102 protein-coding genes, 3 tRNA genes and 2 pseudogenes (2 of these 107 running past the window's edge) are annotated in these 115,343 nt (G+C 39.4%); 53 read left to right on the top strand and 54 right to left on the bottom strand.

What is annotated here, in order from left to right:
* Positions 1 to 566, bottom strand: partial view of a precorrin-6y C5,15-methyltransferase (decarboxylating) subunit CbiE gene (gene cbiE, locus J2756_RS06460; protein ID WP_209583793.1) — the 5' portion only. Its footprint begins 70 nt before the window's first position; the window shows 566 of its 636 coding nt (coding positions 1-566); the start codon lies at positions 564 to 566; its stop codon lies off the left edge, out of view.
* 159 nt (positions 567 to 725) lie between these two features.
* On the opposite strand from cbiE, the gene J2756_RS06455 reads away from it, so the two are divergent.
* Positions 726 to 1,913, top strand: coding sequence for a redox-regulated ATPase YchF (locus tag J2756_RS06455; protein WP_209583791.1), 1,188 nt, complete (start codon positions 726 to 728; stop codon positions 1,911 to 1,913).
* A 70-nt stretch (positions 1,914 to 1,983) separates the two neighbouring features.
* On the opposite strand, the gene J2756_RS06450 is transcribed toward J2756_RS06455, so the two are convergent.
* The gene (locus J2756_RS06450; protein ID WP_209583789.1) at positions 1,984 to 3,369 is read right to left on the bottom strand and encodes an NAD(P)/FAD-dependent oxidoreductase; all 1,386 of its coding nucleotides are present in this window, start codon (positions 3,367 to 3,369) and stop codon (positions 1,984 to 1,986) included.
* Between the two features lie 158 nt (positions 3,370 to 3,527).
* Here J2756_RS06450 and J2756_RS06445 point away from each other — a divergent pair, with 158 nt between their 5' ends.
* Positions 3,528 to 6,395 carry a cation-translocating P-type ATPase gene (locus tag J2756_RS06445; RefSeq protein WP_209583787.1) on the top strand — a complete coding sequence of 956 codons (2,868 nt, stop codon included), beginning with the start codon at positions 3,528 to 3,530 and terminating at the stop codon, positions 6,393 to 6,395.
* 257 nt (positions 6,396 to 6,652) lie between these two features.
* Here the strand turns inward: J2756_RS06445 and J2756_RS06440 are convergent, their stop codons facing one another.
* Positions 6,653 to 9,451 (bottom strand): PAS domain S-box protein, encoded by a 2,799-nt coding sequence (locus tag J2756_RS06440; protein WP_209583785.1) that lies wholly within the window; start codon positions 9,449 to 9,451, stop codon positions 6,653 to 6,655.
* Positions 9,452 to 9,919: 468 nt separating this feature from the next.
* Here J2756_RS06440 and J2756_RS06435 point away from each other — a divergent pair, with 468 nt between their 5' ends.
* A complete protein-coding gene (locus J2756_RS06435; protein WP_209583783.1) occupies positions 9,920 to 10,261 on the top strand; it encodes a hypothetical protein in 342 nt (113 codons plus the stop codon).
* Between the two features lie 16 nt (positions 10,262 to 10,277).
* Positions 10,278 to 11,300, top strand: a complete 1,023-nt coding sequence (locus J2756_RS06430; RefSeq protein WP_209583781.1) for a potassium channel family protein — start codon at positions 10,278 to 10,280, stop codon at positions 11,298 to 11,300.
* A gap of 99 nt (positions 11,301 to 11,399) precedes the next feature.
* On the opposite strand, the gene sfsA is transcribed toward J2756_RS06430, so the two are convergent.
* Positions 11,400 to 12,176 carry a DNA/RNA nuclease SfsA gene (gene sfsA, locus J2756_RS06425; protein WP_209583780.1) on the bottom strand — a complete coding sequence of 259 codons (777 nt, stop codon included), beginning with the start codon at positions 12,174 to 12,176 and terminating at the stop codon, positions 11,400 to 11,402.
* 200 nt (positions 12,177 to 12,376) lie between these two features.
* Entirely contained in the window at positions 12,377 to 13,126 is a 750-nt protein-coding gene (locus J2756_RS06420) for a hypothetical protein (protein ID WP_245315961.1), read from the bottom strand.
* A 342-nt stretch (positions 13,127 to 13,468) separates the two neighbouring features.
* Between J2756_RS06420 and cfbD the strand changes: the two genes are divergently transcribed.
* From cfbD to J2756_RS06380, 8 genes are all read left to right on the top strand, one after another.
* The gene (cfbD, locus tag J2756_RS06415) at positions 13,469 to 14,542 is read left to right on the top strand and encodes a Ni-sirohydrochlorin a,c-diamide reductive cyclase catalytic subunit (protein WP_209583779.1); all 1,074 of its coding nucleotides are present in this window, start codon (positions 13,469 to 13,471) and stop codon (positions 14,540 to 14,542) included.
* Positions 14,543 to 14,789: 247 nt separating this feature from the next.
* Positions 14,790 to 15,797, top strand: coding sequence for a sugar phosphate nucleotidyltransferase (locus J2756_RS06410; protein ID WP_209583778.1), 1,008 nt, complete (start codon positions 14,790 to 14,792; stop codon positions 15,795 to 15,797).
* 100 nt (positions 15,798 to 15,897) lie between these two features.
* On the top strand, positions 15,898 to 16,506 hold the full coding sequence (gene hisH / locus J2756_RS06405; RefSeq protein WP_209583773.1) for an imidazole glycerol phosphate synthase subunit HisH: 609 nt from the start codon (positions 15,898 to 15,900) through the stop codon (positions 16,504 to 16,506).
* 295 nt (positions 16,507 to 16,801) lie between these two features.
* Positions 16,802 to 18,163, top strand: a complete 1,362-nt coding sequence (locus tag J2756_RS06400; protein WP_209583771.1) for an AIR synthase-related protein — start codon at positions 16,802 to 16,804, stop codon at positions 18,161 to 18,163.
* 154 nt (positions 18,164 to 18,317) lie between these two features.
* A complete protein-coding gene (locus J2756_RS06395) occupies positions 18,318 to 18,758 on the top strand; it encodes a hypothetical protein (protein ID WP_209583769.1) in 441 nt (146 codons plus the stop codon).
* A 234-nt stretch (positions 18,759 to 18,992) separates the two neighbouring features.
* Positions 18,993 to 19,592, top strand: a complete 600-nt coding sequence (locus J2756_RS06390) for a PAP2 family protein (protein ID WP_209583767.1) — start codon at positions 18,993 to 18,995, stop codon at positions 19,590 to 19,592.
* Between the two features lie 48 nt (positions 19,593 to 19,640).
* On the top strand, positions 19,641 to 20,105 hold the full coding sequence (locus tag J2756_RS06385; protein WP_209583765.1) for an HIT family protein: 465 nt from the start codon (positions 19,641 to 19,643) through the stop codon (positions 20,103 to 20,105).
* A 151-nt stretch (positions 20,106 to 20,256) separates the two neighbouring features.
* Positions 20,257 to 20,328, top strand: a tRNA-Arg gene (locus J2756_RS06380).
* 3 nt (positions 20,329 to 20,331) lie between these two features.
* Here J2756_RS06380 and J2756_RS06375 read toward each other — a convergent pair.
* Entirely contained in the window at positions 20,332 to 21,363 is a 1,032-nt protein-coding gene (locus J2756_RS06375) for an FAD-dependent monooxygenase (RefSeq protein ID WP_209583763.1), read from the bottom strand.
* Positions 21,364 to 21,557: 194 nt separating this feature from the next.
* On the bottom strand, positions 21,558 to 23,231 hold the full coding sequence (tfrA, locus tag J2756_RS06370) for a fumarate reductase (CoM/CoB) subunit TfrA (protein WP_209583760.1): 1,674 nt from the start codon (positions 23,229 to 23,231) through the stop codon (positions 21,558 to 21,560).
* 223 nt (positions 23,232 to 23,454) lie between these two features.
* Between tfrA and sepS the strand changes: the two genes are divergently transcribed.
* The 3 genes from sepS (at position 23,455) to ribB (ending at position 26,729) form a co-directional block, all read left to right on the top strand.
* Positions 23,455 to 25,053: an O-phosphoserine--tRNA ligase gene (gene sepS / locus J2756_RS06365; protein WP_209583758.1), complete on the top strand. Its 1,599-nt coding sequence runs from the start codon at positions 23,455 to 23,457 to the stop codon at positions 25,051 to 25,053.
* Positions 25,054 to 25,482: 429 nt separating this feature from the next.
* The gene (locus J2756_RS06360) at positions 25,483 to 25,860 is read left to right on the top strand and encodes a DUF120 domain-containing protein (protein WP_209583756.1); all 378 of its coding nucleotides are present in this window, start codon (positions 25,483 to 25,485) and stop codon (positions 25,858 to 25,860) included.
* A gap of 185 nt (positions 25,861 to 26,045) precedes the next feature.
* Positions 26,046 to 26,729, top strand: coding sequence for a 3,4-dihydroxy-2-butanone-4-phosphate synthase (ribB, locus tag J2756_RS06355; protein ID WP_209583754.1), 684 nt, complete (start codon positions 26,046 to 26,048; stop codon positions 26,727 to 26,729).
* An 86-nt stretch (positions 26,730 to 26,815) separates the two neighbouring features.
* Here ribB and J2756_RS06350 read toward each other — a convergent pair whose 3' ends face one another.
* From J2756_RS06350 to J2756_RS06320, 7 genes are all read right to left on the bottom strand, one after another.
* A complete protein-coding gene (locus J2756_RS06350; protein ID WP_209583752.1) occupies positions 26,816 to 28,309 on the bottom strand; it encodes a nucleotide-binding protein in 1,494 nt (497 codons plus the stop codon).
* 300 nt (positions 28,310 to 28,609) lie between these two features.
* Positions 28,610 to 29,998, bottom strand: coding sequence for an Asp-tRNA(Asn)/Glu-tRNA(Gln) amidotransferase subunit GatA (gene gatA, locus J2756_RS06345; RefSeq protein WP_209583750.1), 1,389 nt, complete (start codon positions 29,996 to 29,998; stop codon positions 28,610 to 28,612).
* Positions 29,999 to 30,198: 200 nt separating this feature from the next.
* A complete protein-coding gene (locus tag J2756_RS06340; protein ID WP_209583739.1) occupies positions 30,199 to 30,699 on the bottom strand; it encodes a hypothetical protein in 501 nt (166 codons plus the stop codon).
* A 111-nt stretch (positions 30,700 to 30,810) separates the two neighbouring features.
* Positions 30,811 to 31,248, bottom strand: a complete 438-nt coding sequence (locus J2756_RS06335; RefSeq protein WP_209583737.1) for a hypothetical protein — start codon at positions 31,246 to 31,248, stop codon at positions 30,811 to 30,813.
* 202 nt (positions 31,249 to 31,450) lie between these two features.
* On the bottom strand, positions 31,451 to 32,269 hold the full coding sequence (locus J2756_RS06330; RefSeq protein WP_209583734.1) for a DUF4013 domain-containing protein: 819 nt from the start codon (positions 32,267 to 32,269) through the stop codon (positions 31,451 to 31,453).
* 176 nt (positions 32,270 to 32,445) lie between these two features.
* Entirely contained in the window at positions 32,446 to 33,207 is a 762-nt protein-coding gene (locus J2756_RS06325; protein WP_209583733.1) for a heparan-alpha-glucosaminide N-acetyltransferase, read from the bottom strand.
* Between the two features lie 45 nt (positions 33,208 to 33,252).
* Positions 33,253 to 33,888: a VTT domain-containing protein gene (locus tag J2756_RS06320; protein ID WP_209583731.1), complete on the bottom strand. Its 636-nt coding sequence runs from the start codon at positions 33,886 to 33,888 to the stop codon at positions 33,253 to 33,255.
* A 217-nt stretch (positions 33,889 to 34,105) separates the two neighbouring features.
* Here J2756_RS06320 and ala point away from each other — a divergent pair, with 217 nt between their 5' ends.
* From ala to J2756_RS06305, 3 genes are all read left to right on the top strand, one after another.
* Positions 34,106 to 35,098: an alanine dehydrogenase gene (gene ala / locus J2756_RS06315; protein ID WP_209583729.1), complete on the top strand. Its 993-nt coding sequence runs from the start codon at positions 34,106 to 34,108 to the stop codon at positions 35,096 to 35,098.
* A gap of 53 nt (positions 35,099 to 35,151) precedes the next feature.
* Positions 35,152 to 35,328, top strand: coding sequence for a hypothetical protein (locus J2756_RS06310; RefSeq protein ID WP_209583727.1), 177 nt, complete (start codon positions 35,152 to 35,154; stop codon positions 35,326 to 35,328).
* A gap of 194 nt (positions 35,329 to 35,522) precedes the next feature.
* On the top strand, positions 35,523 to 36,164 hold the full coding sequence (locus J2756_RS06305) for a LysE family transporter (protein WP_342593116.1): 642 nt from the start codon (positions 35,523 to 35,525) through the stop codon (positions 36,162 to 36,164).
* A gap of 69 nt (positions 36,165 to 36,233) precedes the next feature.
* Here J2756_RS06305 and J2756_RS06300 read toward each other — a convergent pair whose 3' ends face one another.
* Positions 36,234 to 36,773 carry a hypothetical protein gene (locus J2756_RS06300; protein ID WP_209583716.1) on the bottom strand — a complete coding sequence of 180 codons (540 nt, stop codon included), beginning with the start codon at positions 36,771 to 36,773 and terminating at the stop codon, positions 36,234 to 36,236.
* 292 nt (positions 36,774 to 37,065) lie between these two features.
* Between J2756_RS06300 and J2756_RS06295 the strand changes: the two genes are divergently transcribed.
* Positions 37,066 to 37,920, top strand: coding sequence for an HAD family hydrolase (locus J2756_RS06295; protein WP_342593115.1), 855 nt, complete (start codon positions 37,066 to 37,068; stop codon positions 37,918 to 37,920).
* 437 nt (positions 37,921 to 38,357) lie between these two features.
* Here the strand turns inward: J2756_RS06295 and J2756_RS06290 are convergent, their stop codons facing one another.
* The gene (locus tag J2756_RS06290) at positions 38,358 to 39,464 is read right to left on the bottom strand and encodes a DUF362 domain-containing protein (RefSeq protein WP_209583714.1); all 1,107 of its coding nucleotides are present in this window, start codon (positions 39,462 to 39,464) and stop codon (positions 38,358 to 38,360) included.
* A gap of 47 nt (positions 39,465 to 39,511) precedes the next feature.
* Complete coding sequence (locus J2756_RS06285) at positions 39,512 to 40,249, bottom strand: sugar phosphate isomerase/epimerase family protein (protein WP_281063386.1); 738 nt, start codon at positions 40,247 to 40,249, stop codon at positions 39,512 to 39,514.
* Between the two features lie 261 nt (positions 40,250 to 40,510).
* On the opposite strand from J2756_RS06285, the gene J2756_RS06280 reads away from it, so the two are divergent.
* From J2756_RS06280 to J2756_RS06260, 5 genes are all read left to right on the top strand, one after another.
* Entirely contained in the window at positions 40,511 to 40,780 is a 270-nt protein-coding gene (locus J2756_RS06280) for a hypothetical protein (RefSeq protein WP_209583712.1), read from the top strand.
* Between the two features lie 474 nt (positions 40,781 to 41,254).
* Positions 41,255 to 41,683: a PadR family transcriptional regulator gene (locus J2756_RS06275; RefSeq protein WP_342593114.1), complete on the top strand. Its 429-nt coding sequence runs from the start codon at positions 41,255 to 41,257 to the stop codon at positions 41,681 to 41,683.
* A gap of 2 nt (positions 41,684 to 41,685) precedes the next feature.
* Entirely contained in the window at positions 41,686 to 42,762 is a 1,077-nt protein-coding gene (locus J2756_RS06270; protein ID WP_209583710.1) for an ATP-binding cassette domain-containing protein, read from the top strand.
* Between the two features lie 19 nt (positions 42,763 to 42,781).
* Complete coding sequence (locus J2756_RS06265; RefSeq protein WP_209583927.1) at positions 42,782 to 43,945, top strand: ABC transporter permease; 1,164 nt, start codon at positions 42,782 to 42,784, stop codon at positions 43,943 to 43,945.
* 127 nt (positions 43,946 to 44,072) lie between these two features.
* Positions 44,073 to 45,311 (top strand): beta-alanine-activating enzyme beta-propeller domain-containing protein, encoded by a 1,239-nt coding sequence (locus J2756_RS06260; RefSeq protein ID WP_209583708.1) that lies wholly within the window; start codon positions 44,073 to 44,075, stop codon positions 45,309 to 45,311.
* A 430-nt stretch (positions 45,312 to 45,741) separates the two neighbouring features.
* On the opposite strand, the gene albA is transcribed toward J2756_RS06260, so the two are convergent.
* The 6 genes from albA to J2756_RS06230 all read right to left on the bottom strand — a co-directional run bounded on the left by albA (position 45,742) and on the right by J2756_RS06230 (position 51,572).
* Positions 45,742 to 46,017, bottom strand: coding sequence for a DNA-binding protein Alba (gene albA, locus J2756_RS06255; RefSeq protein ID WP_209583706.1), 276 nt, complete (start codon positions 46,015 to 46,017; stop codon positions 45,742 to 45,744).
* A 415-nt stretch (positions 46,018 to 46,432) separates the two neighbouring features.
* The gene (locus J2756_RS06250) at positions 46,433 to 47,182 is read right to left on the bottom strand and encodes an ATP-binding response regulator (RefSeq protein ID WP_209583704.1); all 750 of its coding nucleotides are present in this window, start codon (positions 47,180 to 47,182) and stop codon (positions 46,433 to 46,435) included.
* A gap of 78 nt (positions 47,183 to 47,260) precedes the next feature.
* Positions 47,261 to 48,778: a 2-isopropylmalate synthase gene (locus J2756_RS06245; protein WP_209583702.1), complete on the bottom strand. Its 1,518-nt coding sequence runs from the start codon at positions 48,776 to 48,778 to the stop codon at positions 47,261 to 47,263.
* A gap of 67 nt (positions 48,779 to 48,845) precedes the next feature.
* Positions 48,846 to 49,631 carry a DUF63 family protein gene (locus tag J2756_RS06240; protein WP_209583700.1) on the bottom strand — a complete coding sequence of 262 codons (786 nt, stop codon included), beginning with the start codon at positions 49,629 to 49,631 and terminating at the stop codon, positions 48,846 to 48,848.
* A gap of 94 nt (positions 49,632 to 49,725) precedes the next feature.
* Positions 49,726 to 50,373, bottom strand: a complete 648-nt coding sequence (locus J2756_RS06235; RefSeq protein WP_209583698.1) for a PHP domain-containing protein — start codon at positions 50,371 to 50,373, stop codon at positions 49,726 to 49,728.
* Between the two features lie 173 nt (positions 50,374 to 50,546).
* Complete coding sequence (locus J2756_RS06230) at positions 50,547 to 51,572, bottom strand: DUF1786 domain-containing protein (protein ID WP_209583696.1); 1,026 nt, start codon at positions 51,570 to 51,572, stop codon at positions 50,547 to 50,549.
* Positions 51,573 to 51,863: 291 nt separating this feature from the next.
* Here J2756_RS06230 and J2756_RS06225 point away from each other — a divergent pair, with 291 nt between their 5' ends.
* The 6 genes from J2756_RS06225 to J2756_RS06200 all read left to right on the top strand — a co-directional run bounded on the left by J2756_RS06225 (position 51,864) and on the right by J2756_RS06200 (position 57,285).
* A complete protein-coding gene (locus tag J2756_RS06225; RefSeq protein WP_209583694.1) occupies positions 51,864 to 53,156 on the top strand; it encodes a TrpB-like pyridoxal phosphate-dependent enzyme in 1,293 nt (430 codons plus the stop codon).
* 175 nt (positions 53,157 to 53,331) lie between these two features.
* Entirely contained in the window at positions 53,332 to 54,552 is a 1,221-nt protein-coding gene (locus tag J2756_RS06220) for a bifunctional 5,6,7,8-tetrahydromethanopterin hydro-lyase/3-hexulose-6-phosphate synthase (protein WP_209583692.1), read from the top strand.
* 320 nt (positions 54,553 to 54,872) lie between these two features.
* Entirely contained in the window at positions 54,873 to 55,199 is a 327-nt protein-coding gene (locus J2756_RS06215; RefSeq protein ID WP_209583690.1) for a YbjQ family protein, read from the top strand.
* A 32-nt stretch (positions 55,200 to 55,231) separates the two neighbouring features.
* Entirely contained in the window at positions 55,232 to 56,089 is an 858-nt protein-coding gene (locus J2756_RS06210) for a YbjQ family protein (protein ID WP_209583688.1), read from the top strand.
* Between the two features lie 159 nt (positions 56,090 to 56,248).
* Positions 56,249 to 56,665: a hypothetical protein gene (locus J2756_RS06205; protein WP_209583686.1), complete on the top strand. Its 417-nt coding sequence runs from the start codon at positions 56,249 to 56,251 to the stop codon at positions 56,663 to 56,665.
* Positions 56,662 to 57,285 (top strand): hypothetical protein, encoded by a 624-nt coding sequence (locus J2756_RS06200; RefSeq protein ID WP_209583684.1) that lies wholly within the window; start codon positions 56,662 to 56,664, stop codon positions 57,283 to 57,285. Before J2756_RS06205 ends, J2756_RS06200 begins: the two co-directional genes overlap by 4 nt.
* Before the next feature lie 151 nt (positions 57,286 to 57,436).
* Here J2756_RS06200 and J2756_RS06195 read toward each other — a convergent pair whose 3' ends face one another.
* The 4 genes and pseudogenes from J2756_RS06195 to J2756_RS06180 all read right to left on the bottom strand — a co-directional run.
* Positions 57,437 to 57,907, bottom strand: coding sequence for a DUF308 domain-containing protein (locus J2756_RS06195; protein WP_209583682.1), 471 nt, complete (start codon positions 57,905 to 57,907; stop codon positions 57,437 to 57,439).
* A gap of 451 nt (positions 57,908 to 58,358) precedes the next feature.
* Entirely contained in the window at positions 58,359 to 59,144 is a 786-nt protein-coding gene (locus J2756_RS06190; RefSeq protein ID WP_209583680.1) for a tetratricopeptide repeat protein, read from the bottom strand.
* Between the two features lie 147 nt (positions 59,145 to 59,291).
* A complete protein-coding gene (locus J2756_RS06185; protein WP_209583678.1) occupies positions 59,292 to 60,140 on the bottom strand; it encodes a tetratricopeptide repeat protein in 849 nt (282 codons plus the stop codon).
* 48 nt (positions 60,141 to 60,188) lie between these two features.
* Positions 60,189 to 61,226 (bottom strand): annotated as a pseudogene (locus J2756_RS06180) (right-handed parallel beta-helix repeat-containing protein); the annotation flags it as partial.
* 146 nt (positions 61,227 to 61,372) lie between these two features.
* On the opposite strand from J2756_RS06180, the gene J2756_RS06175 reads away from it, so the two are divergent.
* The 7 genes from J2756_RS06175 (at position 61,373) to J2756_RS06145 (ending at position 66,162) form a co-directional block, all read left to right on the top strand.
* On the top strand, positions 61,373 to 61,957 hold the full coding sequence (locus tag J2756_RS06175) for a flavodoxin family protein (protein ID WP_209583674.1): 585 nt from the start codon (positions 61,373 to 61,375) through the stop codon (positions 61,955 to 61,957).
* Between the two features lie 305 nt (positions 61,958 to 62,262).
* A complete protein-coding gene (locus J2756_RS06170; protein WP_209583672.1) occupies positions 62,263 to 62,958 on the top strand; it encodes a TOBE domain-containing protein in 696 nt (231 codons plus the stop codon).
* A 187-nt stretch (positions 62,959 to 63,145) separates the two neighbouring features.
* Positions 63,146 to 63,379 (top strand): 4Fe-4S binding protein, encoded by a 234-nt coding sequence (locus tag J2756_RS06165; protein ID WP_209583670.1) that lies wholly within the window; start codon positions 63,146 to 63,148, stop codon positions 63,377 to 63,379.
* A complete protein-coding gene (hisB, locus tag J2756_RS06160; RefSeq protein WP_209583668.1) occupies positions 63,345 to 63,920 on the top strand; it encodes an imidazoleglycerol-phosphate dehydratase HisB in 576 nt (191 codons plus the stop codon). The genes J2756_RS06165 and hisB overlap by 35 nt, the downstream gene beginning before the upstream one ends.
* A gap of 51 nt (positions 63,921 to 63,971) precedes the next feature.
* On the top strand, positions 63,972 to 64,793 hold the full coding sequence (locus J2756_RS06155; protein WP_209583666.1) for a potassium channel family protein: 822 nt from the start codon (positions 63,972 to 63,974) through the stop codon (positions 64,791 to 64,793).
* 115 nt (positions 64,794 to 64,908) lie between these two features.
* Positions 64,909 to 65,382, top strand: coding sequence for a flavodoxin family protein (locus J2756_RS06150; protein ID WP_209583664.1), 474 nt, complete (start codon positions 64,909 to 64,911; stop codon positions 65,380 to 65,382).
* A gap of 33 nt (positions 65,383 to 65,415) precedes the next feature.
* Entirely contained in the window at positions 65,416 to 66,162 is a 747-nt protein-coding gene (locus tag J2756_RS06145) for an MBL fold metallo-hydrolase (protein ID WP_209583662.1), read from the top strand.
* A gap of 46 nt (positions 66,163 to 66,208) precedes the next feature.
* On the opposite strand, the gene J2756_RS06140 is transcribed toward J2756_RS06145, so the two are convergent.
* The 6 genes and pseudogenes from J2756_RS06140 to J2756_RS06110 all read right to left on the bottom strand — a co-directional run bounded on the left by J2756_RS06140 (position 66,209) and on the right by J2756_RS06110 (position 73,991).
* Positions 66,209 to 67,414, bottom strand: a complete 1,206-nt coding sequence (locus J2756_RS06140) for an HD domain-containing protein (protein WP_209583661.1) — start codon at positions 67,412 to 67,414, stop codon at positions 66,209 to 66,211.
* Between the two features lie 27 nt (positions 67,415 to 67,441).
* Positions 67,442 to 68,817 (bottom strand): annotated as a pseudogene (locus J2756_RS06135) (PIN domain-containing protein).
* Between the two features lie 110 nt (positions 68,818 to 68,927).
* On the bottom strand, positions 68,928 to 69,758 hold the full coding sequence (locus tag J2756_RS06125) for a F420-dependent methylenetetrahydromethanopterin dehydrogenase (RefSeq protein WP_209583655.1): 831 nt from the start codon (positions 69,756 to 69,758) through the stop codon (positions 68,928 to 68,930).
* Between the two features lie 253 nt (positions 69,759 to 70,011).
* On the bottom strand, positions 70,012 to 71,382 hold the full coding sequence (gene cfbB, locus J2756_RS06120; RefSeq protein ID WP_209583654.1) for a Ni-sirohydrochlorin a,c-diamide synthase: 1,371 nt from the start codon (positions 71,380 to 71,382) through the stop codon (positions 70,012 to 70,014).
* A 218-nt stretch (positions 71,383 to 71,600) separates the two neighbouring features.
* Entirely contained in the window at positions 71,601 to 73,430 is a 1,830-nt protein-coding gene (locus tag J2756_RS06115) for a DUF2207 domain-containing protein (RefSeq protein ID WP_209583652.1), read from the bottom strand.
* Positions 73,431 to 73,439: 9 nt separating this feature from the next.
* Complete coding sequence (locus J2756_RS06110; RefSeq protein WP_209583650.1) at positions 73,440 to 73,991, bottom strand: LemA family protein; 552 nt, start codon at positions 73,989 to 73,991, stop codon at positions 73,440 to 73,442.
* Positions 73,992 to 74,152: 161 nt separating this feature from the next.
* Here J2756_RS06110 and J2756_RS06105 point away from each other — a divergent pair, with 161 nt between their 5' ends.
* On the top strand, positions 74,153 to 75,277 hold the full coding sequence (locus J2756_RS06105; protein ID WP_209583649.1) for a radical SAM protein: 1,125 nt from the start codon (positions 74,153 to 74,155) through the stop codon (positions 75,275 to 75,277).
* Positions 75,278 to 75,485: 208 nt separating this feature from the next.
* On the opposite strand, the gene J2756_RS06100 is transcribed toward J2756_RS06105, so the two are convergent.
* From J2756_RS06100 to J2756_RS06085, 4 genes are all read right to left on the bottom strand, one after another.
* Positions 75,486 to 75,995 carry an AAA family ATPase gene (locus J2756_RS06100; RefSeq protein ID WP_209583637.1) on the bottom strand — a complete coding sequence of 170 codons (510 nt, stop codon included), beginning with the start codon at positions 75,993 to 75,995 and terminating at the stop codon, positions 75,486 to 75,488.
* A complete protein-coding gene (locus J2756_RS06095) occupies positions 75,992 to 76,777 on the bottom strand; it encodes a ParA family protein (RefSeq protein WP_209583635.1) in 786 nt (261 codons plus the stop codon). Before J2756_RS06095 ends, J2756_RS06100 begins: the two co-directional genes overlap by 4 nt.
* Before the next feature lie 287 nt (positions 76,778 to 77,064).
* Positions 77,065 to 77,454, bottom strand: a complete 390-nt coding sequence (locus J2756_RS06090; protein ID WP_209583633.1) for a hypothetical protein — start codon at positions 77,452 to 77,454, stop codon at positions 77,065 to 77,067.
* 474 nt (positions 77,455 to 77,928) lie between these two features.
* The gene (locus J2756_RS06085; RefSeq protein ID WP_209583632.1) at positions 77,929 to 79,764 is read right to left on the bottom strand and encodes a threonine--tRNA ligase; all 1,836 of its coding nucleotides are present in this window, start codon (positions 79,762 to 79,764) and stop codon (positions 77,929 to 77,931) included.
* A gap of 598 nt (positions 79,765 to 80,362) precedes the next feature.
* Between J2756_RS06085 and ilvD the strand changes: the two genes are divergently transcribed.
* From ilvD to argS, 3 genes are all read left to right on the top strand, one after another.
* Positions 80,363 to 82,018: a dihydroxy-acid dehydratase gene (ilvD, locus tag J2756_RS06080; protein ID WP_209583631.1), complete on the top strand. Its 1,656-nt coding sequence runs from the start codon at positions 80,363 to 80,365 to the stop codon at positions 82,016 to 82,018.
* A 23-nt stretch (positions 82,019 to 82,041) separates the two neighbouring features.
* Positions 82,042 to 82,467, top strand: coding sequence for a signal peptidase I (locus tag J2756_RS06075; RefSeq protein WP_209583630.1), 426 nt, complete (start codon positions 82,042 to 82,044; stop codon positions 82,465 to 82,467).
* 283 nt (positions 82,468 to 82,750) lie between these two features.
* Positions 82,751 to 84,442: an arginine--tRNA ligase gene (gene argS, locus J2756_RS06070; protein WP_209583629.1), complete on the top strand. Its 1,692-nt coding sequence runs from the start codon at positions 82,751 to 82,753 to the stop codon at positions 84,440 to 84,442.
* Between the two features lie 369 nt (positions 84,443 to 84,811).
* Here argS and argF read toward each other — a convergent pair whose 3' ends face one another.
* From argF to J2756_RS06050, 4 genes are all read right to left on the bottom strand, one after another.
* Entirely contained in the window at positions 84,812 to 85,720 is a 909-nt protein-coding gene (gene argF / locus J2756_RS06065) for an ornithine carbamoyltransferase (protein ID WP_209583628.1), read from the bottom strand.
* A 148-nt stretch (positions 85,721 to 85,868) separates the two neighbouring features.
* The gene (locus J2756_RS06060; RefSeq protein ID WP_209583627.1) at positions 85,869 to 86,444 is read right to left on the bottom strand and encodes a hypothetical protein; all 576 of its coding nucleotides are present in this window, start codon (positions 86,442 to 86,444) and stop codon (positions 85,869 to 85,871) included.
* A gap of 175 nt (positions 86,445 to 86,619) precedes the next feature.
* Entirely contained in the window at positions 86,620 to 87,933 is a 1,314-nt protein-coding gene (gene purD, locus J2756_RS06055; RefSeq protein ID WP_209583621.1) for a phosphoribosylamine--glycine ligase, read from the bottom strand.
* A 413-nt stretch (positions 87,934 to 88,346) separates the two neighbouring features.
* A complete protein-coding gene (locus J2756_RS06050; RefSeq protein ID WP_209583620.1) occupies positions 88,347 to 88,742 on the bottom strand; it encodes a pyridoxamine 5'-phosphate oxidase family protein in 396 nt (131 codons plus the stop codon).
* A 361-nt stretch (positions 88,743 to 89,103) separates the two neighbouring features.
* On the opposite strand from J2756_RS06050, the gene J2756_RS06045 reads away from it, so the two are divergent.
* The 4 genes from J2756_RS06045 (at position 89,104) to J2756_RS06030 (ending at position 93,811) form a co-directional block, all read left to right on the top strand.
* The gene (locus J2756_RS06045; RefSeq protein ID WP_209583619.1) at positions 89,104 to 90,843 is read left to right on the top strand and encodes an acetolactate synthase large subunit; all 1,740 of its coding nucleotides are present in this window, start codon (positions 89,104 to 89,106) and stop codon (positions 90,841 to 90,843) included.
* Between the two features lies 1 nt (position 90,844).
* The gene (gene ilvN, locus J2756_RS06040; RefSeq protein ID WP_209583618.1) at positions 90,845 to 91,345 is read left to right on the top strand and encodes an acetolactate synthase small subunit; all 501 of its coding nucleotides are present in this window, start codon (positions 90,845 to 90,847) and stop codon (positions 91,343 to 91,345) included.
* Between the two features lie 272 nt (positions 91,346 to 91,617).
* Positions 91,618 to 92,610 carry a ketol-acid reductoisomerase gene (gene ilvC / locus J2756_RS06035; RefSeq protein ID WP_209583617.1) on the top strand — a complete coding sequence of 331 codons (993 nt, stop codon included), beginning with the start codon at positions 91,618 to 91,620 and terminating at the stop codon, positions 92,608 to 92,610.
* A 202-nt stretch (positions 92,611 to 92,812) separates the two neighbouring features.
* Entirely contained in the window at positions 92,813 to 93,811 is a 999-nt protein-coding gene (locus tag J2756_RS06030; RefSeq protein WP_209583615.1) for a methanogenesis marker 12 protein, read from the top strand.
* A gap of 303 nt (positions 93,812 to 94,114) precedes the next feature.
* Here J2756_RS06030 and J2756_RS06025 read toward each other — a convergent pair whose 3' ends face one another.
* The 7 genes from J2756_RS06025 to surE form a co-directional block, all read right to left on the bottom strand.
* On the bottom strand, positions 94,115 to 96,457 hold the full coding sequence (locus J2756_RS06025; protein ID WP_209583613.1) for a histidine kinase dimerization/phosphoacceptor domain -containing protein: 2,343 nt from the start codon (positions 96,455 to 96,457) through the stop codon (positions 94,115 to 94,117).
* A 138-nt stretch (positions 96,458 to 96,595) separates the two neighbouring features.
* On the bottom strand, positions 96,596 to 96,964 hold the full coding sequence (locus J2756_RS06020) for a hypothetical protein (protein WP_245315959.1): 369 nt from the start codon (positions 96,962 to 96,964) through the stop codon (positions 96,596 to 96,598).
* A 12-nt stretch (positions 96,965 to 96,976) separates the two neighbouring features.
* On the bottom strand, positions 96,977 to 97,258 hold the full coding sequence (locus J2756_RS06015; protein WP_209583611.1) for a winged helix-turn-helix domain-containing protein: 282 nt from the start codon (positions 97,256 to 97,258) through the stop codon (positions 96,977 to 96,979).
* Between the two features lie 119 nt (positions 97,259 to 97,377).
* Entirely contained in the window at positions 97,378 to 98,187 is an 810-nt protein-coding gene (locus J2756_RS06010; protein ID WP_245315958.1) for a hypothetical protein, read from the bottom strand.
* Positions 98,184 to 98,516 (bottom strand): hypothetical protein, encoded by a 333-nt coding sequence (locus tag J2756_RS06005; RefSeq protein ID WP_209583609.1) that lies wholly within the window; start codon positions 98,514 to 98,516, stop codon positions 98,184 to 98,186. The genes J2756_RS06010 and J2756_RS06005 overlap by 4 nt, the downstream gene beginning before the upstream one ends.
* A 315-nt stretch (positions 98,517 to 98,831) precedes the next feature.
* Positions 98,832 to 99,005, bottom strand: coding sequence for a hypothetical protein (locus tag J2756_RS06000; protein WP_209583607.1), 174 nt, complete (start codon positions 99,003 to 99,005; stop codon positions 98,832 to 98,834).
* Positions 99,006 to 99,046: 41 nt separating this feature from the next.
* Positions 99,047 to 99,823, bottom strand: a complete 777-nt coding sequence (gene surE / locus J2756_RS05995; RefSeq protein WP_209583605.1) for a 5'/3'-nucleotidase SurE — start codon at positions 99,821 to 99,823, stop codon at positions 99,047 to 99,049.
* 167 nt (positions 99,824 to 99,990) lie between these two features.
* On the opposite strand from surE, the gene J2756_RS05990 reads away from it, so the two are divergent.
* Complete coding sequence (locus J2756_RS05990) at positions 99,991 to 100,794, top strand: restriction endonuclease (RefSeq protein ID WP_209583603.1); 804 nt, start codon at positions 99,991 to 99,993, stop codon at positions 100,792 to 100,794.
* 206 nt (positions 100,795 to 101,000) lie between these two features.
* Here the strand turns inward: J2756_RS05990 and J2756_RS05985 are convergent.
* The 3 genes from J2756_RS05985 to J2756_RS05975 all read right to left on the bottom strand — a co-directional run bounded on the left by J2756_RS05985 (position 101,001) and on the right by J2756_RS05975 (position 101,973).
* Positions 101,001 to 101,072 (bottom strand) — tRNA-Val (locus tag J2756_RS05985).
* A gap of 149 nt (positions 101,073 to 101,221) precedes the next feature.
* A complete protein-coding gene (locus J2756_RS05980; RefSeq protein ID WP_209583601.1) occupies positions 101,222 to 101,734 on the bottom strand; it encodes a hypothetical protein in 513 nt (170 codons plus the stop codon).
* Positions 101,735 to 101,901: 167 nt separating this feature from the next.
* Positions 101,902 to 101,973: transfer RNA gene (locus J2756_RS05975), tRNA-Val, on the bottom strand.
* Positions 101,974 to 102,318: 345 nt separating this feature from the next.
* Here J2756_RS05975 and J2756_RS05970 point away from each other — a divergent pair.
* Entirely contained in the window at positions 102,319 to 103,245 is a 927-nt protein-coding gene (locus J2756_RS05970) for a branched-chain amino acid transaminase (RefSeq protein WP_209583599.1), read from the top strand.
* A 590-nt stretch (positions 103,246 to 103,835) separates the two neighbouring features.
* The gene (locus J2756_RS05965) at positions 103,836 to 104,666 is read left to right on the top strand and encodes an undecaprenyl-diphosphate phosphatase (RefSeq protein WP_209583597.1); all 831 of its coding nucleotides are present in this window, start codon (positions 103,836 to 103,838) and stop codon (positions 104,664 to 104,666) included.
* Positions 104,667 to 104,824: 158 nt separating this feature from the next.
* Here the strand turns inward: J2756_RS05965 and J2756_RS05960 are convergent, their stop codons facing one another.
* The 3 genes from J2756_RS05960 to J2756_RS05950 all read right to left on the bottom strand — a co-directional run bounded on the left by J2756_RS05960 (position 104,825) and on the right by J2756_RS05950 (position 110,073).
* Complete coding sequence (locus tag J2756_RS05960; RefSeq protein WP_209583595.1) at positions 104,825 to 105,514, bottom strand: stage II sporulation protein M; 690 nt, start codon at positions 105,512 to 105,514, stop codon at positions 104,825 to 104,827.
* 125 nt (positions 105,515 to 105,639) lie between these two features.
* Complete coding sequence (cobT, locus tag J2756_RS05955; protein WP_209583593.1) at positions 105,640 to 106,710, bottom strand: nicotinate mononucleotide-dependent phosphoribosyltransferase CobT; 1,071 nt, start codon at positions 106,708 to 106,710, stop codon at positions 105,640 to 105,642.
* Positions 106,711 to 106,875: 165 nt separating this feature from the next.
* Positions 106,876 to 110,073 carry a DUF11 domain-containing protein gene (locus J2756_RS05950; RefSeq protein ID WP_209583591.1) on the bottom strand — a complete coding sequence of 1,066 codons (3,198 nt, stop codon included), beginning with the start codon at positions 110,071 to 110,073 and terminating at the stop codon, positions 106,876 to 106,878.
* A 600-nt stretch (positions 110,074 to 110,673) separates the two neighbouring features.
* On the opposite strand from J2756_RS05950, the gene J2756_RS05945 reads away from it, so the two are divergent.
* The 5 genes from J2756_RS05945 to J2756_RS05925 all read left to right on the top strand — a co-directional run.
* Entirely contained in the window at positions 110,674 to 112,323 is a 1,650-nt protein-coding gene (locus J2756_RS05945) for a bifunctional N(6)-L-threonylcarbamoyladenine synthase/serine/threonine protein kinase (RefSeq protein WP_209583588.1), read from the top strand.
* Positions 112,324 to 112,540: 217 nt separating this feature from the next.
* A complete protein-coding gene (locus tag J2756_RS05940; protein WP_209583586.1) occupies positions 112,541 to 113,098 on the top strand; it encodes an XTP/dITP diphosphatase in 558 nt (185 codons plus the stop codon).
* 264 nt (positions 113,099 to 113,362) lie between these two features.
* The gene (locus J2756_RS05935) at positions 113,363 to 113,764 is read left to right on the top strand and encodes a 30S ribosomal protein S15 (RefSeq protein WP_209583584.1); all 402 of its coding nucleotides are present in this window, start codon (positions 113,363 to 113,365) and stop codon (positions 113,762 to 113,764) included.
* Positions 113,730 to 115,082 carry a single-stranded-DNA-specific exonuclease RecJ gene (locus J2756_RS05930; protein WP_209583582.1) on the top strand — a complete coding sequence of 451 codons (1,353 nt, stop codon included), beginning with the start codon at positions 113,730 to 113,732 and terminating at the stop codon, positions 115,080 to 115,082. Before J2756_RS05935 ends, J2756_RS05930 begins: the two co-directional genes overlap by 35 nt.
* Before the next feature lie 12 nt (positions 115,083 to 115,094).
* Positions 115,095 to 115,343: the 5' portion of an aconitase X gene (locus J2756_RS05925; RefSeq protein WP_209583581.1), read on the top strand. The gene runs 939 nt beyond the window's last position; only the first 249 of its 1,188 coding nucleotides appear in the window; the start codon lies at positions 115,095 to 115,097; the stop codon falls past the right edge of the window.

Genomic DNA, 115,343 nt, shown 5'->3' with positions numbered 1-115,343 from the left:
ACCCTCTCATCGGGATAACTCATTTTCTCGCAGACTGCAATCCTTCTTCCTGGTTCAACACCTGAATCCATGAGAAAATCTGCAAGCTCCTTCACTCCAAGGTTGGGTAGGATTATGGTTGGTTTTCCATTGTCAAGGAGTTTCAGAACATTCCCTGAGTTTCCCTTTCCATGCATGGTAACAATGTCTGCATCGTCCCAGGGTATCAAAAGCTTTGCAGAGCACATCTGAACTGAACTCACACCTGGGACCACCTCAATCTCAACTTCCACCCCAAGATCATCCCTGAGTTTCAGGATGGGTTTGAGAGTGCCTGAAAATCCAGGATCCCCCGTCGATAAGACTGCTGTGTTCCTTCCAGATGCTGCTTCCCTGATGGCCCGTGTTAGAACTTCCTGAACGTTGTGGGCTCCAAGCTCAATCCCCTCAGCCTGGGCTTCGGGAAAAAGTTCCAGTGCCCTGGTGCTTCCCACGAGAACATCAACGGATTTTACAGCTTCCAGGGCTTTAAGTGTCAGATATTCCCTTGATCCCGGCCCTATTCCCACAACGTAAAGTTTTGACATGCTCCTGATTCTCTCATATCATTTACTTATAATTAACCATGGAATAGGTATTAACCATGAATTGTTTCAAAAAATGCGAAATTGTTATTTAAATGGTTCTTTAAATAATGGATCAAGACTTTGAGAATAAAAATAAAGGAAATTAAGAAGGGAATACAAATGCTTCAAATCGCTGTAACAGGAAAACCTAACGTTGGAAAATCATCATTCTTTAATTCTGCAACCCTCTCAGAGGCAGAAGTTGCAGGCTACCCATTCACAACCATAGACGCAAATAAGGCAGTTGGCCATGTTGTAAGTGTCTGCCCGTGCACTGAACTGGAGGTGACATGCAACCCCAGAAACTCCAAGTGTGTTGAAGGCAAACGATTGATACCAGTGGAGCTTGTGGATGTTGCAGGTTTGGTACCTGGTGCACATGAAGGCCGTGGTCTTGGAAACAAATTTTTAGATGACATGATGCAGGCAAAGGTACTGCTGCACATCATAGATGCTTCAGGTTCAACTGATGAGGAGGGAAGGCCCTGTGACCCAGGTTCACATGATCCCCTTGAGGATGTGGACTTTCTCCAGCATGAGATAGTCATGTGGCTTATGGGCATACTCAAGAAGAACTGGAATCGGATGATAAGGAAAGTCATGTCAGAACGCCTGGACTTTGCAAAGGTGATAGCTGAACAGCTCAGCGGTATAGGTGTGGCTCTTGAAGAGGTTATAGAGGCAAAAAGGACTGTTACTAAGGATTATGATAAATGGGAAGATGAAGACATCGCAACCTTCCTGGACGATCTTCTCCAACGTTCCAAACCCATGATAATCATTGCAAACAAGGCAGACACCCCCACTGCAGAGGAGAACATCAAAAGGCTCCAGGAAAAGTATGAGAATGTTATCCCTGCATCTGCAGAGTCTGAACTTGCACTCGTGCGGGCAAGTGAGGCAGGATTTATAAATTATGTTTCAGGAGATTCTGACTTCGAGATCCCAGACCCGGATAAACTCAGCCCCCAGCAGCTGAAGGCCCTTGAGTACATAAAGGAACATGTTCTCCAGAAGTACGGAAGTACAGGGGTGCAGGAAGCACTTAACAGGGCTGTTTTCAAGGTTCTGAACATGATAGCGGTTTTCCCTGTTGAGGATGAACACAAGTACTGCGATCAGAAGGGCAACGTGCTTCCAGATGCCATACTCATCCGTAAAGGTTCTAAACCCCGTGATCTTGCCTACGTGATACACACAGATATTGGTGAGAGTTTCATGCATGCAATAGATGCTAAAAAATGTATGAGAGTTTCAAGCGACTACGAACTTGAGGAAGGGGATATTATCAGTATTGTTTGCAGGTGAAAAACCTGTAAAATCTTTATTCATTCTTTTTGATTTTTCTGAAAATAAAATTAAAGATGATTATTAAGTATTAGCCCTTCTTTTCCCTCAAAATCTCCCTCCCTGCAATAATACCTGTTGCTGCAGCCCCCACAATTCCCCTGGAAACTCCAGCTCCATCCCCCGCAATGTAAAGTCCTTTTACAGGTGTTTGGAGTTTTTTGTTCACCTCAACGCGCATTGCGTAGAGTTTTATCTCAGGGGCGTAGATCAATGTTGAATCAGACGCAACTCCAGGTATCACCCTGTCAAGGGCTTCAAGTCCCTCTATTATGTCCATAACCAGGCGGTGGGGGAGTGCCATTGCAATGTCTCCAGGTGTTACGCTTTTAAGGGTTGGAACCACGTTGCTTCTCTCAATTCGCTTCCATGTTGACCTTCGCCCTGCCCTCAGATCACCCAATCGCTGGATCAGGGGTTTTCCTCCCCCAAGGGTTGTTGTTATGCTTGCAATTGATGATGCATAGGCTGAAGTGTCCTCAACAGGTTCTGTGAGTTCCACCCTCACAAGAAATGCGAAGTTGGTGTTTTCAGATGTTTTATCCTGCATTGAGTGGCCGTTAACTCCTGTGAAGTTGTTGTAAACTTCTTCAACAACGAATCCCCTGTTGCAGGTGCAGAATGTCCTGACGAAGTCATCGTAGGTTTTGGTGGTTATGTGGAACTTGGGGTCCCAGTTTATACTGGTCACATGGTCCATTACTATCTGTGGAACCTCAACCCTCACCCCAACATCAACTGGATTGTGTTTTATAGGAATTTGAAGCTTTTTCATCTCTCCAGCAAGCCATGAAGAACCTATTCTTCCAGGTGCAGCCATTATGTAGCTGCACTCAACTTCAAAATCCCCTTCTTCATCATTTCTGAGTCTGGCACCCTTCACTTCTCTGTCTGCAATGATTTCAGTGACCTCTGTTTGAAGCAGGAATTTAACACCTTTGGCTTCAAGTTCGTGCTTTATGGACTTTATTATGGCGGGTGTTTTGTCTGATCCCATGTGCCTCTGGATTATGGGTATGAATTTTATTCCTGATGCTGCTGATTCCCTTAAAACCCCTGATACTTCACTTTCATTGGGGGAGTACAGTTTCTCTGTGGCCCCATGTTTCAGGAAGAACTCATCAACCTGGTGCACGAGACCCCAAGCATCATCATGGCTTACAAATTCTTCTAAGTTGCCCCCTATATCTGGTCTGAGGTTGAGTTTACCGTCTGAAAGTCCTCCTGCACCCCCAAGTCCTGTGTTTATGTTGCATGGGGAGCATCGCCTGCACTTTCCATTCTGCAGTGCCATACATACCCTTCCATCCATGCTTCTTCCCATGTCAGCAACCACAACCTGAAGATCCGGTGCCAGTTCCCCTGCTGCAAAGAGGCCTGCAGGACCTGCACCAACTATCAAAACATCACATTTCATATTAACACCTTTAAACCCCTTATTTTGCTGAATTCCCCTTTAAATTCCCGTAAATATCCTTATTTTAATCCTCAACACTTCATTATTTATATTCTTAAGTTTATAAAAATAGTTAATAGTGAGAGAGGGAGGTACATTTCAAGTGTAAAACCCTGATCATGAAAATTTATCAAATTCCTCCTGAAGATGTTTACATTGAATTAAAAACATCAAAGGAAGGTTTAACGGATTCAGAGGCTGAAAAACGTCTTGAAGAGTACGGGCTTAACCAGATAGAGGAGGTTAAGAGGAAACCCATAATCTACAATTTTCTGGCCAATCTGTACCAGCTTCTGGCACTGCTTCTCTGGGCAGCCAGTATACTCGCCTTTATAAGTGGAACACCTCAGTTGGGATTTGCAATAATAGCCGTTATTATAATAAATGCTGTTTTTAGTTTTTGGCAGGAGTACGAGGCTGAAAAAGCTGTTGAGGCCCTTAAAAAGATTCTTCCATCCAGCGCAAAGGTTATACGGGGTGGGGAGGAAGTTGTGGTACTTGCGTCCCAGCTCGTTCCAGGGGATGTGCTGGTACTCGAAGAGGGTGACAACGTATCTGCAGATGCCAGACTTGTTGAAGCCTTCCAGATGAAGGTGGACACTTCAACTCTCACAGGTGAGTCCAAGCCCATAAGAAAAGTATCTGACACAATAGTACAGGATGATGAAGTCATTGTGGGTTTCAATAATCTTGTTCTGGCAGGTACCAGTGTTTCATCTGGTTCTGGAAGGGCTGTGGTGTTTTCAACTGGTTCTGAAACTGAGTTCAACAAGATAGCGTCACTGACACAGGCTGTGAAGGAGGAACCCAGTCCCCTTCAGAAGCAGATGAACAGGTTGACCCAGATCATTGCAGTTATAGCGATTTTCATGGGTGTGACCCTCTTTCTCCTTAACGTTTACGTTGTGGAGCTTCCACTTTCCCTTGCATTCACATTTGCAATTGGACTCACAGTTGCAAACGTTCCAGAGGGTCTGCTTCCAACTGTTACCCTGGCCCTTGCAGCATCAGTGAAGAAGATGGTGGGTAAAAATGCACTTATAAAACGTCTTTCAAGTGTTGAAACCCTCGGATCAACCAATATAATCTGCACAGATAAGACAGGTACGATAACAAAAAATGAGATGACTGTGCGTAAAATATGGATACCCCACGAGATCATAGATGTTACAGGGGCGGGATACGAACCTGAGGGCGAATTCTTCCACGGAGGAGTTCCAGTATCCCACCAGGAGGTCCGGGAGCTCAAACTTTTAATGCGCTCTGCAACCTTCTGCAATGATGCCAAGCTCATAAAACCAGAAGGCCCAGATGAGAAATGGAAGATACTTGGAGACCCCACTGAAGCTGCACTTCTCATTGCTGCACGTAAAAATGGTTTTGACTGGGAGGATGAGATGAAAAAATCTCCCAGAATAGCTGAACTTCCCTTCGACTCCAAACGAAAGTCAATGAGTTCCATACATCAAAAGCATGGCGAAAAAAATCATTATGGCTTCAATGATGAAAGGAATGATGAAAGGAATGATGAAAAAAAGGAATATGATAAAAATATTGAAAATGGAGAACTTTTTGATTCTGAAACGAATCCTGAAGGATTTGAACAAGGATCTAAGGTTGCATACGTAAAAGGGGCTCCAAAGAAAATAATAGCCCTCTGCAAGAAAATATCAGTCGACGGGAAAGTTCAGACCTTCTCTGATGAAGAAAAGGAAGAAATTATAAAGAAACATGACGAACTCGCAGCTTCTGGACTTAGAATACTTGGAATGGCTTATAAAACTCTTCCAGATGATTTCAATGACTTCCGCCCTGAAACAGTTGAGGTTGACATGGTTTTTCTGGGTATGATGGCAATGCAGGATCCTCCCAGACCTGAGGTGAAGGGTGCTGTTGAGGACTGCCACCGTGCAGGCATCAGGATCATCATGATAACTGGTGATTACGGTCTTACAGCCCGTTCCATAGCGAGTGAAGTTGGAATAGTTGGTTCTGAGTGTAACATAATAAAGGGAAAGGAACTGGATTCCTTATCAGATGATGAAGTGAAAAAGGTTCTCAAGTCTGGTTCTAACATCATATTTGCACGTGCAATTCCAGAGCACAAGATGCGAATTGCATCAATACTTGAAAGTGAGAATGAGATCGTGGCAATGACAGGTGATGGTGTTAATGATGCTCCTGCACTTCGAAGGGCAGATATTGGAGTGGCAATGGGAATCACGGGTACCGATGTTGCAAAAGAAGCTTCTGATATGGTTCTGACTGATGATAACTTCGCAACCATAGTTGCAGCTATCAAGGAGGGGCGTACCATCTACGAGAACATAAGAAAGTTTATAACCTACATCTTCGCCCACGAAACTGCTGAAATCATTCCTTTCATTCTCATGGTTATATTCAGAATTCCCCTGCCCATAACTGTTATGCAGATACTTGCAATTGACCTGGGAACAGACACTTTACCTGCGCTTGCCCTGGGAATGGGTCCATCTGAGGCAGATGTCATGGAAAGACCGCCCCGGCCCAAAAAAGAACGTATTTTAAATCTTCAGGTTATAATGAGGGGATACATATTTCTTGGAGTTATAGAGGCCATCCTTGTGATGTCAGGATACTTCTGGGTTCTCTACAATGGAGGTTGGCAGCTTGGACAGTCACTGCCTTTTTCTGATCCACTTTACATGAAAGCAACCACCATGGTCTTTGCCGGAATAGTTACATCACAGATAGGAAACCTTTTAGGCTGTCAGACCACCAGAACTTCCACATTAAAGGTTGGTGTCTTTAAAAATAAATGGATAATAAGGGGTATTATGTTTGAAGTTCTTGTGGTTCTTTCCATAGTTTACATACCCTATATGCAGGAAATCTTTGGTACAACTTCCCTTGGAATCTTTGAATGGCTCTACCTCATCTCATTCATTCCAATAATGTTCTTTGCAGAGGAATTAAGGAAATACATCGCGAGAAGGGTGCGAAAATAAATTATCAGCTCAAATGGAATGTGAACACTATTTAACTAGTATTTTTTTTATTTAAAACAAAAACTAAAAAAATCAAAAATTAGTGATGATCTAAAATTTCATGTTTAAATATTCTTTTTAGGGTTTAATTTGCTTTTTGAAGTTTGATTACACTTAAATGAATATACCTTAACTTTAATTATTTTTTAAACTTTAATTACTTCAATTGATTCATTAGAGTTCAATTTATTCAATGAAGTTCAAATGAAGTTCAACCATCAACAGTTATTCAGGATGATATCCTCATTTAAAGGAATTTTTATCCTGAATGAAGTTCCTCCTTTTCGTAAAAGTTCAACCTCACCATCGATCTGGGATGTCAGTGAGTTTATGAGTAACAGGCCGAGTGTTTCAGTATTTTCAAGGTCCATATCCTCTGGAATTCCAACACCGTTGTCCCCAATCAGAATCTCAAAGCCCCCATTGTACCTGTGGAGTCCCACGCATATCTCCCCACCTTCACCATCAAATGCGTATTTAATGGAATTGGATATTATTTCAGTCACAATTAAACCGCAGGGTATGGCAGTATCTGCATTTAAAAACACATCGTCCAGATCCGTTTTTATGGCCACGTTGTTGCTTCGTGAACCGTAGGATATCAGAAGTTCCTTTGAAAGGCTTCTCACATATTCCCCAAAGTTCACACTGGCAAGATCAGTGGATCTGTAGAGTTTTTCATGGACCAGTGCCATTGATTTAACACGGTTCTGACTCTCCTTGAAAACAGCGTAGGCTTCTTCATCATCTATGTACCTTGACTGCAGGTTCAGAAGGCTGGAAACTATTTGCATGTTGTTTTTAACACGGTGATGTATCTCCTTAAGGAGAAGTTCCTTTTCTTCAAGGGATTTCTGTATTTTCTCCTCAGCCAGTACACGTTCTGTTACATCATCAGTAACTCCAACAAAACGGATTATCTCTCCATTTTCATTCTTTATTGGGGATATCTGGGATTGTATCCACCTGATTGAGCCGTCAGATCTTATTATACGGTACTCGATCCTTTTTTGTTCAAATTCATGTTTGTGGAAGATTCTGTAGGCATGTTTTGAAACACGTTCCACATCATCATGGTGTAATATGTCCATCCATGAACCTGGATTTTTGTGGATGCTCTCCTTGGACAATCCAAATATTTTCTCATATGCAGGATTCACATACATCGTGTTCTTCGATCCCACATCACTTATCCATACCCCTTCTTCAACATTTTCAGCCATTTGTCGGAACTTCTCTTGACTTTTTATGAGTTTTTCTTCGGCATGTTTAAGAGTGAGAACCTCCGCTATGGCATTTGAAAGTTTTTCAACTGTTTCAACATCATCATGACCATAATCTTCTTTTTTATTTGCCAGTCCAATGACTCCAATGATCTTATTGCCCCTTTTAAGGGGAACTCCCAGGAAACATTCCAGTGGAAAATGGCCCTTAGGTAAACCTATGCTGTTAGGATGGGATGATGGATCCTTCACTATAATGGATTTTTCCTCTACCACAGGCCTGGCATATATTCCCTGGAGCTTCAGATCCTTCATGAGGAATTCTTTATCGTTTTTTAAGAATTTAGATACCTCCCATGCAGGATCGCTTAATGCAACGAAATCCAGATTGCCCCGTTTGTTTAAGAGCTGTATGAATCCTAACTTACTTTCTGTGATCTCCTCACAGGTGTTCAAACATATCTTTGCAAGTTCTTCCTGGTTTTTGGATGACAGTGCACATTTAAATATCTTGTTAAAGCCGTTGAGGATTTTGTTCTGATTTACGATCTTTTGTTCTGATTTTTTAAGCTCGGTGATGTCCAGGAGGGATATCAAGGTTTTATCTGTTCCCGGAATTCCTGCAATGTTCAGCATGGCAGTTTTAAGAGTTTTTTTACTGTCAAAGAAGTTTAATTCATACTTCACTGGAGCTGTATCTGGATTTAGACTTTTTAATCTTTGATAGTCCATGATCTTTCTGAAGTTGGTTTTTGTGAATTTTTTAAGGTTTGCACCTTCCAGATAATCTGCACTGTAACCCATGGTTTTTGTGAATTCTGTGTTTGTAAGTGATATGGTTCCATCCTTTTCAACTATGCACATGGCAGTTCCTGTGTTCTCGAATATGGTCTTGTACTTCTTTTGAGATCCTATTAATTCATTTTCAGCTTTTTTACGCCTACTTACATCCCTTATTATGGTACAGAAAACAGGTTCTCCCTTCATTAGCCAGCTGGTGTGTGAAACATCAATTGAAAAGGTTTCACCGTTCTTTTTTATGCCTAGACCCTCGAAAGTTTTTCCTTCAACTTCACAGTTAATTGGATAGCTTAAGGATCCCTCATGGAACTTGGAGTAGTCTTCTGGGATGATCCTTTCAATGGGACTGCCAATGATCTCATTTTCAGAGAATCCAAACATGTTAGATGCACTTTCATTCCATAAGGTAATATTTCCCTCTTTGTTGATGAGGATTATTGCATCACTCGCGGATTCAACAAGTGAACGGAACTTTTCCTCACTCTCACTCAGTGCATTCATTGATTCAACATAATCTGTTAAATCCCTCATTATCACCATTATAGACCTTAAATTTCCATTCTTTTCTATTGGAACTGGTATCAGTTTCATGATATGTTTTTTACCAGTGGTGCTCACGAAGTCTGAATCGAATGGAGTAACAGACTCTCCCCTGATTAAATCCTCTAGAAATCTTTTATGTTTGGAAATGTCGCCCCCTAAGATTTCTTTAAATTCTGAGAAGTGTTTCCCAACAATTTCATGGCGGTTCAATCCACCAATTTTTTCTACCTCATAGTTGAAATCTATTATATTCCCGTCAAGCCCCAATATGAATACGTAATCTTGAGAATGTTTAAATAAAACATTGTAAAGTTCTTCTTTACCCGTTAATGGCCTGCATAGGTCCATGTTCTCCCCTTTGAAATGAATATCTGATTTAAGATGATCCAACTCTTCCCTCATACTATTAATTTCCAATATGAGCTGTTTTTTTGTTTTATCTTCATCCATCATATTATTCACCGGAATTAGTTAATCCTAATTCTAAAATTTCCCGATTTTACGGTTATTCAGAGGACATGTGAACTTCAAATCTTTAAGTGACCAAGGGTACCTACAATTTATTGAATTTGATAGTATATTCACAAAAAGATAATATTTTGGATAAATTTTGTGACGCCACATCCTTGACACATCACAGTAGAAGTATTACTCCGTCAGGTTGTGGAGTCAAGATGAAAACGAAAACAGAATAGAACTTAGGATAAAAGGTTTCCCACAATAATTTACCGTCTGAAAAACATTTATTAATGTTTTAAAGGAATTAAAACCTTTTAAATCCTAATAAAGTTAATTATTCATAAATATGGGCATTTTTAGTGGGATTAAAACTATCCAAGTTCTTTTTTAGGTTGAGTAACTCAGTAAAACTTATTAACAGGCATGGGAAATTATTATTAATAATTCAGAGGTGAACTTATGAAGTTTAAAAGTAGTATTTTATCTTTGCTCATTGTTTTTAGTGTTTTAATGATTCCATCCTGTGTTTCTGCACATGAAATACCATTTGTGACATCAGAATCTATTTCAGGGAGTTTAAACTCTGAAATAACTCTTCAGTATATTAGTCCCATGGTTAAGGGAAGTAGTGGGAGTCATAGAAGTTCCAGTTCAAAATCCTACAAATCCCACATGGATGATAACGAAGACACAGGTTCAACTGATGATTCAGAGGGCAGCACATATTTCTGGATATTCGTTATTATAGCCATTATAGTTCTTGTATTTGCAATATGGTTCTTCTTCTTAAGGAAAAGATGATCCAAGGTGAAAGTCCATGTTTGTACTATTCGAACTTTTAAGGGAACATTTCCCCAAACTGGTTAAAAAACCCATCACCCGTATTTTAATACTGGTTCTAGCAGTTGTAGCCTACGGAACCATTGGTTTCCATCTTATAGAAGGTCAGCCATGGATCGTGTCATTCTACTGGACATTCATAACAATTGGAACCGTTGGATATGGAGATTACAGCCCTGTAACATCCCTTGGGATGTACTTCACAATAACCCTGTTGGTGCTGGGTATTGGAACATTTGCAGTGGCTATTGAATCAATTGTGGAACTTATCGTGAGTAAAGAACAAATGAAGCTCATGGGGCTGATTAACGTGAAAAAATCAAGACATGTTGTGATATGCGGCTGGACAGAAAGTACAGCAGAATGTATAAAGGAAATTGGAAGGGGAAGCGAGGTTTTTATCTTGGATGAAAATGAGGCAGTTCGCAAGCTGGCACTGAAAAATGGTGTTAACTTCGTTCACGGCGATCCTACACGTATAAAAGACCTTGAAAAGGCAAATGTTAGGGGTGCGAAGGCAGTAATAGTGGATATGGAATCAGATTCACATACAATACACTGCATACTTGGAATAAGAAAGTTAGACCAGGAAGTCAGGGTGATAGCTGAGGCACAACGCTACGAAAACATAGAACAGATAAAACTTGCAGGTGCAACCCAGGTGATCTCTCCATTCGTGATATCTGGCAGGCTGATGCACAAGAGCATAGATGACGGTTACGAGGCCATGTTCGTCCAGGATGTTCTGGCTGAGAAGAAGGAAAGGGAACTGAAAGAGGTTAAAATAGGTTCTGAAAGTTATTTTGCAGGTAAAAGCATAGTGGATGCTGATATACATGAAAATACAGGAGTTGTGCTTGTAGGGATTGGTAAAAATGGAGATTTGACCATAGATCCTCCTAGAAACATGACCATAGAATCTGGAGATATAATACTTGGAATTGGGAAGCCTGAGGAGTTTGAAAGGCTTGAAAGAGATGATCCAACTGGACAAGCCTGATGAAATTGTTTAATCATGTGATGGGTAGGATTAATGGATTTTATCCCTCTTCCCATGTTCAGTAGCCATTAATTCCTGAAAAAATAGGGTTTTAATTGTCTAAAAATCCAATTCAACTCTTTTAAAGGGTTTTATTTCTAATTCCTTTTTTGATGGCTTGTAGATATTTTTAAAGGAGTAGGGAACTATCAGAACTCCAGAATCCCTGGCTGCATTTAATGAATCTGAAAAATCAGGATCTGTAACTCTGTTGGGTGCAAAATCATCTGCATCTTCCTTTAATACCAAAAATAGTACTGTGGATATGTACCCTTCTTCCAGGGCATCTTTGAGCTCCTCAACATGCTTCCTGCCCCTTTTTGTGGGTGCATCTGGAAACCTTGCATGTCCCTCTTCAACAAGGGTGCAGCCTTTAACCTCAAGCAACATTCTGTTATTGCCATTATTATCAGAATTACGTGAATTAGCAGATAATAGGAAGTCTATTCTACTTTTACCATGGGAGTATTCCCTTTTTTTAATTGAATAACCTGAAAATTCAGATATTAATCCTGATTCTATGAGTTCCTGAGCTATGTCACTGTGGAAGCCTGAATTTATAAGAACCCAATTGTTGTCTTTGAAAACTGCAATCACATCGAACTTGGTTTTTCTGCCTTCAGGATTAATTGCTGGCCTTAAAAGAAGTTTAACGCCAGAAAAAAGGAGTTCTTCAAGTCTTCCAGGGTCGCGGAGATGTGCCTTTTCAGTGATGGTTTTAAGATCGTTCCCAACATTATCTTTTAACTTTTTATCAAAATTATCCATTCTGAAGATTACTGTGAACCTGTTGGGCCTTTCAATGAAGCTTCCTGTTATCAAATTGGATATTATCATTTTCAATCCCACCAACTGTTAATTATGAATTTAATCATGAAATTGGTATGTTATCTAAATGTTATCGTTAAAATATTGATTAGTGACTTTGAAATAATACGTACAAATAAAATTTCCAAATATAATTTTACAACTGGAGAATTTGATCAAAACCAGGACAATAAAAAATTAAATAAAAATTTTCTGTACATCTATGCATATTATAAGTTCACTGCCTCCACTGCACCAACAAATTCTTCTGCATGTTCCAGTGTTACATTGTAGGGTTCGTACATGTAGGTTTCATAGATAAAGGACGTTATCCCTGAGTTTATAAGTGGCACAGTTACAAAACGTGGACTTTTAGGGCCAGTATCCCCCTTTGGAATGTAGTAAGTCAGCCATGAAATTTTAGAAATGATGTTTAGGGCTGTGGCCTCTGATGAACCGCCCTGTACAGGTGAAACTACAAATCTATCCTCTTTGTAACCTGCCTGAACCCCCCTGTTGGAGTGAACATCCACCGCCATTTTGAAGTTTCCCCTGACAACATCCGGCACAACGTATTCTGCAGCCAGGTTCTGGCCGTTTATTCTGCCTTTATCGTAGCCAGAGGCATCTTCTGTGACGTGAACCCAGTAGACGTAGTAACAGTACTTCAGGTTCTGGTGGGTTAAAACAGCCCATAAAATGGCAGTGTGGGCCTTTACCTCACGTGGATGCACACCTATGATGTAAGCAATCTTAACAGTTGAATTCAGGTTTCCGTAGGGGCCTCCACGCACAACGTAGCCCTCATCATCACTTCCCAGGGTCAAGGACTGGTTCAGTCCATTGAAGTTTGTTAAAGGATTTAAGAGGCCATTAAAACTATTATGGGTTGGGTTGTTGATTGGGACGTAATTAACTACAATGGCTGTTAAGGTTATTCCAACCATTAAAATAATCAGTAGCAGGTCTTTTATATGCATGATCACCACGATTTATTATACATATCAACTTGTTTCGTAAGAACATTTAACTTATATTTTATAAGATCCTATCTTAATCTTGTTCATGATCTATGTTGAAGGCCCATGAAAAATTTTAGGAATTAGTCAATAGAATCTCTAATTCAAGAATTTTTCAAGTTCTTTAAGTTCAATAAATTTTTACATAAAATTTTTTACACCATGATCTTCCATGGACTACAAATTAAGTATGATTCATTCAAATAATATTAATAAAAATCTGATAAAATTGATCTTAAAATAGAATTAATCCCAATAACATACATTTAAAACCAGTTTTAAACTAAAGATGAGGTGAAATGAATGCATCCAAGACCCAGCCCAATAGCTGCTTCACTCTACACACTGCGTGATATGAACGCGGACGTTATCATACTCCACGGCCCCCACGGCTGCTGTTTCAGAACAGGCAGACTCCTTGAAAACGATGGCGTCAGGGTTGTTACCACTGCAATGTCTGAAAATGACTTCGTATTCGGAGCTGCAGACAAGCTTGAGGAAACCATAAGAAAGGTTGAGGAGATGTTCTCCCCAAAGCTCGTTGGAGTGGTTGGAACCTGTGCAAGCATGATAATTGGAGAAGACCTTAAAGAGGCAGTTAAAAATGCAGATATAGATGCAACTGTTATTCCTGTGGAGTCCCATGGAGGATTCGGCGAAGGGGACAACACAGAGGGTGCCATAATGGTGCTGGACGCTGCAGCAAAGGCAGGAGTCATACCCGAGGAAGAAAGGGAACGACAGACCCGCATGCTGAAACTCGCAACCCAGACAGAGAAAACCAGGGGCATGGCCCAGGGCGGTTACATCAAGCCATCTTATGGTGACAATAAGGTTCAGGTTGCAAGGGTGCTCCTTGAAAGCTTTGAAAGGGGAGACCAAATAGCAATGGTGCTCAACGCTAAAAAAGAAACTTCTTACCTCTTTTCAGACCTTCTTAAGGTTCCTTTCGGAGAGGTTTACCCTGATAACAAGCCCCTGATCATTGCAAACCTTGATGAGAAGGTTGGACTTTCAAGGATAAGGCAGCACGCCGTGAATATTCGCAGGGAGCTTTCAGATGAAGGTGTAACCATTGATGAAATAAGTGGAGGTCTGGATGAGTACCCTGTTACAGGTGAGGAAGCTGCACGAATCATCAAGGAAGGAAGCTTTGACATGGTTGTTGTTGCAGGTGTGCCCCATGCACTGCCTGTAGAAGAGATAGAAGCTGAAACCATAGCTGTGACAGACGGTCCAAGACTGGTTGAACCCCTAAAGAAGCTTGGATACACCTACGTTGTAACTGAACTCGACGCCCATTCAAAAACCCTTGGAACAGACCATATAGTTCCATCTGATTTTGGAGAGATTTTAATGGGACTTATGGATTTTTAAAGGATTTCCCTACTTTTTCCCCTCTAATTTTTTTATTATGATCCATCCAATCCATTAAAAACGATACAATGGTTTATTAAAGGAAATTTTAAATCCAATGATTACAGTAATAACTATATCTGAAATCTTCAATGAGATTCATAGAAGAATTATATACATAAATGGTTTGAATAGTATAATCTAATAAAAATAAGAGGATCATGAGATAATCTTATGAACATTATTCAAATACAATCACGGTGATAACATGACGAAAACAGTTGGAATGATACTCTGCGGAGGATTTGGGAAGCGTTTAAGACCCCTGACTGAAAGGGTTCCCAAACCCCTCATAGAAATTAGGGATGACTACACCATACTGGACAAACAACTCTTCGACTTTAAAAATGCTGGAGTGGACAAGGTACTCCTTTTAACAGGTTTTTTAAGCGACAAGATAAGGGAGAGATATGGTGATGATTACAAGGGAGTTAAAATTGAATACGTTGAAGAATCAGAACCTCTTGGAACTTTAAATGCTATAAAACTTGGTATGGAACATCTTGGCGACGGTGAACAGTGCGTTATAAGAAACGGGGATGTTGTTGCAGATTTAAACATCAAGAAGATGATAGAACAGGGTGAAAAATCAGACTACCCACTGCAGATCTTCGTTACCAAGATGGTTTCACCCTACGGAATCGTTGAAATCAGTGGGGATCGTTTAGTATCCTTCAAGGAAAAACCAGTCCTTGATTATTACATAAACGGCGGAGTTTACTTCTCAAATGGAGATATAAACTTTGGAGACTTCGATGTTGGAGATATAGAGAAAACTGTGTTCCCAATGCTTGCAAAGGAAAACCAGCTTGGTTACTACAAGGAGAACGGCCTTTTCTGGATGGCAATAGACACAACAAAGGAGCTTGAGCAGATAAGGAAGGAGTACCAGAACCGTGAGGACAAACCATGGGGTTACGAGAAGATTCTAATAAACACCGAGAAGTACCTGACCAAGGAGCTCTTCATACGTGAAGGGTACCAGACATCCTTCCACTACCACGAGCAGAAGGATGAAACCATGTACATAGTAAGCGGTGCAGGCTACATCGAATTTGAGGATCGTAAAGAGTACTTCGGTAAAAACGACACCATAAGGATAGAGCCTGGTGAAGTTCACTCCATAGTGGCCATGGAAAACACAGTGCTCCACGAGGTTTCAACACCGCACCTTCAGGACACAGTTAGGGTTAAGGATTACTACCCAGCAAGGTAGACCCTTAAAATCTTTTTTTTATCAATAGATATCTATTCATTTTACAGATAACTGAATAACAGAAATTCAAACGATAATTAAATCCCAGTTGAGGCATCAAATGATAACCATAATCGATTACGGCTCAGGAAACCTTAAAAGTATTAAAAATGGCTTTTTGAAGGTGGGTGCAGATGTTTCCATCTCAAGTGACGTGGATGAGATGAAGGATGCTGAAGCACTTGTTCTTCCAGGGGTTGGTGCCTTTGGAAATGCAATGGCCCAGCTTAAAGAGTATCAAGAGGTTATACACAGCCATATAAATGATAAAAAACCGTTTTTAGGTGTTTGTCTTGGACTCCAGGTTCTCTTTGAAAAAAGTCAGGAAAGTCCAGGGGTTGAAGGACTCAGTGTCTTTGAGGGGGATGTTCTTCACTTCCCAGATTCCATGAAATCCCAGGGACTTAAGATACCCCATATGGGATGGAACAAACTTCAGATGGAAAATCCCTGTCCATTGTTTGAAGGGGTTGGCCCTGAGTACATGTACTTCGTGCACTCCTACTACGTGAATCCCAGTGAGAGGGACATCATCGCTGCAACGGTTGATTATGGTTTTGATGTTCCTGCTGCTGTCTGCAGGGGCAACACATTTGCAACCCAGTTCCACCCTGAAAAAAGCGGAGAACCTGGACTTAAGATCCTCCAGAACTTCGTTGAACTGATTTAAGGATCAATTCATTGAATTTGAATTAATTTACGAATTTAATTAACTTATAAACTTGGATTAATCTAAACCCGGGGCTTTAAAAGCAGAATGCTGAAACCCCATTTTCTTCATTTTTAATTATTTTTTTTGGTTTCAGTTACAAAAACCGCCTTATTATTAATTGTTGTCCAAAAAGTATTAATAATTGTGGGGTCAAATAATATGATCAAGCTTATACTTCCAGCCCACGCATACTAATACAATAAACAATAGGGAAAATTCCAAGGTTAACAAATAAAAAAAAAAGGTGTATCACGTGGACATAGAAGGCTTTGTAAGGCGCTCAATGAAAGAACAAGACGAAAAATCCGTTCAAGAGGACCTTAAAAACAAAATACTTGAATACAAAGAAATAAACCCTGAAAAAGCCAGTGAAATGGCTCAAGCAGTGATTGAAGAGGTTAAAAATACCCTGAAAATCGATGAATGCAGTGACGAATCATTGAAGGACATCATAAGGTACCCCCACTCCAACGTTGGAATGGGTGAGATAGGTGTTGGATCCAGAGGTGCTGGAGACTTCTTCGTTCACAGAAAGATTGCAGAGATAGTTTCAAGCACCAAAAGCAGTGCACTCATAAATCCAACAGCCCAGGACGACGGAGGCGTTGTCAAAGCCAACGTAGGGGCTGATGATGTTTACATAACAACTGCAGTGGACGGAATACACTCCAGACTCAGTGAATACCCATTCCTTGGAGGTTTCCACGTTGCAAGAGCCACCCTCCGTGACGTCTGCGTTATGGGAGCTGATCCCGTTGCAATGCTCAGCGACCTGCACCTTGCAGACGACGGAGACGTTGGAAAACTCTTCGACTTCACTGCAGGAGTCTGCGCAGTTTCAGAACTCGTTGACGTGCCCCTAGTGGCCGGAAGCACCCTCAGGGTTGGTGGAGACATGGTTCTTGGGGACAGGCTGGTGAGTGCTGTGGGTGCAGTTGGAGTATCCAAGTATCCACCAACAGCAAGGAAACGGGCAGAATCAGGTGACGTTATACTCCTCACAGAGGGTTCTGGAGGAGGTACCATAAGTACCACGGCCCTTTACCACGGACTATTCGATGTTGTCTGGGAAACCATGGACATAAGCTTTATAAAATCCTCAGAAGCAATATTCCAGGCAGGACTGCTTCCAGAGGTTCATGCAATGACCGATGTGACCAACGGCGGGCTCAGGGGAGATGCCCATGAAATCTCCAAAACAACAGGCCTGGGACTGACCTTCCACGATGACAAGATACGTGGCATGGTGAACCCCAAGGTGCTTGAGATGCTTGAAAACCTTGACATAGACCCCCTGGGTGTTTCAGTGGACTCATTGATGATCATAGCACCAGAAGATGTTGCATCACGGGTTAAAAAGGCAATATCTGGTGTTGGTGTGGGTATCGATGAAATTGGTTACGTTGATGAAAGTGGTAAATCCAAGCTCGTGAAGGACGGGGTTGAGGAGGAGCTGAAGCCACTCTTCAGGGAAGCAGCATACACCAAGATAAAGAAGATCGTTGGGGACATTGAACCTGAAGACTTCGAAGTAATGAAGGAAAAGGTTGAAAAAGCTGCAATGGATGCAATAGATAAAAAGGACAGGGTTGTGGATATGGTTAGGGGAAGATAGCCTTTTTTAAGGACCTCTAATGGTTTATATAAAAATTATACGAATTTTAATTCGTACAGTACTCCCTCCTTCTTTTACCCATTCTTCAATTTTTCTGGTCTTAAACTTCACTCCAAATGAATTGAAAAAATTCAGAAGAAATCAGGGGGATAAAATGGATGAAAAAGGTTTTATATTCAGTTGGGATGCAGTTTTAGCACTCATCCCACTTTTCATAGTGATCACCGCTATTTTTAATGTTAATTACTCTGCACTTGAAGCTCCAAACCAGGATATTCGTCTGTCACATATTTCCCAGGATTCGATTAATGCCATGGTCAATTACAGGGAAAATAATGGTTTGAGTCTGCTGGAAAATATGTCAAAGGTTCTATCAGAACACCACAACGATGGTACTGGTATCAATGAGGCAGGGGAAATTGCAGATTCTTTTCTGAACAAAACTCTTCCAGGAGTTAACTACAGACTAACAGAGGAAAATCAGCTTAATGGAACTGTTTTAACATCTAATGCAGATTTTGAAGGTGCTAAAAACGTTGAAGTTTCAAGCAGGAGTTACGGAGGATACATCTTCAAGCTCTGGGTCTGGAGATGATGTGAAAGAGTTTTTATTTGATTTTATTTTGTAGTAAACCTAATTTTTATCTTTAGTTTTATCCCATCCAGGGAAACCCCCCATTTTTTTTATGAGAAGGATCCAAATATAGATACAGTTATCATGTTCAGCATCATCTGAAGGGATAGTGATCCTAAGTTCGTGATTTCCCTTAATTGGAAGGTATTGGGGATTAACTTCTGTGTATTTTGAAAAATGTGGCTGTGTTTGATTATGGAACCCCATATTGCATCACAATCAAGAATTGGTTCTGCGAAGTTTATATCTGCCATAACCCACCCGCCCCTTGTTTCTCTACCAACATTCACACTTCTGAATTACTTTTTCCTCAGTTTCAATGACTTTTTATTTTTAACTTTGATATGTGCAGTTTTTGGAACGGTCTTACCAATTACAACAGTTATGCTGTGGATAAATAGGAAGGGGATAGACGTTGATATAACCGACAGGAAAAAAAGAAAGTTGCCCCTTATCTTTGCAATATCATCCTATTTAATGGGTTTTTTAATCTTGTATGCCTTGGGGGCCCCAGTTATAACCACCGCCCTAATGTTCTGCTACTTCTCAAACACGTTGATCGTGCTTTTTATAACCTTTTTCTGGAAGATCAGCCTCCATGCCATGGGTGTTGCAGGGCCCACAGCTGCCATGATATACGCCTTCGGTTATCCAGGAATGTTATTTGGAACCATTATACCCGTGGTGATGTGGAGCAGGGTAACCCTTAAAAAACACAGCACTGGCCAGGTGATGGCAGGTGCGGCCTATGGACTGGTTGTGACCACGATACAACTTTACCTGTTAATACCATGACCCATTTTAGCTATGCTCCTTAAATCAAAGATAGTTGAAGATGATAAAATGAAAACAAGATTTCTTGAAAAGGTATGTGAACAGGGTTATGGAGATATGATGGCTGAGGTTGAGTACTGGCTCATTTTTCTGGCACCTGACCAAAAAAATCTTGGCACATGCGTTGTGGCCTTAAAAAGAGAAGAAAGTGAATTGTCCGGTTTAATAAAGGAGGAATGGTCTGAATTTTTTTATGTGGTGAAACGAATGGAACGCACCATCAAAAAAGCTTTCAATGCAACCATGTTCAACTGGGGAAGTCTTATGAACTCATCCTACCTTCAAAACCATCCAGATCCACACCTTCACTGGCATTTCATACCCCGCTACAGAGAACCAATTGAATTCAATGGTAGAATATTCAAGGATCCCTGTTTTGGTAAGAGCACCATTAACATCCATGAAACCCTTTACCTTCCAAGTTCAGAACGTGACGAGATCATCCACCATCTTCTGAAATTCTTAAAACTCTGAAAATTTATAAATAAAAGCAAAGTCGGGAAAATTTGATGGGTTCCCTTATGCATTTTTTAACTATCCAGCACCAAACTTAAATAGAACAAAATCTTAACTAGAATAAAGTAAAATTAATTATTGAAATTACTCGATTTTTCAGTATTAACTTGCCCTGATAGTGTAGCGGATATCACTTAGGATTGCGGATCCTATAACCCGGGTTCAAATCCCGGTCAGGGCATTATTATTTGTTTAAATAAGAGAATCTGGGAGAAAGTTTAGTTAGAAACTTCCACTGTCTTATCATGTACTCCTTTTCATCTGCAACCCTGTTTTTATAAAGATCCACCAGATTATTTATATTTAAATTATCTTCAAAAAGCGATACTGCAGATTCTGCAGCCATGGCTCCAGTTATTAATGCACCAGATATGCCTTCTCCCATAGGATTAAGAAAATTGGCTGCTTCACCTGCAAACAAAACTCTCCCCTTTCCCATATCAGTGCCGTATCCCGGCATTACACATGGAAGTATTCCCATTTCTCCCCTAACAGAGGATTGAATTTTGGCATTGAACTCTGAAGCCAAAAAGGAAAGAAACCTTGAATGATAATTTTTTATAAGAGATACTTCTTTGACACCCACACCAAAAACAAGAAAATCATCTTTCACATTGAACCATGCATCGTACTGGGAGAACTTTGGGTCTAAAAAAGCATAGAAAAAACTACCGTCAAGATCTATCGTTCCCCTGCAGAAGGTTTGATAAGTGATGATTTGGTTGTTCTGCCCCCTTCCTAAACTACGTTTAATTTTACTCGTTGCACCATCACAGGCAATCATGACTTTAGTTTTTTCATAATACGTCCCATTGCAGTTTAACTTGACAACAACGTGATCTTCCTTTTCTTCACATGAAATAACTGAAGTTGACTGTCGCAACTCAACACCAGAATCTTCAGCCACCAAACTTAACCACTGATCGAATGAACTTCTCCATACATTGAGTCCTTCACTTTCAAATTTAAACTCCTTATTTTCCTCATTTGTAAGTACAATACCCTTATTTTTTGTTTTACACGGTAAATTGTGGGGTATCTTTCCAAATTCTTTTTCCACTGTATTGATGGATTTTTTTATCAGAATACCTGAACATGATTTTTCCCTTGGCAGCTGCATCTTCTCAACCAACAAAACTTTACAGCCTGCATCAGCTGCCTTTTTTGCAGCCATAGAACCTGCAGGTCCTGCCCCCACCACTACAACATCGTACATCTTATTTTTCCTCCTGAACAGAATTGAAAACATGAATTTAGATTAAAATCTATGATATCACCCATATATTCATAATACATCCAAAATAATTATTATATCAAAAAAAAGAACAGAATAATTTCCAATTTATTAGTTGGCATTTTAAATATGGAAATTTAGGGAAAATTTGGATTTCAAAGACATGAATGGAGATTTTAATTGAATCTGCAGGTTGACAGTCCCCGTTTAATGTACCTGAAATCCGTGTTCTTATTGAGGACTATGCTCCTTGCCCACTTATCATTGGTTTCAGGGTAATCCTCCCTGTAATGTGCTCCACGGCTTTCACGGCGCAGGAGTGCAGATTCTGTTACCAACATGGCAACTTTGATGATGTTCTCGATTTCAAGGGCGTCCTGAAGGTTCTTGTTGAATCCTGAGCCCTCTGGAACCTTCATGTTCCGGGATTTTTCCCTGAGTTCCTCCAGTTTGGTTATTGCAGATTTTAATCCCTCTTCATTCCTTATTATTGCAACATTCTTCCACATGGTTTCCTTGAGTTCTCTCTTGATTTCGTGGGGGTAGTGATCACCGTCTTTAACCTCACCATGGATCCTGTCTTCTTCTGCATGGACGTATGCAGGGTTGGAACTTAAATCATTATCAAGAGCGTTTTTAGCTGCTTTTACACCTGCCCGTTTACCGAATACCTGGGTGTCTGCCAGAGCATTTCCACCAAGTCTGTTTGCACCGTGAACACCACCTGTAACCTCACCTGCAGCGTATAGGTTTCTTACTGTTGTTTCTCCCTGTGGATTTATCTTCGCACCGCCCATGAAATGGTGTGCAGTTGGTGCTACTTCCATTGGTTCTTTCCTGATGTCCACGCCCACGTCCTGGAACTGGAGGAGCATGGTTTCCAGTTTTTCCTCGATGAGTTCTGGAGGTAAGTGTGTGACGTCCAGGTAAACTCCACCATTTTCTGTTCCCCTTCCCTCACGTATTTCATTGTATATTGCCCTTGCAACAACGTCCCGGGTTGCAAGTTCTCCCCGGGAGTCGTAGTTTTTCATGAAACGTTCACCTTCTGAATTTATGAGCTTTCCACCTTCGCCACGCACTGCCTCTGTTACAAGAACACCCTTCCTAGATTCTGGATAGACCATGCCTGTTGGGTGGAATTGAACCTGTTCCATGTCAAGAAGGTCCGCACCTGCATCGTAGGCCAGTGAAAATCCATCACCTGTTTTCTGGACTGCGTTTGATGTTACGGGGTAAAGCCATCCCCCCCCTCCAGTTGCAAGTACAGTTGATTTGGCTCTGAACTCAATGAAACCGGAGTCCTTGAGGGATATTCCACAGGCACCTATCACTGCATCTCCCCCTTCGTTTGGTATGAGGGAGGTTATCATAACCTCATCCATGGTCTGGATTCCCTGCTTTATGACTTCTTCCTTGAGGGCCATCATCATCTCATGGCCTGTTCTGTCTCCCTGGAAGCACGTACGTCTGTAGGTTTGACCTCCAAAGGGTCTTTGATTGAGTTTTCCTGATTCCTGCCTGTCGAAGATGGCTCCAAAATCTTCAAGTTCTGTTAACCTGTCCTTGGCCTCATTCACAAGCACCCTCACAAGGTTTAAATCGTTGAGGTAGGCACCTCCTCTGATTGTGTCGTTGAAGTGTGCATCAACACTGTCCTCTGAATCAACATAGCCAAAGGCAGCGTTGTATCCTCCCTCTGCAAGTGTTGTGCAGCCTGATTTGAATGATAATCCTTTTGAAACTATTAAAACGTTTAAATCATGTTTACGGGCCTCTATGGCAGCTCTGCATCCTGCACCGCCTGAACCTATAATCAGTACATCGCATTCAACTATTTCATTTACCATGCTATGAGATTGAGTGAGGTATCTTATTTAATTTTATGATCATGATGGGATTGAATAACATGGAATGTTAACGATGGTCTGAGAAGGTTCCGATAGGATCGAAGATCCCAACTTCCATATCACATCCGTTATAAAATAAATATAAAAAGGATCATAACAAAAAAATAGTTGTATAACGATTAAAACTATTATCAAAGCATATCACAATTAACGGGGGCATAATTTGAAAAGAAAGGAAATAGTAAGACTTGCAAAGAGAGATTTTGAAAAGGCATGGATTGAAACTGCTAAAACTCTCAAAAAACCCCATCATGACCAGGAGTATCCAAGACTGCACTTCAAAACAGGCAAAAGTCATATGCTCTACGATACCATAGCAGAGCTCCGTCAGGCCTACATGAAGCTTGGATTCGATGAAACAGTAAACCCTGTTTTTATAGACGAGGAACAGATCTACAAACAGTTCGGACCAGAGGCACCGGCAGTTCTTGACCGCTGTTTTTACCTTGCAGGACTTCCAAGGCCAGATATAGGTATTGGGATGGATAAGATTGAACGGATCGAGGGTCTTGGAGTTAAACTCACTGAGGAAAAGGTTCAGGGACTTAAAGATGTTTTCAGAGGGTACAAGAAGGGAGATACCAGTGGTGACGACCTTGTACTGGAGGTTTCATCTGCCCTTGACGTTGAAAACGATCTTGGACTCAGGGTTCTTGAAAGGGTTTTTCCAGAGCTCAGGGAACTGACACCAGTTGCAAATCAGACAACACTGCGCTCCCACATGACATCAGGATGGTTCGTAACCTTGAGCTCCATACACGATAAAACCAAACTGCCACTGAAACTCTTCTCCATAGACAGGTGTTTCAGGAGGGAGCAGCGTGAGGATTCAAGCCACCTCATGACCTACCATTCAGCTTCATGTGTCTGGATGGATGATGAAGTTTCCCTTGATGTTGGTATGGCTGTTTCTGAGAGTCTTCTGGAACACTTTGGATTTGAGAAGTTCCGTTTCCAGCCAGATGAAAAGAAATCCAAGTACTACGTACCCGGCACACAGACAGAGGTTTACGGTTACCATCCCAAGCTCAGGGAGTGGGTTGAAGTTGCAACCTTTGGAATGTACTCACCCATAGCCCTTGCCAAGTACGGGATAGACAAGGACGTTATGAACCTGGGGGTTGGGGCTGAGAGAATAGCCATGATACTCCACAACCAGGCTGATGTACGTGAGATGGTTTATCCCCAGACCTATGGAAGCTGGAGTTTCACAGACAGGGAACTTGCAACCATGCTCAGGATAAACTACTACCCTGCAACAACGGATGGCAGGGCCCTCATGAACAGTATCCTGGAAACCTGGACTGAAAACGGTGATGCAGACTCCCCATGTGAATTCACAGTATTCAAGGGAGAATTCCTGGGCAAAGATATAGAGGTTGTGGCTGTGGAACCTGAATCTGGCACGAAGCTTCTTGGACCTGCATCAATGAACTCCATACATATCCAAGACGGCAACATCATTGGTGTTCCTGAAGGTGGAGATGTTCAGGATGAAGCTGCACTCAAAGCTGTGGAAAATGGAGTCAACACAAATATACGCTACATCAATGGACTTGCAGCCAATGCAGCTTATAAAATTGAGGAGATGGTTGTGAGCGGGGCTGAAGAAGTGAGTCTGAGAACCACCATATCAAGATCCATCTCCGATATAAATTTAAGACTTGATGAGGTTGCACTCAACTACATAACCGGCAAAAATAAGGTTATAGACGTTAGAGGACCTACCTTCTCGACTTTGAACTGTAAAATCATAGAATGATACCTATTAGGTTTTTCAGTGTAAAAAAGCCCAAAATAAATATTTTCAATTTTTTTAACAAGTAATTAGATATGTATTAAAATTCAAAGAATTCAGTCATTGATCCCTTAATAAAAGTAAAATTAATAGGATATATTGAATTTATAATAAGTATGGGCTTTCTTTGAGTTTTTAAAGCCTTTTAGATGCATTTGTCAAAATCCTGCAAAAAGGTTAAAGTTAAGAAATACATAACCCCAATCACTTCTTCAAATATGAATTATAAAAATAAAAAATCGTTACTAAATACTTAAAAAGCTTTTTAAAGGCGTATAATCAATTGTTTTATATTTAATTGCTTGATCTTAAGTATTTCATGAAAATATTGAAAATTTTTTGAATTATTTATTAGGGAATATCAGTATAATCTAAACTTTAAAAGTGAGTTAAATGGAGATTAAAGGAATCGTAGTTTCAGGAATGGGAAAAGGAACATATTTCATGTCACAGGATATTTACAGGGAACAGTTCAAGGAAAAACTGGATTTAAAACCCTTTGTAGGTACCCTCAATATTGGAATAGCTGTGAATAATATCAAGATGATCCAGGGCATAGAACCTGAAAAATTCGTTATAATCAGTGGAAAAGATAAATTTGGAGATGTTAAGGCATTAAAAGCTACTCTGAACAATGAAGTTGAAGGTGCACTTGTTTTTCCTGTGAAAACCAAACATCCACAGGACGTGCTTGAATTCATTGCCGAGGTAAATCTTAGAAAAACTTTGAAACTTGAAGATGGAGATGTTGTTACCCTGAACATTGAATAAGTGAAAGTTACCTGCTCCAACAAAGTTATAAACTTGGATCATAGAATTAGAATTGAAGTAAAAATTATCGACTGAAGTGGATTTTTGAACCAAAATTAAAAGGAATTAAAGGGATCGTAGCAAGATTGGATATTTAATACATAATTTTGTGTAGATTTACATTTAAACTAAAAAGTTGTGATTTAATGATAAACAAAGCACTGAAAGCATTGAAAAACGGAGAAATCGTTTTAATATTTGACAACGACAACAGGGAAAGGGAAACAGACATGATAGTGGCCGGGGAGTTCATGACCCCAGAGCACATGACCCAGATGAGAAACGATGCAGGAGGTCTTTTCTGTGTACCTGTGTCTGCTGAGAACATGGAAAAACTTGGAGTTCCATTCATGACTGACATAATGGAAGAGGCAAGCTCTAAGTACCCTGTTCTTACTGAGCTCTCACCAAACGACATTCCCTACGATGAAAAATCTGCATTCTCCATAACCATCAACCACAGGAAAACCTTCACAGGCATAACAGACAACGATAGGGCCATGACCATCAAAGAGTTAGCCTTACTCTGCAAGGAAGGAAAACAGGGTGAATTCGGCAAACACTTCAGGGCTCCAGGCCATGTTACCATGCTGAAGGCAGCAGATAAACACGTTCTTGAAAGGAAAGGCCACACAGAGATGAGCATAGCCCTCACAGAGATGTGCGGATTAACACAGGTTGCTGTGTGCTGTGAAATGATGGACGATGAAACAGGCGGCTCCCTAACAACTGATAAGGCAAAAGCATACGCTGAAGAACACGGACTCGTATTTATGAGCGGTGATGATGTTATAGCGGCCTATGAAGACTTTGTATCTAAAAAAGAGTAAAATTGAATTATTTTTACTTTTTAATTATTTATTCTTTTTCAGCAATTAGATTTGTATTTCTGTTTTTTCAGTGCAAAAAAGATATTTCATTTAAAAACCTTCAAAATATCATCAAATGAATCATAACCATTGAATTCTATTTCTTCAGCTATCTGAATTATTCTTTCAACGTCCAGGTTTTCTTCAACTGTTCTCATTGCGTTGAGGCAGAAATCTTCAAGTTTTATTTCCACTTCAGGTGTGTTACCCCTTTCAGCGAGTTTGACCTTTGGAACAGTTTCAACGAAGTCCAGTCCAGTTCTCAATTTTATGAAGGATGATGCAGAACCTGCTATCCCTTCATCGTAAACCTTGTTAAGGATGACTCCCCTGGTTTTCAGGCCGAGTTTATCCATGATCTCAGTGTGACCCACAAGATCAACTGCTGCTGTTTCAATTCCTCCCTTGTTGCATCCTGCTACGAGTAAAACTGGGATATCGACTGCTTTTGCTATTTCTGCCCCTGAAAATGGAGTTTTTTGGTTCAGGAGTCCTGTGAATATGCTCATAACTCCCTCTATGAGGATAAAATCATAGCTCTTTGATTTAACATCCTTTAATGTGTCCTTTAAATCCTTCCATCCCAGCCCCCCTATCTTTATGGATGAGTAGGGCTGCATCTTTTCCTTGTTGAGGTAGAGTGCCGGTACTATGTCCCTGGTGTCTGGTCCCACTTTGAGAACACACACCTTATAGCCACGCTTCCTTAGAACCCCTGCAAGGCCCGTTGTTAGGAAGGTTTTACCAGAATCAGAGCCTGTGCTTGCAATCATAACTGCCCTTGGAGATTTTGAACCCTCTGCAGTTCTGTAATCTGCACGTATCCCTGTGTTCACACCTATTTCTCCTCTTATTTCGTTTAGGAGAATTTTGTTTGCATCATGAATCTCTTCAATATCCTCTTCACTTGCATCTATGAATTTCAGGATGTTTCGAGCGAGTTCTGGGTTTTCATCAAGGGCGCCGTGAACCATGGTTCCAACAACGTTTCCATCATCGTTTCTGACCCCTGAAACTATTCTGCGAGGATTGTTCCTGTAATTCGTCCTTTTAACCGCGGATTCAATTATGGATAGTGCATCTCCCCTTATTTCTCCGTAGGTGTGGCAGTGAAAACCTGTTACCTTCTCCCCAATCAGTCCTTCTGTTAAAAAGGAGTTTCCAGTGACCTCAGCTTCAACCCTGTCCGTGCCTATCATTGGATGGAAGGTAACATCAAGAAGTCCCAATCCCTCCTTTTCAACTGGGCAGGGGGATTTTCTGCCTATATCTGTTTTGTTAGCGAGGGCCTGGAACCCTGAGCACATCCCTAAGATGAACTTGCCCTCCCTGTCGAGGAGGCGTATCTCCCTTTTAAGATCCTTTGTTAAGCTCTGGGATTCCACTATACTGCCGCCGGGGATTATTAGTCCGTCCAGTTCCCTGTGGGCAGGTAAACCGTTGACCATTCCATTTTCCTTTAAAAGGTGTGTTGGAAGGTGTCCGAAGTCTTCAAATCCAGGTACGGCACCTTTTACATATAGAAATCCGATTTTTTTCATTTTTACCAGTCCAAACCTTTACTTTTTTTAAAACCCTGCATCTTTTTTAGAACCGTTCATTGGGATATTAGAAGCAATTGAATAAAAATTTTTTTAATATGAATTTTGAATAAAAATTTTTTTAATATGAATTTTGAATAAAAATTATTTTCCAGGGGTTTAATTAAGTTTTGGGAACTTGGAAGATAGATTTTACTGAATAATAATATTAAATGAGTAAAAGAAGGAGTAACTTGAAGATAGTAAAATAAAAAAAGAATTTTGAATAAAAGAAGCATATTTTCTTTTATTTCCACCATTTTACTGGATGGATTCAAATGCAGCCATTAGCTCGATTATCCTAGCATCATCCAGTGGTTTTGCCTGGAACTGAACTCCCACAGGCACTCCGTTCACATCTCCTGCAGGCATGCTTGCAGCGGGTATTCCTGCAAGGTTTGCTATAACAGTCAGGACATCGTAGGCGTACATCTCCATTGTTTCAAGGGAGGTGCCTGTTTTGTGGGGTAATTTTGGAACTGTTGGTCCGCAAATGGCATCCACATCTTTCAGGAGAGTGTTCATCTCCTTTCTTATGAGGGATCTTGCCTGGAGGGCTTTTTTGTAGTACTTACCACTGAATTCCTGCTGGCTTATGTATGCACCCATGTGGATCCTTTTGAGCACTTCCTCACCACAGGCTTCCTCGATCCTCTCACCGTACTTACGGCCGTCGTACTTCCTTGTTGCTGAGAAGAACTCAACGTAGTTTATGAGGTAGTAAGTAGGTAGGCACAAATCAATGTGATCGAAGCTTAATTCAACTACTTCTGCCCCTGCCTCTTCCATTTTATTAATGGATTCTTCAATTATATTAACGATCTTCTCGTCTGACACGTCCTGGAACTGCTTGACCACCCCCAGTTTAACACCTTTAAGTGAATTTTCTGGATCGACCCCTGCCTTTGCTGCTATGGCTGTGAAATCTGGAACCTCCCATGCAAGGGATGTGCACTCGGTTGGGTCGTTTCCTGCTATGACATCCAGCATAAGAGCTGTGCCTGCAGTATCACGTGAGAAGGGTCCGATCTGGTCGAAGCTCATTGCAAGGTCAAGGAGTCCCTGCCTTGAAACTGCACCGTAGGTTGGTTTGAATCCAAAAACTCCACAGTGGGATGCAGGGTTTCTTATGGAACCACCTGTGTCTGATCCTATGCTCAGGTCGCACATGTCCGCTGCAACTGATGCTGCACTTCCACCACTGGAACCACCAGGGATCCTGCCTGGGGATGCAGGGTTGTCTGTTGCTCCGAATGCGGATGTTTCTGTGGAGCTTCCAGCTGCAAACTCGTCCATGTTGGTCATTCCAATGATGATACCGTCTTCTTCCTTTATCCTCTTTACCACTGTGGCGTCGTAGCTTCCAAGGTAGTTTTCAAGGGTTCTGGAGGCTGCTGTGATGTGGAAGTCCTCAACGTTGATGTTGCTTTTAACCCCAATAACGAGTCCTGCAAGTTTACCTGTTTTCTCGCCGTTCTGAATCTTTTTATCAATACTCTCTGCAAGAACCATTGCCTCATCAACTTTAACCTCTAAAAAAGCGTTTATTTTAGGGTTTTCCCTTTCTATTGTTTCATGGAACTTTTCAAGGTTCTCTAATGCTGTGATTTCATGATTTTTAATTGATACTGCCTTATCTGAAACTTTCATGGTCGCACCTGATTTACCAACACGATGTCGTTGGTTGAATTATAATTCCCATTAGAATGATGATGATTTTTTTTATAATAAAATTTTTTTATAATATCTATTGAATTCAGTTTGTTTTAATTCACTTTTATATTTAATTTCATGTTCCCTGATTTTCTTAAATGAACCTTATGAATAATGAAAAAAATGAGGGGATTATCCTAAATTCTGTCAAAGCCCATACCCTTCAGTCCCTTTTCGTAATCTTTTATCCAGATCAGTTCCTTTAGTATGAGATCCCCCGGCCCCTTGGGATCCCTCTGTATCTGGAATTTTCTGTCCTCTGGTATGAATTTTAAAAGAACCTCCCAGTCACCCATGTCAGAGTAAACATCCTTTTTAACCTTGTAAACATGGTACTCGAAGGATACAAGAACACGATCCAAATCCTCGCCTTCCTCCAGCATGGTGATGTGCTGGTCCAGAACCTCTGGCATGGCCCTTGCGACATTTAACTGGGAGATGATGTAGACTTGACCTGCATCGTCAGGATTCAGAGGTTTCAAATCATTTTCAGATTCCTCTGAACTGTTTTCACTACCTTTTTTGTCCCTTTGGAAGTTCTGAAGCTTTTCAAGGAGTTCGGCTTCGCTGGCCTTGAGGGATTTTCTGTAGTTTCTGAATTTTTTCAGGGTCTGGGTTCTTTCCTTTTCAGATTCCATTGGTTGGACTTCCAGTTTCAGAGTTTATTTTGACCCTATGATCAATCATCTTTTTTATTCTTATTTTAATTCTTTTATTAAATTTTATTTAAAAAGAGAAAAATGGGAGGATTATACAGCTGTCGCATTCAACACAGTAACATCAGCCGATGAAACAACTTTACCATTTTGGGGAGTTAAGATTACTGTGTATTGTGAAGTTTCATTAGCTTTAATTTTAGCAATTAATCCTTCCTTTTCAGTGATTTCATTTCCTTTTACATCGTATCCCGTTACAAGAATCTCAACGTTTATGTAATCACTGTCTGCGTAGCTTCTCATCAACCCAGTTACCTGATAAGAACCATTTTTTAAATCAGTTACAACAGGAGTTGTAGTTTCATCTGGAGTTAGTGGTATTATTGTATTTTCGGATATAACGGTGCCTCCGCCAGATGCAGATCCTGAAGTGGCACCCTCAGTAGGAGTATGTCCGGGTACAATTACTATCAGTGCAATTAGTCCTATTATTCCCACCATTACTATTATTGGAATCATTTTTTTATCCAAATTTATCACCCATAAATTACACGTAAACACACAACAAGTTAAATATTCATAATATCAAAAATTTCTTCCAATCAGAGAGAGGATACTTAATAAAATCCTTCATTATATCCATAATATTCATTTTTCACGACCCCATCGATTAAACACGATCAAATTATAACTTTCATTCCAATGGTACAGTTTATAGAGATAATTTACGATTTCAGTCCGGCATGTAGAATAAAGCCACTGCTCTGGCATAATACATGTAAGAGTATGGGATTAAAGTCAGTAAAAGCGAAACAGATACTAAAATAGGGTTCAAAAAGTCAAATAAGTAACCTATAATGTTTCCTATGATAAACAGGATTAAAAATAGAATTCCTGTTGCCAGGTACCATTTTATAAGATTGCCCCAACCTATACATCCTATTTCATCAAGTATTTCATGCAATCGGAAGGCTGCACTGAATTCACCTTCATAGGCCATATTCGCTATTGCCATTAAGAATATTGGAGTTATTGTGAACACAAATAATAGAACTAAGAGTGATAACTCCGCGAAGATGTCATAGGAAATCGCAAGGAAATTCACTATTCCTGGAAAAATTTCTGATGTTACCAGATATAATGGATTTATTCCCAAAGTTCCCCAAATTGGCGTAAAAAATGTGAAATCAATTCCCATGAGAGAGATTAGAAGGAACAGTATAACCACAGGAGGAACGATTAAATAAGCGATGAAAGTGGTAAACACTTTAAAACCATCATAAAACATTGAAATCCATTTATTAAACTTTGGAAGTTCATTATGACCATCCAGAGATGATCTTAGGATTCTAAATAGGTAACCATTTACTAAAAGTCCAATTAAGAATCCTACAACAACTAAAAAGGGTATTAAATCTTTGTTTGTTACACCTAACGATTGGAAAACAGACAGTAAGTCGCTGATTACTATGATAATTCCTAATATCAGAATTTTCTTCCAATCAGAAAGGGGATACCTCAAAGAATCTTTTATTATAGCAGTAACATCCATGGTTTTACAACTCCAACCTTTAAATCACTGGTAAAGATTGTAAGTTTCAACTATCCAGTATTAACGTCATATTCCAATTTATAGAAGTAATATTTAATGATTTTGATTTAAATCAAATTTTTAGGAAAAATAATGTGTTAAAATCTATAAAAAAGATTTAAACTTTTAAATATAACTTAAAATAAGTAAGAAATCTTTAAAACCCCCAGAAGATAAAGAAAGAGTATCAGAACAGGCTGATGCATGAGGTAGATCAGGAGTGAATGCCTGCCCAGCAAACCAGTCACCCTGACAGGAAAGGTTCTGGAAAGATCCGGCAGATGGAAGTTCCGCCTGTAGTCCCTGTAAAGAACTTCTCCAGCGAAGGTTCCAAGTAGAACCACTCCAAACCATGGGAGAAGCGGGAAGTAGTCCACTGTGTGGATGGTTGAGGGTACGAATCCAAGCCACATGAGCCCTGTGAAGTTGAAGTAGAGGGTCTGCAGGTAGATCCCAACTGCTAAAAAGCTTAACCCAAAAACCAGATTCGTGTATTTACGCTTCAGGAATGGGTAGGAGAGGATGATTGCCACACCTATGAAGTGCAGAACCCCGAAGATGATGAAATCAGCCCTTATGAATATCCAGGTCATTATGGTTATCCCAATGCCCCAGGCAAATATTTTAAGCCCGCGCTTCAGGTACTTCATGAAGAAGTCCCTGTCTCTGTAGAGGTTCAGCTTCTCGGCACGGGAATGGCTGAGCTTCATGGAAACACCCACAAGGAATATGAATACTGCGGCGGTTATTCTTGCGAAGTACCATAAAAAGCCGGAGCTCACGTTTAGATCTATCACGTTGAAGTAAGTTAGGTCAAAGAGGAAATGGTAAGTTATCATCATGACGATTGCAATTCCCCTTACCGAATCCACCTCCCAGAACCTCTGGTTTAAATCCATGGTAACAACCACATGAACCTTATATTAATTCGTAGATTTGATTAATCAGGTTTTATTTCTCATTTTATAGAGTATTAATGATATAAATCCTATTAATATTACTATAAGGACTCCTTCTTCAAGATAAGATATTTGCTGTGCTGCATCCTGGTAAAAGTTTCCAAACTGCCATCCTATGAATCCTAGGATTAGGGTGCGTACAATTGTTCCAAAGAAGGTTATTGAAAGGTATCTTTTAATTTCATATCTTATAACTCCGCAGAATGCATTTATGATCACACTTGGAACTAGTGGTAATGCCCTTAAGAGGAAGAGTATAAGCTCATCTGAACGGCTGTCCTCAAATCTCTTCTCAAGCCCTTCCACGTTGCTCCAGGAAACTCCAAAGTATTTACCCCAGCGTTCTATCACGGGTTTTCCTGCGTAGTAGGTTATGGAGTACAGGAAGAGCGACCCCAGGGTGACTCCCACTGCTGCAGGCAGTATAATATTTAAAAAAAGTGTTCCGAAGGCTCCTGGTGAAATTGCAGAACCTTTCATTATGAGAAAACTTGATCCCATCACAACCAGGGTTGATGGTATGGGTGCAACGATCTCCTCGAGTATGCTTCCAATGAGGATACCCCATGCACCGTACAGAGCCATTATCTGTTCAAGGGATACTACAAGGCCTTCAAACATGTTAAACTATTTCACGGGAGTTACTATTTAATCTTTGCATATTATGATAAAGCCCACAGTATAAATGTGGTTGGAAAAGTACTGTGCATAGATTCCATGGATTGTACCACCACACCTATTAATTCCTAAAAAGTGAATATCTATGTACAAATAGCAATATTTAAGTGGCAAAGAACCTTATTAAAGCATGAGTAAATTAGTATGAGAGGTGCATTCAATGTCTGAAACCATTCTCTTGAAACAAAGCGAAATAAAAGAACTCATAACCATGAAGGAAGTTATTGAATCTGTTGAAACAGCCTATGCAGAACACGCCCGCCACAGGGTTCAGATGCCTGCAAAGAAGTATCTTTTCTTCAAGGAGCAGAAGGGAGATCTCAGGATAATGCCTTGCTTCATGAGGGGCATGAATGAGGCAGGTGTGAAGTGTGTGAACGTGCACCCTGAAAACCCGGTTAAACATGGTTTACCAACTGTTATGGGAGTTATTGAACTTGTTGACCCTGAAACAGGATTTCCAGTTGGGGTGATGGACGGAACATGGATAACCAACATGAGAACCGGGGCTGCAGCAGGTGTTGCAACCCGTTATATGGCAAGAAAGGATTCAAAAACCCTTGGAATCATAGGGGCGGGTAACCAGGCATACACACAGCTCATGGCCATAAACCAGACCATGGATATTGAAAGTGTCAAGGTGTTCTGCAGAACCTGTACATCAAGGGATAGCTTTGCAAAAAAAGCATCAGAATCATTTGGAGTTGAGGTTAAAGCTGTTCAGACTGCAAGGGAAGCAGTTGAAGGCATGGACGTACTTGTTACCACAACCCCCTCAACGAATCCAGTTGTGAAGGAGGAGTGGGTGTCTCCTGGAACCCATATAAATGCAATGGGTGCAGATGCACCTGGAAAACAGGAACTTGAAAGTGGAATGTTGACAAAAGCCGGGATTATTATAGACTGCTGGGAGCAGGCCAGGCACAGCGGTGAGATAAACGTTCCTGTGGCCGAAGGAGTCCTGAGCAGGAAGGATATAAGGGGTAAAATTGGGGACGTCGTTGTGGGTAGGATAGATGGAAGGGAGTCAGATGATGAAGTCACAGTCTTCGATTCAACAGGGCTTGCAGTTCAGGACGTTGTAACAGCATGGAAAGTCTATGAAAAGGCCAAAACACTGAAATTAGGAGAAAGAATCAATTTCCTTGAATGAACTATGCATTAAATTTATTAAGGTTGAATAAACAACTTATAAATGGTGATTTGATGTATCAAGAAAAGAATCCGGGCAAAATATACCGTACAGATATCTTAAATAAGATGGGCCATGTTTTTGAACGCTTCAGATTCCTAATTCGATCCAGATCCCTGAGTCAGAAGGATATGGAAACCATTGATTACCATCTCACTGAGATAATAAAGGTCCTTAACAACTGTAATTAGCTGAAAAGCTTTTTACATATTTTATTTATAGTTCAAGTTTTACAGGTTAAGTTAAACATTTTTAATGAATTTAAAATTTTTATAACTGATTATAAAATTGATAGAAAATAAAAGCTGGTTTATGAGGATAAAAAAAGCTTTTTAAACTTGTTTACAACAGTTTTTAAATACATCATGCCAAAAAATTGAGATCCGTGGTTCATTTGATTGAAGTGATTCTATTTGCAGCAACATCCTTTGTAGTTGGATTATCTGGAGCCATTGTACCTGGACCCATGCTAACGGTTACAATATCAGATTCCATGAAAAAAGGATTTAAAGCCGGGCCAATGGTGGTTTCAGGCCACATAATAGCTGAAATAATTTTGATAGTCCTTATATTTGCAGGGCTCGGATGGTTGATAGGATCCTCTACTGCATCGTTCATAATAGGAACCCTTGGTGGGATCATGCTTATTCTAATGGGTTACAACATCACAAGGTCCTCACAGCCAGTATCAGAGGTTTCAGACTATGGAGAAGTGAAAAGGTACGGGCCTGTGATCAAGGGTTTTATGACCAGTGTTTCAAACCCCTACTTCTTCATATGGTGGGCAACAGTGGGCTGTGCATTCATGTTCAAGGGCCTGGAACTTGCAGGTGCAGTTGGAGTCTTAGGATTCATAATTGGCCACTGGGCTTCAGATCTTGGATGGTTCAGCACAGTGTCCTTTCTAACAAGCAGGGGATCAGGGATAATGAATGAAAAACACTACAAAATAATAATGACAATTTGTGGAGCTTTTCTAATAGTTTTAGGAGTTTATTTCATTCTGAGTGCCCAGAAAATCATTTAAAAAAAAAAGTAAAAAAAGAATCATGAGAATTCGGTACTGATTCCATTGACCAGTTTACCCATCCTTGTTTCATGCTGGTGCAGTTGCATCCAACACTGAGGTCAAGTATACGGTTGCAGTGTAGGTGTCAGGACTTGTCCCGTATGGTACGCTCATGTAAAGATTTAAACTGAGCTTATGATCCCCATCAGCATTTTTAGGGCTTTGATCTCCTGCTTTAACGTAGCCGCTGCTGAAATTTGTTTTTTCGTTACCTGCCCCAGGTACTGCGAATTTTAAATTTGAAAGTTCCAGTGAATTTGATGTTTTTGCACCCACGAAGTTTCCACTGGCTCTGACCCAAAGTTGAGTATTGCTGTTGGAGTAGCTTTGAACGTAAAGGTTTCCTATGGCTGTTTCTGTGTTATCAGGTGATACATCCTGAGCTTGTATCTGTGAAGCCCCTGAAGTGCCGTACCCAGTTGAAATTGCATTGGTCTCAGGCACCCTTATGGTTACTGTTTGCGTTGAAACTGGTGAACTAACTGCAAAGGATGGAAATACCCCTAAAATCATAATTAAAGCCATTAAAACTGTTACCAGAATTTTTTTCAGGTCTAACATTTTCATCACAGCTTCCCACTTTTGTTCCCTCATTTCATGTTATTACACTTATTGTCACAAACGCATAAAGTTTTGAGATGATTTTTGTGCGGATCATCACAAAAAATGCGTTTGAAAAATGGCTAAAATCTTTTAAAAACTTAAAAAGAGAAGTAATTACATTATTTATAAAAAAATAAAATTTTAAATCTATTTATATTAATTTTTAAATTATTTAAATTATTTAAATCTGATTTAAAGTGTTTTTATAGGTTTAATTATTATTCATACTTATGTTGAGTTTTTGATGAAAAGTTCGATGAGTCTCCAGATCTGTACCACAACTTTAATGTATGAAACCACCAACATTAATCCAGTTGATACTATGAAAGCCGTTGTCTTCGATAACTCAGGAACACTTATTAAAAGGTACAAAGCCATCAAGAACCTTAAAACTGGCGTTATATGCCACGATGTGAGTTCAATTGATGTTGTGGACTACGATCATGAGAGGGTCCTGGTTGTGCTCCAGACCGATCCCCTGAAATGTATAGTTAAGGCCCGACCGGACCAGACCATTTACAGTTTCCTTAAAAAGAATGATGTTAAGTTCGATGTGAGTTACTCGTCCATGGACGTTGCAAATGATGACCTTCTTGAGGCCATAAAAAATGATAAAGGGCGCGTGAAGGACATAGTGGACACCTTGGATGCTGTTGTTGAAAGGAAGTACAACGTTCAGATATGCAGTGGATCAGGATTTATAGTGAACCTTGAAAGGGGGAAAGTTGAGTTTACAATAACTGCTGGTGGAAAACTCTTCAGCGAAGTTCCTGAGGTTGTTCAGGAGCTGAAAAACAGAGGTACAGATATCTTCGTTGCATCGGGAGACAGAACAGGATCCCTTGAGGAACTTGCAAGGTTCATTGACATTCCAAAGGAAAATGTATTCGGTACAGCCAGCTCAAGAAGGAAGAAGGAGATTGTGAAGGAACTAAAAGAGAAGTACAAGGTTATGATGGTTGGAAACAGTGCTAACGACATTCTTGCACTTGAAGAAGCAGATGTTGGAGTGCTGACTGTGCAGCAGGGTGAAGAAACACCCCAGAAGGTTTTTGATGCTGCAGACGTGGTTGTGGAGAACATCAGAGACATACTGGAAATTAATTTCTGACTTCTTTACTTCATTGCCTCATTTAAGCTTTAAAATTGATTTTTAATGAATTTTTATTCGTTTTTGAAGATTTTATATACGATCTTTCCAGTTTAATTTTCTACTGTAGAACTTATGGTTTCAGGTCCTGGTCAAACCTTTTTTGTGAAACCATGATTTGAAAGACAATATTTCTACTGTAGAAAAAATTTGATGGTTAAAATCAGCTATTACAGCTCAAAAAGTTGAATTAAAAATAGATAGAATCCCAGTTATTACTCAATTTATGGTTTTTAAAATAATTATAAAAACTTAAATAACTACTAATAGAGCAATAAATCTCAAAAAAGTTTTAATCATGATTAAATTGGATCTAAACTTTTTATCTTATAAGTACAAGATAAAATACTTTTTATTACATCTCAAAAAAAAAAATAAGGGAGGATATTCAAAACGATTTAAGGCAGTTTTACCAGTTCATAATCTGCAGTTCCAAGTCCTACCTCTTCACCGTACCTGATCTGCACCCTTCCATCCACTTCATCCCAAACTCCCTGGAACTTGTCCCCACCGTGCTGATAATTCTTGTGCAGATGGGAGTTTTCAAAGCCAGTCTCTTGATTTATAAGGTCGTAACTTGCAGCATCAAGTGCAACAGGATCCCATGAGGCCAGTATTCCTATATCAGGTACTATTGGTCTGTCGCTCCAAGGAAGACAGTCACAGTCTGGTGTTACGTTCATGAGGAAGTTCATGTAGCCAACCTTACCCTCCTTGTTTTTAACGGATCCCAATGCATATTCCACCATCCTCTCCATGAAGGTTTCCATTTTATCCCATGGGAGGTCTATCGCAGATTCAGGACAGTTGTCAACACAGTTGTTGCATCCTATGCATCCATCGTAGTCTATAACAGCCCTCTGATCTTCAAGAACCATTGCATCAACTGGACAAAGCTCGATGCATGTTCCACAGCCAGTGCACAGCTCATTGATCATGGGTTTGGCACATTCATGCTGTTCTACTTTTCCAGGGGCTGCAGCACATCCCATAGCAAGATTTTTAATGGCACCTCCGAATCCGCTCATTCCATGACCCTTGAAGTGGGACATTACCATCATACTGTCTGAGCCTTCAATGTCTCCAGCAATTTTAACCCTCTGAAAGTGTTTAAGTCCCACTTCCACGTGCCTCCAGTTATCTCCCCTTAATCCATCTGCAATTATCAGGGGTGCTCCTGCAACAGCGAAGTCGAATCCATGAAGTACCGCTGTTTTTATGTGCCCAACAGAGTCATGTCTGCTTCCATAGTAAAGGGTGTTGGTGTCGGTTAAGAATGGTTTGGCACCAGTTTCAGCTATTTTATCAACGATCTGCCTTACAAAAACCGGGTTGATGTATGAATCGTTACCCTCCTCACCGAAGTGCAGTTTAACCCCTGTTAGATCATCCTTTTGGAGCATTTCTCCAAATCCTGCAGCTTCGAAGAGTCTTCTGATCTTATTCACCTTGTTGTCTTCCGGAGTCCTTGACCTGAAATCTGTGAAGTAAACCTTGCTTTCCATTTCTTTTATCCCCTTGTTCCCAATAATACCATTATTAATAAAAAAAATTAGCCTTTAAAACTGTTTAAAAGAACTTCTCTACTTTTTAATACCTTTTCATAGTTGTTGAGTTCCAGTATTACATTGTCAATACCGTTGAGTGCTTTTAAATCCAGTGTTCCATCTCCAAGGGTGAGGTGCTGATCCCTCTCCCCATCGTTGTCACTTAAATGGTAGTAAAAAATTTTATCCAGCTCCAGAAACTTTTCAGGGTCACCAAATGTGTTGGCATGACCTATGTCAACTGTTGCATGGCATCCACATTTGTCCAGGAAGTACTGGTGTTCCTCTGGGCTGTTACAGAAGTAAGCATACCTTGCAGGCATGTTCTCCACAGAAAATATGACACCCCTATCATCTGCATATCTGGAAGCCTCTTTAAGAGTTTCAATGGCTATTTGCATTCCCATATTCCGTACCCTATCTTCAAGACGGTGAATTAAGCCAGGATGTGTTGTTATGGCAACTGCATCAATTTCCACAGCCATATCCACTGTTTCTTTGATCTGACGCAATGTTTCCTCCCTAATTCCTCTGTTCAGGCTTGCAGGGTTCATATCTATGGTTGGAGCGTGCAAAAACACTTCTACATCGTAGGACTTGAATATCTGAAAGTCATCCCTGTAAAGATTCAGGGCGTTTCTGGGCCAGGTCCACGGTCCTTCACACAGAATTTCCATTATGTTGAATCCATCCTTCTCTGCTCGCTGAAGCCATTCTTCAAATGATTTTACAAAAAGTGCCAGTGTTGAGAATCCAATTTTAATGTTATCAAACCCCTTAAAATTTATCTCAGGAAAAGTGTATTACTCTTTAAGGTGGTATATTTTCTTATGGTATTTAGCATTTTCAATTTTTTTGATCCCGCTACAATGTTTATATAGTGAAAAATGATAGTTACTCACAGATATCATGTAGTCTAGTAAGATCTAATTATAAAATAAATATCAACTTATAAATTTTCTTTATAGTCGTTTTCATAGAGAGTTAGATTGAAGTGTGATAGAATGGATAAAAAAGTTGTTATGGGAATTTTCCTTGGAGCAGTTACCTTCGTTATTGTGACCTTTTTAGCATGGGAGGTTCTACTCTGGATGAGATACTCTGCAGGCACCAAAATGCCGGGGCAAAACTTCCAAAGGGTTATTGCAATTTTCTTTGGGGCTTTAGGAGCTTCTTTTGCCTACACATTAATCAATGGACATAAAAATCCCCCTAAACCTGAGGATAAGATGGATGTTGTTGAGACTATTAAGGATTTCAGTAAGAAAATGTGAAAATATTTAATCTATAAATTTTTAAGGACATGGGACTTTAATTTACGTTTTATTTTAAAAATTGGATCTGCAAAAGGATCTTGCTTTAATTGAATGATTTTTAGAGTTTTAAGCTTTCTTTTAGTAAATCCCTTTTATTAACTGGTACTTTTTGATACTCACTTGGAAGTGATCCCACTACAAAACTTTATATAGAACAAAAATGTTAGGTTTACCTAATTAGGGTCGCCTAAGATTTTGAGAATGGCAGGTTGATCTTCAGTTGCATGAAATAATTTTTAGAAACTATTGAATTTTAAATTGGAAACAAGTTCATGAATTGATAAGTGAACATGGACTTCCTTGAGGTTTCCACCCAACCATTTATATACTACCTAAGACCACCTTAAATGTATCAAATTTTGATATATCTAAAATTTAACTATAGGGGTGAATGCTTGCAAGGGGTTTTAAATCCCTTAAAGGGGGAATTGAGTGAGTTCTGAAGACAATGAGAAAGTTCCAAATTGTGATGATTTGAAGGAACTTTTGAACTACGATAAAAAAATTTTGAAGGGAATAATGAGGGGTTTTAGTAAAATATTCATACTATGGATAATCAACAAGGAGAGGCAGCATGGCTACGAAATAATGACCAAAATAAACGCTTTTTCTCATTCAAAAACTGGAAAAGTGAGCGGACCAAGCACAATATACCCCGTGCTCCATGAACTTGAAGGTAAGGGACTCATAACAGGTACATGGGAATCTCAGGGAAAGAGAAAAATAAAATATTATGAGATCACTGAAGATGGTAAAGCCACCCTTCTTAGAATGAAAAAAATCTTTAAATGTCATTTAACACCTTATAAAGAAGAATTTTTAGGTGATATGTTCATTAAGAAGGAAGAGGAGGAAGTTTAATTATGAAATACTCTATAGAAACCTTTGATCTTACCAAGAGATACAAGGACTTTTTAGCAGTTGATTCCTTGAATTTGAAGGTTAAGGACAAGAGCATATTCGGATTTTTAGGCCCGAATGGTGCTGGAAAAACAACCACCATAAAGATGCTCAACTGTTTGATACAACCAACATCTGGAACCGCCCAGGTGTCTGGATACGATGTTGTTAAAAATCCAAACGAGGTAAGGCAGAAGATAGGTATGGTTCCCCAGCTTGTTAGTCTCTACGGCGATTTAACAGTCCGGGAAAATGTGGAACTGTGTGCAGATTACTATGGAATTGATGAGGACATCAAGGAAGACAGGATAATGAATTTGATGGAACTTGTGGACATCAAGTACGCTGAGAAGAAACTGGTGAAACAGCTCTCTGGAGGTCAGAAGCAGAAGGTTTCAGTTGTTGCAAGTCTTATACACCAGCCAGAAATACTCTTCCTGGACGAACCAACCATTGGACTTGACCCAACAACCAAAAGAGTTCTCTGGGACCTTATAGAGGAACTTAACGACAAGGGCCATACCATAATACTGTGCTCCCACGACATGTACGAGGTTGAGATGCTCTGCGACAACGTGGGTATCATAAACGCAGGTAAACTGGCTGCATTCGACACCCCACAGGGACTTAAAGACACCATCATGACCAAGAAGGATTCAGAAAGTGATGCCAGCATCAGTCAGATCATGAAGGACCTTGAAAGGGAAAGCTCTGTCAACGAAGTTGATTCATTCGGAAAACTCAAAGAAGCTGTATCAGTATATGAAAAAGACAACACAAGAGAGATCAGTGTTATGATGAGCAACCTCAATCCTGAGATGATCCATGCCCTTGAACAACTTCCATACGTCTTTGAAATACAGAAAGACCATTCTGAAAGAATAACCATGTCCATAAGTAAGACTGAAGATAGTGTAACAGAATTGATCACAGTTATCATAGAAAATGGTGGTAAAATAAGTTCCATTCACACTAAGGACCCTTCTCTGGAAGATGTCTTCATGACTGTTACTGCTAAAAAGAAAGTGGAAGGTGAGTAATTTGGAAACTAAAAAAATAATGTGGATGCTCAAGAAAGACATCCTTGTCCTTTGGAGACACAAACCGCGTTTAATATCATTGTTTGTATTCCCAATACTCATGATAGCTCTTTTCGGCTATGGAATGGGTGGAGAAATTGAAAACATTCCAGTGGTTGTTGTTACAGAAAGTAGCGGTACAGTAACTGATGCTACGCTGAATGCAATTAAAGGCGTGGATCTCTACGATATCAAGGGGATAATAACGGATCCCAACAATGGAAAGCAGATGGTTGAAAATGGGGAGGTGAAAGCCGCCATAATTCTGCCGAGTGACTATGAGAATATGACAAGCCAACAGCCCAAGACTGTGATTGTCTACGTTGATTCGTCTGACCAGATGGCAACTCAAGCACTTGTACCTGCAACCCAGGCACTTTTCACTCAGATCTCAAACCAGATCGGTATGGAGAAGATCGAGTCTGCAGTTGGTAGTTCACAGGTACAGGTCCAGTCGACAGGAGTTAGTACGGCAAGTTCAGGTTTGAGCATTCAGAACATGATGAACTCAATTAACTTTGAGATAAACAAGCTCTATGGTGACATAAAATACATAGATTTCCTTGTACCCGCTATACTGGCCATGACAGTTATGTTCTCAGCAATGATGGGTATGGGAGAATCCATAGCAGGCGAACGTGAGAGAGGAGAATTAGCCCGACTCTTCATGACCCCTACAAGTGTCGCAAGTGTTATTGGAGGTAAAATAATATCCAAACTCACAATAGAAACATTTAGAGCACTGATACTGATAATAGCGGCAATTGTTCTCTTCAGTGTCACCATAAACGGAAGCATATTACTTACATTGCTGATACTGGTTCTGTCAGTTCTGTGCTTCGTTGGATTTGGAATAATGATATCTGCAAGGGTGAACAGTCAGGAAGACTACATTCAGATCGTCATGCCATTCACAATGCCAATGATGTTCGTTTCAGGGGTTTTTTACCCAATCGAAACAATGCCATGGATATTCCAGAAGATAGCATACATATTCCCACTGACCTATGCAAACGATGCAATGAGGGCTGTTATGCTCAAAGGAGTGGGTGTTGGGGGAGTATGGATCGACATAGCTGTTCTGCTCGGTTTCACACTGCTCTTCTTTGCACTGGGAGTTAGAAGGTTTAACAGGGATATTTAATCCCTGATTTACCTATAAAAAATTCATAGAACTGTGATTAAAGCCTATCAATGATTTAAAAATGAATTAAAAGAATTAAGTACTAACTAAAAATAGTTATAATGGATATTATAGGAGTATAAGTGATATGCTTGAAAAAAAGAGTATTTTAATAGGATTTCTCATGGTATGTGTCTTAGCAGGTACTACTTCAGCTGCACCTGCTGCAGCCTCTGACTGGACCATGTTCCATGAAAATTTGCAGCACACAGGCTTCGTTGCACAGCCTGCTGATTTTTCCCCTACTACGTGGATCTTCAATGCAAAATCAGCTATACAATCATCCCCAGCCATACTTGACAAGATAATCTACTTCGGATCCATAGATGGAACTGTGCACGCAGTTTACCTTGAAAATGGAACAAGTAACTGGACCTATAAAACAGGCGGGAAAGTTGTATCATCCCCCGCAATAGTTAACAGTACACTTTACATCGGTTCGATGGATGGATACCTCTACGCCCAGAACACTCAAAACGGGACTGTTAAATGGAAGTATAAAACAGGAGATGGAATAGAATCATCCCCTGCAGTGGACGGTTCAAACGTTTACATAGGATCCAACGATGGAAAGATCTACGCACTGGACTCTGCAGACGGAACCATGGTATGGGAATTCAAAACTGGAGATGCAGTTACATCCTCACCAACCCTTTTAAATGGAACCCTATACGTTGGATCAAACGACGGTAAGATCTATGCTATGAACACAGAAAACGGAACTAAAAAATGGGATTTCACAACTGGAGATAATGTTAAATCATCACCTACACTTTCAAATGGAACTCTCTACGTTGGATCAAACGATGGAACCCTTTACGCATTGAATGCAACTGATGGGTCCCTTGAATGGACCTACGATATGGGTAAATCAGTTGAATCTTCACCAACCCTCGATGAAAGGGACAACAGTTTATTTGTAGGTGCCGACAATGGAGAAGTTGTATGCCTTGACACAAGGGACGGAACTGAAAAATGGGTTTACAATGCCAGTGGCGCTGTGAAAACAACCCCCGCACTCTATTCAAACAAGATAATATTTGGATCAGATGATGGAACCATCCACGTTTTGAACAAATACACAGGTAACGAAGAATGGGCCTATGAACCCGGATACTACTTACTAAATTCCCCAATCCGTTCATCCCCTGTTGTTTATGGAAACATGGCTTACACAGGTAGTAACGACGGATACCTGTACGCTCTGAATATCGACAAGGAGAATGCCCCAACATCGGTCTTCGCATACTACATAGTGGGTGGAGCAATCGTGCTGATAGCTGTACTCATTGTTTTGAGGAAGATTGGAGGAAGGAAGAAGAAATAGAGGTTTTTAACCTCTTAAATTTTTTTTATTTTTAAGATGTAAGTAAAGGATACAAGTAAAATTCTGCTATTTCTTTGAATTGTTTTTCTATTGAGGTTTCTATTATTTTTTAATTGACCAGTAGATCTATAGATCAGCTAATCCGATTCAATAAGCATCAGTTAAACTTTTATTAAAAATTGAAGAACAATACCAGCCTTAATATAAAAATAAGATATAATAAATTATATTCAATAAATAATCCCTATTTTAGTGTTTAAAATTTTTTTGAAGGTAAATAACGTTCAGGGTGTGGATAGGGAGTTGGAATCTGATATCAGAATTAATATTCAAATAAGGTTTGATCCCAAATAGCATCATAATTAAGGATTTGGCCTTGATTTAAAAAAATGAAACCTGAGGGTTTCAATTGGGGGTTTCTTACACTGATTTAGTTCTTGCAAAGCTGTATTTCAATTGCAGAAACGTTTGTGGATGATCCTTCGTTGTTCATGATTTCTTCTGTGCATATGTCTATAGTTCCTAGATCTACATCAGTTATGAATCTGTTTCTTACAATCTCAGCAACGTCAACTGCTCTGCTGATGGCTCGTCCCCTGGCTTTTAAAATAACCTCTGAAGTTCCGCCATTCATCTGAGTTACAACTGCTAAAACATAGTTCATTACCGGTTTGTTTCCAATGTACACAACATTTTCCTCTGACATCACTTTAACCTCCAAAGAATACACTACTTTCTTTAATCTTTTTAATATTATATATACATTGTGTTATATCTTTTGTTGGGCACTGTCAGGTTCTAGGGGAATGAAGACTGGGAAGAGTTCCCTGAGAGACTGTATAACTTGCTTTAAAAGTGGATTAAGGTCCTTAACTGTAAAACTGTCATTGCTAAATATTGGAAGCTCTAAAATAGCTTAAATTAATTTAAAACCTTTAAAAATTAATAAAATGTAGAAATAAGTAGTTTTAAATATGTAGAACTTTTGCAGAACCTTTGTTAAGGATCATCGGATATTACTTGATGATGGGAAGGTTGAATTTTTTGAAAAAATTGAACCCTTAACTCCTATTATCTGTTTCATGGTCCACTGCAATCCATATTAAAATTGAAGTCCACATTCAGGCAGGATTATTCAGGGTGATGATGAAACCTTCTTCCTCGTCATTTTCATCCTTTATCAGGGCAACTTTTCCATGAACAGTTCCTTCAGAGCCATCCTTTGATGTTATGATAATATCCCTGAATTCAACTTCGTTACTGGAGGAAGCTTTCTCCCTCAGTGGGAACAGTTCATTGAAGTTCCTTACAAAATCCCTCAGATCTTTACCAACAACTTCAGATTCATCCCATCCCACTAAAACTTCAGCTATTTCATTCATGAGTTTGATCTTGCCATCTGAATCCGTTGCTATGATGCCCTGGTTTATACTTCCAAGCATTGCAGAGAAGAGTCTGTCATGATCCTTCTCTATCCTGTGTCGGTACAGGGTTATTTCAATGGCAGTGTGAAGTTCACTTTCCTCAAAAGGTTTCTTAATCAAACCAGTTCTCTCTTTAAGGATGTATCCAGATGGTTCTGTTATTTTGGCCCTTTGAACCGTGCTTTCATCTGAATAGGCAGTGAGGTATATAACAGGGATGTCGTAGAGCACCCTTATCTGGCCTGCAGCTTCAATTCCATCCATTTCTCCCTTTAATTTTATGTCCATAAGCACGAGGTCGGGTTTTAATTCACCTGCCTTTTTTATGGCATCTTCACCTGATGAAACTATTGCAGGGACTGTGTATCCTGCAAATTCAAGCCCACTCTTTATATCCTCTGCTGTAATGCGTTCATCCTCAACAACCAAAATCTTTGCATCGCCCACTTCCATCCCCTCTCACAATTTTTATTCAAGGACTACTAAAACTATGATAACATTTTATTTAAGAGTCTTACCATTGAACTATCGTTCAACAAGGATCTTGTTTATAGAATCTAAAACTGCCTCCACACTGGCCATGACCACGTCGTCAACTGTTGATCTTCCTGTTGCCTTGTTACCTTTTTTATCACCCATTATCACGAAAACCTCAGCCAGTGCATTTGTACCGCCAGTTATGGCTTCTATATGGTACTCTTTAAGTTCTATATCTGCACTTTCACTTACAAGACTTTGTATTGCATTTATGGCCGCATCAACAGGTCCAACTCCAGTTTTTGCCGCAGTTTTTGTTTCTCCACCTATGTTGAGCTTGACTGTTGCAGTTGGAAGTACGTTGTCCCCTGTCATAACTGAGAATCCTTCAAGTTTAACTATCTCTTTCTTGGCTTTTCCAAGGACTGTTTGAGCCATTGCCTTCAGATCTGCATCTGTGATACATTTACCCTTATCTCCAAGACTTTTAACCTGATTGAAAACCCTTTCGAACTGTTCATGGTTGAGCTCTATTCCGTACTCATCGAGTTTTGCCCTTATTGCATTTGCACCTGTGTGTTTTCCCAGAACTATTCTTCTTGTGTGTCCAACCATCTCTGGAGTTATTGGTTCGTATGTTTCAGCTTTCTGGAGCACTCCATGGACATGTATACCTGCTTCATGTGCAAAAGCATTTTCTCCAACGATGGCCTTGTTTGGAGGCATCTTTATACCGGTGATTCTGGATACGAATTCTGACATGTCAACCAGGAGTTCAGTCTGGATGTTGGTCTTGATGGAGTACCTGGTTGAGAGTGCCATTACCACTTCTTCAAGGGATGCATTTCCTGCACGCTCACCAAGTCCGTTGATGGTTACATGTACCTGTTGGGCACCTGCTTCAACTGCAGCCAGGGAGTTTGCAACTGCCAGTCCAAAGTCATCATGGCAGTGAACACTTATTGGGATCTTGATGTCCTTTTTAAGTTCTGACACAAGGTAGTTCATTGAGGAGGGTATCATAACTCCCACTGTGTCAGGTACGTTTATGTAATCCGCACCTGCATCCTCAACTCCAGTGTAGATCTCCTTCAGATAGTCAAATTCTGTTCGTGTGGCATCTTCAGCTGAAAATTCAGCTGTTATGCCATGATCCTTTATGTACTCCACTCCCTCAACAGCTTTGTTAAGGATCTCTTCCTTGCTCATTTTGAGCTTGTACTCCCTGTGGAGGGGGGAGGTTCCTATGAAGGTGTGGATGTAGTCAACTCCACAGTCAATGGCTGCATCTAAATCTTTCTTCAGGGGTCTTGCCAAACCGCAGATACTTGAATTAAGGTCCAGTTTAAGTATTTCACGTGCTGCTTTTCGTTCACCAGGTGATGAAACTGGAAATCCTACTTCTATTGTGTCAACACCCAGTTTATCCAATTTCTTTGCAATTCTTATCTTTTCATCAACTGTTATTGCAACACCGGGTGTTTGTTCTCCATCTCTTAGAGTTGTATCAAATATTCTTACCTTTTCAGGTAGATTCATTGTCTTTTTTACCGTTTCTATATACATTAAAAGACCTCATTTGGTTTGACATTAGTATTATATTGATCGTAGCTCCTAGATAAAAAAATTGTTGTTAGAGGGTTCCCATGCTTAGGCTCAGGAAATTTCTCAAACCAGGAGCAAGACCTAAAATAAATATTGCAAGCTTCAACATGTTCCTTATGGTTTTATCCTCAATGTAAGTATCTATAACATACAGCGCAGATATTATAATGAATATCTTCAATGGGTACATCACGAAAGCTGTTCCTGTAAGCTGGGTAAGGGTATTTGGGAGTACGTGCTGCTCTCCGTATCCATAGAAGTCAACTGCAATGTAGGTGGAACTTGCATCAAATATATGGGCCAGAATTATGCTCAGATTAAATTTATCCCTGATTAAGGACCACTTATTCCTTAGAAGTACAAATGGTGCTGATATGAGTGCCCATATGCCGATAACCTGGAAGAACGCCGTGAAATTAATTGGACCCATATAAACAAGGTTGGGTACGCACATCAAAGCTCCCACAGTGAATATTATGTACCTGTAATTAATATTCGTCTTTTTTTCTATGTAAACCGATGCAAGCACCGTTGCAATGGCTGTGAATCCTGTTAAAAGGTAGATTCCCGGGGTGACCAGGAGGTAGGTTAATGGGTAGATTCCGTTGTCAACCAAGGCCCTTGCACCTGAACCAAAGAATATGAAGGGTATTAAAGGTATGAAAAGATTTTCTGGATCCTTTTTTATACGCTGGAACATTTTTATAATCAGAATAACGAATATGCCCAGTATTATCCCGAATACAACGGTGTTCAGGACTGTGTAGCCAGGGTGCAGGTAGACGAAGTATTCCCTTATGAAGTCAAGGATCATGGGTTAATGTTGGTGGGTTGATCATATTAAGGCTAACTATTTAACTGAATTTATTCAAAGCCTTGAAATTAATGGAGTGATGGAAATGGATTTTTTATAGCTTCTTGATCTTCTTGTTTATAACTTCCTTGACTATGAGGGGAAGGGGTGTCCTGTCACCGAATACATTGGTTTTTCCAGCTTTTATGGCATCCAGTACTGCACCTTCAGATGGATCAGAATCAACATCGGTTATGCAGCTTCCTATTGCCCCCAGGAAGTGTGCATCACTTGAACCTACCTGGGGAAGTTCCCTTTTGACTGCAAGGTTTTTAGCACGCCAGTTTGAGTATCCAAAAACGTAGCGGGAGTTCATGGTCTCTATTGCATCGATATCAAGTTTCTTCACATGATCACAGAGCCCATCCCTGTACCTGACGAATGGATGGGCAGCAACTGCAATACCCCCAAGATCACGTATGGCCTCAACTGTTTCTTCAGGAGACATTCCCCTTTCAACATCTTCCCTTATGCCCAGTGCAACGATGTGCCCCTTGCTGGAGGTTACCTCTGCTGCAGGTATCACAAGGATGTCTTTGAAGTCTTTCGACTCTTTCAGGGCAGTGAGTCCCCCTTTGGTTGTGTCGTGGTCCGCCACTGCAATTACGTCCAGCCCTATGGTTATTGCCCTTTTGATTATGTCTCTTGGCTTTGCTGTGGAATCCTTCGAGTACGTGCTGTGTATGTGGGGGTCCAGTATCATGCTACCATCCTGAATGAATTATATCCTTATTTTTAACTATTTTATTTATTTTAAGTGAAATTTATAACTTAATTATATATTTAAGTCCGTATTAGAGGTTTATTTCTTTTATAAGTCAGACTTTTATTATTTTAGATTTTAATTTAAAAAAATTGATTTGATTCAATTATTGATTAGGCCTGCTTTGAGAGTATGGTTTTTATAAGCCCTGCAGGTCCTGTCATCATCACGTCTCCTGCTGGAGCTGCGTAGTACACCTTGAAATTCGATTTCTGGAGTATCTTCCTTCTGGGTCCAGTTGCAACAATGCATTCAAAGTCTCCAATTGCATCATTGACAATTGCTCCGTGGCCTCCATCTTCATGAACTTCTTCGTGGGTTAAAGTACCGTCTGCAAGTTTTTTCACCAGGTTGTCAAGTTTTTCAGGGGTCAGTGCACTGGTATGATGTTCAAATACTCCAACCATCTTTTCTCCATTAAATGCAGCTGCAAGTGTGTGGCCGTTTCCGACATCCATGACTATGAACTTCTCCATAGATTCAACCCGTTCGTCACAGGTTGCACCACATATGGATGCGAACTTCGAGTCCATTACAACTGTTTTATAACCCTTCAAGGTCCTGAACACTCCATTCATCCTTGTTAAATATTCTGGTGCATCATCGAAGTATGCAAATTCTTCAGGTCCACGGGGAACGTCCAGTTTTTCTTTTATCTTCATGAATCTGAAGTTCCTGTCTCCAACTCCCTCCATGAATCCATGGTCCTGAACTGCAACCCCAATGTAATCAAATTCCAGTTCAACATCGAAGTTTGAGAGTGCTGCACCTATTGCATCAAGATCTATGTCCTTAAATTCAACCTTCCCTATTTCAGGGTGTTTCTCCCCGTCTGGAACTACTTCAATTCCCATTGCCTTTACCTGGTTCAGATCATCCCTGACTGTTCTTGCAGAGTTCTCAGTCATGACCACCCTGTAGCCCTTATCAAGATGGTTCTTTATTGAGACGTTTATAGGACCTCCACCCATTGTCTCACCGTTTACAAAAAGATCGTTCCTGTGTTTCCTTATCCTTTCTGCGAATATCCTTGTTGGTGACGGCAGAACCATTTTAACAGAATTTTCAATGGGTTCAAAGGTATCGTAAAGCATTATGTCCTGGGTTCCTGCACCCACATCAATGGTTAAGATCTTCATGGGAATCTATCTGTCTTTGATTCAATATTAAATAATGGACTTGAAGGTCATGAACACATTTAAATATTTTCCCTCCCAAAAATCAATCTATTATTTGTATTGTGACCATCACTCAGCCAATTCTACAAAGGCAGGGTGAAGTGAAATAACAATTAATGTACATATATGTACAATAAAGATTTAAATAATACATTAAGCATATGTTTAGTTTAGATAGTGGGGAAATGGAATGATGTTGAAGTAAATTCATGAAAAATTTATGAAAAATTCCATCCCTGAAAAGGTGATTTTATGTACAGAATCATGTTAGATGAAAAGGATGTTCCAAAAAAATGGTACAACATAGCCGCAGACCTGCCTGTGGAGCTTCCAGCACCAACACAGACAGAAGAAGGGCATCAGCTTGAAAATTTACCAAAAATATTTTCCAAAGGTGTTTTAGAACAGGAAATGTCCACTGAAAGGTGGATAGAAATTCCAAAAGAGGTTCGTGAGGTTTACAAAAAAGTGGGCAGGCCAAATCCACTCTACAGGGCCAAGGGCCTTGAAGACTACCTGGACACCCCTGCAAAGATCTACTACAAACGTGAAGATCTCTCCCCAACAGGAAGCCACAAGCTCAACAGCGCCATAGCACAAGCATACTACGCTAAAAAAGACGGTATAGAAAGGCTCACAACAGAAACTGGTGCAGGACAATGGGGTACAGCATTATCCCTTGCATGTTCATTAATGGGGCTTGAATGCACAGTTTACATGGTTAAAGTTTCATTCCAGCAGAAACCATACAGAAAAACCATAATGCAGCTCTACGACGGAGAAGTTCTGGCTTCACCAACTGATAAAACATCATTCGGAAGGAAGGTACGGGCTGAGAATCCTAACACCCCGGGTTCCCTTGGAATAGCCATATCTGAAGCTGTTGAAGATGCTCTAAGTGATGAAAAAACCTATTACTCCCTTGGAAGCGTTCTGAACCACGTGCTGCTTCATCAGACCATCATTGGACTTGAAACCAAGAAACAGTTCGAATCAATCGATGAAACACCTGACGTACTCATTGGATGCGTTGGTGGAGGCAGTAACTTCGGTGGTGCAGCCTTCCCATTCATGAAGGACAAAATATCCGGAGACCTGGACTGCGAGTTCCTGGCTGTGGAACCTGCATCATGCCCAACACTCACACAGGGAGAATACAGATACGATTATGGGGATACAGAAGGTCTAACACCCCTTATGAAGATGTACACACTGGGCCATGACTTCATACCGCCATCAGTTCATGCCGGAGGATTGAGGTACCATGGAATGTCTCCTCTGGTTGCATTACTCGTGCATGAGGGACTGGTTGAGGGACGTACAGTCAAACAAACCGAAGTCTTCAAAACAGGTCAGATCTTCGCCAAATGTGAGGGAGTTGTACCTGCACCTGAAACCTGCCACGCCATAAAAACAGGAATGGACGAAGCAGTTAAATGCAGGAAAACTGGAGAAGAAAAGAATATTCTCATTAACTTCTCAGGCCATGGAATGCTTGACCTTCAGGGTTACGCTGACTTCCTCGAAGGTAACTTAGAGGATTAAATCCTCACAATTATTATTTTTTTAATTATCCTATTTTTTTGAGTTCATCCTAATTCCATAGTTAATTGAATTGGACTTTTTTAAAATTCGAATTGTTTTGAAATGGGAGTTGAAATATTTATTTATACCCATGGGATCATAGATTATTTTAGACTATAAAAGGAGGATTATGAATATGTATCAAATAGGGGAAGCCTTAATTGGAAATGGCAATGAATTAGCTCACGTTGATTTAGTAATTGGAGACAAAAACAGCCCTGTTGGCGCCGCATTCGTCAATAATATGGCAGATATGTCCTTGGGACACACACCACTTTTATCGGTTATAAGGCCGAATTTAATGACCAAACCAGCAACCTTGATAGTTCCAAAGGTAACTGTAAGGGGCCTTGGAGATGCTGATAAAATATTTGGCCCTGCACAGACCGCTGTAGGCCGAGCTGTTGCTGATTCTGTTGCAGAAGGAGTTATACCAAAAGAAGATGCAGAGGACCTTGTCATAATTGCAAACGTCTTCATACACCCTGAAGCAGAGGACTACCGTAAGATATACCAGTACAACTACGGTGCAACAAAACTCGCAATAAAAAGGGCAATGGAAAACTACCCATCCATTAAAAAGGTTCTTGCAGAAAAAGACAGAGGAACTCACCCAGTAATGGGATTCAAAGTCAACAGGCTCTGGAACCCACCTTACCTGCAGGTTGCACTTGACCTGGACAACATGGAACAAATGGAACGTATAATAAACACCTTACCCGACAGGGAAAGGATATTAATAGAAGCTGGAACTCCTCTGGTTAAAAAATTCGGTGTTGGAATCATCGGCAAGATCAGAGAACTTAAACGGGACGCATTCATAATAGCAGACCTTAAAACCCTTGATGTTGGTAGGATTGAGGTTAAAATGGCTGCAGATGAAACAGCAGATGCTATTGCAATCTCCGGACTTGGAACAGTTGAATCCATTGAAAAAGCCATTCATGAAGCACAGAAACAGGGAATATACTCCATACTTGACATGATGAACGTTGAAAAATTCGTTGAAAAGCTTGAGTCCCTGAGTTACAAACCTGACATTGTTCTTCTCCACAGGAACGTGGACCTTGAAACAATGAAGTCAGAACGTGGTGAAAAACTGGGTGAAGTAACAGAATGGGGTAACATCAACCAGATCAGAGAAATTCTCGGCGAAGGAAAACTCGTTGCAGTTGCAGGAGGCATAACACCTGAAAGAGTGGATAAAGCCCTTGAAAACACAGCTGATATCATCGTTGTGGGCCGTTACATCATAGGTTCAAGAGATGTGCGCCGTGCAGCTCAGGACTTCCTTGACCGCATGCCACAAGACCCTGACACCATGAGACTTGCAATGGATGAAGATGAAGCCATCTAAAATCCATTGAAAAGATTTTTAGAAGTTTTGATCTTCTTAATTCTTTAAAACTTCCTACTTTTATTTTTAAACTATTCTTTAAAACTCGTTGCTTGTTTGATTTTATAGATTTATTTTTAGGTTCCAAAGTTTTCAACAAACCTTCTGCACCGTACTAGTACCTACGCAATTTATATTAAGTTTTATGTTCATAATTATTATAAGGATTAGTTGATTCATAATATAGCATCGATACTCAAATAGCTGATTAAAACCGTGCTTTTAAGGGATAAAAATTAGAGTACAGTTATATGCCAAATTATATGGCCTGGGGGAGTTGAATGCTGATAGTAACTACACCAACCATTGAAGGGAAAAAAATAGTTGAATATTATGGTTTAGTAACTGGGGACTCCCTCTTGGGAGCAAATCTCTACAAAGATATGTTCTCAGGAGTGAGAGATGTGGTGGGAGGAAGAACCTCTAAATATGAAGAAGAGCTTACAAATGCCAGACACATGGCTCTAGAGATTATGCAAGAAAAAGCAGAGAAAAAAGGTGCTAATGCAATCATAGGAACTCGTGTGGCTTATCATAACTTGGGAGGTACCATGGGAAATACCATAATGGTCACCATGTCTGGAACTGCAGTTTCTTTCCAGGAATAATTGATTTGTAACAATTCCAGAAGGTGAATATTTTGCTTGCTTCAATGAAAAAATTTTTCATGGAAAAACGCTGGGCACTGATTGCCATAATCTTAGGGGTTTCATTAGGATTTGGCTCTGCTATTATTTGTGTTGCATGGAATTTAGTTATTTTTGGATTCAACATCATGTACATAGTGTCTCCATTACTGGCAGGATTTATTGAAACCTTCATAGCGAGTAGAAAGTACGGTCGAAGTACAGGTGCTATCAGCGCTCTTTTGACATTCCTTTTAATCAATGGTTATGGTTGGTTCGGCCCTGGCTGGATTTTCCCTAAAGAACCTGTTACACTCAGTTTAATTACTATAATTGCAATTATACTGACAATTCAAGCCGCATTTCCTATATTGGTTAATTATATTCTTTTTGTAGTTGTCATGGGTACCTTCATAAGGATTATAGGATCCCTTGTGTACCTTCCTTCTAAAATCCAGAGAAAAACTCCTGAAGTCAAAGCAAAGGAGGAAATTAAGGGACCATCTGCCGATGAAACTTTCCTTGATGAACTAGCTATACCCCTATTATCCGTTCCTAATGTAGAAGGAGGGAAAATAGAGAAATATTTAGGATTAGTTGGGGGAGAAGCCGTAGCAAAAGAAAAAGAATCTGAAGGATTGGTTTCAAAGATTACAAAGATCATTCAACCAACTCAATTGGATGACATGAATTTAGGAAAGGCCAAAAAGGTGGCCATATCCCGAATGCTAGAAGAATCTAAATCAATTGGAGCAAATACTGTGATTGAAGTTTTAATTGACTATGTTTCTATGGGAGGGTTACAAGGCAGCGTATTTATTGTAACCGCCACCGGAACTGCAGTTATATATGAAGAACAAAGTAAAATATAGATTAATAATTAAAAAAAAGTTTATTGGCAATATATTTGTTTCAATACCAAAAACAGTCCATTGACCAAACATCATGGAGTATCTTGAGAACTTTGATAAAACCAGTTGGATAACCTTAATCATGGCAGGACTGAATGAAAATTAAAAGGGAGGAACAATATGGATGCAATTCCGCAAAACGTGTTTTATGTAATTATTGCTGTGATAGTGGTTGTGGGGCTTATTGTTGTGCTGATGCAGTGGAGGCGTGTTAGGGAGGCTCAGAGTAATGTGGAGTTCCTGGCAAAGCAGGCAGAGCTTAGAAAGGTTGAACTTGTTGAGAAAGACCTTGAATCCAAGCGTATGATGGGGAACATTTCCCTTACAAGGGAAGAACAGGAAAAACTATCTGGAATAAGGAAAAACACATCAGATCTCATGCAAAAAGCAGGATACCTGCACAGTGAAATCAACGAAAGAGTGAACCGCCTCGAAGTCCAGACAGAATATGCAAAACTCCAAAAACTACTCACAGACATAGAAAAAAAAGAAAAAGAATTAGAAAAAAAAACTGGTAAAAAGGGGGAAGATAAATGACTCCGCTGGAGTTATTGGTAATATTAGTACTTGCAGGTGCAATTGTAGTTTTACTTTACTACTACATGCAGGATACTCGAAATCCATCCTTTTTACGGGCACGTTCTGTGATCACTGAAACAGGTGAAAAAGCACGTTCAACAGTTTCAGGTGCCAGTGAGAGGGTAGAAGGTGATCGTATGGGAGGAGTAGGTGAAAAAATGTCTGGAATGGGTGAAAAAGCACGTACAGTGGTTACTGGTGCTGGTGAAAAGGTTTCGGGTGCTGGTGAAAAAGTCACAAGTGAAGGACGTATAATGGAGGGTGTCAGTGAAAAAATGTCTGGGGTGAGTGAAAAAATAAAAGGCACTGTTAAAGGTGTTCCAAAAAGTACAGAAGAGAGTACAGAAGAACTTTCAAGAAAAATTGATTATTTTTTGAAAGAAAAAAGTGAACAACTCATAAAAGACTGGGAACTCGCAACCAAAACAGATGTTTTGGCCCTTGAAAATAAATATGCCCAGGTATCAAAAGATTTAGGCAAACTTGGCGGCAGTTTCAACGAGTACCGTGGAGACACCAACAAAAAAATTAAAAAAATTGAGGAAAGGTTGGACAAGCTTGAAAATCCTGTAGAATGAAATTTTAAAACTGTAAAGTTTGCAAAAGGTATGGAATGCCCTCAATAGGATTAGCTAAGCCTAATTATTTTATTTTTTAAACAATTTTATAATAAAGGTTTCATAAGTTGTTGAAAAGAAAAAAGAGTTTGTTGGGGGTTTTTTTATATTTTTAATCCTTTTGGAATATCATCATTATTCCAATGATTAAAAGCCATAGCCCAATCAATACTCCTAAGTATATGGGGTTGGAACCTACAAACATTAATAATAAACCGATTATGATGGCTACAATTCCATTCAATCTGTTATTACCCTCTTTTGTAAGTACACCCATTATTCCTGCAATAATTAGGAATAAACCAACTATGTAAATTAAAAAGCCAGCCACTGCAGCGAATAGAGTAGGATTGAATATGAAACCTAGGCCGAGAATCAATGCTATTACACCCAGTACGACTTCCAGGATTCCAAGACCTGCACTTTCACCTATTTCTATTATGCCGCCTAAAAGTAGCCCTATACCTAAAATAAGGACCAAAAATCCTGTTATTATTGCTACAGGAAGAATTCCTAAGGCAGGAACTGCCATTACAAGTAAACCAAGAATAATGAGAATTATTGCACTGATCATTTTTTGCATATCTCAACCTCCTATATTCCCCTAACAAACTCTTAATCTTGTTATAATTTTTATTAATGATTGGTTTTAAAGTTTTTTATGTCTTTGAAATTAAACCGAAAACGAATCCATGCTTCTGAAGATTATATTTATGAGTTGAGGTATCGGGCAAAAAAATCTTTTCTGCAGTTATCCTGAAAAAATATGAATAAAGAACATCATAATTATACAAGGATAGGTTTGAAATGAACCGTGAATAAAATTTGGAGAGTTATCGATGATACTGGGAATATGTGAACCTATAACTCCACATTATTATCATTTTTAACATAGTTTTCAAATTAAAATTATTACTTATCTTAGCAAGAAATGGGTGGGGATTAAACACAACTAACCGCTTTTCAATGAAAAAAAATCATCTGCAAAAAAAATATGTTGATAACTTTCAGGAAACCCCTTGAAATAATAATGCCTAACTAAATTCGCCTTGTGCCAGTTTTTCTTTAAGTTTTCTTGCAGGTTCAAAATCTGGATCCACTTCTAGGGATTTATTCAGACAGTTTAAAGCTTTTTCATGTTCTCCTAACTGTATAAAAACAGCGCCTTTACCATACCACGAACGAATCTCATTAGGATCCAGCTCTAAAACCTTATTAAAGCAATCTAACGCTTTTTTATTTTTATTGAGAGTCCCATAAATCGATCCCATATTGTTCCATACACTTGAATTTTCAGGATTCAACTCTAAAACGCGATTATAACACCCCAACGCTTCTTCATACTTTTTCAAAACCTTTAAAATTACGGCTTTATTATAAAGAGCATTTTCAAATTTATCATCTAACTCAACCGCCTTATCAAAACAATCAATTGCTTCGTTGAAGTTACCCAATTTTCTAAGAGCATTCCCCTTATTATACCAGGCCCGGGAAAAACTGGGATTTAAATCTAAAGCCTTATTATAACAAGAAAGGGCTTGGTCATTTCTATCAAGATCAATAAGAGCATTCCCTTTATTGTACCATACTTCGGGCAAACTTGAATCTAACTCCAAAGCTTTATCATAACAAACAATAGACTCTTCATATTTTCCAAGCTTTTTAAGAACAATCCCTTTAAGACTTAATGCCTTGAAATAATGAGGATCCACCTCTATAATCTCATTAAGAATTTCTAAAGCTTCTTGATAATTACCCTGATCTTCACAATCATCAGCCTTTTTAAATAACTTTCTCTTCTTAAAATCACCAAATACCATCATAACCACCTTAAAATAATATTATATTCAAGTATTAAAAGTTATTATTTAACTTAAAAAGAATAATATGTAAAATAATCAGTTATAAATTGCTAAATTTTTCACTGATTTAAAAATTTAGAAGTTTTTTAAAACTTCTTGAGGTTCTTAATAATTTTTATTACTTTCAAGTTTTAAAGCCTTTTTAAAGCATTCTAACGCTTTTTCATTATCTCCACGTTTTTCATAGATAATGCCTTTGTTATACCACACATTTGCATTATTAAGATCCAGATTTAAAATTTCCGCGAAAGAATTCAGCGCATCATCATATTTTTCAAGTTCCATAAAAGTAATAGCTTGATTAAATCTAGCCTGAATGTTTTTAGGATTTAATTTTAATGCCCTATTTAGGCATTCCAGCTCTTCAAAGTATCTTTTAAGTTTTCCAAGTGCAACACCTTTATTAACTAAAGCATTAAAGTATTGAGGATCTAATTCTAAAGTTTTATCATAATACTTAAGTGATTCTTTATCTTTACCACGTCTCTGAAATATGAGGCCTTTATTATACCATGCATCTACATACATTGGATTTACTTCTAAAGCTTCATCAAAACATTTAAGTGCTTCCAAATATTTTTCAAAGCCCATAAAAACAATACCCTTATTAAATAATGCTTTAAAATGTTTTGAATCCAACTTCAAAGCAATATTCAAAGATTCTAATTGTTCCTCATATCTTCCAAGCTTCCCCAGTGCAAAGGCTTTATCATTCCATGCATCCACATCTTCAGGATTAATATTCAACGCTTTTTGTAAACAATTTAACTCTTCATCATATTTTCCAATCCTTCCCAAGGAAATACCCTTATTATACAAAGCCAAAAAATGATCTGAATCCAAATCTAGAACTTTATCATAAAATTTAATGGCATCCACATCTTCACCTTTAGAAGCCAGATTTACCCCTTTCTGAAGCAAAAAGTTTTTATTCTTCTCTTTTTTAAAGAACATCAACCAAATACCGCCTTAACTCTTATTTCACTGCATTATTCGTGGTTTTTAAGTTCTACCAGTCATTTTATTGTAATAATCAACTATCACTTCACCTGTAACGGCTAATGGATATGTACCGGTTTCAATACTTAAAATTAGACCGTTTTCAGCTGCACTACCCACTTCTCCTCTTTTTAAAGCATTGACAAATTCATCCCAATCTTCATGAATCTTTTCACCCCAATTTTTATAGTCGTCATTAGTTCGAGGATCGCCAGGGATTCCACCTAACCCTGCTACATTATCAATTATATCTTGTACACCATTGAAATCTCCTTTTTCAGCTTTTTCTTTTATTTCTTTTCTTATATCTTTATAATCTTCAGAATCAGATATTTCAATTATCAGATTAACTCCTTTCCAATAATCTTCTTGGAGTATTTCTGGTGTTAATGGGTTTCCATCACCATGTAAAACTGATTGAAGAGTATAAATTGTTAGGGGAAGTAATTCTGGAGAAATTAAGGTACCTTCTAGTGTGTAAACTGTTTGAGGATATTCATTAGGATATTTCACTGTTAAATACACTCCAACCAAAGACACAGCAACAGCTAAACCAACAACTCCTGCCCTACTCACAGTTAACTCAATAGCCGCAAAGTCAGCTACAAACGCGTCAATAACGCCATCAGCAGCAGCTAAAACAGAATCAATCGTTACTGGAACACCTTCCCCAAGATTAATAGTACCATATTGAGAGAGTAAACCAAGTAAAGCCGGGCCTGAAACAATTAACCCATTATATGTTCCATTTCCAATGACTTCTCCATTGACCAGTATTCCAGCATGTCCATTGTAGTCCACATCGTTACCTGTGACGTTACTATTGGCTCCGTTGACGATTATTCCAGAACCCACATTGTAAAGTACAGTGTTCCCGGTGATTGTTGCACCATCACCAGTCACGCAGATTCCATTACCATAATTACCTGCTACGGTGTTATTAGTGAAAGTTGGATTGTTACCACTAATTGCTATTCCAATTCCGCCGTTATCATAAACATCAAGACCTGCGAGTGTTATGTTGTTTCCATGCACCCAGAGTCCAGTTCCACCATAGGATGTATAACATTATCACTCGTAATGATTGGTTTTTTAATATAACTATCACTAAAAATATCCATAATGACCACCATATCAATACCTTAATATGTATTATGTAATTCCAATTACAATATGGAGTCACTAAAATGTTGGTACTGGGAATATGCGGAAGTCCAAGGAAACAGTCAACTGACTATGTTTTAAGGGAATCCCTGAATATGATGGAAGAAATGGGTTTTGAAACGGAATTTTTCGGTGTTCGTGGGAAAAACCTGAGCCCATGCAGACACTGCGATTACTGTATCCGTAACAAGGAGTGTGTTGTAAAGGATGACATGTACGAAGTTTATCCCCTTATAAAAGAGGCAGATGGACTTATAATGGCCACTCCAATATACAACGGAGGATTGAGTGCCCAGCTGAAAACTGTTATGGACAGGTGCCGGGCCCTTGGGGCTGAAGATGTGGATTACCTTCGCTACAAGGTGGGTATGGGAATATCTGTAGGTGGAGATAGATCTGGAGGTCAAGAACTTGCAATGCAACAGATAATCACCTATTACATCCTAAGTGGTGCCATACCTGTTGGTGGGGGTTCCTTCGGCGCAAACATCGGTGCGAACTTCTGGTCCAGGGACAGTCTCCAGGGAGTTAAGGATGATGAAGAGGGTTGGAGAAGCCTCAGAAAAACTGTGAAACATTTTGCAGATTTCCTTAGGGTTTACAAATAGTTTAAGATTAAAAAATTAAGTTCATAACATGGACTTAAATCTTATTTTAACCTTTAAAACCCATTTAATCAATAATTTCATATAAGAAATGTTACAAATAAATACACAATGGCAAGAACATGGATTCTGAAGTTCATTGAGCAGAATATGTTTATTTGTACCTTAAATTGTTATAAAGGTTTTAAATAGTTTAATAAGAATTTTTTAAGACTAAATGAGGTCTCGGAAAAGACCAATTAAAAAGTAGTTAACTTTAATAGAATGATTCATGCCATAATTAATTAAGAGTTAGTGGAGTGTGTCTTATGACTGATTCAATTGAAGGCCCGGAATACAAGTTGAAAATAGGGGATAAATCCATCTTACTGGATTACAAAAAGTTCATGCTTTTAAAAGGTACCCAAGAATATGGTTCCATAACCAAATCAGCAAAAGAAATAGGCATTCCATACCGTACTGCCCTTAAATATATAGAAAATCTTGAAAAAGATATGGGAACATCTATTGTTGCAAGTAAACGCGGGGGAAAAGGTGGTGGAGGTAGCAGTCAGCTCACAAGTGTGGGTAAAATGATTACAAGGGAGTATACGAAATTCAGCATCATCCTGAAAAAACACTCCGATGTAAATGAGGTAGAGGGCAAAGTTGCAGAGATCGATTCAGATAACAGGATCATGAAGATATCTCTTAACCGTGAAATTGTTATTCTACCCATAATTGAAGATCTGAATATTGGAGACGAAGTTCTGCTTTTAATAAGTCCAGAAGAGATATTTATAATGCTTGAACCCCATGAATCCAGTGTTAGAAATATATTTGAAGGCAAAATAATAGAGATGGGATTCCAAAATGAAATGGTTCGAATTAAAGTAGCAATAGACAAAGATATAAGTTTATTTGCAGATATTACAGAATATTCCCGGGACAAATTGGGTTTAAATCTAGGTAATAACATTTTCATAGGATTTAAAGCCACTTCCGTACCTGTGATCAAAATATGAGTAAAAGAAAAGATGAGTTATAACTTATAAGTTAGAAGGTAGAACTTATAACTTATAATTAAAACTACATTAAAATCATTTAAAGACCAAACAAAGCATTTATATAGGTTTAATGTGAAAGAAAAAAAGAAGGTTATAACTTAAAAGTTATAAGTTGTAATTCATTTTTTTGTTGTGAGGCCCGAAAATGAAGGTAGTTGTGGATAAGGATAAATGCACGGGATGCGGAAAATGCAGGGAAATGTGTCCTAAGGGATTTAAAATCTGGAATATAGGTCCAAATAAAAAGGCGAAAGCATCTAACTTAAGATTTTGCCACGTCTGCACAATATGCGCAGGTGTGTGCCCAACGAAGGCAATACAAGTAATAAGGGATAGGGAAGAAGATGAGAAAGAAGGAACTAATGAGAAAAACCTCTGAAACTGATATAAAAATCTCTTTAAACCTTGATGGAAATGGAAACTCAGACGTGAGTACTGGAATTGAATTTTTCGACCACATGCTGAACTCTTTTACAAAACATGGCTTTTTCAACCTTGAAGTTAAAGCAGAAGGGGATATTGGGGTTGACGACCATCACACAGTTGAGGACGTTGGAATACTCCTTGGAAATGTGTTTAAGGAGGCCATTGGAGATAAAAGAGGTATTAAAAGGATGTCCCATGCAATCATCCCTATGGATGATGCTCTTGCAACTGTGGCCATAGACATAAGTGGTAGAAGTTATGCTGTAATGAATTTCACATTCAAAAAAGCTAAAGTAGGAGATTTAAGTACTGAGAACGTTGAACACTTCTTTGAATCCTTTGCAAACTCTGCTGGAATAAATATCAACGCCAAGGCAGAGGGAGAAAACGATCACCACAAAATAGAAGCTCTTTTCAAGGCATTTGCACGGGCTTTAAGTGATGCATCCCACGTGGAGCATGATACCATACCAAGCACCAAGGGTGTTCTGTAGACTTTGAACTCCATATCCAAATGAAGTTAAACTCCTTAAAAGGTTATTTAAATGAACGATAATTTGAAAATGAACTTTAGCAAATTATTTCAAGTCATAATAACCATTTTAATAATTTTTATAGTCATCGATATCGTAATGCTCCTTGCATTAACCTTCTTCAACCTCAAAACTAGCACCACCTACTTAATATTGAGGTTTGACTTATTAGTTTCTTCACTGACATTTTTAATATTTTTAATAAGTTTAAAGAACTCCAAAGATAAAAAAACGTTTTTAAAGGAAAACTGGATACTCATTTTAGCGGCCTTCCCTATTATTTTCATTTTCTGGGGTTTAAAAGGACTTTACATTGCTACATTCATCATGCCTGCCTTCAACCTCGTTAAGATCTACTCCATGGTAAGAACTATTAGTAAGATAGGCAGTAAATTCCTTAAATTTTCAAAAGAAACTGGATTAGGTTATGGAATAATCATAGTCACCTCAGTATTCTTTCTTGGTTCTATAGCTTTCTTTTTTGTAGAAAGTGGGGTGAACCCAAATCTACATGGATTTGAAGATGCCCTATGGTACATGATGGTAAGCATGACAACAACTGGATACGGGGACATAGTACCTGTAACTGGAATAGGCAAGATAATAGGTAGCATAGCCATGCTAACTGGTGTAGGATTTGCAAGTTACGCAACAGCATCCGTTGCAAGCATGATCTTCCAGCAGCTCAGGAAAGAAAGGGATAAAGAAACTGAACAACTTAAAAAACTGAGTAAAACGTACCGGGGCGAAAGAAAAGCTGATGATGAAGAGATAAAGGAACTTTTAAGGGATATTCTTCAAAGGATGGATGAAAAGGATAAAAAAGAATTTTAATATTTTATGTGACCCTAACTACTCAAAATTACCCTTAAATTGGTTGGAGTTTTATAAATAGTATTAAATACATAAAAAATGGATCGTTAGAGAAAAAAAAGAGGGTGATTTTAAATTGAAAGTTTTGATTGCATGTTACTCATACGGTGGCAACACATTAAAGGTTGCTGAGGAGCTTAAAAAAAATTTAGATGGAGATTTAACAAAAATAGAACCTGTAAAAGATAGATTTTACCTTTTAAAGGGTTGGGGTGCTTTGAGAGAACAGCGTGCAGCCATCAAGCCATGCACAACTGACATGAGTGATTATGATGCTCTGGTGGTCTGCTGCCCAGTGTGGGCTGGAAAATCACCTGCTGGACTTAATCAATACCTTGATGAACTTCAGAACGTTGAAGGTAAAAAATTAGGGGCTTTTGTGACCATGGGAGGTAATGGAAATCAAAAAGCCACCATCCAGATAAGAGAAGCTCTTGCAGAAAGAGGAATGGAATTTCTGGGCCAGATGAAGATTTCAGGCAAGGATTTAAAGTCAGGTAATTACAACGAGATGGTTGAAACCTTCGCGAAAAAGTTTCAGGATGCTTAAAAAAGAAAAGAATCATTTTATTGGTGGAATTTAATGAAACCCCTGTTTACAATCATGCTTTCAATTTTTGAAGCCCCAAAAGTTAGGGTGGTTCCAAAGTTGAATAATGATACTGGCAAAACACTCATTCAAACTGTTAGTAAGTCCAGTTTTACGCCTTCCAACTCCTACATCATCACTTCAAAAAACGGAAGCGTGATTGTGGTTGATCCTACTTCAATGCCAAGTGAAGAGGAACTGGACCTGAGGCCAGATGTTATAACTGTTACACATCCTCATTCAGACCATCTTGACCCTGCATTCCTAAACAGACATGACTGCAGAAAATCCATCTCCCAAGTGGAAAGTTTTGATCTGGGTGATGTGCACATCTACAGTATAGCATCATCCCACAGGGGCAGTCATATTAGCGTTAAAAATCCTTCAAATGTTATCTACGTGTTTGAGGTTGATGGACTGCGCATTGCACATATGGGTGATATAGGGCAGGACCACCTTACAGTGCAACAGTTGGAATCCCTAGGTAAAATCGATGTTGCATTCATGCAGTTTTCCAACCCATTTTCAGGAATGTTCTATTCAGATAAGGGATTCAATGTTATTGAGGAGCTCAAACCCCAGATCATCATCCCCACACATTCCAATCCCCGTTCAACCCGTAAAATTGGTAAAATGCTTGGTAAACTTGAAATCCTTGAGAACAGTTTTGCTGTCAGTCCCCAAGATCTGGATGGTGGTCAGAGAAAGGTTGTTTGGTTGAAGAACACCTTGAAATATTGATTTTAGTACTTAGAGACTGAAAAAAGAATTAATCCATATCGTTTAATCAGTAAAAAGTTTTGAATATCTCTTCAAAATCAATTCCTTGGATTTTCTCATTTTTATACTCAGAATAAATGTCTTCCTTACCTTTAACAAGTTCTTCAGATTTTACTCCGTGTTTTATGGATAGGGATGCTTCAATAAAAGCTGCAAGTTTATCACATTCTTCTAAAAGTTTTCCATCCAACGGACTGAACTCATTATTATTATATTCTTTCGATATTTCTGTAACAGATTTAATCTCGTTTTTTTCGATTATCTTATTGTTAAATTCATCCTCTGTAAAGTACCTCATTTCACTTCTCCATATTTTAGGAAGAAGGGTTAGAAGTTTTTCTTCCATTTTCTGTTTTTCATAACCTTTTATAACCTCATCCAAGTCTGCAACTTTTTTTACTGGTGAGATTATGTCTTTTGTAAGAACTTCAGGTAGGTCATGAAAAAGAGCACTGAAATAGTTATTGTAAAATCTCTTGTTGCATGCTTTATCATTCATTTCCATTGTGCAGATATAAGAGAGGATTGCAACAATCAGCATGTGCCCTAAAACAGATGTTTCAGGTATTCTTGGTGTACGTGCCCATCTTTTCTGGAATCTAAGCTGACCACAGAGGTCTATAAATCCAAAGGATTTTTTTTCAAGGGAAATTTTCTGAACACCTATTAAATCATAATGATCCTCAATTTGGTCTTCAATATTCTTTTTGGTCTCTTCAATACCGTAGATAAAAGGTGCGGTATGATATATTATTTTAAATTCCCAGTTAGTTGCTAAATAATGTGCTGCACGAAGTATACGGCGTTCAATATCCATTTCATGAGGATTAGAGAAGTAATCCTGAAATCTTTGTCCAAATCCCTTGTTCAAACCCTTAAGATCATTTTTCAACTCTTTGAAAACGTATTCGTCCATTTGTTTACGCGTTTCGGGATTTTCTCTCATTTGATGAAAAACAGGTGCTTTGATGTCGGTTAAAACCAGACGCTGCAGAAACTCAAATATGCCCGCTTCAATTAGGTACCTCCAGTCAATAGGATCATCCCGCCTGTCTTCTTCAGATTTAGCCAATAAGTAAGCTATTATCATTTTATGGGCCTGTTTATCCAGTTCTGTTAATTCTACAGGTCTTATGTGATCGTTCCAGCGCTGCATGCTGGCTGCTTTTGTGAACCTTTCGGTCAGTCGGGCTATACTGGCTTCTTTTTTCATAACTATCCGTTCATATAATGATGAGGATTAATAAGATAAGTTAAATTTGTAATCATTCCTTAAATTTTTAATCTCATCAATCGCAACATCCTGAAGCTTTCTAATTTGGAAAGTGATCTTCCTAATTTCTCGTCTTTTTAATGTTAACTCTTCATTCATTTCATTTAATTTGTAGTAATGTAACTCTTTATCAGATCCTTTAACTTCACCTATTTCTATATCCTTAATTAAACTCCTTACACTTCTTGAAAGTCGAAAAAGCTCTTGAGGTTCCCTAAATTCTCTCCGCAAAATGTCCAAATCAACTGAAATGTTTTTTAATACGTCCTCTTTAATATCAATATCTGGTTCCTTTTTAACTTCCGATAAGCGGTTTTCAATCGAATCCAACGTTTCCCAAGTATTTTCTATTTTAGATTCTCTTTCAGATTCTAACTTATTCATAAAAATGAGATAATGTTTGTAAATTTCCCTAAAATCATTTTCATTGCGTAAAAATGAATCCGTCTTATAAATACGCAAATCCTCATCCTTCTTAATAACTTTCAAGTTTCCATTCATAATAATATTTCTAACTTCTTCAATAGTAGTTTCATCTACCTTAATTTCGAGATATTTACTTGCATATTCCATAAAACGATCCGATTTGTACATGTAAAATAATTGCCCTTCTGTTTTAAGATGGAATTCTTTAACTAATTTAGGATGAGGTCCGAGTGTTTTCCCATTAAAACGCCACCACCAATCCTCTTTTTGATCATCAGTGATAAAAATAATAGGTTTTTCTTCTTTTTTGGCTTTATTAATAATTTGACACCATATAACTAAATCTCCATGCCCTTCATCTTTATACCCTGGAGGAATCTTATTTTCTTGCCTTTCATCACCTTTTTCATAAATACGGTTAAGCTTTTCCTGATCGCAAGAGTTACCCACCTTTCCCTTCAATAATTCTGTAAGTTCATCCCTCAATTCATCATTACTTATCAAGTTAGGATGCTTTTTTTCTGATCCACCAATTCCTGTTTTATTTCCTCAGAAACTTTTTCAATTTTATCAATTAAAGATCTGACATTTATAAAAGGATGTCTATTAAAACGTTTTAATCCTGTTTTGATATCAGAAATATTTTCATCAATAACCTCGTTTATTTCATCGTAAGCTTTTTTTTGTTGTTTAATAACATTTAAACGATTTTTTTGATATTCCAACGCAGCTTGATGAGGTATCCACAAACGAGAAGACACTTTATTTAATATTTGAATAAGTTTATCCCGAGTATCTGGAGAATAACGATAAATATTTAAAAGGATGTTAGCATCGAGAACAAAAATACACTTTTCCCATAAACAATCAAATTCTTCTTCTGTTGGAGTATAACAATATCGAAATGTCTCTCTCATTTAATCATCCCAATAGCGATATAAAACTAAAGTTATTAAGCAATGTTAATATGGTATTAATAATTAATAAAAAAATAAGCAGTCCTTTCGGACCGCTTGAGCGAACAAACTTACTGTGGTTTGTCCATTAAAGCTGTTTTTGAGACTGTAGTACCTTTTCCACTGTGAGGAGTCCTCAAAACAGTGTCGTTGGCTTTCTCAATTTCCCTTGCTTCCATAGCGAGTTTTGCTGCTGCGGAGAGCATTTCGTGAGCTGATGCAACGATTGGTATGTATTTTTCAGCTTCTTTGGTCATGAAGCATCCTTTAACGTCTATGTCAGCTACTTTTGCAGCTATTTCGTATGCTGCGAGTGCTTTTGCTTTTGCGTATGGGTTTGCAAAGCCAGCTGCTTCTACAGCTTTTTCAGCGCTGATGATGACTTTTGGTAATTCTATTGCATCACCGGCTTCTGCTGCAGCTATAACAGCGTCGAGGGTGTTCTGAACTACCCTGTATGCACCAGTTACTGCGAGTACTTTGAGTACGTCGGAGTTGAATGATGCCATTTCGGTTGGGTCGAGGAGCTCTCTCCTTGCACCGATCATTGGGTCAGCTTTCACGAGTATGTAACCGAGGCCCTGTTCATCCATTTCGTCTTTGGATCTGATACCTGGAGCGTCACCGACTATGATTGCTGGTATGTCCATTGCAGATAATAGATCCCTTGCTTTAGCTGGTCCTGGAGCACCTGGGTTAGGACTGATGAATACAACAAATTCTGGGTCAAAAGCAGATATCTTTGGTACTGCATCTTCGATCTGTTCTGGGTTCATCTTTGCGCCGGAACCCACGGTTCTTACATCTATGTTAGGTCTGTCTGCCCTCTCATCAAGTACTAAGTCAATTACAGGAGAGGTACCTATGTTACCGCATTTAATAACTCCTATTTTCACAACCATTATATCACCAAAGATGCTATCCCGATAATCAAATAAGTATTTTTTGATTTAATTTTCTAGGGCTAAGTTTTTATACCATGTCAAAAAGGGAGGATAAAAATGGGATAATTCCTATTTTAGAGGATTATTAAAATCTATTTTTTGTATTAAAACCCATTTCTAAAAATAAAAAATTAAACAATATTTTTAAGGGCTTTTAAAATGGGTGTTATTTGGGCTTTGAGATCTTGGAATTTTAGGCTCCTTATTCCTTTTAAATTTGTTTAGATCCATCTTCAAACTCCAGTGCAGAACGTGTGAAGTTGGATGCAAATCCCTGGCAGGCAGCAACATGGGTGTGCACGTAGCTTGCAACGGTGTTTTTAACCATCATCCCATCCTCCGAACCTGTGATACCACGGCCCCTCTGCATTTGGAAGGCAAATTCTGGTTTTACACCTTCTATATCAACCTTTGAGTAGTGGAATTCATGTCCACGGAATATTTCGCCCTCCTTAAGGGCGGGACTGTCCCTTGTTGCCCTTGCAATTGTGTAGCTGAGCCCCTGAACACGGGGCGTCATGCAGGATCTGTATGGGAAAACCCCACACATGGAACTGTCATCTATGGATTTTGTGAGGTACATGAGCCCCCCACATTCTACGTAAACTGGCCTTCCATCCTCACAGAACCTTTTAACCGAAACCCTCATGGATGAATTGGATTCCAGCTCCTTTTTAAATATCTCAGGGTAACCCCCACCTATGTAAAGTGCATCAACGTCTGGAAGTTCTTCATCATGAATAGGGCTGAAGTACACTATTTCTGCACTGTTGGCCTCCATTGCCTCGAGGTTTTCAGCGTAGTAAAATGTGAACACTTCATCCATTGCAACACCAATCTTAACCTTTCTTTTATTTTCAGTTAGCCAGAGCTTTTCCCTTCCCTCTGGAAGTTTACCAGAATCCTTCATTATGGAAACGAGTGCATCAAGATCAATGCTCTCCTCCATAACTGTTCCCCAGTGTTCTATGGATTTAAGGATGTTTTCACGTTCCACTGCAGGTACAAGGCCAAGATGTCTGGATTCAACACTTATCTCATCATCGCGGGGTATTCCACCTATAACTGGAGTTTCCGTGAGTTTTTCAATGGCTTCCTTGGCCTTCAGGTAGTGATTTCTGCCCTTAACCTGGTTGAGTATAACTCCCTGAACGTTTATCTTGGGATCAAGGGATTTGAATCCGAGAACAACGGCTGCGGCACTTCTAACCAAGCTTCGCGCATTCAGTATCAGAACAACAGGGGCGTTTAGGGTTTTTGCAATTGAAGCCGTGCTTCCAACATCTTCCACAGCACTCATACCTTCATAAAGTCCCCTTACTCCCTCTATGATCCCAAAGTCTGATTTGGATCGTCTCAGACCCTCTTCAAATGCGGTTTTGATCTGACCCTGGGACATGAAGAATGAATCCAGATTTCTTGACCTGTTACGGGTTGCAAGGGTGTGATAAGTGGGATCTATGTAATCAGGACCAACTTTAAATGGCTGAACCGTGTATTCATCTGATAATGCCTTCATTATCCCTGTTGAGATGGTTGTTTTTCCAACTGCACTTCCTGTTCCTGCAAGGACTATTCTCATGTTAATGGGTAGTACTGGCTGGTTTAAAAATTTGTTGGGAATAAAAAATTTTAAAAAGGTTCATTACTGAGAGTTTTTTAGTATTGGTTTGATTTTTTTAATTTATGCCTATGAAATAAGATATAAAAAAAGTTTAATTTTATTAGAAGATTTTCAGGATTTTATGATTCAAATAGTTCTAAAAAAGAAAAAAGATATAGGATTTAGTGGATTCATTTTTAAAAGGCTCCACCTCCACCTCCACCAAATCCTCCACCAACATCTCCAAATCCTCCCAGACCATCAAGGCCATTGGCTGAATTGGAGTTAAGTCCAGATGTCATTCCCATGTGCAGGGCAGAATCCAGAAGCATGTAGCCGCCGTAGTAATGGAAGAGGTAGATGTTGTTATCCTCAAGAACATTCCCTGGAAGGCTCATCTCCATTGCCTTTCTCACCTTATCAGCCACACCAAGAGCTGTGGCGTAGACAAGATACTTGTTCCAAACTGCAACTGATTCTGGAGGGTACTCCTTTATGAGGCTGAAGTCCTTGAGGTAGCGTTTGAAGTTCTTCCACTTGGCATCGTACTCTTCACCGTAGGTTGTCCATTGGCCAGCTATGCCTTCTGGAAGTTTCAAGGAAACTGCGGATATTATTCCCAGAACTATCGCTGCGTAGAGGGGGTACTGTGAGGAGGGTATGGAGTTGATGAAGGTGTAAACCCCAACCACACAGGCCAGTATAAGGCCTGCAACTGCATAGGCTTTCAAATAATTGTCACCCTTCCTGTTGAAAACCTCTTGCATCTGTCCATCAGTTAAAAACCTCTTTTTAAGGTCTGTTTCCCATTTCATGTAGGAGAATCTGAAGTCCTTGGCTGTGTCAGGATCTTCCAGTTCACTGCTCATATCCTCCAGAACGATGATTCCATCCCTTTCAAAACTCTTAAGGAGATCCAGAACATCCAGTTCAAAGTTTTCAAGTTTTGAAGCGTCCTTTTCATGGTTCACCTTGAGGTAGGTGCCCATGAAATCGTCCTTGAAGGATCCATCATCCTTGGACATCCTTCCAACTGATAGGTAGTTCCTGTTTATGAGATCCATTATTGTGGCACGGAAACCATCCATATCAGGTTCCCCGATACCCTTTGAAACCCCATGGACACATATGGCATTTACAAGTGCCGGAGGATCGTTGGTTGGAACGTCCCTCTCATACTCTGCCCTGTAATCTATCTTAGGTTCCCTTCCAAACTTCAGGTAGATAATCAGAGGTATGAACATTAAAATTATCAACAAGGCCACCAGGAAGTAGTTCAGATTGTTTTGAAGATTCAGAGAGTTCTGGTAGTCGTTCTGGATCTTTTCTATCTCCTGAAGGCCGTTCTGGTTTATGATCACAGCATTTTGAGGGTTGGCTGCAAACTGACTTCTGGGTATGGTCATCCTCACCTCAAAGAAGTCTCCAGGGCTCAATTTTCCTGTGGTCAGGTTGAAAACATTACCCTGCCACATGGATCCTTCAGCTGAGTAGGGAGGGTTCAACCAGTACTTTATTCCCTGACTTGATGCAACATGGACTGTGGCTGTTAACTGATCCACAGGAACATCCCAACCTTCACCCCAGAGTTTGTACTGCAGGTCTGCAACATCGTTGTACACCTTTATTCCCTTTAGAAAGTCGTACTCATATGTCACAGCAATATCCCCTCCATTTATTGGAGTGGTTTTCTGGGCATCTGAGAACAGATAAACTGTTATACGTTTTCCCTCATCAGTGTCTGTAACTGTGTAACGTGAGTAGGCACCAGTGGTGGATACCTTCAAGTTGGAGATGGACTGACCCTCTTTCAGGGGTATGTCCCTGTAAACTCCATGAGCTGTTCCAGAAAATGAGTAATGTATGAGCTCCTTCACGTGCAGTGCCCCGTTGCTTTGAACAAAAAGATCTGAATGGATGCTGGGTATTGAGTAGGATACATCATCACTTTCAGCATATGCTGCACCTGATACTGTTAAAAGTGAAATTAAAAGGAGAAAAATGAATGAAATTTGTTTTTTATCCATTTTATCCCTCTAAAATTCTACTTTTGGTGTTGTGGTTTCACTTTCAGCTACCTCGAAGAATTCAGCTTCTTTGAAGTTGAATGCGGATGCAAGTATGTTGCTTGGGAACATCTGGCACTTGTTGTTGTACATCAATACTGTGTCATTGTAGAACTGCCTTGAGTAGGCTATTTTATCCTCTGTCTGTGAGAGCTGAGCCTGCAGATCCCTGAAGTTCTCATTGGCCTTGAGTTCAGGGTAGTTTTCAGCCACTGCAAAGAGTGTTTTGAGTGCACCTGTTAATTGGTTGTTGGCCTCCTGATTTTCTGCAACGGTTTTTGCATTCATTAGGTTTGATCTTGCAGCTGTAACTTCTTCAAAAGTTGTTTTTTCGTGTTTAGCATAACCTTTTACAGTCTCAACCAGGTTTGGTATCAGATCGGTTCGCCTCTTAAGCTGAACATCGATCTGAGCCCATGCATTTTTAACCCTATTTCTAAGCTGTACAAGGCTGTTGTAAAGAACTACAACCCCTATTAAAATTAAAAGGATAATAACTCCAATTATAATCTCTATTATCATTTTATTTTCCCCTCTTTTGATGGATAAATTAAAAATTTTTGTTTAATCTGTTGTGTTATAATCTTTTGTAGGTTTTGGTTCATTAACTTTAACCTGAAAAAAAATGACTATGAAAAAAGTTGGATCAATTTCATTAACAAGCTTCCATATAAAATATAACAATGAACATTGAAAAAAAGCTTAAAGTATTGGGTGAATCTGCAAAGTACGACCGCTGTAACTACTCAAACTTCAATGTGGACAACTTCTTTTCAGAGAAGATACCGGGGATCTACAATGCAACGGGCGGAAATGGATGCACTGTGCCCCTGTTTAAGGTTTTGATGACTAACAGGTGTTCAAACGACTGCAGGTACTGTGTGAACCATAACAAGCACAAGTTCGACAGGGTTGAGTTCTCACCTGAAGAGGTAACCTCCATATTTCTTGATTACTACAACAACCGTTATGTTGAGGGTCTTTTTTTAAGTTCAGGAATTCCAGGTGATGCTGAAAATTCCATGGAGGACATGGTCGAGGTTGCAAGGAAGCTACGTATGGAACATGGGTACAAGGGTTATATACACCTTAAAATTCTCCCAGGAACATCTTACGACCTTTTGAAAAGGGCCATGACACTTGCAGACAGGGTGAGTATAAACATGGAGGCAGCAACCCCTGACAGCTTCGAAGAGCTTTCAAGCACCAAGAACTATCAGACCGACATCATAAGGCGGATGAAGTGGATCAAACGGCTTAACAACAGAAACCATGATCTTGCACCTGCAGGTCAGACAACCCAGTTCATAGTTGGTGCAACCTCTGAAACTGATGAGGAAATTCTTAAGAGGGTTGAATGGCTCTACAAGAAGATTGGAATCAAAAGGAGTTACTTCAGCCAGTTCAATGCCTTAAAAGACACTCCAATGGAGAACCATGAAGAACCTCATCCAAAAAGGACTTCAAGGCTTTACCAGGCCGATTACCTGGTTAACTCCTATGGTTTCAAGCTGGATGAGCTGGTATTTGAGGACAACGGCAACATGCAGGTTGAACAGGATCCTAAGTACTACGCTGCAGTTTCAAACATGGACAAATTTCCAGTTGAGGTTAATGAAGCATCCTACAGGGAGCTTTTAAGGGTTCCGGGTGTTGGGAAGTTATCTGCAAGGCGGATAATAGAATTGAGAAAGAGAGGAGTACATTTCAGCAGACTTCAAGAATTAAAAGAGCTTGGAGTGGTTGTTAATCGGGCAGAACCATTTATCAAGCTTCAAAGTTCCTATCAGACAACCCTCGGATTTTGAATGTTGGAAAAGTTTTTTAAAATTTTCTTGTATTTAATTGATTTTTTTATTTAATTTTGATCTAAAATTTGAATTAAAAAGAATTATTATTGTTTTCTATTAAATAAAAGAACTTAAAAATAGGTTACAAGTTTTAACTTATAAAGTATAAGTTATAAGTGATTAACTAATAAGAAATAAGTTATAACTTATAAGTTATAACACTTTTTTAAAGTCCTTCCTCCTCAAACACTTCCCAGAGATCCGGGTACTTCTCCTTCACAGCATCCTCAATTAGGGCAGAAGCTTCCTTACTTATACTGAAGGCGGGTTTTGTTTTACGTAGATACCTTAAAACTGCTGCAGACTTTGCAGACCAGAGTGAAATCCTTGGATTTTTAGCAACCTCTGCCATGACCTCCCCAAGGAGCTGTGAATCCACATCAAAATCTTCGGCAGGGCTTTCGGGTTGTTTTTTTACCCTCTGACTTTTTTTGGCCTGTACATTCTCAGGAGTTTTACTGACAGTTTTTGCCCCGGGCTTTGCAGAACTCTTTCCTGATGTTCTGCTTTTTTTGGCTGCAAGGGTTTTTTTCCTTTGATGAGAAGTTTCCTTCTTCAGGATTTCAGTTTCCAGTTCCTCCTGCTTTTCCTCTTCAGGTTCTTCTGCAGGTTGTGTTCTTATGAGAGCATCCAGACCCCTTCCAAGGGCGCTTTCCCTTTTCTTTTTCTGGCTCATTTATTATCCTCCGTGCCCTCAAGCTGGATTATTTCCCCTGCAAGTTTCAGGTAGGCCTTGGCTCCGCTGCTCTCTGCATCGTAGGTTATGCATGACTCTCCAAAGCTTGGGGCCTCTGCAAGTTTAACGTTGCGGGGAATGGTTGTTTTGAAGATGTTTTCAGTCTGTCCAAAGTACTCCTTGACGTTGCTGTAAACCTCCCTTCCAAGACGGGTTCTTGAATCGTAGAGCGTTATTAAAATACCTTTGATTGGTGCTGGACTTCTGAGTCTGCTTTCAACAAGTTCAATTGTTTTCATGAGATCTGCTATTCCCTCAAGTGCGTAGTACTCGGCCTGTATTGGTATGATAACGCTGTCTGCAGCAACAAGACTGTTAAGGGCGAGGATTCCAAGGGATGGAGGCACATCTATGAATATGTAGTCGTAGCTTGATGAAACACCGTCCACCGCCATGTCCAGTATGGTGTGGTATCCCACCTCTTTGCTTAATTCAACCTCGGCACCGCTTAAAGATATGTTGCTGGGTACAACGTCCAGTCCCGACATGTCTGTACCCATTATTGCACCCCCAAGGGGAATATCTCCAGTTAAAACATCATATATTGTCCTTTCAGTGGTTCTCTTGTCCACACCCAAACCCATGGTTGCATTACCCTGTGGGTCCATATCTATTACCAAAACTTTCCTTCCAAACTGTGCAAGTGCTGCAGATAAGTTCACAGCAGTTGTTGTTTTACCGCACCCGCCTTTCTGATTCAGTATAGCAATTATTTCAGCCATGTAATTCTTCCTCCAAAACGATTTTTCAGTAGTTATAAGTTCTAAAGTATAAGTTATAAGTTATAATATAAATAATTTTTTGAAAATTAGAGGCATGAATCACACTTAAATCAAAAATCTAGACTTAAAATAAGATTAAAAAAATTAAAAAAATCATAGAATGAAAGTAGTTATTTAGTAGGATGAAAGATTGTGAAAGTTAAACTGTAAAAATATTTTATCCCAAATATTCCAAGTAAAAATAATAAAAATCCTTAAAAAAGTTTGAGAATTGAGTTTGAAAACTCTTATGTCTTCTTATACTCCTTAAAAGTCTCAGGAAACCTTCTTAAAAGAAAATCTAAAACCCCACGGTTCTCAAGGTCTTCTATAACCTTTTTCTGAAGCTCCAGGTCATTCCTTGCATAATCAAGCTGTTTCTTGGTGACCTGAACCCTGTGATCAAGCTTCAGATTTTTGTTTGTGAGTTCATCCAGTTTACCCAATTTCAAACTTATATCCTTAAGTTCCAACTCTTTAACCCGTTCCTCAAGGATTTTTTTCTCATCTATCCTGTCCTGAAGCATTGCATATTTATCCTGAAGTTTCTCCCTCAGCTCCTGTATCTCAGATTCCTTCTGTTTCAGTTTAAACTCAAGTCCCTCTATGATCGCTTCGTAATCCTTATTTTTCCCCATAAAACCTTCTCCACATAACTCAGGAATTTCTGTTTAATTGATATGCAATGCAGGTTCATTTAATTTATGCTTCGCTGCAAGTTAATCTATAAAAAAATCCAAAAAATGTGATAACCCCTTTCAGCACAGCAAAATTATTGAATTTTGTAGTTATGGGGTGTGCGATATGCATAGAACATCGACCTGAATATCGCAACCAATGGATCCTATTAAATTATTAATTTTAGCATCAATTAAAATGAAGGATTGCATTTAATTCATATTTTAGAGAATATATACTGTAATATACGTTAAGAAGGAATTCTGAAGTAAAATTGATTATTTTATTGAATCTGGTGCGTTAGAATTCAGACAAAACCTACTTATGAAAATTAGTATTCAAATTGTTATTTCACTTTTATAAAAATAATCATTTAATTTTAAAAATAAAAAAAGAAAGAGTTTTAGAATTTAATGACTTAAAAAGGTTTAATATTAAAAATTAACCCTTTTAGCCAGTTTCATTGGTAAAGGAAGTTTCCTGAACGGCATTCCCTTGGTTTCATCGTGGATCCTCTGAACAAGCTCTTCAACTGTTGTTTCAAGTTTTTCATTGGTTTCACGGATGTTCACAGTGATTTTACCACCATCAAGCTCTTTATCACCAATAACAATAACGTAAGCTGCCCACTCTTTTCCAGCGTTCCTTATTTTTTTACCCACTGTTTCATGGCGGTCGTCAAGATCCACCCTTATGTTGTGGGCCTTGATCTCCTCTGCAAGGTTAAGTGCAAATTCTGTGTGGCGTTCTGCTATTGGTATAACACGTACCTGGGTTGGTGTGAGCCATACTGGGAGCATTGGTGGTTTTTCATCCATTTCAATGGCAGTTTTCTCAAGTAAACTGCATATAACCCTTTCAACACTTCCTGTTGGACTGCAGTGAAGTATTATTGGGTTCACTTCCTCTTCGTTCTCGTCTATGTAGGTTATTCCAAACCTTTCACCACTTTCCACATCTATCTGGATGGTTGGGTTTTCTATTGGCCTTCCAAGATAGTCCATGGCTGCAAAGTCCATTTTAGCTATCCAGTAATGTTTTCTCTCAGGCAGGATCTCCATTAGAACTGGTTTGCCTATCTTTTCAGATGCCCTGTAAACCCATTCCTTGTTTTCCTCGAAGAAGTCCCTGGTTGCCCTCATTATGACCTCGTAGTTCACTCCAAGGTCAAAGCCTGTCTGTTTGCACATGTCGATCTGGCCCTCGAATTCCTCCATGGAATGTTTAACATCCCTGCAGACAGTGTGAAGATCAGGCATGGTGAATCCCCTGAGTCTTTTAAGTCCAACAACCTCTCCCTTCTTCTCCAACCTGAAACTGTAGGTTGAAAGTTCGTACATTCCCACTGGAAGGTTTTTCCATGTTAGGAAGGAGTCTGAAAGTATTCTAAAGGCTCCGAAGCAGCAGGCGTATCTGAGCATGAGTTCCTTGTTTTTGGTTCCCATTCTGTACTGGCGTTCACCGAATTTCTCTGCGTGCACCCTTATTGCATCATCTGCAAGGTCGTACATGATTGGGGTTTCAACTGGCATTGCTCCCCTTTCTGTTACGAGGTTGTAAACGTAGTCTGCAAGAAGATCCCTTACGAGTCTGCCCTTAGGGTACCAGCGCAGATGTCCAACATCTGCTGATGGCTCGTAGTCTGCAAGTGATTTTTCCCTCATGAGCCTGACATGGGGGGGTTCCTCTCCTGAGGATTCCAGTTTTCCAAGTTCGTAGCCCACGAGTTTTTCAAAGTCCCCATTTTCATACTGGAATTCATCTGGGTCAATGAGTTCTCCATTCTGGAATATGTAGAACTGTGATTTTTCTCCCTCAGCTTTTTCATCATCCTCTTTCTGGACCTTTTCAGCTGTGATGGTTCTTGAAAGCTCTGAGAGCGGGTGTCCCTTGCATGAAACTTCAAAGGATTTGTACCATCCAAATGGAACCCTCTGAACTTTGATACCTTTACCCTCTAAAGCAACCTCCATTCCCTGAAGTATGGTTTTTGCAGCATCTGGTGAGCTTAAAGATGAACTTAAATGCGCGTATGGGTATATAACCACATTTTCTGCTTTTACCTTGTTTAAGATGTCTTCAACCTCTAGAACTGCATTTTCAACCACTGTTTCAGGTTCTTTTTCATCTTCCTTCTCTACTGCTGTGAAAACAACGAGTGAATCCTTAAATTCGCCTTTTTTCTGTTCATCTTCTATTTTTTCTGCTATCCTGGTTTTTGACTTTGTTTTGTACTTCAAATAATCAGAATGAATCAAAAGTATCCTCATTTAACCACCTATTAATTACTCTAGAATAAAATTCATTAGCATGTTATTTATAAACTATTTGTTATTGGTTTAAGTGACTTATCAATGCTTCCATCGGCAGGAGGAAAACATTGAAGGTGCTTTCCTTAAATTTTAAAATCGTTTAAATTGCTTTAAATTATCTATAAAAGATTCTTTTTGGGGTTAATTTTATTTATTTTATTTAAAAGGTTTTTCAGCAGTCGTTGATTCAATTTCTGAATGATTTTTAAGAAGCCCTTTGAAAAAAATAGCACATTGTGCTGTTTAAAACATTTCAATAACTTTGCTCTAAAATAGTTTTTTAATTCAATCTACCCTTTTTTTAAGTATTTCAACAAAATTTATAGGCACATGGGAACGAATGATCTTGAATTTAATTGAGTACTCCATGGTATTATCCCAGAATAATTTTGGGGAAGGAAGTTTAATAAGAGTCAAGGATAATAAAAAATCATTGTTGAACGTTATAAAGATCTGAAGGGATCAGAGTAATACATGTTTTAATTTTGAAGATCTACAAAAAAGGCATATAAATGTTATAAATCTGATAAGAATTGAATAAACCCGCGGTGATTTAATGAGAAGTGACACTATTAAAAAAGGTCTGGAAAGAACCCCTCACAGGTCCCTTTTAAGGGCTTGTGGATTGACGGATGTTGATATGGACAAACCATTCATAGGTGTGGCCAACAGTTTCACAGAAATTGTTCCAGGACACATTCACCTTGATAAAGTTGCAAATGCAGTTAAAAAAGGCATAACTGATGCTGGAGGCGTTGCATTTGAATTCAACACCATGGCTATCTGTGATGGAATTTCAATGAACCACGAAGGTATGCGATACTCACTGGCCTCAAGGGAGATAATAGCGGACACAGTTGAGAGCATGGCAATGGCCCATCAGTTCGATGCCCTGGTGCTCATCCCAACCTGTGACAAAATCGTTCCTGGAATGTTGATGGCAGCTGCACGCCTTGACATACCTGCAATCGTTGTCACTGGAGGACCAATGCTTCCAGGTGAATTTCATGGTGAACCAGTTGACTTCATAAATGTTTCTGAAGGAGTTGGTGCTGTTTTGTCCGGTAAAATGTCCGCTGAAGATTTGGATGAGCTTGAAAGATGTGCATGTCCTGGTGCAGGATCCTGTGCAGGTCTTTTCACAGCCAACACCATGGCATGTGTAACAGAAGCCCTAGGAATGAGCTTAACCGGATGTGCAACTGCACACGCTGTTTCAGAGAAGAAAATGAGGATTGCAGAAGCTTCTGGACGAAAGATAGTGGAACTTCTTGATAAAAACGTCACCCCCTCCATGATCATGACACAGGAAGCATTTGAAAATGCTGTGGCTGCTGATCTGGCACTTGGAGGGTCAACTAACAGCACACTACACATTCCGGCAATTGCAAGTGAATTGGAAGATAAAGGTGTGAAGGTTAACCTGGATCTCTTCGAGGAATTTAGCCATAAGATCCCTCACCTAACAGCAATAAGACCCGGTGGATCCCACAGAATGCTGGATCTGGAGAATGCGGGCGGAATACCTGGAGTTTTAAAGGCTTTAGGGGATAAGTTAAACGTTGATGTTCTAACATGCACTGGAAAAACCCTTGAGGAGAACATCACAGATGTTGAAGTTCTCGACCCTGAGGTCATACATTCCATTGATGATCCAATACATGAAGAAGGCGGAATAGCAGTTTTAAAGGGGAATATTGCACCTAAAGGTTCTGTTATTAAGCAAGCGGCAGTTGATCCTGATATGTTTGTGCATGAAGGTCCTGCAAAGGTTTTCAACAGTGAAGAGGAGTGTGTGGAAGCCATCACATCTGGAAAGATCGTTGAGGGTGACGTGATCGTCATCAGATACGAGGGACCCAAGGGGGGTCCTGGAATGCGTGAGATGCTCAACCCAACTTCTGCAATATCAGGCATGGGCCTAAAATCCGTTGCACTCATAACAGATGGAAGATTCTCTGGAGGTACAAGAGGACCATGCATCGGCCACATTTCACCAGAAGCAATGGCAAACGGACCAATAGCTGCCATTCGCGATGGGGACATTATAAAGATTGATATAACCCAAAGGAAGCTCGATGTTCTACTGGAAGATGATGAAATTGAACAACGACTAAAAGAAGCTGTAAAGCCTGATAGAAAGGTTAAAGGCTGGCTTTCAAGGTACATGAAACTTGCAACCTCTGCAGATAGGGGAGCAGTTCTCAGATAGATGAGAGTTGTTAAGGTGGAACCATGTCAGATAAAAAGGAGATAATAAGCTACATCGCCATAATAATCATAGGAATCATTCTAGCCCAGCACATGAACGTGGTGGTTTCAGGAAGTATGGAACCTGTTTTTTACAGGGGAGATATTGTTGTAATCGAAAAAACAGATTTCTTAGGATTACAGGAACTGAATGCAAATGATTTGAAGGTTGGAGATATTGTTGTCTACCATGCCACATGGTTCAATGAACCTGTGATCCACAGGATCATTCAGATCAACCAGACATCCAATGGTACCAAGTACTTCGTTATCAAGGGGGACAACAACCCAGTTCCAGACCCTGCAGTCGTGTATCCTAACCAGATCGTTGCAAAGGTTGTAACCATCGGCAAAAATCCCTTGGTTATACCGAGAATAGGATACATAACTATTTGGATAAGGGGATTGTAATTTAAACCCTTATAACTAATTTTTTTATTAATTCGTGGTTTTTGCTCTTTTTAAGTTTTTATGGATCATAATTTTAAATGAGGGGTTGAATAAACTAAAACTTGAAAAACAGTTTTGGATAATATGATCTGAGGATCCATATCAATTCTTAATTAAAGATTGTTGTTTATTGCAAGATCACTGATTATTGGAATTACTAAAAAAAAATTAGAAAATAATTAATAAAAAAAGAATTCAAGTTTAAAAGTTAAAAATAATCGTTTTAAGATTTATAGGTGAATTTATGTACAGAATTCTGGAAAAAGAAGCAGTTAACGCGTTAAAAAATGCAGTCGGTGCCCTGGGATGGGAACTGCCTGATAAAATAAAGGTTGAAGAACCACCAAGCCCCGACATGGGCGATGTTGCAAGTTCCATTGCCTTTCAACTTGCAAAGGAACTTAAAAGGTCTCCAATGGAAATAACCCAGGAGGTACTTGGAAAAATTGAAACCCCATCCATTTTTGAGAAGGTGGAATCCAAGGGACCCTACATAAACTTCTTTGCAGACTACGAAAAGTTTTCAAAACTGGTTTTAGAGTCTTTAGATGAGGATTATGGAACCCTTGAATCAAAAAACACTAAAATAATCCTGGAACACACTTCAGCAAATCCAAACGGACCCCTTCACATCGGACATATACGTAACTCCATAATAGGCGATTCTTTAACGAGAATACTCCAAAAAGCGGGTTACAAGGTCGAAACACAGTACTACGTCAATGATATGGGTCGACAAATAGCCATGATAGTCTGGGGACTCTTAAACCTTGATTATGAGATGGATGAAACTGGAAAATCCGACCATGAAATTGGAAAGCTTTACTTCAATGTAAACGAGGTTATGCGTGCCAAACCGGAACTTAAAGGGGAGATCAACGGCATACTCAAGAAGTACGAGAAGGGAAATGATGAAAAACTGGAAGAACTCTTTAAAGGCGTTGTGGAAAAATGTGTCCAGGGTATAAAAACAACATCAGAACGTTTGAATGTTCACCACGATGCATTCGTATGGGAGAGCACCTTCATAAAAAATGGAGACGTTGCAAGTATTTTAAAATCCCTTGAAGGTCGTATAAAAACCAACGAGGTTCCTTACCTGGACCTTGAGGAGTATGGAATAGATAAAGAGCTGATACTTGCAAGATCAGATGGAACATCATTGTACGCCACAAGGGACCTTGCATATCACCTTTACAAATCCAATAACTCTGATAAGATGGTTGACGTGCTTGGATCTGACCATAAACTTGCAGTGAAACAGTTAAGCATTGTTCTGGAGATGATCGGAGGTAAAGCGCCGGAGGTCATATTCTACGAGTTCATAACATTACCAGAGGGATCAATGTCCACAAGGCGCGGTGTTTTCATCAGCGTGGATGACCTGATGGATGAAGCCGTTGAAAGGGCAATGAAGGAGATCGAAGCCAGAAGATCCGATCTTACAGATGATGAAAAGACTGAAATCGCAGAGAAAGTGGGAATTGGAGCTATAAGGTATTTCATAGCACGTTTATCTCCTGAAAAGCATATAGTATTTAAATGGGATGAAGCCCTGAGCTTTGAACGTGGCTGTGCATCCATACAGTACTCCCATGCCCGTGCATGCAAACTTCTGGAGAAGGCAGGCATTTCAGAGGCTGTTGATCCATCTGCTGTGGAGGATTGGGTTCTTGAAGATCCCGCTGAAATTGAACTTGTTAAGATCATGTCCAAGTTCACAAATGTTATAGAGGAATCTGCACGTATAAACAGGGTCCATCCGGTTGCACAGTACGCTATGGACCTTGCAGGTGCCTTCAATAAGTTCTACAAATCCGTTCCGGTTATTGGATCTGATAAAGAGGATTTAAGACTTTTAATTGTGGATAAGGCCAGAATAACCATCAGGAACTCCCTGGAACTTATGGGAATTGATGCTCCAGATTCAATGTGAGTTGATCCCATTCAATTTTTTTTAATTCAATTTTTTGTGTGCTTTTTCATCCACTTTTTTAGTTAAAATGAGTTTTTTTTCAATTTATTCGTTTAATTCGTTTTTTATTTTAAAGTAAAAAATCAATGCTTAGATTTAAATAATGATTATAATCAATATTTTCATGTTATTTTTAAAAAATAGCCTGATAAAGTATTATTAAATAAAAATATTAATTTTAATGTAAAATGAGTTTAAACACTGCAAAAAGGGGGGGGTTAAAAAAGGAAGTTTTAATCAACCCTTTCAGCGAATAAAAATTTGTAAGTTTGCGGAACTTGTTCCGCTTTTTAAAGGTTATTTGAAGGGGATATTTTGATCAACCCTTTTTTAAAAGGTTGTTAGAAGGTTGTAGAGCACAGCCTTCTGTGTGTGCATCCTGTTTTCTGCCTGATCCCATATAACAGATTCCGGGCTGTTTATAACTTCATCGGTTATTTCCTGTCCCCTGATTGCAGGAAGACAGTGCATCACTATTGCATCGTCCTTTGCATGTTTAAGGAAGTCTGTGTTGACTTGATAGTCCTTGAAGTCTTCTTCACGTTTTGAAGCTTCTGCCTCATCCCCCATGCTCACCCAGACATCGGTGTAAACAACATCTGCATCTTTAAGTCCTTCCTGAATATCAGATGTTATTTCTATGTTAGATCCTGTGTTTTTGGCGAATTCCTGGGCTTTTTTGAATATTTCCATGTCTGGTTCGTAACCTGAAGGGCAAACAGCAGTCATGTCCATTCCAACCAGTGCAGCTGCAAGGAGCAGTGAGTTACAGACATTGTTTCCATCCCCCACAAATACCAGTTTAACCTTGTAGGTGCCCTTGTGTTCGTGTATCGTTAGAAGATCTGTAAGGGCCTGGCATGGATGTTCCTTATTTGTTAGTCCATTTATAACAGGTACGTTGGAGTACTCTGCAAATTTAAGGACATCATCATGTTCCTTAGCCCTTATCATGACCCCATCAACGTATCTGGTCATTGCCCTTGCTGTGTCCTCGATTATTTCTCCACGACCAAGCTGCAGGTCGTCTGCAGATAAGTATAGGCCGCTTCCACCCATATGGAACATGGCCACCTCGAAGGAGACCCTCGTCCTTGTTGATGCCTTTTCAAATATCATTGCAAGGGTTTTATCCTTCAGTGGGTGTCCCATTATAGGGTCTTTTTTAAATTTTGCAGCATTTTCAAGAATCTCGAATATGCTGTCCTGTGCATCTGTAACTGATAAAAGATGTTTCATTAACGTTCATCCCCAAAAAACCATATGGTGTTCCTTTTTAGATCTTAACTTATCTGTAAAACCTTTATTTAAAGTTTGTGTAAAAATTTTCTTGCAGATAATACTATTTTTTAAAAGCATTCCATTGAATCTACAAAAATTAATGGGTTCATTCCCCAAATTCCATCTTCAAAACACGTTCTATGCAGTCAATATCCTCTTCCAGCTTCTCCAGCTGAATTTCAATTGTCATGACTGCCTCGGACTGCAGCATCCATTTGTACAGAGCTTCCTCATTTTCAGTATCCTTCCATTCCCTTTGAAACTCCAAGGCCATTCTTTTAGATTCAGAAAGTTGTTTCAATAGTTTTTCATGTTCACCCATGTTTTCGTTGAGAAGTTCTGTGATCCCTGCTTTTATTTCCCTTTGAATCTGGTTTTTCAGGGACAGAAATTGGTGTTCCTTCTCAAGGCCATGAACTTCCAGTTCACTGATCCTACGATCCAGACCCTGAATTTCCAGTAAAAGATCCTTTATTTCATTTATAGATTGGTTTTCTGGAGTTTCTGGAAATTTCTGTATTTCATAGGGTTGCATATCCTTTAGAATTAGTTCCCTCTTGGCTGTATCCTTCTGCTTCTCAATTGAAGCCATTTCCATCTGAATATCCACAATTTTACAGCCCAGATCTTCTATAAGCTGGCAGTTTTTAAGTCTTTTTAGATACAACCTTTCAGTGACCATTTTTAATCTCACCGGAATTTTTCCGAATTTGTAGGACTTCATGGATATTATGAAGCTTTTATAATTTATGCCTTTATGAATTTCCTAGGGATTAGATGGATCTGCTTTTAAGTCGAAATTCATTTAAAAAAAATAGATGGAAATTTTAATTGATTTTAATTGAATAATTACAGATTTACTGACCTAGAATTTCTTCCATGTGCTTCATCCGTTTTTCTATGAGGGCAGCGGTTCCAACATCCTTCCTGTGGTAAACATCACCCTTAACAAATCCTGTGACACTTTCACAGATTTCTTCAGCCTCTTCTATGCTGTCACCGATTCCAACCAGTCCCAGTGCCCTTGAAGCAGATGTGTATATTTTACCATCCTGCTGGTTCACTGCTGCGTAGTAAACCCTTGCACCTGCAGCTTCTATTGCTGCTTCATCCACCTGCAGCACAGTTCCTCCCTGGGCCGTTTCAGGGTATCCGTTCGGCACCAGGTACTTGCAGACTGTTGCCTTCTTCTTGAAGTCTGCTCCCTTAAGGTTTCCATCAACTATTCCCTGGCATATGTCCACGAAGTTTGATTTGAGTAAGGGTAGCACGTTCATTGCCTCAGGATCACCGAAACGTGCATTGTACTCCACGAGTTTGGGGCCGTCCCTGCAGAGCATGAACTGACCGTATAAAATTCCCTTGTAAGGCCCAACCTCATCTTTTATGGCCTTAACTGTGTCCTGCATTATTTTAACAGATTCATCATAATTTTTACCGTCTAAAAATGGCAGTAAACCGTCATTGTTTGAGTATGATCCCATTCCCCCAGTTATTGGGCCTTGATCTCCCTCGTAGGCATGAGGGTGGTCCTGTGCTGCAGGCATTGGAACAACCCTGTCCCCATCAACGAAGGCCTGAACTGTGAATTCTTCACCCACAAGTTTCTCCTCTATCACAACGCTTGCGTATCCACCAATTTTGTTGTCTATTATCTCTTTGACGTAATTTTTTGCAGCTGAAGCGTCCTCAAGGTGTTCTCCCATGATCTTAACACCCTTACCCCCTGTGAGTCCAACCGGCTTTATTACTACGTCTTCTCCAAACTCTTCTATGAAATCTCCGGCTTCTTGGCTGTTGTGAAAGACCCTGTAGACAATTGATCCACCTATTTTGTGTTCCTCGAAGAGGTTCCTCATGAATGCCTTATCAGTTTCTATCCTTGCTGCTTCCCTGGTTGGACCAACACATCCTATTCCTTCAGCTTGAAGTGCGTCAACTATTCCATTTTCAAGGGGTGCTTCAGGCCCTATTACAGCTATGTCTATTTTGTTGGAGAGGGCGTATTTCTTAACGGCCTCTATGTCGTTCTCATTTGAAATCTGAAATTTTGATATTCTGGCTATTCCAGGGTTCTTTTTACTCATTATCGAGTGAAGTTCAGCATTATTTTCAAGTGCCCTACATATGGCATGTTCCCTTGCTCCGGTTCCTACAACAAGAATTTTCATGATCATAATCCTCCTTTGTTAAACATTAAATCTGTACCCTTATAAAAATAAATGTTCCAGATTAAAACCCCAATTTAAACGTTTATTTTTCTCATTATCTTGATTATGAAGAATATTTCTTTAATTTAATTGTAAAATGAGTTTAAATATTTAAAATATTTATGTGGTACGTGAAATCTAGTAAAAATATATTAAAAAAGAGTGTTTTATTAGGAAAAAATGTTAATTTTAAAAGCTTTTTTCTATTTAATCGGTTTTACTAAAAATAAGTCAAAAATGTAATGATAAATCACACTTAAAAGGATCTTAATAAAAATTAAATGGAAGGTTTTGGAAGGGAATGTTTCATGGGAACACTGAAGCCAATTCTTTGATTTCAGTCCTGAATATCCAAAACCACAATTAATTGGCGCTTAATCTACCTGTTTACCTGCATCTGGACCTGGTTGAACTGAGTAAATCTCTTCAACCTTCATGAGAATGGCGGCCTTTGGTTGGAGCTTTGTCATGACGTTTGTGGCCCATTCAACTGCTTCATCGAATATCTTCCCGGATTCAAATATTTCAACCTTGCCCTTGAACTGGTAGGGGCATTTTTTAGCATCTTTAACTACCAGTGCTGCTTCCGGGTTCTTTTCCAGGTTTTCATGGGTTTTGTGCATGTAGTTGTCCACAATGAGTATGCTCTTACTGTCCAAAGGTTTTGCAAATCCTATTGGAACCACGTTTGGCACACCATCCTGTGTTGATGTTGCAAGAAAAACCAGGTCATTCTCTACTGCTTTCATCATTTCATCTGTCATAACCATTTAAAACACCTCATGATAAATTAAAGAATTCAAATAATATAAATCTTTTGATTAAATGATTTTTAGGACTATTTTTAGTTTTGTAATGGATATTATTCTATTTTAAGAGAAAAAAATTGTTTAAATTGGTTAAAAATTGCATTTGGCCCCTATTAAAACCCAAATTTTTGGCATCATCCCTTCAATAAAAGGTAATATATACATCTAAACTCAATGATGAAATTAGTTAGAATTGATTGGGTCTTTTTTATCCAGTTGAATATCATAGTTCATCTGGATATCATTGGTTGACTATCAATTTAAAAGATCCGAATCGAATTAACGAATGAAATGAATAAATGAATTATTAAAAGGTGTTTTTATGAAGGGTGGCGAAGCCATAATCAAATCACTCACAGATCAGGGAGTAGACGTTGTTTTCGGATACCCCGGAGGGGTTCTACTTCCATTGTACGATGTAATATACGACTCAGACCTGAAACATATACTTGTAAGACATGAACAGTGCGCAGCCCACGCAGCAGATGGATATGCAAGGGCATCTGGAAAAGTAGGAGTATGTATTGGAACATCTGGTCCAGGGGCCACAAACCTGGTTACAGGAATTGCAACTGCATACATGGATTCTTCTCCTGTACTGGCAATTGCAGGACAGGTATCAACCCCACTGATTGGTAACGATGCTTTTCAAGAGGTTGACACCCTTGGAATGACAATGCCCATTACCAAACACAACTTCCAGGCCATGCACGCCGATGAAATACCCGGACTGATAAAATCAGCATTTTACATAGCAGGAACCGGGCGTCAGGGCCCTGTCCTATTGGATCTTCCTAAGGATGTTCAGGAGGAGGATTTTGACTTTGAGAAGGCCAGAGTAATGGAACTTCCAGGGTACAAGCCCACAAAAAAGGGACACCCCTTACAGGTGAAAAGAGCTGCTGAGCTCATTTTAAGTGCTGAAAAACCAGTTATACTTGCAGGTGGAGGAGTTATACTATCCGGAGCATCTGAAGAGCTCTTAAAACTTGCAGAAATCATCAACGCCCCGGTTTCAACCACTTTAATGGGAAAGGGGACCTTTCCTGAAGACCATCCATTATCCCTTGGAATGCTGGGTATGCACGGAAGAAAAAGCTCTAACTTCGTTGTGGACGACTGTGACTGCCTCATAGCAGTTGGATGCCGGTTCTCCGACAGAACAACCGGTTCAGTTCCAAAATTTGCTAAAAACGCGAAGATAATCCATATCGATGTTGATCCTGCAGAGATCGGTAAAAATGTGGATATAAACGTTCCAATAGTTGGTGACGCAAAGATCGTCATGGCAAGCCTGATAAAAACCATAACTCAGGCCAAAAATCCGGGTCAAAACACCATGGCTTGGAGAAAACACGTTGTGAACTTTAAAAAGACTTGTATGCCTCGTTTATCATTTGATGACATTCCACTAAAACCTCAGCAGGTTATAAAGGAAATATCAGAAGCAGTTACTGATGATACCATTGTTACAACGGATGTTGGTCAGAACCAGATGTGGATGGCTCATTACTTCACATCAAAAATTCCAAGAACCTTCCTTTCATCAGGGGGCCTTGGAACCATGGGTTTCGGATTCCCGGCTGCAATAGGTGCAAAGGTTGCAAAACCTGATACTGATGTTGTTGCTGTCTGTGGAGACGGAGGATTTTTAATGGTCTGTCAGGACCTTGCAACCATCAAGGAATATGATATCCCTGTTGTTGTATGTGTTCTTGACAACAGGTACCTTGGAATGGTTGCTCAGTGGCAGAAGCTCTTCTACAACGAGAGAATGTCCCACACAGACCTTGGAGAAGTGCCTGATTTCGTGAAACTTGCAGAAGCATTTGGAATTAATGCTGAAAGGGTTGAAAAACCAGGAGAAGTTCGTGAAACCCTTAGAAATGCCCTGCTTGCAGATGAACCTGCACTCATCGATGTTGCAATTGATCCTGAGGAGATACTGCCAATGGTCCCCCCAGGATGTGGTTTAACAGAGATAGTTGGGGAGTACAAGGTTGCAAGGGAAAATCCAGGGGAGATACCCTACAGGCCACAGGTAAAGGAAGGTGGTGATTAATATGGATGAACAGAGAACCCATATAATAAGTGCCCTGGTCCTTCACAAGCCAGGTGTCCTGCAGAGGGTTGCTGGACTCTTCACAAGAAGGGGATTCAACATAGAAAACATCACAGTTGGAACTTCTCAGCAGAAAGACCTTGCACGCATGACCATAATTGCCAAAGGTGATGAAAAGGTCCTGGAACAGATAACAAAGCAGCTGAACAAGTTGATTGAGGTCATTAAGGTCCGGGATCTGGATCCTGAAAGCACAGTTGAAAGGGAGCTGTGCCTCATAAAGGTCCACACACCCACAGAAAGGGTCAGATCAGAGGTTATACAGTACGCAAACATTTTCAGAGGCCGAATCATTGATGTGAGTCCTGAAAATATAACCATTGAAATCACGGGAGATCCTGACAAAATAGAGGCATTGATCGATCTTCTGAGAACCTTTGGAATCAAAGAGATAGCCAGAACAGGACCCACAGCAATGTCACGCGGTAACAAGACCATGTAGATTTTTTTAAGGGACTTTATCCCCTAAAAAATATTTTTTTATTTTTATTTTAATTTATAAGGATTAAAAAGGCTTATAATAGCTTCATAAGGAAAAATAGAGTGAATCTAAGGGTTTTGGCATGTCCATGATAAACTTTATAAATCCATCCATTAAATAATAGACCAGAATTAATTTTCTAACCTAGTGTTAAAAATCTAATGTTGAACTTCAATGGGTTGAACATTCCATTTCTAACATTCACTGAATTTCTAAAACAGGAGGAATTGTAGATGAAGATGTATTACGATAAAGACGTAGATTCAAGCGTCTTAAAAGATAAAACCGTTGCTGTAATAGGTTACGGAAGCCAGGGAATGGCACAGTCAAGAAACATGGCAGACAGCGGGTTAAACGTTGTTGTCGGTCTTAGAAAAGACGGTAACTCATGGAAAGCTGCATCAGATGTAGGTATGGAAGTCATGACTGTTGAAGATGCTGCAGAACAGGCTGATGTAATACACGTACTCATACCTGATGAAATACAGGGCAAAGTTTACCAGGAATCCATAAAAGACCATCTGGAAGAAGGAAACACCATATCATTTTCACACGGTTACAACATACACTACGGTTACATAAAACCTGCAGAAAACATCAACATAACCATGATAGCTCCAAAAGGACCAGGTTCAATGGTAAGAGAGCAGTATCTTGAAGGATTCGGAGTTCCAGGACTTGTTGCAGTTGAAAGGGATGCTACAGGAGACGCACTTCAAATAGCCCTTGCAATGGGCCAGGGAGCAGGGCTCACAAAGGGCGGTGTCCTTGAAACAACATTCAAAGAAGAAACAGAAACAGATCTTTTCGGTGAACAGGCTGTACTCTGTGGAGGAGTTACAGGACTCATAAATGCAGGTTTCCAGACCCTTGTTGAGGCAGGTTACCAGCCAGAGATCGCATACTTCGAAACATGCCATGAAATGAAACTAATCGTTGACCTGATCTACAAGAAAGGATTTGGAAACATGTGGCACGATGTAAGTAACACAGCAGAATTCGGAGGACTCATGATCAGGGACCGCATTGTAACAGATGAAACCCGTGAAGAGATGAAAAAGGTTCTTAAAGAGATTCAGACAGGCAAATTCACCAAAGAATTTGCAACTGAAAACAATGCAGGAGCCCCTATGCTCAACAGCCTCAGGAGAATTGAGGATGATCTCCAGATCGAAAAGGTTGGTGCAAAATTAAGGAAAGCCTGCGGTTTACAGAAGGACGATTAAAACTCCTTCTTTTTTTCTATTTCACATTTTTAATCCTTTAATCAAGTATGTCTAAAATTACTGCTTTTAATTTTTAAATGCTTAAATTCATTGCACAATTTATCTAATCAATTCCAGGCATTTTAATCACCAGATAAATTTAATAACTGCCTTAGATATACTTCAGCCAAATGATATTGAATTAAAACATCGGGGTGATTTTATGGTTTTTGTTGGTATGGATCACGGGACAACAGGAGTTTCATTTACAATATTAGAAGAAGAACCAGTTCATTTCAAGATTGGAAGGGAAGAACTATCATCTGGAAAAGTATCTGCCCTTGAGGAATTGTCAAAAAGGGTTGATATTGGATCCATAGATCTCATGGCCATAACCTACGCCATGGGTGATGGTATAAATGAAATAATCCCAATAGAAAATGTTAAAAATAGGGGTATAATCTCTATAGGCGGTGCCGGCAAAGTTACTGGTGGCGGAACATCTGTCTACGATGAAATTAAAAATTCAGGAGTACCAACTGTTCTCATTCCAGGACTTCATAGGAACACACCTTGTCTTGATGAAAGGTTCAGGGCAGCCTACTCCCATGCTGCAAGTCCTGAAAAGGTCAGTATATCCTACAATGCTTACCTTGAAACTGGATTCCGGAACATGATCGTTGCAGACATAAGCTCCAACAGTGTGAGCATCCTGGTTGAAGACGGGACTATAAAAGGCGCCATGGATGCTTGTGTTGGTGCTATGGGGATCATCCACGGCCCCCTGGACCTTGAGATGATCAGGGATATAGATGACGGTGAAAAAACTGCAAATGAATGTTTTTCACGTGCCGGGGCAGTTAAGGTTGCAGGTGTTGACACTAAGGTTGCCAGTGCCAAGGAGGCCATCATCAGGAAGTACCTTGAAGGCCAGAGAGAAGCTGAACTTGCCATTGAAACCATGGTCATGACAATAATCATGGAGATATGGGGCCTCAGGGGAATAGCGGATAAAATTGAGGGCATAGTGCTCACAGGTTCCATAGGTTCCATGCAGGAGCCCATTAATATCTTCCAGATGATAAAGGAGGGTGTTGAAGATATAGCGCCCGTTTTGATACTCCCTCCAACTTCAGGTTCAGTTGGAAGTGCCCAGATCGCAAAAGCTGTTTTTGAGGGTGAAAAAGATATCTTAGGTATTAAAGTTCTTGAAGCTCATTAACACCTTTTTAACTTTTTATAACTCTTTTTAAAATGATCTAAAGGACCCAATAATTCTACAGTAGAAAAAAAATTCAATTTTAAAGGTCAGTTTCAAGTGTAACGAACATATTCTAGAACACTGTGATCACCGACCATAGAAAAAATTCTACAGTAGAAATAATTTTGAGTTATAAGTTGATCTTAACTTGACCAAATCCAAGAAATCCCCTTGAAAATCCAGTTATTCCAATATTTTCCAATAAATTCTCTTAAAATATGAATGCACTATGTATGAATCTTTTAAGGAGGGGAAATAGAGTAATCAATTCCTTTTTGCGTACTCCAACTCTTTAAAAATAATTCTGAATTCCACACCGTTGGTATTATCAAGTTCAATTTTTCCTTCAAGCTGTTCAACCAAACTGTTAACCAGCTGCAGGCCCAGTGTTCCTGTATTTCTAAAGTCAAAATCTCCAGGGAACCCCTTACCATTGTCTGAAATTTTTAGAACCAGATCAGATCCTTCCCGCCTCAGAAATATGTTTATCTCACCCGCACCCTCCTCTGGAAAAGCGTGCTTAAGGGAGTTGGATATTATTTCAGTTATTATCAGACCAGAGGGAACTGCCGTGTTAATATCTACATAAATCTCATCAATATCGGTTTTTAATGCAATAATTGATGGATCTTTCAGATAAGTCTGAATGAGGTTGCCCACCAGACTCAGTATGTAGTCCTTGAATTGAATTTTGGAGAGGTCATTGGACTGGTAAAGTTTTTCATGCACCATTGCCATTGCTTTAACACGGGTCTGACTCTCCTTAAAAATTTCACGTACCTCTTCATTGTCTATGCCCCTTGATTGAAGGTTCAAAAGGCTGGATATTATCTGAAGGTTGTTTTTAACACGGTGATGTATCTCCCTGAGGAGAACCTCTTTTTCATGAAGGGATAATTTTATTTGGTCTTCTGCAATTTTTCTCTCGGTAATATCCCTTACCACGGCCATTAAATAATTTCCACCTTCTAAATTTAAATTATTTAATTTAACCTCTCCATAAAATAGCGCACCGTCCTTTTTTCTTAGTTCCCATTCAAAAACTTGGGGAATGCCATCTAATGCCCTATTTATGTATTTCAGAGCCTTTTCTCTGGATTTTTTATCCTGGTGATGGGGTGAAAAGAGGGTGTGAGGAGTTTCACCAATTATTTCCCCACGGCTTGCCCCATACATATCCAGGGTTTTTGAGTTACAATCCACAAATCTGTTATCTTTCATTATGATGATGGCATCATCTGCATTATCAAAAAGAGTTCGGTATTTCTCTTCACTTGTCCTTAAAGATTCTTCCATCTCTCTCTGTTTGGATTCAACATTCAGGTTGTGTATTGCAAATCCTATGTCCTCTGCAAGTTCCATTAAAAGTACTGCTTCCTCAGAATTAAAGGCATCAAACTCTTCAGAGTATATGGCCAGGCTCCCGTAAACCATTTTTTCATGCATAAGTGGCAAAGCAATTGAAGATGAAAACCCCCTTTTCAAAGCTTCATCTTTCCACGGCTTAAAATTAGGATCATGAATTAGGTTCCTCATGATATGTGGTTTTCGATTTTTAATGGCCATACCTGACGGTCCATTGCCTTCTGGCGAATCGTCCCAGGTTATCTCGATGGAGTCAAGGTAACCTTCTTCAAAGCCAGATGACGCTGCAGGAACAATATCAAAGTTCTCTTCATTGACCAACCCTATCCATACGAACTTAAAGTCCCTTGTTTTCCTGAGTATGTTACATACCCTTCTGAACAGTTCGTCCCTATTTTTTTCCTTAACAATAAGCTGATTCACATTACGTATGGATTTAAGTACAGAATTCAAATGTTTAACTTCTTGCTCTACCTTTTTGCGATTTGTTATATCTGTTATAAATCCTTCAAGAGATATTAATTCTCTTTTATCCGAATATATCCCACAACCCTGTTCCCAAACATACTTTTCCTTTGAATCCGCGGTTATAATTCTGTAGGTTGTTTTAAATGGTTTTTGAGAACTTACTCCCAATTGAACAACATTCCACACTTTTTCAACATCATCAGGATGTATAGTTGAGGAGTAGGAGATCTTCTTATTTTTTACAAGCTCTTTGGAGGTGTAACCCGTGAGTTCGTAGCATCCATCACTTACAAACTTCATTGTCCAGTCTTCATCATTTTTGCAGCGGTAGGCCATACCTGGAAGGTTGCTCATAAGGGTTGAAAGCTGTCTCTCAGTTTCCTGAAATCTCTCAGTTAGAAGCACCGTTACTAAACCCACCAAAATAAACATAACCCCCCTTAGAAGGTCCTCTGTAAGATTAACCCCTGAAAATGGGATCATTAAATTGCTTATAATTAAAAGTATGGCCAAAATTGAGGGTACTAGTAAACCCTTCCTTCTCCACCATATGCATGCCATTATGGTGGGAAGATAGAAAAAGTGGGTGAAAACATGACCTATACCCTGTAAATGGAAATAGTAGGTTAAAATAAAGGAACTCAACAAAAGCAGAGAAATAAAACCTATCCTGTTAAGTTCAGAACCCGAGTTCAAATCCAGTTTCATTGTAAGACTCTTTTTGATCCTTACTATTATATTTTCTGATCCTTCAGGTTGAGAATGTTCTTTCACTTGGAAATTCTAAAAAATAGTTTTTTTCATATTCAATCAAACCAATGGGCGGTTCAATGAATAATTCCCATACCAAAAGAGAATGTTTAGACATCAAAGTCTTTAATTCTCTTCTGAATCTCTGAAAATATTTATGAGTTAAACCCATGTTATTTTCAGTAAAACTATTAATGCGCTTAATTGTATGATGTTGAGACTTAAAACCGGTGTTCCCATACCAGGACCATGAAATCCCTGTCTTGAAACCAGGAAGAAGATAAAAAGCACGTTTTGCATCACTAAAAGCACAGCAAAAAGGGCCAATCCCATGCTGAAGCTGGATTTCAGCTTTCTGTAGTTTGAAATATAAATTATGAACAGTACAAGAAGCAACGCTATGTTGATTGCACCTACAAATGCAGCCACCAGGGCCAGACTGAAGTCATCGTCTGGAAATTGCGGTAGTTCCTGTGGTTTTGGTGGTTCTGTTCCGTTTATTCCCACATTTAAACCTAAATCATGAATCATTTAATCACCTGACTAATTTTCACCCATTTCATGCCATATCCTCTGAAAAATTTCGTAATTATCTTCCATCTGAGGTGTTAGAAAGTACATTGTACCATATTTCTCTCCAGATGACGTAAGGACTTTGTTTTCCTCCAAAACCTTTATGTGATGTCTTACAGTTTTGTAGTCCAGATCCAATTTTTCAGCCAGTTGATGGGCATTGTATGGTCGCTGGTGTAAGTTGTGTATTATCCTTGCTCTGTTAACACCCCCCTTAGTACCACCAATAAGCCACCATAATATTTTCTTCATGACATCACCACATGTTCTGGGAAAATAAACCCAACTAAACTGATCTGATTTTGGGGTCACAAAGAATAAACCTATCGACTGAACTTCAAAATCAAGATTTCACAGCCTTATTTAGAACTTTACACATCTTTCTCTGAATTCTTAGTATTTTTGTCTGATCCAAATCCAAAAAGCACCTTGAACATTTTCTTAAACGGCTTTCTGTAGATATGAATATGGATCAAAGTACCAACAACCATTAATATTGACAGCTCTGCATGCCAAAAGGTTATTGGCTGCCTTAACGCTGTTATACCCAGTTTTATCATGAGTATTAGTAAAACTCCTGTTACTCCAGTACCAAGATACCCCCCGGTTACAAGGAGATTCCATATTCTCTTATGCTTCTTTGGTGTTAATATTCCCTTGGTGAAAAGGTAGTGGGTGAAGAGGTATCCTCCCAAGAGGAGCATGCTCACAGGAATAACATGGTACCCTGCTCCTCCATCTCCAAATAGGTTTCCAAGATCAAAACTTCCATGATCACTGGCAGAGGTTACATTTGAGGTATTCGTAACATTTGGATCTGCAGCCCCAGTATCTGAACCCGTTGACTGATCCGCCCCAGTGTCCTGATTTCCATTGGAATTAGTTGTTGTTGTTTGAGTATCCTGTGTGGGTGAGTCAGTTTCTGAATTTGAAGTGTCTGAGTCTGTTTCACTCGTAGCTGCAGTCTGTGACAAGTCACATATCCCATCCGCATCCGCATCAATGTACCTTGGACATTGCCCAGGGTAAGGATCGTTCACAAGGCCGTATGGACAGCCAGCTGCACAGGATCCTGAAACCGTGGCTGCAGCTATAAATGGTGCTGCCCCCAATACTCCCAGCAGGCCTTCCTTCCCCTTCAACCATTGCTTAATATCCTTTATCTTAATGTTGATCTTCATGACCCTGATCTCCTCTTTAAAAGTCCTAACATGGCCTTTGTACCCTTCCAGTAGATGTGGAAGTGAAATACGGTGACGAGAGCCATTGTAACTCCAAATTCAACATGCCAGTACAGAAGTTGTTTGCTGATTGGGAGTGCAACACCCATGTCAAGGAGTATCAAGAGTATGAATCCTGCACCACCACAGACCAGGAAGGATATCCCGATTATGAAGTTCCAAACATTAACGTGAAGTGATTTTTTGATTAAGCCCCTCCTGTAAAGAGCGTAAGTAATTAAATAACTCCCTAAAACAGGTACTGTGGGTATTAAAATATCGTAAACCATACTATTTCCATCTTTTATTTGTTTTAAAATCTTTTTATTTGTTTTAAAATGTTGAACATGCTGATAAAAGGTGAAATCTAAAAAATAGCAAATCAAAACCTGTTCATGTTCTTTTAATTAAAATTGTTCGTTGGGTATAAAAGTAATTTTTCCAAATTTACACCCAAATCTATACCAAATCCCCTTATAAATGCTTATAAAAAATTATAAACGCTTTAAAAAGGTTTAATAACTTTAAGACCTTATTTTTATGATTTAAAATTAAAAAATAAATTTTAGAAGAGTTTTTATAAAAAAATAGTGCTAGTATGTTGGTTATGATTGGCCGTGGAAAAGCTGAAGTAGTTTTTTGAAGTCAAGATCAAGCATGATAATAATCGGTTTTTCCCTGATTATAACTGATAGAGAATTAATTCTCATGTGAATTATTTGAGGGAACCTGGTGTTTAGTGGCTTGTGCCTACGTTGGGTGAAGATGTTTGACTCCATACCCCCCCCCAGGGAGCTTGATTTAAGTAACTCTTCTTGTATCAGTCCAGCCATTCTTTCATGGTGTGCATCTGGGATGTGCAGTCAAGGGAAATTGGAGTTAGGGTTGGAAAGCCTTGAGATCGGAGCGTGTGAACATCGGTTCCTTCATCATCATCCTCAACTGGGTCTCCATCGATCCAGTAGTATGGTCTCCCCCTAGGATCCCTTCTTTTCTGAATGTGTATCTTGTACATTCGCTTCCCAAGACGCGTTAACTTTATTTTATCATTTTCTGGTGATGAGGGAATGTTAAGGTTCAGGAAATCAACACCCTCAGGCAGTCCCCTGTCCAGAATTCTCTTTGCAACTCTGTGAAGGATCTTCTGGGCATGGCTGAAGTCAATATCCACATGGCCATCATGGAACTTTATATCACCCCGTGAAACCTCTAAAGAAACAGCTAAAGCAGGTACTCCATGAACTGCGGCTTCCATTGCAGCACCTATTGTTCCAGAAGTTGTTAGTTCAGACATTCCAAGGTTTTCCCCAATGTTTATGCCAGATATCACCAGGTCTGGTTTTTCACAGGCTAGCTCATAAATTCCTATTATAACCGAATCTGTGGGCGTTCCAGACACCGCGTAAGCTTCGCTTCCATCCGCAAGGTTAGTCGCAGTAACCCTTACAGGTTCAAAAAGGGTTAATGCATGACCTATACCGCTCTGCTGAGTTGCTGGCCCTACGACCTGGATCTCCCCCAGATCTTCAACTGCTTTTTTGGTGGCCATGATTCCTGAAGAGTTAACTCCATCATCGTTAGTTATGAGAATTCGCATGTTGCCATATTATATAGCTCAACCTTCAAAAACTTTACGCGGTGAAAAAAGAAATGCATTTACAGTTTACGTATACTAAATTAGAAAATAATTAATAATACCTATTGAATAATGATAATACAGGGTACGTGTATAATCATTCACCTGTACTTCAAAGGGTGAGGAAATTGGAAAAAAACAGACTTGTCAGGTTCGTTGCAAAGGTTATGGAAGAATCTGGGTTCAAGGTTTACCAGAACTTCAAAACATCTAGACACATGATAGATATTTATGGAGTTTTACCCACGGTTTTAGGGGATATGGGCGTTGTTGTAGCCTGTAAAAACTACGATGAACGATGGGAAGTTGGACTTGACGTTCTTAAGGAAATGGAGATGGTTGCAAAAACCCTTAAAGCTTCCAAGGTCGTGGTTATTACAACATCTTACTTCACCAAGAGTGCCATAAACTACGCAGGCAGAAGAAACATCAAAATAGTGGACAAGGATGGCCTTCTCACCATGGCTAAAAAATTCTCTGGAAATGCTGCTTCAATGAATGAAACCCGTGCTGATGTTATTGATAATGAATTTGAAGATGAAGAAGATTATGTTCCAGCATCAAATCCAATATCACGACCCAAATCCCGGGTGGTTACATCTGGACTGATAAACAGGGGAAAACAAAGTTTATCAAAAAAAACTGGTCAAAAAAGTGTGAGTTCAGTTGGCCCAATGATTAAAGCCATTTTAAGGAACATAATTGCCCTGATAATCATAGTATTCCTCCTGTCATATTTTGCAGCTTATCTCATCAGCTTTGGATATAAAAACACTGCTGTTCTGGGAGTTTCAAAGATACTGTTTTCAGCAATTCTGGCATATGGAATCGTTATTTTAGTGGAAAGGGATGCAACCAAAATTCTCACGAAGGGTACAACTGTTTTCTTCGTGACCATGATAATGCACGTCATTATTATAATTCTAACCTGAGCATCACAGGGTACTAAAATGTTCCCATATGCATCGCGATGCATGCATATCCATATCTTTTTCTACAGTAAACCTATAACTTCTCGTTTCACAATTCAGTTTGTAGAAGTACTATTTTGAGTTGATAACTCGTTAATTAAAAAGTTGATCCATCATTTAACTTAAGACAACCCTTGAAGGATCGTTAAAAAATCGTTAAAAATTAATGGGCCGGACGAGATTCGAACTCGTGATCACCTCGGTGTGAGCGAGGTATCATACCCCTAGACCACCGGCCCCCATTAAAAAAGTCTACAAAAAGTTCATTCAGGAAAAATCTCTTAATTATGGTTCTGTTGAACAGCTATATATAATTTTATGGTGTTTAAGTAGGACTGAAAAGATGAAAAGAAGTAGGAATATTCCAAATCAATTGTAGATAAATGATTTATAAATGGATGGGGATCCTTCCTATGAAGTAGGCAATTGAAGGGAAGATTATGAGGTATATCATTCCTGTGAATTTGTGAATCTTGAATCTGTTGTCTTCATCATCTTTTCTCCCCCATGCATCCATAACAAGCTCATACTCCTCTTGGGTGTAAAATTTTTCATGGTACTCAGTTGCAAGTACCCCATGTAAAAATTTTTCAAATCCAAGTATTGAAAAGCAGGCAAATGCAGCTGCCATTATGGGAAAGGCCCCTTGTGTTGCGGGTATTATGAATCTGTAAAGTACCCAAAACCATGCAATGGGCAGTGTATCCACCAGTATGAACCCTACACAGAATCTGCGAATTGCATGTAATTTTTTAAGCCCATTCCTTGAAAAGAAGAGGTACATATCGAATATGCGGAACTTTTTACTGAGACTTATGACCAGGGTCATGTACACTCCGAAAAAAAGAACCAATGCATCTTCACCTGTTAAATATGAAGAAAACGTTGTTTCAACAACCATAAAACCACCTACCTGTTGTTTTTGACTGATTATAATTATTTCATTCAAAAAAAAACATAGGTCGAAGTAGATCTGAAGTTGAATTAGATCTGGTAAAAACAATATTTAAACAATGATTATTACGAATTAAATGAAACAAGCGTTTCAACAAGTTAATAGTTTGAAAATGGGCCGGAGGAGATTCGAACTCCTGATCACCTCGTTGTAAGCGAGGTATCATACCCCTAGACCACCGGCCCTCTTTTTTGTGTATTGTGCAAATCGCTATATAAACTTTTTCCAAACTTCATCCAGTGCCCAAAAAATTCATGTGATTTGATACGTGACGTTGGGAAATAGATCTAAAACTCTGGAGAACGTGAAAAATTCTACTTTATAACGATTTATAAAAAGTCTTACCATCTTGAGTTTAATAATCAACCTTTATAAATGTTTTGTCCATCTTTTAATAGGTATTATAAAAATAATTGTAATAATACTCATTTTCAGAACCTATTATTTAAAATTGAGCTTCATGTTTCAGTTTATAAATCTATTTATTGTACTGCGTCCAATTATATATCTGAAGAAGTAGAGGGATAAAAATGGCATTTGATGAATCAGGAAAGATATGGTTTAACGGAAAATTAGTTGATTGGAAAGATGCAAATATACACGTTCTGTCTCACGTTGTTCACTACGGATCAAGCGTATTTGAAGGTATAAGGTGCTACAACACCAAAAAGGGACCTGCGGTCTTTCGTTTGCAGGACCACATGCAGAGGCTTCTGAACTCAGGTAAGATATACAGGATGGACATACCCTACACAGTTGACGAACTCTGTCAGGCTACCCTTGACACCATAAAGGCCAACAAACTCAGAGAATGTTACATAAGGCCGATAGCATTCAGGGGTTATGCCGAACTGGGTGTTTACCCCCTGAACTGTCCAGTTGAAACTGTGATAGCTGCCTGGGGCTGGGGACAGTACTTGGGTGAGGAGGCAATTGAAAACGGTGTTGACCTGGGTGTTTCAACATGGAGGCGTATGGCACCTGACACCATGCCAAACATGGCTAAAGCAGGTTCTAACTACATGAACTCCCAGCTTGCAAAGATGGAATCCGTGATGAACGGATACGACGAGGCAATAATGCTAGACTACCAGGGAATGGTCGGTGAAGGAAGTGGAGAGAACATATTCCTGGTCAAGGACGAAGTTCTGTACACCCCACCAATTTCATCATCACTGCTTGGTGGAATAACCAGGGATTCGATAATTGAACTTGCTGGTGACATGGGACTTGAGGTCAGGGAGGAAGCACTTCCACGTGAAATGCTCTACATCGCAGATGAGGTCTTCCTCACAGGTACGGCTGCAGAACTCACACCAATAAGATCCATAGACAAGATACCTGTAGGTGAAGGTAGAAGGGGAGAAATAACCAAAAAGCTTCAGGAAACCTTCTTCAAGGTTCTTAACTGTGAGGTTGATGATGAGAAGGGATGGTTATCCTTCGTGGAAGGATAAGATGTGTCATAATAAGTTAAAAGTTATAAGTTACAACTTATAACTTATTAGTTTTAGGTTTAAGTTATAACTCCCGTTTCCTATTTTCTTTTTTTAAATATAGTTTGAAGTGCAGGGTTTTATAAACCTTAATTAAACAAATATTAGGTTTAAAAAAAATGACGGTAATATGGTTTAAATTTATTGATAAGTCCAAAAATTTATTCAATAAAAATTAAATTGCATCTCATATTTATTCCACTATTTTCACTGAAAAGGCTGCTCATTTTCAGTAAATCTGGCCAAGATTTTGGTACAACTTGGAGGAAATTTAGAGGAAAATAAGAGTTAATTTTCATTAAAATTTGAAAAAAAGTATTTTAAAAAGTAATTTACATGATAAATTATGTATTCTGTTATTTAACTGAGTCTTTAAATTTCCAAACCACAAAACACTAATAGGGATTAATATTACCTTAAATATTCAGTGTAAACTTTAGATTTATAAAATGACAAAGGATCAGGCTCAATGAAATTAACTTAAACTTTTGATTTAAAACAATTGAATTAAACAAAGTTATGATAACTATCTAAAAAAAGGTGATTAAAAAATGGACATAATTTATGCAATAATACTGGGAATGGTCCAGGGTTTAACTGAATTTCTCCCTGTGAGCAGCTCAGCTCATCTAGTATTTTTCCAAAACATCATGGGAACAGGACAAAGTGTTGCATTTGATACAGTTCTCCACATGGGTACACTGGCCGCAGTTGTTTCATTCTTCTTCAAGGACATAATAAGAATGATAAAAGCCCTTGTATCAATCATAGCAGACATATTCCATGGGAAATTTAAGGAAGGAGTTAAAGAAGACGTTTACAAAAGACTGGTATGGCTCCTTGTTGTTGGTACTATTCCTGCAGGTTTAATGGGAATACTCCTGAAAAGTCAGTTCGAAAGTATGTTCAACTCAGTCCCAATTGTAGGATTCTTCCTCCTCGTAACAGGTGTACTTCTATGGGCTTCCGAACACCATAAAGGTGGAAATAAAGATGTTAAAGAGGTTTCATTCAAAAATGCCCTGGCAATAGGTGTTTTCCAGGGATTTGCAATAGCACCTGGTATATCCCGTTCCGGATCAACCATAGCAGCAGGTCTCTTCTCAGGACTCAACAGGGAACTTGCAGCAAGGTACAGCTTCCTTCTCTCAATACCAGCCATACTTGGAGCTGCACTGGTTCAGGCTAAGGACATAGGCGCCCTAGATATGAGCATAACAGCACTCGTGGCGGGTTTCATCTCTGCAGTTGTGTTCGGTTACCTTGCAATCAAGCTCCTCATGAAGATCATCAAAGACTGGAGTCTTAATATATTTGCATACTACTGCTGGATCGTTGGTGCAATTGCAATAATCCTTTCAACCGGGATTATTAAACTTTAGGCCTGTTTAAACTAAAAAATAGCTATCAATCCAGATACCCGCGCCTAATTAGCAAATTAATATCTAATTTTTTATTTTTTTTATTTGATGAATTTTTTATCAATAAAAACAATTAACCTTATTATAGGATCCTATCTTAAAAATGAAGATTATTATGTTTAAATTATTTTACAGGAGTAAAATCCCATATAAAAGTTAATCCAAGGTACGTAGTGCTGGGTAAGGATGTAAACCCACCATGTGCTCCAGAATACCTCCAAAATGGCTGCAATTGCAAGTAAAATTATTATTCTCAATATCAATGGAAGAAAATCCGTTAAAATATCTTCTTTAAATTCTTTGAAGTTTTTTTGCATTAAAAAATGGAAAAATGATCTGTAAAACTTTAAGAATGCATCCACAGACAGCATTGCAGCTAAAAATTCGAAGTAAAAGTGGAAAGATCCTCCAAGTATCAGGAAGGCCTTGATAATTCCAACCTTAACCATGAGAAGGTAGTTTACAGCACCCATCGAAGTGAAGAGTTTGAGGAATATAACCGAAACTATAGGTATTCCTGTGAATACGCAGGCTAAAGATACTCCCAAATTGTTCAGGAAGAGATGAGCTGAAACTCCACCTAAAAAAAGAACGAACTGATTGAAGATGTAGTTGAAGGCCACTGTATGGGGAAATATGAACTTAACATCCATGTATCCAAGGAAAAAACCTCCATTAAAGAAACTACGGGCTAAAAATGGTTTGAAGTAGGCAAAAATGAATCCTGAAACGTAAAGGATAACGAAGATTGTAAAAATAATTTTGGATGGTAAAAATCCTTTCAAACAGTTAACGTGTTTCAGTTTCATCTGGATCCATCCAGTGCATCATATTTGGGGATATCCCTATGGATATACATCGTTGAATTAGAATAATTCCCTTGAATTCATAGACCTTTCAGCCATCAATTAGTTTAAAGGCTAAAAAAATAATTTTAGAATATATCCATACATATATCCTCTGTTTTTCTCCTTATATCATCAACAGGCACGCCCTTGAGAATTGCAGCCATCATAGCACCGCCAGCCCCCGCACCCTCCTTAACGAATCCTGTGGTGTAACTTCTAAGTCCAGGATTGTCGGATTTCTCAAAGGCAGGATCCACTGCAAAAACTGGTATTTCAGATATTTGACGTGAGATATGATTTATGTCCGAGGTTTCATCCTCTGCAACGAATACTGTGGTTGCAACTGCCAGTTTATCAAAATCGAATTCTGGCACAGCAGCCTTTAAAACTGCGCAAACCGCCATCATCTGGGTTCCACCTGCAAGGGTTACTGGAACACTGCTTCCAGCTGCAATACCTGCAACTGCAGGTATCATTGGATCACCAACGGCACCAACGGCTTTGAATGGCTCAGATTTCATTTCTCCTGCTTTGAAACCTGCAGCATTCATACCTTCATTCACAAGCTTTTGTTTCATGTCGTGGGGGTTTTCTGGTGTGCTTCCACTTATCTTATGGTCAACATCATATCCCATGGCAGTTAAAACTCCGAGGGCTGTGGTTGTACCTGCAGGTGTGCTTTCACCAATCACAATGTGTTCTGTAAGTTTTGAAAGGGTTTCACCCAGTAGTTTTCCCCTTTTGAATATAGCTTCACTGTTTGAAACTGCTCTGCCTGTTCCAATGTTTCCACCAGGTTCTTCGTTGAGCTTCAAGTAGGGGAGGTTTGGTTTTACGGCCGCACCAGCATCAACAACCATCAAGGGTATGTTTCCAAGTTCCAGAGCGGCCTTGGTTATGACTGCAGGTGTGGGTGCAGGTGCACCGTCCACAACCGTCTGGGGTATTTCAGGCAAACATCTGGGTTCACCACATACCACAAGCTCCATGTCGGCTGCAGGAGTGTAATCTGTGAGTTCTGGTGTTGCTCCTGCACCAGTTATGCCAGGTATTCTTGATGTGGCTGTGCTAGCCATTACGCACAGGAATAATGAATCCTTTCCCTCTATTTCAGGCAGGATTTTTGATGATCCGTAACATTTGATTGCATCCTTCATATCTTTCACTTCCTTGAAACTAAAATTGGAAGCCCAGTAAGAAATAGTTTTCTCATTCATTGAAATGTGAAGGATCAGAACATTTAAAACAGTTATTTCGTTGAATTAACTAATTTTACTCTTTAAAATAAAAAAAATAAAAAAAGAAGATTGGTTTTTTTGTTACTACTTTCTCCTTGGCATCACAAATCCAGTGAGTAACACGAGTAACGCTGTCAGTATCATTCCAATTGGAAGGCCTGTTTTCTGCATTGGTACTGTTGAATCAACAGTTGCAGCGTTTACCTGTACTTGTTCTACACTTATGGCACCAGATTCTAGGTTATTTCCAGAAACTGGATCGTAGGTGTCTGAACTTACACTTGCATCACCGCTTGTTGCACCAGCGCTGACAGCTCTTAGCGTAATATCCATCCAAGGGTCAATCACCGCGAGGTTACCGAGGTTCCAGGTTACGGTTCGGGTTGTTGGGTCGTATACAGGTGCAGGATAGCCTGCTTCCCATGCTAGACTTACAAACTCCATACCTTCTGGTACATTGTAGGTTACTATTACGTTCTGAGCAGCATCAGGTCCGTTGTTACCGGCTTTAACTCTAACCACTACTTTTTCACCAACATTTGGGTTGTTTTTACTTGTAGAAGTGTTAACGTACACGTCCGCTGCTGCAGGAACAGTTAAAGTTGCATTACCATTATCGTTTGTAGCGTTCCAGTCAAATGTGGACTGTGTCTTATTAGCAACATTTGTAATGGTGGTGTTATGCCCATCAACCTGTGCAAGCACAGCAAGCCAGTAATCAGCACCATTTAACATGGAGCCGATATTCCAAACACCAGTGGTTGCATTGTAAACATCTTCCACAGTCCAGGTTAATCCACCATCATGAGATACGAAGTACTCATTCAAGTAAGTTAAACCTGCTGGAAGAATATCAGTTACTTGCAAACCATCAACTGCGTCCGGACCAGCATTAGTTACATGAACCATTACCCATATTGGAGTGTAGTAATTAGCAGTGTTTGTAGTGCTAGTTGAATTCTGGTAATCAGTCCGGAACTCTTTAGTTACGCCCACATTTGCAGCTGCGTTTGCTGTGTAGGAGCTTGTAGCCACGTTGTTAGATGTGTTTGGATCGTACTGTTCTGAACTTTGTGGGTCAACTTCTGCAGTGTTAAGCACTTGGGTGTTGTTATGTGCTGTGTTGGTGAAGTACAACCATACTTCACAAGCGTTAGCCAGACCTGAGTACATAGCAACCCCTAAATGCTTTGTAATGTTCCAGGTGAACAGTCCAGTTGCCTCATCATAACTCCAATCAGTACAATCAGCTAAACTCCATCTAGAACTATCTAATTGTCCGTATCGTATGTAAGACTGAGCTGCATTTAACTGGAAGCCTGCTGGTAAATGATCAGTTAAAACCACACTGTTAGCATTATCAGGCCCATTATTAGTCACAGTAATGTGAGAAACAACAGTATCCAGATAATTAGCATTGGTTATATGACTACCACTAGTGTTCTCCCAAGTTTTAGTAACTACAACATCAGCAGCTGGTGGTACATTTAATGAAGTTGTAATTGTCTCAAACTGTTCAGAATGATATATATCCTGGGCAGTTTGGTTTGCAGTGTTAGTTACAGTACTTGTTTGATTAACCTGCCCCGGTATTGCCAGTAAGTAAGTCAAACCAGCAGGAATATGTATTGTCCAAATGCCATCTGTGAATGAACCATCAACCCCAACCCAAGTCAATCCATTATCATAACTCACCGTGTAGTTACCGTTTGGTATGAATCCTGCTGGAATATTTGCAATGGTCATGGTTGCATTATCAGGGCCTTTGTTATAAGAGCTTATAACAGCCCAAATGACGTCATGATAATTTGCCTGGGTTATGGTAGAACCATTATATGTTCCTCTGAACTCGTTTGCAAGATCAACATTAGCTGCAGGTGCTACAGTTAAAGATGCGGTAGATGAATCGTATCCATTATATGGATACTGGTATTGGCCAGTTTGGGTTGCAGTGTTTATCACAGTGGTATTATGAGCAGTAACCTGTGTCCAGATTGCAAGCCAATATTCAGCACCGTTAGGTAAGTCAGTTATAGTCCAAGTATTACCAGAATAACTACTTGTAAGGATCCAATTATTTGCACCATCGGTACTAAGCCAAATCTGACTATAATCTGGAACTAAACCCAAAGGTAGAGTGTCTGAGATTTGAACGTTTGTTGCATTATCTGGGCCGTAATTATGGGCTTTGATGACAGTCCAAATGTTATCGTGGTAGTTAGCTGAGTTTATTACTTCTATATATGTTGAATCTTTCCAAAATTCCTTTGAAATGTCTATGGAAGCTGCTGCATGTACATTGATAGTTAATGAACCTGTATTATCATTAGTATTTGCTTCATAGGTGCTTGTTGTTGCAGTTGCGGTATTTGTAGCCAGGATGTTATGGCCTGTTACATAAACTGTGATGTTACGAAGTATTGAGGCACCTGCATTCAAGGTTCCAATGTTCCAGGTTATAACTCCATTAGAATATGAACCTCCGTCAGAGGCACTTACAAATTGAAGACCTGGAGGGAGAGTATCTGTTAAGACAACGTTGTTGGCAGTGTATCCTTTATTAGTCAGATTCACGTAGAATGTGTGCTGTGTATGGTAATTCCAATTGTTACCATCATTCGTGTACTCATTCAGATTAAGATCTGCTATTGTTTTAATGTGTAAATTGTCGATGAAGAGAGCAGATGTAAAATCAGTATCCACTGCATCTGCTACTGAAAGAACTAAAAGAATGTTTTTCCCAGCATACGCAGATATATCCGTAGTTGTGGTGTACATAGGGGTTATTCTAGCATAACCTATATTATTCGGATATGTTGGACTTAGATAGCTCAATGCATTTTGTACATCAACTTTTTTTCCGTTGGGTAATAACAGAACATTGGTAACTGAATTTCCATCTACAATTTCTGCTTTCGCCCAATCATTAAAAGGAGGATAGTCATTTGTGGCAAATCTCCAGTCAAAACTCAAGGTTTTTGCACCCTGAGGTATGGTCAAATTGAGAGTTAAGTTAGCAGAACTTTCAGCAGCATTTCCAGTATTTATATTGGCATAGGAACTGCCGTTAGTTGGAAATCCCTGAGCAGGAGTAGTATTAACTACAAATTGGTCATTACCACCTTGAGTACTATTAGAATTTACAAGGGGTAGGGTATTTGGTGTAACTATTGCATTTGTTACCTGATCGCCTGTTGCTGCGAATGCAGCTCCAGCGATTGTGAGTGTAAATAGAAAGGTCAGTGTAATCATTAGTAATCCTTTTGGTATGTTTTTTTGCACTTTTTCACCTCCTTTTACAATCAATATCTTTTTTTTCAATGAGATTTTCTTCACAAGACAAGACCTGTGAGTAATAACTCATTTTCAGGAAGTTCATAGCCATGATTATTGTCTTATGAATGAGGATACTTTTCAAAAACTTGTAATTAAATTTTGTGAAAAAAATCGGAAAATACGTGACTATAGTCACAAGCACCCTAAAAAGTCAAATATTCACCAAATTATAAAAGCCAAATATTCTTTTAAATCTATTTTAAAAAATTTTAAAAGCTAATTTTAGAATTATAAATCCAAATAATTTAAAAACGTGGTTTAACTTAAAAAATGGATTTAATCTTATTTTAAAGGTTTAAAAGTTTGTGATAATGTAATTAGAATTATTAAAAAGTTTATTTAATCTAAAATTAGATAATTTTCCGGTTTTAAAAAAGAGTAGTCACATGTCAATGTGAATTATTAAATAATTTTGAGCTTGAAGTTTTCAACAATTTATTTATGAAAATCCAGCCTAACAGAATAAGAAGAGATAGACTTGAAAAGAAAGTTCACTTTATGAAGTTCATAAGGTTAATATTTCATTGAGATACATTCCAGGAAGGTGTGATAAATTTGATCTGTATAGGAATTGAGGGCACAGCAGAGAAAACAGGTGTTGGAATAGTGGATTCAGAGGGTAACATCCTCGCATCGCAGGGAAACCCACTCATACCTGAAAATGGAGGGATACATCCACGTGAAGCTGCAGAACATCATGCAGCAAACATAATCCCCCTAATGAAGGCTGCTATCGATGAATCCGGGCTTGAACTGAAGGATATGGATATGGTTGCATTTTCCAGGGGGCCTGGCCTTGGACCTGCACTCCGAACAGTTGCAACAGCCGCCAGAAGCCTTGCGCTCTCACTGGATGTTCCAATCGTTGGCGTCAACCACTGCATAGGTCACGTTGAGATAGGAAGGCTCACAACCGGGGCAGATGACCCCGTAACCCTCTACGTGAGTGGAGGTAACAGCCAGGTCATTGCCTTTGATGCCAACCGTTACAGGGTCTTCGGTGAAACCCTTGACATCGCCATTGGCAACTGTCTGGACCAGTTCTCACGTTCAGTTGGGCTTGGGCATCCTGGCGGGCCGAAGGTTGAGAAACTGGCTAAAAATGGCAGCTACATCAAACTTCCCTACACAGTTAAGGGGATGGATCTATCATTTTCAGGGCTTTTAACTGCGGCCATAAGGAAATATGAGGCAGGTGCTGTAATTGAGGATGTGTGTTACAGTCTGCAGGAAACTGCATTTTCCATGCTGGTTGAGGTGACTGAAAGGGCCCTTGCACACTCCAAGAAGAGGGAGGTGATGCTCTGCGGTGGTGTGGCTGCAAACACCCGTCTCAGGGAGATGCTGAAGGTCATGGCAGATGAGCACTACGCAGAGTTTCACATGCCACCAATGAAGTACTGTGGAGACAACGGTGCAATGATAGCCTGGATGGGCCAGCTCATGCACAAGCACGGACTCGTTGGTGGTTTAGAGGAGACTGGAGTGATCCAGCGTTACAGAACAGATGAGGTTGATGTTCCATGGAGGCGAAGTTCAGTTGAGGAGCTGCAGCTGCCAAGGGACATACTTGCAAAGGGTGCCGAGGCCAACATCTACCCTGGAGAATGGATGGACGAAGACGTTCTCGTGAAAAAACGAATAAGTAAGGGTTACAGGATAAAGGAAATAGACCATCACATCCGTAAAAAACGGACAAAAAGAGAGGCCAAACTCCTCAGTGAAGCTAAACGATGCGGAGTTGTCACACCATTAGTTTACGATATTGATAAGAATAATAAATCCATTTTAATGGAAAAAATCCCCGGAAAAACTGTTAAGGAAGTTTTTGATAGCCTGGGCCTTGAGGGTCTTGGGGAGATAAAGGGGATCTGCAGGGACATCGGTGAAAACGTTTCAAAACTCCACAGCTGCGGAATAATCCATGGAGACCTCACAACCAGCAACATTATACTCAGGGATGGTTCAGTGGTTTTCATAGACTTCGGACTGGGCCGTGTTTCGGATCTGGTTGAGGACAAGGGAGTGGACCTCCTGGTCTTCAAGAAGGCAATATCTGGAATCCACCATGAAATTGCAGATGAATGCTTCAGTGCCATACTTCAGGGTTACAGTGGGACTGGAGATTACGAAGAAGTGACTGAGAAAATAGATGATATTGGTGGAAGGGGACGTTACACCTCTAAGAATCATTGAAGGATTGTGAGTAACAGTGAAAATAAGATTTTAAGGTGTAACCTAATTATAATTTTTTATTTCAGTTTTAAACTCACATGACTCATTTGATGAGTGAATTTTTAAAAATGAAGATAAAAAAATTAAAAATATGATTTAAAAGGAATATTTTAAAGATTAATATGAAAGTAAAGTTCTTTGTGATGGTGAAAAACGATCTTAACAGGGTGGTGGGATAATGAAGGTAACATTTATAACTGGTAACAAACACAAAGTAAAAGAAGCCAAAGGAATCTTCCTTAAGTTTGGCATCCAGCTGGAACATGCTGACCTCGGCTACCCAGAAATCCAGGGAGACCTGATTGATGTGGCCAGGTACGGTGCAAAGCATGCAGCGGAACGTCTAGAGCAACCAGTAATTGTTGAAGACGCAGGAATTTTCATTAAAGCCCTTGAATGGTTCCCAGGAGCATACTCCTCCTACGTTCAGGATACACTTGGGAATGAAGGCATATTAAAACTTATGAGCGATGTTGAAGACAGATACGCCGAATTCAGGTCGGTTATTGGGTACTGCACACCCAAAGGCGAACCCGAGACTTTTTTAGGCACTGTCAAAGGACGAATCGGACATCAAGAAAAAGGAAAGCATGGTTTTGCTTACGATCCACTGTTCATACCGGAAGGATATGATAAAAGCTTTGGAGAACTGACAACAGAAGAGAAAAACGAATTTTCTCACCGTAGAATCTCGCTTGAAAAGTTTGCACTCTGGTACAGAGAACTTCAGGATTAAAACCGTTCTGAATCAAAGGAACAAGGACATCCATATCAGAATTATCTGCTGGAAAGTTTTTCAAAGTTCTGAAGGATCAAAATACTGTGAATTAATTGAGTATCTTGTATCCAGTTCGTATCAACAGTGGGTGCTTAAATTAGTGTTAGAACGGATATTTAGATTTATATAGGGATGGATATCTCAGAATTAATAAATAATTTATAAAAATTATAATTCAATTCATAATATTAAATAGTTTAAGGAGTATTAGAGGTGATTGTAATGGCATCAAAGCCAGAATGGATAGAATATTCAACAGAAGAGATAGAAGAGCTTATTTTAAAGCTCACAAAAGAAGGTAACTCCACAAGTAAGATAGGAGTTATACTACGTGACCAGTACGGAATTCCGGATGTTAAACTCGTGACAGGGATGAAAATAACCAAGATCCTTGAAAACCACGGGCAGAAACAGGAATACCCTGAGGATCTCATGAACCTCATAAGGAAAGCTGTTAACGTGAGGGAACACCTCGAGGAAAACAAAAAGGACCTTCACACCAAGAGGGGTCTCAGGATCATCGAATCCAAAATAAGAAGACTCGTCAAGTACTACACAAAGGAAGGCGTGCTTCCGGAAGGATGGAGATATGATCCAAAAACAGCAGCACTCCTTGTTAAATAAGGCTGAAGAAGCTTGCGAATTACTCAGCAAGCATATTAAAAAGGACAACGTTGTGCGGATCATATCCCACAACGATGCCGATGGAATCTCCGCTGCAGGGGTTGTTTGCAATGCAATCTCCCGGCAGGGAGGTAAATTCCATGTTACAATCGTTCCAAGACTTAAAGACGATGTTCTGGCAAAGATCCTTAGGGAAAAATACAAACTATTCTTTTTCTGTGACATGGGCAGCGCCAGCCTCAGCAAAATGGGAAGGAAAAGCGATGTTATAATCGCAGACCACCACCAGACAACTGTAGATGAGTCACCTGAAAACATTGTACACGTGAACCCCCACCTCCATGGATTGGACGGTACACGGGACGTCAGTGCTTCGGGAGTTTCATATTTAACAGTAAGGCCCATGGAGTACAAAGACTTATCAAGTCTCGCACTTGTGGGTGCCTTTGGAGACATGCAGTGTTCAGATGGTATTAAAAGTATCAACAAAACCATACTGGATGATGGGGTTGATTCTGGATCCATTGAAGTTAGAGAAGACCTCAAAGTAGCTTACAAAGCCCAAGAACCCATTTACAAGGCACTCTCATACACGTTCAACCCTGCACTCAGGGGAATTTCAGGTGATGAAGAAGGCTCAATGACCTTCCTTGAAAGGGTTGGAATTTCCTACGGAATAAAGTTTCATGAACTTGGAAACGAAGAAAAAGACCTCCTGAAGGAAGAACTTGTTAAGATCAACCCCAAAATATTTGGAGAGGTTTACTCCATTCCAAATGAAATTCCTGAACTTCGAAACATTGAGGATTACTCAAAGATTCTGGATGCATGTGGTAAGAACAAAAAACACGGTGTTGGCCTGAGCATCTGTATAGGTGACCGTGAAAGTTCAGTTAAAGAAGCAAAAACCCTTCTTAAAACCTACAGAGAAAACCTTATGAATGGTATTGGATGGATAAAAAGGGAAGGTTCCATTGGCATGGAAAACATTCAGTACATCTACACAGATGATAAAAAAAGAAAAAAGGTTCTGGGCACACTTTCAAGTATAGGAATTGAAATTGAAGTTTTAGATCCAGAAAAACCTGTTCTGGCCATATCAAGGATGGATAACATAGTTAAGATCTCTGGAAGAACATCAATGGAAATGGTTGAAAGGGGAGTGAACCTTGGATTGGCACTTGAAGCTGCTTCAAAAAGTTTCAATGGAAACGGAGGCGGTCATAACGTTGCTGCAGGTGCGGTTGTACCCTACAAGGATATGGAAAACTTCCTGAACATAGTGGATGAAATGGTGGGAGAACAGATTGGAGCTTAAACAGGGATTCTTATGGATTTAACAAGAGAAGAAGAAGGAATGTACAATGGTGAAGAGGGACCCGCAGTAGCCAAATGTATGGAGATACTCGTTGCACTTGGAGACATTTATGGAGCTGAAAGGCTCGTAGATATAAGTTCAGCCCAGATATCAGGCGTTTCATATAAAACAATTGGAGATGCAGGTCTTGAATTTGTATCAGAACTTGCTGAAACTGCGAAGGTCCGTGTGCCATCAACACTGAACCCGGCAGGTGTTGAC

Origin of the sequence: Methanobacterium aggregans (genome assembly GCF_017874455.1) — an archaeon.
In the GTDB taxonomy this organism is placed as follows: Archaea; Methanobacteriota; Methanobacteria; order Methanobacteriales; family Methanobacteriaceae; genus Methanobacterium_C; species Methanobacterium_C aggregans.
Note: the sequence above shows the minus strand (reverse complement) of the source record. Positions and strands in the feature narration are given on the sequence as shown.

Excerpts from the sequence above, each read along its gene's own strand:
- J2756_RS06455 (WP_209583791.1), top strand. The coding sequence starts at position 726 with ATGCTTCAAATCGCTGTAACAGGAAAACCTAACGTTGGAAAATCATCA.
- J2756_RS06450 (WP_209583789.1), bottom strand. The coding sequence starts at position 3,369 with ATGAAATGTGATGTTTTGATAGTTGGTGCAGGTCCTGCAGGCCTCTTT.
- J2756_RS06445 (WP_209583787.1), top strand. The coding sequence starts at position 3,528 with ATGAAAATTTATCAAATTCCTCCTGAAGATGTTTACATTGAATTAAAA.
- J2756_RS06440 (WP_209583785.1), bottom strand. The coding sequence starts at position 9,451 with ATGGATGAAGATAAAACAAAAAAACAGCTCATATTGGAAATTAATAGT.
- J2756_RS06435 (WP_209583783.1), top strand. The coding sequence starts at position 9,920 with ATGAAGTTTAAAAGTAGTATTTTATCTTTGCTCATTGTTTTTAGTGTT.
- J2756_RS06430 (WP_209583781.1), top strand. The coding sequence starts at position 10,278 with ATGTTTGTACTATTCGAACTTTTAAGGGAACATTTCCCCAAACTGGTT.
- sfsA (WP_209583780.1), bottom strand. The coding sequence starts at position 12,176 with ATGATAATATCCAATTTGATAACAGGAAGCTTCATTGAAAGGCCCAAC.
- J2756_RS06420 (WP_245315961.1), bottom strand. The coding sequence starts at position 13,126 with ATGCATATAAAAGACCTGCTACTGATTATTTTAATGGTTGGAATAACC.
- cfbD (WP_209583779.1), top strand. The coding sequence starts at position 13,469 with ATGCATCCAAGACCCAGCCCAATAGCTGCTTCACTCTACACACTGCGT.
- J2756_RS06410 (WP_209583778.1), top strand. The coding sequence starts at position 14,790 with ATGACGAAAACAGTTGGAATGATACTCTGCGGAGGATTTGGGAAGCGT.
- hisH (WP_209583773.1), top strand. The coding sequence starts at position 15,898 with ATGATAACCATAATCGATTACGGCTCAGGAAACCTTAAAAGTATTAAA.
- J2756_RS06395 (WP_209583769.1), top strand. The coding sequence starts at position 18,318 with ATGGATGAAAAAGGTTTTATATTCAGTTGGGATGCAGTTTTAGCACTC.
- J2756_RS06390 (WP_209583767.1), top strand. The coding sequence starts at position 18,993 with ATGGAACCCCATATTGCATCACAATCAAGAATTGGTTCTGCGAAGTTT.
- J2756_RS06385 (WP_209583765.1), top strand. The coding sequence starts at position 19,641 with ATGAAAACAAGATTTCTTGAAAAGGTATGTGAACAGGGTTATGGAGAT.
- J2756_RS06375 (WP_209583763.1), bottom strand. The coding sequence starts at position 21,363 with ATGTACGATGTTGTAGTGGTGGGGGCAGGACCTGCAGGTTCTATGGCT.
- tfrA (WP_209583760.1), bottom strand. The coding sequence starts at position 23,231 with ATGGTAAATGAAATAGTTGAATGCGATGTACTGATTATAGGTTCAGGC.
- J2756_RS06360 (WP_209583756.1), top strand. The coding sequence starts at position 25,483 with ATGGAGATTAAAGGAATCGTAGTTTCAGGAATGGGAAAAGGAACATAT.
- ribB (WP_209583754.1), top strand. The coding sequence starts at position 26,046 with ATGATAAACAAAGCACTGAAAGCATTGAAAAACGGAGAAATCGTTTTA.
- J2756_RS06350 (WP_209583752.1), bottom strand. The coding sequence starts at position 28,309 with ATGAAAAAAATCGGATTTCTATATGTAAAAGGTGCCGTACCTGGATTT.
- gatA (WP_209583750.1), bottom strand. The coding sequence starts at position 29,998 with ATGAAAGTTTCAGATAAGGCAGTATCAATTAAAAATCATGAAATCACA.
- J2756_RS06340 (WP_209583739.1), bottom strand. The coding sequence starts at position 30,699 with ATGGAATCTGAAAAGGAAAGAACCCAGACCCTGAAAAAATTCAGAAAC.
- J2756_RS06330 (WP_209583734.1), bottom strand. The coding sequence starts at position 32,269 with ATGGATGTTACTGCTATAATAAAAGATTCTTTGAGGTATCCCCTTTCT.
- J2756_RS06325 (WP_209583733.1), bottom strand. The coding sequence starts at position 33,207 with ATGGATTTAAACCAGAGGTTCTGGGAGGTGGATTCGGTAAGGGGAATT.
- J2756_RS06320 (WP_209583731.1), bottom strand. The coding sequence starts at position 33,888 with ATGTTTGAAGGCCTTGTAGTATCCCTTGAACAGATAATGGCTCTGTAC.
- ala (WP_209583729.1), top strand. The coding sequence starts at position 34,106 with ATGTCTGAAACCATTCTCTTGAAACAAAGCGAAATAAAAGAACTCATA.
- J2756_RS06310 (WP_209583727.1), top strand. The coding sequence starts at position 35,152 with ATGTATCAAGAAAAGAATCCGGGCAAAATATACCGTACAGATATCTTA.
- J2756_RS06300 (WP_209583716.1), bottom strand. The coding sequence starts at position 36,773 with ATGAAAATGTTAGACCTGAAAAAAATTCTGGTAACAGTTTTAATGGCT.
- J2756_RS06295 (WP_342593115.1), top strand. The coding sequence starts at position 37,066 with ATGAGTCTCCAGATCTGTACCACAACTTTAATGTATGAAACCACCAAC.
- J2756_RS06290 (WP_209583714.1), bottom strand. The coding sequence starts at position 39,464 with ATGGAAAGCAAGGTTTACTTCACAGATTTCAGGTCAAGGACTCCGGAA.
- J2756_RS06280 (WP_209583712.1), top strand. The coding sequence starts at position 40,511 with ATGGATAAAAAAGTTGTTATGGGAATTTTCCTTGGAGCAGTTACCTTC.
- J2756_RS06270 (WP_209583710.1), top strand. The coding sequence starts at position 41,686 with ATGAAATACTCTATAGAAACCTTTGATCTTACCAAGAGATACAAGGAC.
- J2756_RS06265 (WP_209583927.1), top strand. The coding sequence starts at position 42,782 with ATGTGGATGCTCAAGAAAGACATCCTTGTCCTTTGGAGACACAAACCG.
- J2756_RS06260 (WP_209583708.1), top strand. The coding sequence starts at position 44,073 with ATGCTTGAAAAAAAGAGTATTTTAATAGGATTTCTCATGGTATGTGTC.
- albA (WP_209583706.1), bottom strand. The coding sequence starts at position 46,017 with ATGTCAGAGGAAAATGTTGTGTACATTGGAAACAAACCGGTAATGAAC.
- J2756_RS06245 (WP_209583702.1), bottom strand. The coding sequence starts at position 48,778 with ATGTATATAGAAACGGTAAAAAAGACAATGAATCTACCTGAAAAGGTA.
- J2756_RS06240 (WP_209583700.1), bottom strand. The coding sequence starts at position 49,631 with ATGATCCTTGACTTCATAAGGGAATACTTCGTCTACCTGCACCCTGGC.
- J2756_RS06235 (WP_209583698.1), bottom strand. The coding sequence starts at position 50,373 with ATGATACTGGACCCCCACATACACAGCACGTACTCGAAGGATTCCACA.
- J2756_RS06230 (WP_209583696.1), bottom strand. The coding sequence starts at position 51,572 with ATGAAGATCTTAACCATTGATGTGGGTGCAGGAACCCAGGACATAATG.
- J2756_RS06225 (WP_209583694.1), top strand. The coding sequence starts at position 51,864 with ATGTACAGAATCATGTTAGATGAAAAGGATGTTCCAAAAAAATGGTAC.
- J2756_RS06220 (WP_209583692.1), top strand. The coding sequence starts at position 53,332 with ATGTATCAAATAGGGGAAGCCTTAATTGGAAATGGCAATGAATTAGCT.
- J2756_RS06215 (WP_209583690.1), top strand. The coding sequence starts at position 54,873 with ATGCTGATAGTAACTACACCAACCATTGAAGGGAAAAAAATAGTTGAA.
- J2756_RS06205 (WP_209583686.1), top strand. The coding sequence starts at position 56,249 with ATGGATGCAATTCCGCAAAACGTGTTTTATGTAATTATTGCTGTGATA.
- J2756_RS06200 (WP_209583684.1), top strand. The coding sequence starts at position 56,662 with ATGACTCCGCTGGAGTTATTGGTAATATTAGTACTTGCAGGTGCAATT.
- J2756_RS06195 (WP_209583682.1), bottom strand. The coding sequence starts at position 57,907 with ATGCAAAAAATGATCAGTGCAATAATTCTCATTATTCTTGGTTTACTT.
- J2756_RS06190 (WP_209583680.1), bottom strand. The coding sequence starts at position 59,144 with ATGGTATTTGGTGATTTTAAGAAGAGAAAGTTATTTAAAAAGGCTGAT.
- J2756_RS06185 (WP_209583678.1), bottom strand. The coding sequence starts at position 60,140 with ATGTTCTTTAAAAAAGAGAAGAATAAAAACTTTTTGCTTCAGAAAGGG.
- J2756_RS06175 (WP_209583674.1), top strand. The coding sequence starts at position 61,373 with ATGTTGGTACTGGGAATATGCGGAAGTCCAAGGAAACAGTCAACTGAC.
- J2756_RS06170 (WP_209583672.1), top strand. The coding sequence starts at position 62,263 with ATGACTGATTCAATTGAAGGCCCGGAATACAAGTTGAAAATAGGGGAT.
- J2756_RS06165 (WP_209583670.1), top strand. The coding sequence starts at position 63,146 with ATGAAGGTAGTTGTGGATAAGGATAAATGCACGGGATGCGGAAAATGC.
- hisB (WP_209583668.1), top strand. The coding sequence starts at position 63,345 with ATGAGAAAGAAGGAACTAATGAGAAAAACCTCTGAAACTGATATAAAA.
- J2756_RS06155 (WP_209583666.1), top strand. The coding sequence starts at position 63,972 with ATGAACGATAATTTGAAAATGAACTTTAGCAAATTATTTCAAGTCATA.
- J2756_RS06145 (WP_209583662.1), top strand. The coding sequence starts at position 65,416 with ATGAAACCCCTGTTTACAATCATGCTTTCAATTTTTGAAGCCCCAAAA.
- J2756_RS06140 (WP_209583661.1), bottom strand. The coding sequence starts at position 67,414 with ATGAAAAAAGAAGCCAGTATAGCCCGACTGACCGAAAGGTTCACAAAA.
- J2756_RS06125 (WP_209583655.1), bottom strand. The coding sequence starts at position 69,758 with ATGGTTGTGAAAATAGGAGTTATTAAATGCGGTAACATAGGTACCTCT.
- cfbB (WP_209583654.1), bottom strand. The coding sequence starts at position 71,382 with ATGAGAATAGTCCTTGCAGGAACAGGAAGTGCAGTTGGAAAAACAACC.
- J2756_RS06115 (WP_209583652.1), bottom strand. The coding sequence starts at position 73,430 with ATGGATAAAAAACAAATTTCATTCATTTTTCTCCTTTTAATTTCACTT.
- J2756_RS06110 (WP_209583650.1), bottom strand. The coding sequence starts at position 73,991 with ATGATAATAGAGATTATAATTGGAGTTATTATCCTTTTAATTTTAATA.
- J2756_RS06105 (WP_209583649.1), top strand. The coding sequence starts at position 74,153 with ATGAACATTGAAAAAAAGCTTAAAGTATTGGGTGAATCTGCAAAGTAC.
- J2756_RS06100 (WP_209583637.1), bottom strand. The coding sequence starts at position 75,995 with ATGAGCCAGAAAAAGAAAAGGGAAAGCGCCCTTGGAAGGGGTCTGGAT.
- J2756_RS06095 (WP_209583635.1), bottom strand. The coding sequence starts at position 76,777 with ATGGCTGAAATAATTGCTATACTGAATCAGAAAGGCGGGTGCGGTAAA.
- J2756_RS06090 (WP_209583633.1), bottom strand. The coding sequence starts at position 77,454 with ATGGGGAAAAATAAGGATTACGAAGCGATCATAGAGGGACTTGAGTTT.
- J2756_RS06085 (WP_209583632.1), bottom strand. The coding sequence starts at position 79,764 with ATGAGGATACTTTTGATTCATTCTGATTATTTGAAGTACAAAACAAAG.
- ilvD (WP_209583631.1), top strand. The coding sequence starts at position 80,363 with ATGAGAAGTGACACTATTAAAAAAGGTCTGGAAAGAACCCCTCACAGG.
- J2756_RS06075 (WP_209583630.1), top strand. The coding sequence starts at position 82,042 with ATGTCAGATAAAAAGGAGATAATAAGCTACATCGCCATAATAATCATA.
- argS (WP_209583629.1), top strand. The coding sequence starts at position 82,751 with ATGTACAGAATTCTGGAAAAAGAAGCAGTTAACGCGTTAAAAAATGCA.
- argF (WP_209583628.1), bottom strand. The coding sequence starts at position 85,720 with ATGAAACATCTTTTATCAGTTACAGATGCACAGGACAGCATATTCGAG.
- J2756_RS06060 (WP_209583627.1), bottom strand. The coding sequence starts at position 86,444 with ATGGTCACTGAAAGGTTGTATCTAAAAAGACTTAAAAACTGCCAGCTT.
- purD (WP_209583621.1), bottom strand. The coding sequence starts at position 87,933 with ATGAAAATTCTTGTTGTAGGAACCGGAGCAAGGGAACATGCCATATGT.
- J2756_RS06050 (WP_209583620.1), bottom strand. The coding sequence starts at position 88,742 with ATGGTTATGACAGATGAAATGATGAAAGCAGTAGAGAATGACCTGGTT.
- J2756_RS06045 (WP_209583619.1), top strand. The coding sequence starts at position 89,104 with ATGAAGGGTGGCGAAGCCATAATCAAATCACTCACAGATCAGGGAGTA.
- ilvN (WP_209583618.1), top strand. The coding sequence starts at position 90,845 with ATGGATGAACAGAGAACCCATATAATAAGTGCCCTGGTCCTTCACAAG.
- ilvC (WP_209583617.1), top strand. The coding sequence starts at position 91,618 with ATGAAGATGTATTACGATAAAGACGTAGATTCAAGCGTCTTAAAAGAT.
- J2756_RS06030 (WP_209583615.1), top strand. The coding sequence starts at position 92,813 with ATGGTTTTTGTTGGTATGGATCACGGGACAACAGGAGTTTCATTTACA.
- J2756_RS06020 (WP_245315959.1), bottom strand. The coding sequence starts at position 96,964 with ATGATTCATGATTTAGGTTTAAATGTGGGAATAAACGGAACAGAACCA.
- J2756_RS06015 (WP_209583611.1), bottom strand. The coding sequence starts at position 97,258 with ATGAAGAAAATATTATGGTGGCTTATTGGTGGTACTAAGGGGGGTGTT.
- J2756_RS06010 (WP_245315958.1), bottom strand. The coding sequence starts at position 98,187 with ATGAAGATCAACATTAAGATAAAGGATATTAAGCAATGGTTGAAGGGG.
- J2756_RS06005 (WP_209583609.1), bottom strand. The coding sequence starts at position 98,516 with ATGGTTTACGATATTTTAATACCCACAGTACCTGTTTTAGGGAGTTAT.
- J2756_RS06000 (WP_209583607.1), bottom strand. The coding sequence starts at position 99,005 with ATGGAGTCAAACATCTTCACCCAACGTAGGCACAAGCCACTAAACACC.
- surE (WP_209583605.1), bottom strand. The coding sequence starts at position 99,823 with ATGCGAATTCTCATAACTAACGATGATGGAGTTAACTCTTCAGGAATC.
- J2756_RS05980 (WP_209583601.1), bottom strand. The coding sequence starts at position 101,734 with ATGGTTGTTGAAACAACGTTTTCTTCATATTTAACAGGTGAAGATGCA.
- J2756_RS05970 (WP_209583599.1), top strand. The coding sequence starts at position 102,319 with ATGGCATTTGATGAATCAGGAAAGATATGGTTTAACGGAAAATTAGTT.
- J2756_RS05965 (WP_209583597.1), top strand. The coding sequence starts at position 103,836 with ATGGACATAATTTATGCAATAATACTGGGAATGGTCCAGGGTTTAACT.
- J2756_RS05960 (WP_209583595.1), bottom strand. The coding sequence starts at position 105,514 with ATGAAACTGAAACACGTTAACTGTTTGAAAGGATTTTTACCATCCAAA.
- cobT (WP_209583593.1), bottom strand. The coding sequence starts at position 106,710 with ATGAAGGATGCAATCAAATGTTACGGATCATCAAAAATCCTGCCTGAA.
- J2756_RS05940 (WP_209583586.1), top strand. The coding sequence starts at position 112,541 with ATGAAGGTAACATTTATAACTGGTAACAAACACAAAGTAAAAGAAGCC.
- J2756_RS05935 (WP_209583584.1), top strand. The coding sequence starts at position 113,363 with ATGGCATCAAAGCCAGAATGGATAGAATATTCAACAGAAGAGATAGAA.
- J2756_RS05930 (WP_209583582.1), top strand. The coding sequence starts at position 113,730 with ATGATCCAAAAACAGCAGCACTCCTTGTTAAATAAGGCTGAAGAAGCT.